Origin of the sequence: Burkholderia sp. WAC0059 (genome assembly GCF_002870125.1) — a bacterium.
GTDB lineage: Bacteria > Pseudomonadota > Gammaproteobacteria > Burkholderiales > Burkholderiaceae > Paraburkholderia.
The window spans coordinates 115,344-200,752 of sequence record NZ_PNEO01000012.1 but is presented as its reverse complement, the minus strand read 5'-3'; the positions used below and the strand labels follow the sequence as shown (position 1 = coordinate 200,752).

The window sequence follows — 85,409 nt, the reverse complement described above, 5'->3', positions numbered from 1 at the left end:
GCGCTGCGGCGCGTCTTCGTTCATCAAGACCAGATAGGGAGCGGCGAAGCTCCATTCCTCGTCCGAAACGTCCGTGGGGTATGGCTTGCGTTCTGGCATTCCGCCAGATTACCAGGTTTGAACGAAAGTGCCTAACACGCTCTAAGGTGTAGCGCAGTGGAATATGTAAATTCAGCTGCAATGGGTCAGGTTCTCGGCGATCTTCCGGCGCCTTGATTCGTTATCCTCTCAGCGACGATGTATGGAGAGGAAGGGAGGGCAGATGTGCCAGTCCGAGCATGCTCATCTTGATACCAAGAATAGCGAGGTCTTCGCCGAATCAGTCGAATACTGGCGAACACGTTTCAAGGATGCTGAAGCTACCGTATCTCGTCTTTCGATCCGCTTGCGCGGGCGTGATCAGCGAATCTTGCTACTCGAGCGTGCGCTCGCGCGTACTGTCTCGCTCCATCATGCACTCGAAGAAAGCCTTGAACAACGTCTGGAGCGGTCTACCGGACGCACCAATTGCGTTCATGAACTAGATCGGTCGGGGCAAGTAAGTCCTGGTCGGATCGGTAATGGTGTGGCGGTCCATCTTCCGCATTTGACCCGCACACTTTCTCTACTCTTTGAGGTGATGTGGGAGTATTGGGCAGAATGGGATTCGGAGCGTCCGCCGAAATCCTCGACGGTCGCGCGTGCCATTGATGCAAGAATTGGCCTCAAAGGGCAGGCCACGGGTGAAGCCTCACGCAGTGCACAGACGTTTGCCGCTGCACTGCGGCCCGACTCTGTTAACGATTTGGACGGCCGCCATCACTAGTTGTCAATTCTGACGGAATTGCCAGTCCGTTCGTCCTGTTGGTTGAATCGTACCTGTGCCAGGCAGATTCAGATACGGCTAGGAAGGCTTGGAGTCATGTCGGATCGATACGTGGCGGGCGCGATCTTGCGTCGCAAACAGGTAGAACAGGTTGTTGGTCTATCCGGCTCGACCATATCTATCAGCGCATTAAGCAGTACGTTTCCCAAGTCTGTTTCGCTGGGCGTCGTCGACGTTGGTGTGCAGGTTAGTCGCCGAAGCGTTCCTATCGAGATGAAATTTTGATATAAGGCGATGGTGCCCAAAACCGGCTGAAGCCTATCCTGCCATCCTCGTTTTTAATGTGGGTTTTAAGGCCGCCGTCTAAACGTTTTCGGCGAGGTTGGTTGGGCATTTCTGTGACATGGTCAGAAGCGTTCGCGAGATGCTCCCGATGAGTCGGTTGGTCTTCCTTTGCGTGGCTGCACACTGCACATCACGAGTTCGAGTTGTCGATGGATCGAGTCTGCATGCTGTATAGGGCAATTCCTGCGTAGCGGCCTGATTTATGGCCGGTAGGTGAATGTTGGATGTCGGCGAAGACTGCGTCTGGAGTCGGCAATCGCATGCGTTGAATCGGTGAGATCGATCCCGCTTCGGCCGGTTGGTATTTCGGAATCTGTACCGTCGTTCCCCGGGGGATGCAGGCAGAGCTATCGGGCGTTTGCAGGGGCAGGCATATGGTCTGGAGTTCGTCGTGCTGCTGTCCGCATACAGTTATATCGTGTCTATCCCGATGGGCAGAGCGATTCAGTTCATTGGTCGTGATCGTTCCGCGTCTGCACTGTCGTGATATCCGCCTGAAATCCCTTCGATACGTTTTCTGAGCATCGCTTCGGGTCTGTTGCTCGGGTTCAACGCGTCCAAAATATTTTTTCTAGTCCGACGTGATCCGGTCAAGTCCATGGAGGTCCGATAGCGAAAATTCCGACCGGAAACAGGTATTGACGGCACTTTCCTGAATGAACAAGATGGGGAAAAGAGAGCACAACGGAGCGAGCTATGCCGGTTGCGAAAAGCTACACCCGAGCGCAATGGGATGAGCTTGCCCACTCTCTGGAGTCACTGCCGGTTAAGCCGGAGGCGGAACAACGCGTCTCGATTACCGATGCAATGAAGGAGATGCGTGTGGTGATTAGCGCGGTGAGGAAAAAGGGATATACGCTGGAAGAAATTGTTGAGCATGCAAGAGAAAAGGGCGTCGATTTTAGCGTTGGCTCCGTCAAATACGCGCTATATCCGTCGAAACAGAGCAGGTCAGCTCGGCAGGCGGTAAAGGAGCCTGCGCGGGGCAATGCGGCGTCATCGCCTTCTGCGAAGAAAGGAAATAGGGGTGACGTACCGCGCGCGGAAGCTGTCGGGAAGAGCCAAAAGCAGGATGGGGGAAAAGTAGTCAACAAGCCGGGAACCATGGTGATGCGGGACGCGTACTCATTCGAGATCAGGCCCGACACCGAGAACCTTTAGAGGATTCAAATGGATACGACGATTTACCCCATCTATCTCGTTGGCGGCAGCAAGGGCGGCGTAGGCAAGAGTTTTGTTGCACTCGCGCTGGCCGATTACCTGCTGCGGCGAGATATCCACGCGGCACTGGTGGAAACCGATACCTCCAATCCGGACGTGATGAAAGCAGTTCAGGATGAGATGCATTGCATCGCATACAACCTGGACGATGCAAACGGCTGGATCGGCCTCGTCAACTACTGCGATGAACACCGGGATGCGGCAATCGTCGTCAACACGGCGGCGCGGAGCCAGACAGGTGTTGAGCAGTTCGGCGCGACGCTGGCCGGTGCGCTTGGCGAGCTTCGACGCCGGCTTGTTGTCCTGTGGGTGATTAACCGGCAACGCGACAGCCTTGAACTGCTGAGCGCCTTCAGCGCGACGTTCCCGGACGCGGTGACGAATGTCGTGCGCAACGGCTACTTCGGTTCGGCGGACAAATTCACGCTGTATCAGGGATCGCAGATTCGCCGTTCCATCGAATCGCGCGGCCATTCGTTGGACTTTCCCGATCTCGCGGATCGCGTCGCCGACGAGCTTCGTAGTCAGCGTATGTCGATCCGCAAGGCAGCGAAGACGATGCATATCGGTGAACGGGTCGAATTGTTGCGTTGGCGTTCGTTGTGCGACGCCATGTTCGTCAAGGTTGCGGCCGACGCGTAACAGACGGGCGAAGTCACCTGCGTGGCACGTTGGCGGAGGAACCCTCGACGTTTGGGCTAGGGCGACTTGATCAAGGGATCGTTGCGGGTTTGACGCTGCAAGAGCCCACCGGACGACATGGGGGCAATACCGGCGCATCTTGCGACGGTACGATCGCGTTTGCGTGTTTGACATCGAATGCTCATCGGCCGACCAACTTGTCGGCACCGTCCGAATGGGATTGAGCAATTGCTTCATTCTTTCGCCTTAATCGTCGCGCATTCGATCAAGGAGATAGCGACACACTTATTTCACGTCTGCCGATGTATCAAGCATCGTCCTTATGTCTGGCGTCATAGCGCTCCCTGAGCGGGTGAGTGATTCGCATCAATTCGGAAAAATCGTCAAATGCAACATCTCGCAGCCGCATGGAGATCTTTTCATAAGACTCAATGATAGGGTTACTCTCCTGTTTGAGATCGGAAATCCACGATATTTTTCGCGTGAGCATCTGTTCCTCAAAACCACCGTGGACGTAGCTGGAAAGGTTTTCGTAGATGTCTGCGATTTCGGGAATCTGGTCTTCCAACGATTTTACGAGAGTCATGACGTTGAACCCGTCTCCCTTGAATATGCCATTAGGAGATTTCTCGGTCGGCCGGTATTTCGCCATTAAACGTTGAACGCCCGCTCTTAGCTCGTCGAGAGTCGTCAATTTTGATTTGTATTGACGCCACAATCGCATGCCTTTGTGGAGTCTGCCCGCAACTTCAATGTAAGCCCTCACTGCGAGTGCATAAGCATATTCGTTCCTGAATTCCTTTTCGACGAATAGTGCGCTTTCTATCTGAACGATTGGTACAAGACCGGCAAAATAAGAGCTTCCAGTCAAATAGACGATGGTCTGCGAAAACACGTCGTCGACCACCATCTCGTTCGCGTAAAGCCTGACCTTGTTCAACTCATTTCCGATTTCATTTAATCGTTTATGATGATCAGAACCCCAGATTCCGTCATAGAACATTTTCGCCACATCAATTTTTGGTGTCGAGCTTGTCATGGGGCACCCCGTTGTGAACCATTGCTGGCCGAATATATCCTGTCCGCCATCGTTATGGACTCGATCGAAATTATAGGGCTCGCGGTTGGTTTGCGCGACGATCCGATTCGGATGGCATTATTAATTATGTCGGAATGCGGAGAGGTCGTGAGAGATCGAGCGGCATTAAGCAGGAAGGCCCATCGACGGACGAAGCCATAGCACACAGTATTCTAGAGATAGGGCGTTGGTGCCGTTCCAGGCGCTTCATCAGCGTCTGCAATTTGGGTGATTCGTTTCGCCGGGCAGACCTCGTTTTGGACCCGGTGCAACGCGGTGGCGGAGGCTCGTGGCTATCCGTCAATTCCAAAGCTTTTATAAGCTTCGTCGCTATAAAACGATAGCGACCCTTTGGGCATGTTGTTGTGGGAGAACTGCAAAATCGCATCGTTCAGCGCTGCTTTTTTGAATGGAATGTGTATGACTTTGGCTTTCTTCGAATCGATTCGAGTCGCGAGAGCAGCCGGCCAGCACGAGCGCAGCGCGGCAGGATTGCGGATTGGGGTCGAGTATTGGGTGTAGACGGCTATGATGGGAATTTCGTATGTATCTACAGCCGCTGAAATTTCAAAGGGAACCCAATCGTCGTCCAGAAGTGTTGTGTCCCCGATGATGGGCACCATGTTCTTTGAGTTTCTCAGGCGTTCGAGGAGCGAGGCCCGCAGGGTTGCTTCCTTGCTCGAATCGCGAGCTGCAGACGTCTTGTCATGGCTGTTGTTCATCGTGAAATGGTCGTCGTCTTTGCCGACCCACGCCTTCAACAGATTGTAGTAGTCGATGTCGGAGTTTCCGCCCGGCCGGTTCGTGCCGTTAGCATGGAAAGCCACGTAGGTCCCGTTTCTGTAAGCCATGTTATTCGCTCCAATGCGCTTTCACGTCTCGCAAATCGAGGTGGTCGAATCGGTCTCGCCCCAAGACAATTCTGATTCTTTGTGTGATCTCCCGGGTTTTCGTCTCGGTGATCGCAGATAGGATGATGAGGTTCAAAAGGTCTCTAGTCGGCAGACCGAGTCCGGACAGGCCGCTTCCGACCAAGGGGAGATTCAGGGAGTGCCCGCCAGCTTCAATGCGCGCGCGTTCCCATAAAGAGTGCAGGGCGGACCACATCATGGTCACGTCCGAGCGTGCCTTGCTCGTCGCGGGGTCCGTTTCCGCGAAAGCGAACGCGATGTATCGGTCGTGGTTGACATTGATAATTGCGGTTGAGCCAATAGGAAAGCGCTTTGTCTTCCCTTCCGGACGCTCAACGTTTTCGCTCTCGATAGCGACGAGTTGCTCATCCACTTGTTTGTCGAATGGTTCCGCGTGTCCGCCAAAACACTTTTTCAAGAAAATCCCGTGCACGCTCTTGTCGGAAACCGGTTTGCCGAGCTGGCTGTCAAAAAAATCGTTGACCGCGATGGCCCGAATGCCCTCTTGCTCGAATAAATCGCCGAAGATGACTTCGACCACGGTCGCGCAATTGGCGATCGGCAATTCGATGCGGGAGGGCTTCCAAACCTTTTTTAAGCCCCACGAGATGCTGACGATGATCACGGCGGCGAAGGCAATTGGGCCGCTGATGGAGATGCCCGGGACAAACAGGGAGACGCCCCGGACGATGGTTTGAATAATGCTGAACGCGGTGAACATGTAGGCGAGCATCTTCACCGGATGCCGCCGAACCCCGTTCCAAAGGTCTTTGATTGAATTCATTCTTTTCGCCTAGTCTTGGCGTTGGTCGTTATCGTCCGGCTTGGAAGTCATTTTAGGCTCTATTTTTCTCCCGTCGTCCTCTGCTGCCGCTGCGCCGTCATCGGGTTCTGGCTTGCAGTTTATCTAGCAAGTAGGCTGATACGCAGCCGGCAACTTCGACGGCGGCCTTCGCTTCGACCGCGCCGACATTGACCGGAGACGGGCGTCCGTGGCCGGTCCCCTCCTTGTTGCGCAATTTGTTGGCTCCGCAGGCGGCGGTGAACAGACCGCGCTCCAACTCCTTCGATGGCGGCTCACCTGGCTCCGCTGCTTGCTCGGGAACCGCGAGGCCAAGCGACGTGAATGCCATGCCGAGGAGTGCCTTGAAGTTTGCGCCGACCGGGTATTTGCCGGCTATGGTCGTGAGCACGTGCGCAGCCGTCGCCTCCATCAAGTCTTTGCCCGTCCCCATAAGCAGCGCGGCGTCTTCCGAGCCGCGTTGCGCTCGAACGGCGTAAGCATGGAGCGCGGCGGTCAGCTCTGAGCCTCTCAGGCCTTCCAGAACGTTGGCCCCGAAGGTGCCGTCGTCGGCCAGCCAGAATCCCTCGGAATTGAATGTTGCCTTGGCATTGGCGATAGCTTCGTCGCCGACATAGTTTTCTGACCCCTTGCGGAAGCCCCCGCAGGCGCGGACCTTGGAGAGAATGGCGTGAACGAGACGCGTCCCGGCTTCTTCGTCGCCAACCATCGTTTCGTGCAGGACTGCTCGAACTCGCTTGGCCTTGCCGACTTGCTGCCCCTGCTGCTTGGGATCGAGAGCGGCCAAGCCAAGCTTGTTGACCAGAAACTCAATGTCCGAATGGGTTGGCTCGCGAAAATCACCGCCAGCCCGTTTGGCTGTCGAGTCGTCAATCAGTTGGCAGACGGCCGCGACAACAGCGTCGTTCAAAGGAAGGGGCATTTTCGTTCTTTTGAGTGATTTGCTCGCCCCATTCTCGCACTAAAAAGCCATCAGTAAATCGATGTCAAAGCGGTCGAGCATCGTTTTGAGTTCCGCGACTTGGCGTGCTGATAGTTTACGAAGTGCGGCGAGCTCAAATCGACCTTGGCATGGCCGTAACAGGCGGGGCAGCTTGCGCATGAGGGCAATGGCTCGCCACGCGTATAAGATAAGAGGCCCGTGTTTCTGGAATCATGGGCCTCAGCGTTAATTTGGTGGGAATCAGGGATATATCTCCCCACAACGCTCTAAACCCTTGTTTACAAGGGGCTGGCAGTTCCGAGGGTTGGCTGGCATCACGATCAAATCGGGTTACTTAGCGCAACACGTTCGCCACTAAAATGCATCGCACATTTGCTTGTTAACCGGCTAACGACCGCCCTGAACAGGGCGGTCGCCAAGGTTTGGTTCGCCGAGGGCGCTGGGCGCAGCAGCTTCAATCCAGTTCAGATCAGCTTGCCCTGATCAGTTCCGCGATTTCCGCCGCGATTTCTTCGATGGTGTGAGTTGCAGTATTGCGAGCAAGTTTGTCTGCCAACGATGGGCTATACGAGATGACTTCTTGCTTGCTCAGTTTGTGCCAGATTGGCAGCAAAACTTGTTCGCCCGTGACGGATCGAGTCACGATGCCGTCAAGCTCATGATTTGTCCACCCCTTGTTGAGAAACGCGGGGGAGAGAACCACTAGCCCCACTCGACTGTTCGTCAGCCCTTCGTCGATTTTGCGGCGCAAGCTATCGCCAATCCTAAGCGTGAACTCGTCGTACCAAACCTTCAATCCGTGCGACTGCAATGCCTCTGCCATTGGGCGTGCGACCTCGTCTTTGTCCTCAGACGCATGTGAGATGAATACGTCGAATTGTTCGGACGATCTTTCGTAGGTGGGGGGCGATTCAGGGCGAACCAAACTTGGAATACTGGAGAGGGGAGCCTCACGAATTGCAGGTAGGGGGCTGGGCAACACTTTCATACTATGCCGTACGGACCCTCGAAGTCCCTGCATATCAATCGTGACATACCAGCGACCGCTGCTAGGTACCTGCAATCGGACAGGGGATTGTTTAGCTAGACCACCGTAATATCGATGCTGGCCACCACGCTTATAGCTGCTGAAGTTCGAGCTGTCCATGAGCCGCACGTTCGCCGCATTGCCAGACAACGTCACCTCAACGATTTGCCCCGACTGAAGGTGTCCCAAATCGTAGTAAGAAAATTTTTCCGACATCCACTTTTCCCCTCTAGCCGTGTGAGTCCCTGTCAGGCTTGTCTTCCGACACACTAAAACGTCAATAGCGGTCTGGGTTGACTCATATTGTCCCCGCTTTCTTCATAGATTGGGGTATTGTGATTGCCTTCAAGGGAGCCCAATATAATTAAATCGACCGTCTGATTCAACAGGCAGAAAATCAGTGTATAGCTAACGAGTATTCGCACTCGTCACTACTCCGGCGCTATCTAACCGTAGTTCATCAAGATAATCTGCCCAGCGTTGCATGAGCTCCCGTCGCTGAGCAAGCCATTGCGTTCGATTATAGGCACGCCCCAAAGGATCTTTTACGGTGTGAGCAAGTTGCATCTCCACGATCTCCTCGGGGAATCCGAGCTGTTCTACAGCAAGGGTACGGGCTGTTGCCCGCCAGCCATGCGGAACCGCCGTTGCTGAATCAACTCCCATTAATCGGAAGGCTGCGCTGAGCGTGCCGTCGCTCATCGGGCGAATATCGCCGCGCACACTTGGGAATACGTGTTGGCCGTGACCGGTGAGCTTGTGGAGTTCTCGAAGTGTTTCGACCGCTTGCCGCGAAAGAGGAACGATATGGGCTGGCCCATGCAGCTTGCCTACCTTCCTTCTTTTCATGCGCTCGGATGGTATTTCCCATGTAGCTTTGTCTAAGTCGAACTCTGACCATTTGCTTAGTCGCATCTCGGTGGGCCGCTGGAATAGCAGCGGTGCAAGCTTGAGTGCCGCACAGACCGTAGGCGATCCGACATAGCTATGGATCGTACGTAAGAACGCACCAAGCGGTTTCGGATCGGTAACAGCCGCGAGATGCTGAACTTGTGCTGGCGGGATAGCTCCGCGCAAATCTTGTGTTGCATCGCGTTTGGCACGACCGGTAGCGACGGCATAACGCATGACTTGGCCGACAATCGAGCGTACCCGGTGCGCTGTCTCAATGTGCCCCGTTTTTTCGATACGCTGGAGGACCGGCAGGACGTCAAGCGGTTCGATATCGCCGATCGATTGACCACCGATATGAGGAAACACATGTACTTCGAGGCGTCGTAGGTTCCGGGCTGCGTGTGACTCGGACAGGCTAGTCGAAAATTTCGTATGCCATTCGCGGGCGATCGCCTCGAAGGAGTTTTCGGTGTTCAGTTGCCGAGTGCGCTTTTCTGCTTGCTTGGCTGCGCTGGGATCAATGCCGTCCGCGATTTTTTTCTTCGCTGCCTCACGTTTCCCGCGTGCCTCTTTCAGGGTAACGGCAGGGTAGGTGCCGAGAGCAAGAAGTTTCTCCTTGCCGCCAAACCGGTACTTCAGTCGCCAATATTTCGAGCCGTTCGGCCGAATTTCGAGAAACATCCCGCCGCCATCCCTGACGCGGTAGGTCTTGTCGCGCGCTCCACTTTTCCTCACCTCGATATCGGTCAGCGGCATGGCTAGCCTCTCCCAATCTGGATTTCAGGGGAGTGGGGGTACCGCCATTTCCGATCCCCACTTGTACCCCCGGTTGTACCCCCAGGCACCACCGGAATCACACGGAAAAGTATAGACCAACACGGCCAAAGAAAAACCCGCGAAGCCTTAGCTGTCGCGGGTTTCAGGACTTCCTCGGATGTCCGCGGAAGAGGTGTTGGTGGAGCCGGCGGGAATCGAACCCGCGTCCGCAAGTAGTCCACAAGCAGTTCTACATACTTAGTCCTGTCATTTGATTTAACCGCACCGTCGCGGACGAACACGCTACGTTACGGCGAGTCACTGAATTTTCGGCCCCGGCATCGTGACACCACCGGAGATTAGCTGACGTGAATGACCTCGCTAGTCTTGCGACCCTGACCCGTCAGCGAGTCAGTGCGAGGTTGGCGGGGTTAAGCCGCCAATGCGTACGTTTCGTCGTTCGCAGTTACTTAAGTCCCATTGATTTACGAGGTGACGGGTCCTCGGTATGCCCTGAGTTGCTTCATTACCCACGTCGAAACCAGGTCGGCCCCAAGTAGAACGAGCATTATCCCATAGTTCGGGAGGCACGGCTAACCCGCCCAGGGTTAGCTCGCGACGCGGCCGGTTGTGCTCGTGCCGACTGGTTCGAGCAGCGAGCGCAGTTTCGCGGTCGATCCGGCAAGGTACTGCGCATTCCAGTTTTCCGGGGCGAGATCGCTGCCGCAATAGCCGTATGCCGCGGCAATCGTGACCATGCCGGCAGCCTGGCCGGCTTGCACGTCGCGCAGGTCGTCGCCGACGTATACGGCGCGGCGCGGATCGATGCCGATCGCTTGCGCCGCATGCAGGAGCGGTGCCGGATGCGGTTTCGAGTGCGGTGTCGTGTCGCCGCTGACCACGCATCCCGCGCGCGAATCGAGTTTCAGCAGGGCGACGAGCGGATCGGTAAACCGGGCGGCCTTGTTCGTCACGATGCCCCAACGGACGCCGCGCGCATCAAGCTCGTCGAGTAGCGCGCCGATGCCGGGAAATAGCGCGGTTTCGACGCACAAGCTGGCTTCGTAGTTGGCGAGAAACTCGTCGCGCATGGCGGCGAACGCCTCGTTGTCCGGAGCGATGCCGAATGCGCGGCCGAGCATGCCACGAGCGCCGGCCGATGCGACCGGGCGCAACTGATCGAGCGGCAGCGCCGTCAGGTTGCGGTCGCGCCGCATCCGGTTGGCCGCGGCGGCCAGGTCGGGTGCCGTATCGGCCAGCGTGCCGTCGAGGTCGAAGAGGACGGCGTCGCAGACATCCAGTGCTGCGTCGTCATCCCCTTCAAGAGAGGGGAGCGTTGTGGTTTGGGTCATGGTCCGGCGAATGCGGGGCCGTGCGCCGCTCAGGCGGCGCGCCGGCAGGCGAGGAGGTAATTGACGCTGGTGTCGTCGGACAGCGTGAAGCGTCGTCCGAGCGGGTGATACACGATGCCCTTGATGTCGACCGGGTGCAGTTCCGCCTTGCGCGCGAACGACGCCAGTTCGGCCGGGCGGATGAAGCGCGCGTAATCGTGCGTGCCTTTGGGCAGCATCCGGGCGATGTACTCCGCGCCGACCACCGCGAGCAGATACGACTTCACGTTGCGGTTGAGCGTCGAGAAAAACACCCAGCCGCCCGGCTTGACGAGCGTTGCGCAGGCAGCGACTACCTCGGCCGGCTCGGGAACGTGCTCCAGCATTTCCATGCAGGTCACGACGTCGAACGAGGCGGGTTCGCGTGCCGCGAGTGCCTCGGCCGCGATTTCCTCGTAATCGACCGTCACGCCGCTTTCGAGACTGTGCAGGTCGGCTACGCCAAGCGCTTCGCTCGACAGGTCGATGCCTTTGACGCTGGCGCCGAGGCCGGCCATCGATTCGGACAGGATGCCGCCGCCGCAGCCGATGTCGAGCACGCGCTTCGCGGCCAGATGAGCGTGGCCGTCGATCCAGCCGAGGCGGACCGGATTCAGCTCGTGCAAAGGTTTGAACTCGGCGTTCGGGTCCCACCAGCGATGCGCGAGATCGCTGAATTTCTGCAGCTCGTGGGGGTCGGCGTTCGTCATGTCGGATGGGCTATCGGGCGCGATGGCGGGGAATCGGGACAAGTTCAGAGTATATAGGCTACAGGCGCTGACGCGGGGCGGCAAAACGCTCGCCGGGCGGAGAAGGAGCCGTTCTGCCCCTGGAAAGAAAAAGCCCCGCCGGAGCGGGGCTTTGATACCGGCTGCCGAATTCGCAGCTTATTGCTTCGCGGTACCGACGACTTCGACTTCCACGCGGCGATCCGGCGCGAGGCAGGCGATGAGAGCACGGCGGTTGCGCTGGTTGCAGCCCGTCGTGACCGGATCGCTCTTGCCCTTGCCTTCCGTGTAGATACGGTTCGGATCGATGCCCTTGCTGACGAGGTACGCCTTGACGGCTTGCGCACGACGCAGCGACAGGCGGTTGTTGTAGGCGTTCGAACCGATGCGGTCCGTGTAGCCCGTCGCAACCACGACTTCAAGGTTCAGCGCTTCGATCCGCGAGGCGAGGTCGTCGAGGCGTTCGCGACCAGCCGGCTTCAGGATGGCCTTGTCGAAGTCAAACAGCGCATCGGCCTGATACGTAATCTTCTGGCTGGTGACGACCGGCGGCGGGGGAGGAGGCGTGACCGGCGGTTGCGGAGCCGTCGCGACCAGCGCGCCATCGCACTTGGCGTTGGCGGTGGCCGGCGTCCAGAACGCATTGCGCCAGCAGAGCTCGTTCGTGCCGTTCATCCACACCCATTCGCCCGTGCCATTCACCCAGTTGTCATTCACGGCTTGTCGCGATGCCGGCACCGATTGTGCCGACGCGGATGCAGCCATTACTGCGGTAGCTGCAATGAACGCGAGCTTTGAAAGTTTATTCATATTTCTCCTCTCGAAATTGAGATTACCGCAGGTTTACTGCGAGCCTGATGACGAAGACAAGTCATACATTGCTCGAAGTATAACATTGGCGCGTTGCCGGGAACGCTTTGTCTAGACTTCGGGCAGCGTCTAACTTTGTGTGTTGGCATTTTGCCATATCGTTCCCTTCCAACGATAAAAAATATCCGCCCCTCCAGGTAGGGCTTCGCGATTGTGGTGCTGCCGCAACAAAAAAAGACTGTCTACTGCCGCATGGTGCGCGGGCGCCGATTGCCCGGGGCGAACCCGTGCTCGAAAGTCGCAGAGACGGACTTTCGCATCGGCGGCTTTTTACGGTCTCTGGTGCCGCTCGTCGCGTTTCCTCTAATAGGTATACGTAGGTGGGGGAGCAGGGTGCCGCATGGTAGAATCGCATGATTGCGCCGCATCCGCGGCGTCCGTGCGACGGAAGGGTGCGAGCAAGGCGCGAGAGCTTGCCGCCCGCGTCTTTACAAGACCTCGATAATGGATCAATTCGCCAAAGAGACTCTGCCAATCTCCCTCGAAGAGGAAATGCGCCGCTCGTATCTCGATTACGCGATGAGCGTGATCGTGGGCCGGGCGCTTCCCGACGTCCGCGACGGACTCAAGCCGGTGCATCGCCGGGTGCTGTACGCGATGCACGAGCTGAACAACGACTGGAACCGGGCGTACAAGAAATCGGCGCGTATCGTCGGCGACGTCATCGGTAAGTACCATCCGCACGGCGACACCGCCGTCTACGACACCATCGTCCGGATGGCGCAGGACTTCTCGCTGCGCTACATGCTCGTCGACGGGCAGGGCAATTTCGGGTCGATCGACGGCGACAACGCGGCCGCGATGCGCTACACCGAAATCCGCATGGCGAAGATCGGTCACGAATTGCTCGCCGACATCGACAAGGAAACGGTCGATTTCGGTCCGAACTACGACGGCAGCGAAAGCGAGCCGCAGATCCTGCCGGCGCGCATTCCCAATCTGCTGATCAACGGCTCGTCCGGCATCGCGGTCGGGATGGCGACGAACATCCCGCCGCACAACCTCAACGAGGTCGTCGACGCGTGCCAGCATCTGCTGAAGAACCCCGGGGCCAGCATCGACGAGCTGATCGAGATCATCCCGGCGCCCGACTTCCCGACCGCCGGCATCATCTACGGCGTGGCCGGGGTGCGCGACGGCTATCGCACCGGGCGTGGTCGCGTCGTGATGCGGGCGCTCACTCACTTCGAGGATATCGACCGCGGCCAGCGCGTGGCGATCATCGTCGACGAGCTGCCCTATCAGGTTAACAAGCGCTCGCTGCTCGAGCGCATCGCGGAGCTCGTCAACGAGAAGAAGCTCGAGGGCATCTCCGATATTCGCGACGAATCCGACAAGAGCGGCATGCGCGTCGTGATCGAGCTCAAGCGCGGCGAAGTGCCCGAAGTCATCCTGAACAACCTCTACAAGGCGACCCAGCTTCAGGACACGTTCGGCATGAACATGGTCGCGCTCGTCGACAACCAGCCGAAGCTGCTGAACCTGAAGGAGATGCTCGAGCATTTCCTCTCGCATCGGCGCGAGGTGCTGACGCGGCGGACCGTCTACGAATTGCGCAAGGCGCGCGAACGCGGCCACGTGCTCGAAGGGCTTGCGGTGGCGCTCGCCAACATCGACGAGTTCATCGAGATCATCAAGGCGGCACCGACGCCGCCGATCGCGAAGCAGGAGTTGATGGTGCGTTCGTGGGATTCGTCCCTCGTGCGCGAGATGCTGGCCAGGGCCGAAACGGAGAACGCGGCGGCGGGCGGGCGCGGCGCCTACCGGCCCGAAGGACTGGCGCCGATCTACGGCATGCAGGGCGACGGTCTCTATCGCCTCTCCGACACGCAGGCCCAGGAAATCCTGCAGATGCGCCTGCAGCGGCTGACCGGGCTCGAGCAGGACAAGATCATCGGCGAGTATCGCGAAGTCATGGCGCAGATCGCGGACCTGCTCGACATCCTCGCGCGGCCGGAGCGGATAACGGTCATGATCTCTGATGAACTGACGGCGATCAAGACGGAATTCGGCGACGAGCGCCGCTCGAGGATCGAGCTGAACGCGACCGAGCTGAACACCGAGGATCTGATCACGCCGCAGGACATGGTCGTCACGATGTCGCATGCGGGCTACGTGAAGTCGCAGCCGTTGTCCGAATATCGCGCCCAGAAGCGCGGCGGTCGCGGCAAGCAGGCTACGTCGATGAAGGAAGACGACTGGATCGACACGCTCTTCATCGCGAACACGCACGACCACATCCTCTGCTTCTCGAACCGGGGGCGGGTCTACTGGGTGAAGGTCTACGAGGTGCCGCAGGGCTCGCGCAACTCGCGCGGCCGTCCGATCGTGAACATGTTCCCGCTGCAGGAAGGCGAGAAGATCACGGTCGTGCTGCCCGTGAAGGAATTTTCGGCCGACAAGTACGTCTTCATGGCCACGGCGCTCGGCACCGTCAAGAAGACGCCGCTGGAGGCCTTCAGCCGGCCTTTGCGCAAAGGCATCATCGCCGTCGGTCTCGACGACGGCGACTACCTGATCGGCGCGGCGATCACGGACGGCCAGCACGACGTGATGCTGTTCTCCGATTCGGGCAAGGCCGTGCGCTTCGACGAGAACGACGTGCGGCCGATGGGCCGCGAGGCACGCGGCGTGCGCGGCATGCAGCTCGACGACGGTCAGCAGGTCATCGCGCTCCTCGTGGCCGGCGACGAGGAGCAATCGGTGCTGACGGCGACGCAGAACGGCTACGGCAAGCGCACGCCGATCGCCGAGTACACGCGGCACGGGCGCGGCACGAAGGGCATGATCGCGATCCAGACCTCGGAGCGCAACGGCAAGGTGGTCGCCGCGACGCTCGTCGACCAGGAGGCGCAAATCATGCTGATCACGACCACGGGCGTGCTGATTCGCACGCGCGTTTCGGAGATACGCGAAATGGGCCGCGCGACGCAAGGTGTTACACTCATCAGCCTCGACGAGGGGACGAAACTCTCGGGTCTCCAGCAGGTCGCGGAGGCCGACGGGGAGGGCGATGCCGACGGCCCGACGGCCGAAGACGACGCGCAGGAGTGATGGTGTTGACCGGCGGTTCGCGTAACGAAGCGGCGGCCGCAGGGACGATGCCGGGCGAGAGGGGCGGCGGGCGCGTTTGGGGCGCGCCCCGCGATCCGCGCGGCAGGTGGTGAGACTAATTTCTCTAAGGGACTAATGATGCAAAAACGATTCAAGCAGGTAGTGTTGCTGGCCGCGCTCGTACCGACTTTCGCGATGGCCCAGGCGCTCCAGGATCAGGCGCCGGCAGCCGATGCGGCGCCGGCCCCGGCGCCGGCCGCTGCTCCTGCCCCGGTTCCTGTCGATCCGGCCAAGCAGGCCGCGATCAGGGATCTGCTCGAGGCCATCGACGCGCAGCGGCTCGTCGGTGCGATCGGCAGCAGCGCGCAAATGCAGGCCAAGCAACTGGTGCCGGCCATCCTGTCCGACGCGCTGACGCAAAACAAGACGCTGACCGACCAGCAGAAGCAGGCGTCGGTGCCGACGCTGCAGCAGAACGCCGTGCCGCGCCTCGTCGACTCGGCGGGCCAGGTGTTCACGACCGACGCGTTCCGCCAGGATGCGATGCAGGCCCAGTTCCAGGCCTATGCGCGGTACTACACCACGCAGGAAATCAAGGATCTGACGACGTTCTATCGCAGCCCGACCGGCCGCAAGTTCATCCAGGTTCAGGACCAGGTGGGCCGCGACGTCGTGAACGGCCTGATGCAGAAGTACATGCCGGAATCGATCCAGGCGACGCGTTCCGAGGCGGATCGCGAAGTGGCCGCGATCAAGCCGGGCAAGTAACGCCAGTAAAGGCACGCAGGCGGGCGCGCCGGCCACCTGGCCGGGCGCGCCCCGGAACCCGGGCACCGCGTTGGCGGGGGCCGGGCGACAGTGCGATAATGGCTGTTTGCGCGATATGCGCCGACAGCCATTTTCTTTTGGGCGCGGTTTTTCGGTCTTTTTTCGCCACGGTGCCTGCCTTCGGGGACTTCTTGCAATGCGTGTCTTCAATTTTTCCGCCGGACCTGCGGCATTGCCCGAGGAAGTGCTTCGCCAGGCGGCCGACGAAATGCTGGACTGGCACGGCAGCGGAATGGGCGTGATGGAAATGAGCCATCGCGGTCCCGAGTTCATGTCGATCCACGCCGAGGCGCTCGCCGATCTACGCGAACTGCTGGCCGTGCCGGAAAGCCATCGCATTCTCATGCTGCAGGGCGGCGGAATCGGCGAGAACGCGATCGTGCCGCTGAATCTGTTCGGCAGAAAGCCGCGCGCCGACTTCGTGATCACGGGGTCGTGGTCGCAGAAGTCGCAGAAGGAAGCGTTGAAGTACGGCGAGTCGCGCATCGTCGCGACGGGGCGGACCCCGGACGGCTTCACGCGCGCGCCGGCGCGAGCCGAATGGCAATTGTCCGACGATCCGGCATACGTTCATCTGTGCACGAACGAGACGATCGACGGCGTCGAGTGCTTCGACATTCCCGATCTCGGCGATATTCCGCTCGTCGCGGACGCCTCGTCGCATCTGCTGTCGCGGCCGATGGACGTCGCCAGGTACGGCGTGCTCTATGCGGGCGCGCAGAAGAATATCGGCATGGCCGGCGTGACCGTGGTGATGGTGCGCGAGGATCTGCTCGAGCAGGCCATGCCGATCTGTCCGTCGGCGTTCGAATGGAAGACGGTCGCCGAGAACAACTCCATGCTCAACACGCCGCCCACCTACGCGATCTACATCGCCGGGCTCGTGTTCAAGTGGATCAAGCGCCTGGGCGGCCTCGCCGCCATCGAGGCGCGCAACATCGAGAAGTCGAAGCTGCTCTACGACACGATCGACGCGAGCAGCTTCTACGTCAACAAGGTGGAACGCCATGCGCGTTCGCGCATGAACGTGCCGTTCTTCCTTGCCGACGAGACGCGAAACCAGGATTTTCTGGCTGGCGCGAAGGCGCGCGGGCTGGTGCAACTGAGGGGCCACAAGTCCGTCGGCGGCATGAGGGCGTCGATCTACAACGCGGTGCCGCTCGAGGCCGTCAAAGTGCTCGTCGAGTACATGAAGGAATTCGAAGCACGACACGCCTAAGCGCGCGAAGCGGGCTCTGTCCCGCGTGCATTCAATAGAGACTGCCGGTTTCACGCATGGACGACGAACTCAACTCAAAACTCAAGCCGCTGCGCGAGCGCATCGACGCGATCGACTCGCAGTTGATCGTGCTGCTGAATCAGCGCGCCGCGGTCGCGCTCGAAGTGGGCGAGGTCAAGAAGCATTACAACGCGCCCGTGTTTCGTCCCGAGCGCGAGCTGCAGGTCATCGCGCGGCTGCAGGAAGCGAGCGCCGGGCCGCTCGCGGACGAACACATCGGTGCGATCTGGCGCGAGATCATGGCCGCGAGCCGCGCGCTCGAAAAGACGCTCAAGGCCGCGTTCCTCGGCCCCGTCGGCACCTACAGCGAGCAGGCGATGCATGCGTATTTCGGCCAGTCGATCGAGGGCCTGCCGTGCCCGTCGATCGACGAGGTGTTCCGCGCGGTCGAGGCGGACGCGGCCGAATTCGGCGTCGTGCCGGTCGAGAACTCGAGCGAAGGCGCGGTCTCGCGCACGCTCGACCTGTTGCGCGAGACGCAGCTCACGATCGGTGGCGAATTGGCGCTGCCGATCCATCACAATCTGCTGACGCTCGGCGGCAGTCTCGCGGGCGTCACGCGCGTGTGCGCGCACCCCCAGGCGCTCGCCCAGTGCCAGCAATGGCTGTCGGCGAACGCGCCGCAGCTCGAGCGCCAGGCCGTGTCGAGCAACGCGGAGGCCGCTCGCCTCGCCGCCGCGGATCCGACCGTGGCCGCCATCGCGGGCGACCGCGCGGCGATCCATTACGGGCTGCAGGTCGTCCACGCGCTGATCCAGGACGATCCGCACAACCGCACGCGCTTCGCGATCGTCGGCAAGACGCCGGTCGGCGCGAGCGGGCACGACCAGACCTCGCTGATCGTCTCCGTGAAGAACGAGCCGGGCGCCATGCACCGTCTGCTGGAGCCGCTCGCGCGGCACGGCGTCTCGATGACGCGCTTCGAGTCGCGTCCGGCGCGCGTCGGCACGTGGGAGTACTACTTCTACATCGATCTCGAGGGGCATCGCGACGATGCGCCGGTCGCCGCCGCGCTCGCCGAGCTGGAGCAGATGGCCGCGTTCCTCAAGATTCTCGGTTCGTACCCGCGCGCCCGTTAGCCTGTTAGCCCGTCAGGCGGCCCAGCCCGGCCGCCGCGCATCGGCAACCTGCGCCCGATATAAATAAGTGGATTCTGTTTTCCCGGAGTTTTCATGACAACGAAGTTCGGTCCTTCCTACGTGCGCGGCATCGCGCCCTATGTCGCCGGCAAGCCGATTGCAGAGGTGGCCCGCCAGTTCGGGCTCGATGAGGCGCGCATCGTGAAGCTCGCGTCCAACGAGAACCCGCTCGGCATTCCCGAATCGGCGCAGCGCGCGATGGCGCAGGCGGCGGCCGAACTCGGGCGCTACCCGGATTCGAACGCCTTCGAGCTCAAGGCCGCGCTGTCGGCCCGCTACGACGTGTCGCCCGACTGGATCACGCTCGGCAACGGCAGCAACGACATCCTGGAGATCGCCGCCCATGCGTTCGTGGAGAAGGGCCAGTCGATCGTCTATTCGCAGTACTCGTTCGCGATCTACGCGCTCGCGACCCAGGGCGTGGGCGCCCGCGGGATCGTGACGCCGGCGAAGCAGTACGGCCACGATCTCGACGCGATGCTGGCGGCCATCGCCGACGACACGCGCCTCGTCTTCATCGCCAATCCGAACAATCCGACCGGTACGTTCGTCGACGGCGCGACGCTCGAGGCCTTCATCGCGAAAGTGCCGCGCCACGTGGCGATCGTGCTCGACGAGGCCTACACCGAGTATCTGGCCGCCGAAAAGCGCTACGACTCGATTGCCTGGGCGCGCCGCTATCCGAACCTGCTCGTGTCGCGGACGTTCTCGAAGGCCTATGGGCTCGCCGGGCTGCGCATCGGCTTCGCGATCGCGCAGCCGGAGCTGACCGATCTGCTCAACCGTCTGCGCCAGCCGTTCAACGTGAATTCGCTGGCGCAGGCGGCCGCGATCGCGGCGCTCAACGACCGCGAATTCGTCGAGAAGAGCGCCGCGCTCAATACCGAGGGTTATCGCGTCGTGACGGCGGCGCTGGCGCGGCTCGGGCTCGAATACGTGCCGTCCGACGGCAACTTCGTGCTGGTGCGCGTGGGCGACGACGATGGCTCCGGCGATCGCGTGAATCTCGAACTGCTGAAGCAGGGCGTGATCGTGCGGCCGGTCGGCGGCTACGGTCTGCCACAATGGTTGCGCGTGACGATCGGCCTGCCGCAGGAGAACGAGGCGTTTCTCGCGGCGCTCGAGCGCGCGCTTGCCGCGACCTGAGTTGTCGGCGAGGCCCCTTCTTTTTTCATGTGACGCGCGTGAGCGGCTTTTCCTTCAATAAACTGGTGATTTTCGGCGTCGGACTGATCGGCGGATCGCTCGCGCGCGCGCTGCGCGAGCGCGGCGCGCGCGGCGGCCGCGTGATCGGCGTCGGCCGGCACCCGGGGGCGGTCGCGCGCGCGCTCGAACTCGGCGTGATCGACGCGGCGGCGACGCTCGACGACGACGCGGCGCTCGACGACGCGCTCGCGGGCGCCGACGTCGTCCTGCTGGCCGCGCCGGTCGCGCAGACTCGGGCGTTGCTCGAACGCATCGGGCCGCGCCTCGGTGCCGGAACCGTCGTGACCGATGCGGGCAGTACCAAGAGCGACGTCGTCGAGGCCGCGCGCGCGGCGCTGGGCGCACGCAGCGCGCAATTCGTGCCGGGCCATCCGATCGCGGGCCGCGAATCGAGCGGCGTCGACGCAGCGCTGCCGGACCTGTACGTGGGCCGCAACGTCGTGCTGTGTCCGCTGCCCGAGAATCGGCCCGAAGCGGTGGAGCGCGTCGCCGCGATGTGGCGGGCGACGGGAGCCCTGGTCGGCCGGATGCCGGCGGAACAGCACGACCGCGTGTTCGCGGCGGTCAGTCACCTGCCGCATGTATTGTCTTTTGCGCTCGTGGAGCAGATTCTCGGCTCGCCGGACGCCGAACTGAAATTTTCGTTCGCCGCCGGCGGTTTTCGCGATTTCACGCGGATCGCCGCGTCGAGCCCCGAGATGTGGCGCGACATCTGCGTGGCGAACCGCGCGGCGCTGCTGGCGGAGCTCGACGCGTACACCGGCGTGCTCGCGCAGTTGCGCCGGGCTATCGACGAAGCGGACGGCGCCGCGCTCGAAGCGGTGTTCGCGCGCTCGCGCACGGCCCGCGCGGCATGGCGCGAACGCGGCGCGGCCGGCAAGGCGGCCGGCACCCCGGAAAAGTAGGCCATTGCCTTACCCTGCCTGATACATACGACACGACAGACCCTGGACCTCTTTTCGCCCATGGAATACCTCGATCTCGGACCGTTCTCCCGTGCCTCGGGCACGATTCGTCTGCCCGGCTCGAAAAGCATTTCGAACCGGGTGCTGCTGCTCGCCGCGCTGGCCGAAGGCGAAACCACGATCACGAACCTGCTCGACTCCGACGACACCCGGGTCATGCTCGACGCGCTGACGACGCTCGGCATCCGGCTGCGTCGGGACGGCGATACCTGTGTCGTGCCGGGCGCCCGCGGCGCGTTCACCGCGAAGCGGGCCGACCTGTTCCTCGGCAACGCCGGCACGGCGGTGCGGTCGCTCACGGCCGCGCTCGCGGCCAACGGCGGCGAGTACCGGATCCACGGCGTGCCGCGCATGCACGAGCGGCCGATCGGCGACCTCGTCGACGGCTTGCGGCAGATCGGCGCGCAGATCGACTACGAGGGGAAAGAGGGTTATCCGCCGCTGCGCATCCATGCCGCGCCGATTTCCGTCGGCGCGCCGATTCGCGTGCGTGGCGACGTGTCGAGCCAGTTCCTGACCGCGCTGCTGATGACGCTGCCGCTCGTGCGCGGGGACGGCGTGACGGTCATCGAGGTGGACGGCGAGCTGATCTCGAAGCCCTACATCGAGATCACGATCCGGCTCATGGCGCGCTTCGGCGTGACGGTCGAGCGCGAGGAATGGCGACGCTTCATGGTGCCGGCCGGCGTGCGTTACCGCTCGCCGGGCCGGATCATGGTGGAGGGCGACGCGTCCTCGGCGTCGTACTTTCTCGCGGCGGGCGTGCTCGGCGGCGGACCGCTGCGCGTCGAGGGCGTCGGGCGCGCGAGCATCCAGGGCGACGTCGGCTTTGCCGGGGCGCTCGGCCGCATGGGCGCGAACGTGACGATGGCCGACGACTGGATCGAGGTACGCGGCGTCGGCAACGACACCGGCAGGCTCGATCCCATCGACATGGACTTCAACCTGATTCCCGACGCGGCGATGACGATCGCGGTGGCGGCCCTGTTCGCGGACGGCGCGACGACGCTGCGCAACATCGGGAGTTGGCGCGTGAAGGAGACCGACCGGATCGCGGCGATGGCGACCGAGCTGCGCAAGGTCGGCGCGGGGGTGACCGAGGGCGAGGACTACCTGATCGTGAAACCGCCGGCGCGCCTGACGCCGAACGCCGTCATCGACACCTACGACGACCACCGGATGGCGATGTGCTTCTCGCTCGTCAGCCTGGGCGGCGTACCGGTGCGCATCAACGATCCGAAGTGCGTCGGCAAGACGTTCCCCGATTATTTCGAGCGTTTCCTCGAGCTCGCGCAGCCCTGAGCGGCCGGGCAACTGCTTCATCCATCATCCGTCCCATGAAATCGACCCGTCCCTTTCACCCGACTCCCGTCATCGCGATCGACGGCCCGACCGCCTCGGGCAAGGGCACCGTGGCCGCGCTCGTCGCGGCGCAGCTAGGCTTCCATTTACTCGACAGCGGCGCCCTGTACCGGCTCGCGGCGCTCGCGAGCGTGCGCTATGCGGTGTCGCCCGACGACGCCGACGCGCTGGCGAAGCTGATCGACGGCCTTCACATCACGTTCCGCGAGGGGCTGGCGCAACTCGACGGCGCCGACGTATCGGCCGAGATCCGCGCCGAGGCGATCGGCAACCGGGCCTCGGTGATCGCCGCTCACCCGGGCGTGCGCGCCGCGCTGGTGGCGCGGCAGCGTGCGTTCCGCAAGCCGCCGGGGCTCGTCGCCGACGGGCGCGACATGGGCACGGTCATCTTTCCGGACGCAGGGCTGAAGGTGTTTCTGACCGCGAGCGTCGAGGCCCGTGCGGCCCGCAGGCATAAGCAATTGATGCAAAAAGGTTTTTCTGCTAATATAGATGACTTGCTCCGGGATTTGCGCGAGCGCGACGAGCGCGATAGTCAGCGCGCGGCCGCGCCGCTCAAGCCCGCGGCGGATGCAAGGCTGCTCGATACCTCGGCGCTGTCGGCCGACCAGGCGGTCGATCAGGTGGTGCAGTGGTATCAGGCATTACCGGGGGCGGCGCGTCAGCACGACGCCGGCCACCGGCAGCAGTAACCGGCAGTACGAGTACGGCAGTAGGTGCTTCGCGCGAGCGGAGCGTGTTTAAACCCTTTAACCCCGTATGGCTTTCGCGTTCCGGCCGTGAACCCCGCGTTCCGGCATCGTCGCCGGCAAGCGAGCCGGCGAAGCCGCGGAAACCGTGCAAATCCAGATTTTTATGTCCGACCTGCAAACCTCTACCCCGAATACCGAATCTTTCGCGGCTCTGTTCGAAGAGTCGCTGACCCGCCAGGACATGCGCGCCGGCGAAGTCATCTCCGCCGAAGTCGTGCGTGTCGATCACAACTTCGTGGTCGTCAACGCTGGCCTGAAATCCGAGGCCTACATTCCCATCGAGGAATTCCTGAACGACCAGGGCGAGGTTGAGGTTCAGTCGGGCGATTTCGTTTCCGTCGCGATCGACGCGCTCGAAAACGGCTACGGCGACACGATCCTCTCGCGCGACAAGGCCAAGCGCCTCGCGTCGTGGCTGTCGCTCGAAAAGGCGCTCGACAACAATGAACTCGTGACCGGCACGATCACGGGCAAGGTCAAGGGCGGCATGACGGTGATGGTCAACGGCATCCGCGCGTTCCTGCCGGGCTCGCTCGTCGACACGCGTCCCGTCAAGGACACGACGCCGTACGAAGGCAAGACGCTCGAATTCCGCGTCATCAAGCTCGACCGCAAGCGCAACAACGTCGTGCTGTCGCGCCGCGCCGTGATCGAGGCGACCCAGGGCGAGGAGCGCGCGAAGCTGCTCGAGACGCTCAAGGAAGGCGCGATCGTCGAAGGTGTGGTCAAGAACATCACCGACTACGGCGCGTTCGTGGACCTCGGCGGCATCGACGGCCTGCTGCACATCACCGACATCGCCTGGCGCCGCGTGCGTCACCCGAGCGAAGTCCTGTCGGTCGGCCAGGAAGTCACGGCGAAGATCCTCAAGTTCGACCAGGAAAAGAACCGCGTCTCGCTCGGCATCAAGCAACTGGGCGACGATCCGTGGGAAGGCATCTCGCGCCGCTATCCGTCGGGCACGCGCCTCTTCGGCAAGGTCACGAACATTACCGACTACGGCGCGTTCGTCGAAGTCGAATCGGGCATCGAAGGTCTCGTCCACGTTTCGGAAATGGACTGGACCAACAAGAACGTCGCGCCCTCGAAGGTCGTGCAGCTTGGCGACGAAGTCGAAGTCATGGTCCTCGAGATCGACGAAGACCGCCGCCGCATCAGCCTCGGCATGAAGCAGTGCAAGGCGAACCCGTGGGACGACTTCAGCCGTAACTTCAAGAAGGGCGACAAGATCAGCGGCGCGATCAAGTCGATCACCGACTTCGGCGTGTTCATCGGCCTGCCGGGCGGCATCGACGGTCTGGTTCACCTCTCCGACCTGTCGTGGAGCGAGTCGGGCGAAGAAGCCGTGCGCAAGTACAAGAAGGGCGACGAAGTGGAAGCGGTCGTGCTCGGCATCGACGTCGAGAAGGAACGCATTTCGCTCGGCATCAAGCAGCTCGAAGGCGATCCGTTCAGCAACTTCGTGGCCGTGAACGACAAGGGTTCGATCGTCGACGGCACGGTCAAGTCGGTCGACGCCAAGGGCGCCGTGATCCAGTTGAACGCCGACGTCGAAGGCTACCTGCGCGCCTCGGAAATCGCCCAGGACCGCGTGGAAGACGCGCGCAACGTGCTGAAGGACGGTGACAAGGTCAACGCGATGATCATCAACATCGACCGCAAGTCGCGCGGCATCAACCTGTCGATCAAGGCGAAGGATTCGGCCGAGCAACAGGAAGCCATGCGCAGCATCTCCGCCGATACGACCGCGGCGGCGAGCGGCACGACCAACCTCGGCGCGCTGCTGAAGGCCAAGCTCGACGGCCAGAACCAGTAAGCCTCACGGGGGCTCGCTGAAGTATGACCAAATCTGAATTGGTCGCGCAATTGGCTACGCGATTTCCGCAACTCGTCTTGAAGGATGCGGATTTCGCGGTCAAGACGATGCTCGATGCGATGTCCGACGCGTTGGCGAAAGGGCACCGCATCGAAATTCGCGGCTTCGGCAGTTTTGGCCTGAACCGCCGGCCGTCACGGGTCGGACGCAATCCGAAGTCGGGCGAAAAAGTGCTGGTACCCGAGAAGTACGTGCCGCACTTCAAGCCCGGCAAGGAATTGCGCGAGCGCGTGGACCGGCGTTCGGGCGAGCCGCTGAAAGACGACGGACCGGACGACGATATTTAGGCGTCCGCCCGGTCGTCCGGCGGTTGCCGGCGGCCAACGCCAGACGCATGGATCCAGAAAAAGCGCCTTTGCCGGCGCTTTTTTTTCGCCCGTTTGATGACGGTGTTGCCGGCCCATGGCTGCCCGGCGGCGGAGCGTTCATTTACAATACGGGACACTTCGGCGCGGCTGCTGCTGTGGCGCAACATGCCGTCGCGTCGGCTCCGTTTCGCAACTGCCGAGAGACTCGTTCATGAGATTGATTGCCTGGGTGATCCGTGTGCTGGTGTTCGTGCTGCTGCTGGTGCTCGCACTCGCCAACACGCAAACCGCCACGCTGAATTTCCTCGCAGGGTATGCGTGGCAGGCCCCGCTGATCCTGATCGGCCTCGCGTTCTTCGTCGTCGGTCTGCTCGCCGGGCTGCTGTCCGCGTTGCCCGCGCTTTTCAGGCTGCGTCTCGAGAACGGTCGTCTGAAGCGCGATTTGCGTACCGCGCGCGAAACGCCGGCGCCGGTGGTCGAGCCGCCGCTGCCTCCGCTCATCTGACATAAGCTGTCGTTCCCCGCGCGCCGGCCGGCATGCGGGTTCCGTTTTCGCACTCACCGCCGCTCGCATGGATCTCGATTTCTGGTGGCTGCTCGTCATTCCCGTGGCGTTCGCGCTGGGCTGGATGGCGTCGCGCTACGACCTGAAGACGCTTTTGTCCGAAAGCGCCAACCTGCCGCGCTCGTATTTCCGCGGGCTCAATTTCCTGCTCAACGAGCAGCCGGACCAGGCCATCGACGCCTTCATCGAAGTGGCGAAGCTCGACCCCGAAACGGTCGAGCTGCACTTCGCGCTCGGCAATCTGTTCAGGCGGCGCGGCGAAACCGATCGCGCGATTCGCGTGCACCAGAATCTGCTGTCGCGTCCCGACCTGCCCGTGACGGAGCGCGACCATGCGCACTACGAGCTGGGCCAGGATTTCCTGAAGGCCGGCATGCTCGACCGGGCGGAGGAAACCTTCCGTCTGCTCAAGGCCGGCGACTACGCGCTCGGCGCGCAGCGCGCGCTGCTGACGATCTACGAGATCGAGAAGGACTGGAACCGTTCGATCGACACGGCGCGTCAACTGGAGACGATGGGCGCGGCATCGCTCGACCGCGAGATCGCGCAGTTCCATTGCGAACTGGCGCAGGAGGCGCTGCAGCGCAAGCAGCCCGACGAGGCGCGCCGCCAGCTCGCGCTGGCGTTGCAGGCCAATCCGCAGAACGTCAGGGCGACGATCCTCGCCGGCGACGTCGATGCCGCCGCCGGCGCGCCCGAGGCCGCGCTTGCGCAGTGGCGCCGCGTCGAGGAGCAGAACCCGGCCTACCTGCCGCTCGTCGCCGAGAAGGCGATGAAGGTGTGCGAGGCGCTGGGGCGGGCGGACGAGGGCGCCCAGTTGCTGACGTCCTGGGTCGACCGCTATCCGCTCAACGATCTGCTCGACATCGCATACAAGTACGTCGCGTCGCTGCGCGGCATGGAGGCCGCGCACGAACTCGCGCGCGCGCAGATGCAGAAGTCGCCCAACCTCGCGGGCATGTCGCGCCTGCTCGAGGCGCAGCAGGCCAGCGCGGAGGAGCCGCGCCGCGGCGAGCTGGAATTGATGCGTGCGCTTCTGCAACAGCGCACCAAGAATTTGCCACGTTATACATGCCAGAATTGCGGTTTCCGGGCACGTCTTTTCTATTGGCAGTGTCCGGGCTGCAGCGGTTGGGAAACCTATGCGCCGCGCCGCGTCGAACCGGTCCCCGCATCGGGCTGAGCGCTACAGCGGCGCATCCGGCACAGGGGCGAAATTCGTTGCCGGACGGGACTCGCATCCCGGCAAACCGCATCGCACATTATTACCGGAGCGTGTATGAAAATTACCATCGTCGGTACCGGCTATGTCGGGCTCGTGACGGGCGCGTGCCTGGCCGAGATCGGCCACGACGTTTTTTGTCTCGACGTCGATCCGCGCAAGATCGACATCCTGAACAGCGGCGGCGTGCCGATTCACGAGCCGGGCCTGCAGGAGATCATCGCGCGCAATCGCGCGGCCGGGCGCATCGTGTTCTCGACGGACGTCGAAGCGAGCGTCGAGCACGGCGAAGTGCAGTTCATCGCCGTGGGTACGCCGCCCGACGAGGACGGCTCCGCCGACCTGCAATACGTGCTCGAAGCGGCGCGCAATGTCGGCCGCTACATGAACGACTTCAAGGTGATCGTCGATAAGTCGACGGTGCCGGTCGGCACGGCGCGGCGCGTGCAGGCCGTCGTGGCCGAGGCGCTCGAGCGGCGCGGCGTGCCGCACCGCTTCTCGGTCGTGTCGAATCCCGAGTTTCTCAAGGAAGGCGCGGCGGTCGAGGACTTCATGCGCCCGGATCGCATCGTGATCGGCAGCGACGGGGACGAGAACGGGCTCGTCGCGCGCGAGAAGATGAAGCGGCTCTACGCGCCGTTCAACCGCAACCACGAGCGCACGCTCTACATGGACGTGCGCTCGGCCGAATTCACCAAGTACGCGGCGAACGCAATGCTGGCCACGCGCATCTCGTTCATGAACGAGATGGCGAACCTGGCCGAGCGCGTCGGCGCGGACATCGACGCCGTCCGGCGCGGCATCGGCTCGGACCCGCGCATTGGCTATCACTTCCTGTACGCCGGCTGCGGCTACGGCGGCTCGTGCTTTCCGAAGGACGTCCAGGCGCTGATCCGCACGGCTGCCGGAATCGGCCAGAACCTGCGCATTCTCGAAGCGGTCGAGGACGTCAACCAGGACCAGAAGCAGGTACTGGTCGGCAAGATCGTGGGCACGCTCGGCGAGGACCTGAGCGGCCGCGCGTTCGCGGTCTGGGGACTCTCGTTCAAGCCCAATACCGACGACATGCGCGAGGCGTCGAGCCGCCGCGTGATCGCGGAGCTGCTCGCGCGCGGCGCCACGGTGCGCGCCTACGACCCGGTCGCGACCGAGGAGGCGCGGCGCGTGTTCGGCCTCGATCTGGCCGGCAAGCCGGAGCATCTCGCCCGGCTGCACTTCGCCTCGACCCAGGACGAGACCCTGACCGGCGCGGATGCGCTCGTCGTCGTGACGGAATGGAAGGAGTTCAAGGCGCCGGACTTCGCCCATCTGAAGGCCGTGCTCAAGTCGCCGCGCATCTTCGACGGACGCAACCTGTACGAGCCCGAAGCGATGGCGGAGCTCGGCATTGACTATCACTCGATCGGACGGCCCCATGCCCAGTTCGCAACCCACCCGGCGCCCGCAGCCTGACGCCGCGGCGAGCGTGCCCGAAGTCGTCCAGGTGCCGCGCGCGCGGCTCGCCGGCGCACGGGTGCTGATCGTGGGCGACGTGATGCTCGACCGCTACTGGTTCGGCGACGTCAACCGCATTTCGCCCGAAGCGCCGGTGCCGGTCGTGCACGTGCAGCGCCAGGAGGATCGCCTCGGCGGCGCGGCCAACGTGGCGCGCAACGCGGTGGCGCTCGGCGCGCAGGCCGGGCTCCTGTGCGTGGTCGGACACGACGAGCCGGGCGAGCGCATCGTCGAGCTGCTCGGCGACAGCGGCGTGCAGGCGCATCTGGAGCGCGATCCCGCCTTGCCGACCACTATCAAGCTGCGCGTGCTTTCGCGCCAGCAGCAACTGCTGCGCGTCGATTTCGAGAACACGCCGGCGCACGAGGTGCTGCTCGCGGGGCTCGCGCGCTTCGACGCGCTGCTGCCCGACCACGACGTCGTGCTGATGTCCGACTACGCGAAGGGCGGCCTCACGCACGTCACGCAGATGGTCGCGAACGCGCGCGCGGCCGGCAAGGCTGTGCTCGTGGACCCGAAGGGCGACGACTGGGAGCGTTATCGCGGCGCCACGGTCATCACGCCGAATCGCGCGGAGCTGCGCGAGGTCGTCGGCACCTGGAAGTCGGACGACGACCTGCTCGCGCGCGTGACGCGTCTGCGTCGCGAGCTGGAACTGTCCGCCTTGCTGCTCACGCGCTCGGAAGAGGGCATGACGCTCTTCTCCGACGACGGGGTGCTGCACGCGCCGGCCGTCGCACGCGAAGTGTATGATGTGTCGGGCGCCGGCGACACCGTGATCGCCACGCTGGCGGTCATGCTGGGCGCGGGTCTGCCGCTTGTGCAGGCAGTCGCGCTGGCGAACCGCGCGGCCGGCATCGTGGTCGGCAAGCTCGGCACCGCCACCGTCGATTACGACGAACTCTTTCACTGACACCGGCGCCGCCCGTCATCCTCCGGCCGTGCAGACGCGCGGCGCGAGGGACGGCGCGGCGCGTTTTCCATCTATCGCAGGACGATCATGACTCTCATCGTCACCGGTGCGGCCGGCTTCATCGGCAGCAATCTCGTCAAGGCCCTCAACGAGCGCGGCGAAGACCGCATCATCGCCGTCGACAACCTGACCCGGGCGGACAAGTTCCGGAATCTCGTCGATTGCGAGATCGTCGACTATCTCGACAAGACGGAATTCGTCGAGCGTTTCGTGCGCGGCGACTTCGGCCGCGTGCGCGCGGTTTTCCACGAAGGCGCGTGCTCGGACACGATGGAAACCGACGGCCGCTACATGATGGACAACAACTTTCGTTACAGCCGGGCTGTGCTCGACGCCTGCCTCGCGCAGCGCGCGCAGTTCCTGTACGCATCGTCGGCGGCGATTTACGGCGGGTCGAGCCGTTTCGTCGAAGATCGCGAGGTAGAAGCGCCGTTGAACGTGTACGGCTATTCGAAATTCCTGTTCGACCAGGTGATCCGGCGCGTGCTGCCGGGCTCGCCGAGCCAGATCGCGGGTTTTCGCTATTTCAACGTGTACGGGCCGCGCGAAACGCACAAGGGGCGCATGGCGTCGGTCGCGTTTCACAACTTCAACCAGTTTCGCGCCGAAGGGCGCGTCAAGCTGTTCGGCGAATACAACGGCTATGCGCCGGGCGAGCAGACGCGCGATTTCGTGTCGGTCGAGGACGTCGTGAAGGTGAACCTGCATTTCTTCGAGCATCCGGAGAAGAGCGGCATCTTCAACCTCGGCAGCGGCCGCGCGCAGCCGTTCAACGACATCGCGAGCACGGTCGTCAATACGCTGCGCGTGCTCGGCGGCGAGACGCCGCTCGCGCTCGAGGAGCAGGTCCAGCGCGGGCTTATCGAATACGTGCCGTTTCCCGACGCGCTGCGCGGCAAGTACCAGTGCTTCACGCAGGCCGATCAGACGAGGCTGCGCGCGGCGGGCTACGACGCGCCGTTCCTGACGGTGCAGGAAGGCGTGGACCGTTACGTGCGCTGGCTGTCCGGCCAGGTGTGATTCGCGGGCGGTACTTTCTACACTGGGGTCTCCTGGCCGGCGGCAGTCGCCGGCCAGTTGTTCCAGGGAGATCCGCAATCATGTTCAGAAAACTGCTCGCAGCGGCCTTGTTGCTTGCCGCATTCGGCCACGCCTTCGCTGCATTGGACGTCAACACGGCCGGCGAGGATGCGCTGCTCGGCATCAAGGGCATCGGTCCCGCCCGCGCGAAGGCCATTCTCACCGAACGCGAGGCACACGGTCCGTTCAAGGACGCGGGCGACTTCGGAAAGCGGGTCAAGGGAATGGGCGGCCATACGGTCGAGCGTCTGCAGGCCGAAGGGCTGAGCTTCGGTCCGGGGGCTCCGGCCGCTTCTTCTGGCGTCAAGGCGGCGGTGGCCGGGCAGGCTCACGCGCCGTCGGTGACGGCGAAGAAGTAGCGTCCGTCTGTTACCGGGATGCGCGTAACGGCGGCGCCCGGCACGGACATTCCCCGTCGCGGGCGCATGGGTTCCCGTATGGGTTCCCGCATCGGTTTTTCCACCAGCTTTCCTTTTTGTTTCCCCGTATCGGCTCCTTCAGTCGCCGCTGAGGCGGCGCTTGCCCGCGGCCCGCGCCGCGGGTTTTTTTGCATGCGGTGCGCGACCACGGTTCCCGTTCACTATTTGCGTGGTTTGTGCCGCGCCCGCACAGCGGAAGCGGATTTGCAACGCAATACCGGCCCGGCGCGAATGCTGCGCTGCACGCGGGCTGCGCCGAGAGTGCCCGGCCCCGCCCGCGTGCCGGGTGGTTTAGAATCGGACGATCGAGAATCTGCGCGACGCATACGCGACGCGTCCCACCGTTACGACCTATGCCATACCAGACCATTGAAGACACGATCGGCAACACGCCGCTCGTGCAACTCGTCCGTCTGCCCGACGACGAAATCCGCAGCCGCAACAACATCATTCTCGGCAAGCTGGAGGGCAACAATCCCGCGGGCTCGGTGAAGGACCGTCCGGCGCTGTCGATGATCAAGAAGGCCGAGCAGCGCGGCCGCATCAAGCCCGGCGATACGCTGATCGAGGCGACGAGCGGCAATACCGGCATCGCGCTCGCGATGGCCGCCGCGCTGCGCGGCTACAAGATGGTGCTCATCCTGCCCGAGGATCTGTCGGTCGAGCGCCGCCAGAGCATGGCGGCTTACGGCGCGCAGATTCTGCTCACGCCCGTGAAGGGCGGCATGGAGTACGCGCGCGACCTCGCCGAGCAGATGCAGCGCGACGGCAAGGGCATCATCCTCGACCAGTTCGCCAATCCCGACAATCCGGTCGCGCACTACGAAGGCACCGGGCCCGAAATCTGGCGCGACACGGAAGGCCGTGTGACGCACTTCGTCTCGTCGATGGGCACGACCGGCACGATCATGGGCGTGTCGCAGTATCTGAAGGAGCAGAACGGGGCCATCGAGATCGTCGGCGCGCAACCCGAAGAGGGCTCGCGCATTCCGGGCATCCGCAAGTGGCCGGAAGCCTACCTGCCGAAGATTTTCGATCGCAGCCGCGTCGATCGCGTGGAAAACGTGAGTCAGGCCGCCGCCGAAGCGATGGCGCGCCGCCTCGCCTCGGTCGAAGGCATTTTCGCGGGCATTTCGTCGGGCGGCGCGTGCGAAGTTGCGCTGCGCATCGCGCGTCAGGTCGAGAATGCGACGATCGTGTTCATCGTCTGCGATCGCGGCGACCGATATCTCTCGACGGGCGTGTTTCCCGCCTGATTTCGCTCTCCGCTTTCGTTCTCCATACGGACGACGGGCCGCGGTAACGCGGCCCGTCGTTCTTTGCCGGTTCCGGCCGATATTCGATTAGTACGGTTGCGTGCCGGGGACGGCGGGCGCGGCCGGTGCGGCCGGCGCGAAGGCGGGGCCGGGCGGCTGGGTCGGCAGGCCCGTGGCGGGGGTGTTCATGCCGGGCATGGCGGTGGGTGCCGGAGCGGGGGGCGGCGCCGTCGGCACGCCCGGAGCGATGCCAGGGGTTCCCGCCGCTACGCCGTTGGACGATCCGACGCCCGTATCCGGTTCGGTCGCGAGCATCTGCGCCTTGATGCGCATGCCGAGCTCGTAGACGGCCATCGCATAGAAGAAGCTGCGGTTGTAGCGCGTCAGCGCGTAAAAATTCTGCAGGCCCAGCACGTACCGGGTCGGCAGGCCCGGCGTCGGCAGGTCGACGACCGTGACCGGCGTGCCGGCTTCCGCGTGAGTGTCGAGGCCCGGCTCGTTGAGCAGGAGCCCCGAACGCAGCAGTTGCTCAAGCGGCCAGTGCGGCGCCGGCTGGCCGTCGGCGGCCGCCTGGGCGATGCCCTGGCTGCCGGGATCGTCGGCGATGTGCCAGATGACGGGCCGGCCCGTTTCCCAGCCGTTCTGCTTCAGATAATTCGCCACGCTGCCGATCGCGTCGGCCGCGCTCGTGCGCAGGTCGATCTGTTTCGTGCCGTCGTAATCGACCGCGTACTGGACGATGCTGCTCGGCAGGAATTGCGGAATGCCGATCGCGCCGGTGTAGGAGCCGAACACCGTCGTCGGGTCGATCTGCGCGTCGCGCGTCCAGACGAGATAGTCCTCGAGATTCTTGCGGAACGTCGCCATCCGGTCGGCGCGATTGGGCGTGTTCGGGTAGTCGAACGAAAGCGTCGTCAGCGCGTCGATCACGCGGAAATTGCCCATGTAGCGGCCGTAGATCGTCTCGATGCCGAGAATGCCGACGATCACCTCGGGCGGCACGCCGTACTGGTCGTAGGCGCGCTGCAGGGCCGCCTGGTTCGCGCGCCAGAAGCGCACGCCCGCGTTGATGCGCACGGGGTCGAGGAAACGCGACTCGTAGGCGTACCAGTTCTTGATGTGCGGCGCCGGCGCGGGCGTGACGAACTTGACGGCCGTCGCCGAGTAGTTGACGCCCGCGAAGAGCGTGTGCAGCGCGGTCGGGTCGAAGTCGTAGCGCGCCACCATGTCGTTGATGAACGCGTCGACGTCCGGGTTGTTCGCGTAACGCTGCGGGATGATCTCTTCCTCGAACGTCTGGCCGTGCGGAACCGAGGGCTGCGGCTGGGCCTGGGCGAGGAGTTGCGGCTGGGGAACGGTCGTCTGCGCGAAAGCGCGGCCCGGCCACCCCGGCAGGGCCGCGCAAAGCGCGATGGCAAGAGTCGTGGTGCGCAGGCGGCCGGATGCTGACGGGGCGAACTTGAGCGTCATGAGATGCGGGGTGGGCTGTGCGAAGTTGGGTCCGGGCCAGTATACCCGAGCATGCCGCCGCTGCCCGCGCGGGCCCGTGCCGACCGGGCTTTCGCCGCGGGTTGGCCGGGACGCTGTGGTAACGTGGGCATTGCTCGCGTACCGGGCGACGCGCTACGGAGGACGACCTGCGGCCCACGCCCCGACGGCGGCCGGCACGCAGCATGAACGACCCATGACCACAGGCTATTTTTCCCACCCCGACTGTCTGCTGCACGAGATGGGCCCGTGGCATCCCGAGTGTCCGGCGCGCCTGCAGGCGATCGAGGACCAACTGATCGCAAGCCGCGTCGACGTGCTGATCGAGCGCGACGATGCCGCGCCGCTCGCCGGCGAGGCCGATCTGCTGCGCGTGCATACCCGGGCCCATCTCGACTTCATCCGCAACAGCGCGCCGCAGCAGGGCTACACGGCGCTCGATTCCGACACGCTGATGAATCCCCGCACGATGCAGGCCGCGTTGCGCGCGGCGGGCATCGCCTTGGCCGCCACCGACGCCGTGATCGCGGGCCGCTACGAAAACGCCTTCTGCAGCGTGCGGCCGCCGGGACATCATGCCGGGCCGGCCCAGGCCATGGGCTTCTGTTTTTTCAACAACGTCGCGGTGGCCGCGCGACACGCGCTCGACGTGCACGGTCTCGCGCGCGTGGCGATCGTCGACTTCGACGTGCATCACGGAAACGGGACCGAGGCGGTCTTTGCCGGCGATCCGCGCGTGCTGATGTGCAGCTTTTTCCAGCACCCGTTCTATCCGTTCTCGGGCGCGGACAACCCGGCGCCGAACATGGTTAACGTGCCGATGTCGGCGCGCACGAAGGGCCAGGAAGTGCGCGAGGCGGTCGAGCGGCAGTGGTTGCCGCGACTGCACGCGTTTCAGCCGGAGATGGTGTTCATCTCGGCCGGGTTCGACGCGCATCGCGAGGACGACCTTGGCAACATGGGCCTCGTCGAGGACGACTTTGCGTGGATGACCGACCAGGTGAGCGGGATCGCCGCGCGTTACGCGAAAGGGCGCATCGTGAGCTGCCTTGAAGGCGGCTACAACCTGTCGGCGCTGGGCCGCTCGGTCGTCGCCCATCTGCGCGCGCTGGCCGGCATCTGATGTTTGATACCCGATGCTTAATTTATCTGCGTTATGAAATTATCTTGATTGATTATTAAAAGGAATGAGGCGGCTCCCGTAGAATGAGCGGCCCGATATCCAGTCAAGCAACGGCGGTTGTCTGCCGGCGTTCCGGCATCCTGGCGTCCGTGCGTTACGCCGACCGGGGCGCGGTGCATCCGCCGTTTCCTTTTTCCCCATGATCGAACTCCGCAATGTGTCGCAGCGGTTCGCCAGCCCAAAAGGCTGGATCGAAGCGCTGCACGACGTCAACCTGACGATCCCGCCTGGTGAAGTGTTCGGCATCATCGGCCGCAGCGGGGCCGGCAAGAGCACGCTGGTGCGCACGATCAACCTGCTCACGCGGCCGAGCGAAGGCGACATCGTCGTGAACGGCCGCACGCTCACCTCGCTGCCGCCCGGCGCGCTGCGCGAGGCGCGGCGCGAAATCGGCATGATCTTCCAGCACTTCAACCTGCTGTCGTCGCGCACCGTGTTCGGGAATGTGGCGCTGCCGCTCGAGCTGGCCGGCATGAAGCGCGCGCAGATCGAGGCGGCGGTGTTGCCGCTGCTGGATCTCGTCGGCCTTTCGGCGCAGCGCGACCGCTATCCGGCGCAGATCAGCGGCGGCCAGAAGCAGCGCGTGGGCATCGCCCGCGCGCTCGCGAGCCGGCCGAAGGTGCTGCTCTCCGACGAGGCCACGTCCGCGCTCGATCCCGAGACGACCCGGGCCATTCTCGAACTGCTGCGGCGGATCAATCGCGAACTGGGCCTGACGGTCGTGCTCATCACGCACCAGATGGAGGTCATCAAGCAGGTCTGCGATCGCGTCGCCGTGCTCGACGCCGGCCGCGTGGTCGAGCAGGGGCCCGTCATCGACGTGTTCCTGCAACCGCGCCACGAAGTGACGCGCGCGCTGCTCGGCGACGTGATCGCGCAGGAGCTGCCGCCGGCGCTCAAGGCGCGCGTGGCGGAGAAGCTCAAGAGCGGCGGCGGCCATCTGCTGCGCCTCGCGTTCTCCGGCACGGGCGTGGACGATCCCGTGCTCTCGGAGACGATCCGGCGCTTCGAGCTCGACTTCAATATCCTGCACGGCCAGATCGACGAGATCCAGGGGCAGGCGTTCGGCTCGCTCGCGGTGCTGGCGGGCGGCGCACCGCTCAGGGTCGCCGAGGCGATGACGTGGCTGCGCGAGCGGGGCGTCGTGGTGGAGGAGCTGTCCCATGTGGAATGAAATGTTCGGGATGTTCGTGGAGTCGTTCTGGGAGACGCTCGTGATGGTCGGCATCTCCGGGCTCGCGGGCGCCTGCATCGGCCTGCCGCTCGGCGTGCTGCTCTACCTGAGCGCCCGCCAGGGCGTGCTGCAGAACCTCGCGCTGAACCGGGCGCTCGGCGTGGTCGTCAATGCGGTGCGCTCGACGCCGTTCATCATCCTGCTCGTCGCGGTGATTCCGTTCACGCGTCTCGTGGTCGGCACCTCGATCGGGACGGCCGCGGCGATCGTGCCGCTCACCATTTCGGCCGCGCCGTTCATCGCGCGGCTCGTGGAGACGGCGCTGCGCGAAGTCGATCGCGGGCTCGTCGAGGCGGCCCAGGCGATGGGCGCGAGCACGCGGCAGATCGTGTTCAAGGTGCTGCTGCCCGAGTCGCTGCCCGGCATTATTGCGGGGCTCACGATCACGTTCGTCTCGCTCGTCGGCTATTCGGCGATGGCCGGCGCGATCGGCGGCGGCGGGCTCGGCGACCTCGGCATCCGCTACGGCTATCAGCGGTTTCTGCCGCAGGTGATGCTGGCCGTCGTGCTGATCCTGATCGTGTTCGTGCAGCTCGTGCAGTCGTTCGGGGACTGGATCGTGCGGCGCCTGAGCCATCGGTAGGCCGGCGTTCGATCCGCATGATCGTTCCCCCTGTCCCGCCGGAACGACGGGACGCCGCCCGGGCTGCGGATTGCCCGACGGAGGGCGGCGCGTCCGGGGCGGTCGTTATAATGTCCGCCAGATGACGTATCCGTAACTTGGGAGTAGGTGGATGAAGATTCTTGTGCCTGTAAAGCGGGTGGTGGACTACAACGTGAAGGTGCGCGTGAAGGCGGACGGGAGCGGAGTAGACATCGCGAACGTGAAAATGTCGATGAACCCGTTCGACGAGATCGCGGTGGAAGAGGCGGTGCGGCTGAGGGAGGCGGGCGTGGCGACGGAGGTGATCGCGGTGTCGGCTGGGGTCGCGCAGGCGCAGGAGACGCTGCGCACGGCGCTGGCGATCGGCGCGGACCGCGCGATTCTGGTCGAGACGAACGAGGAGCTTCAGCCGCTGGCGGTCGCGAAGCTGCTCAGGGCGCTGGTGGAGCGCGAGCAGCCGCAACTGGTGATTCTGGGCAAACAGGCGATCGACGACGACGCGAACCAGACCGGGCAGATGCTGGCGGCGCTGGCGGAACTGCCGCAGGCGACGTTCGCCTCGAAGGTGACGGTGGCCGACGGGCGGGCGACGGTGACGCGCGAGGTGGACGGGGGTTCGGAGACGCTGTCGCTTGCGCTGCCGGCGGTGGTGACGACGGACCTGAGGCTGAACGAGCCGCGCTACGTGACGCTGCCGAACATCATGAAGGCGAAGAAGAAGCCGCTGGAGACGGTGAAGCCGGAGGACCTGGCGGTGGACGTGAAGCCGCGGCTGAAGACGCTGAAGGTATCGGAGCCGGCGCAGCGGGCCGCGGGGGTGAAGGTGGCGGATGCGAAGGCGCTGGTGGAGAAGCTGAAGACCGAAGCGAAGGTGCTGTGAGGGGAGGCGGAAAGAAATGACGATTCTGGTGATAGCGGAACACGATGGCGCGTCGGTGAAGGCGGCGACGCTGAACGCGGTGGCGGCGGCGCAGCAGATCGGCCGGGCCGGCGGCGGCGAGGTGCACGTGGTGGTGGCCGGCCATAACGCGCGGGGCGCGGCGGAGGCGGCGTCGAAGATCGCGGGCGTGGCGAAGGTGCTGCTGGCGGATGCGCCGCAACTGGAGGCGCAACTGGCGGAGGAGGTGTCGGCGACGGTGCTGGGGGTGGCGGGGGGGTACTCGCACCTTCTGGCGGCGGCGTCGGCATGGGGGAAGAACGTGACGCCGCGGGTCGCGGCGAGGCTGGACGTGGCGCAGGTGAGCGAGATCACGGCGGTGGTGGATGCCGGCACGTTCGAGCGGCCGGTGTACGCGGGCAACGCGATCGCGACGGTGCAGTCGTCGGACGCGGTGAAGGTGGTGACGGTGCGCACGACGGCGTTCGACGCGGCGGCGGCCGAAGGCGGCAGCGCGCCGATTGAAAGCATCGAGGCGGCGGCGGAGAGCGGGCTGTCGCGGTTCGTGAGCCGTGAGGTGACGAAGCTGGAGCGTCCGGAGCTGACGAGCGCGGCGATCGTGGTGTCGGGCGGTCGCGGGCTGGGCAGCGGGGAGCAGTACGTGCAGGTGCTGGAGCCGCTGGCGGACAAACTGGGCGCGGCGCTGGGGGCGTCGCGGGCGGCGGTGGACGCGGGGTACGTGCCGAACGACTACCAGGTGGGCCAGACGGGGAAGATCGTAGCGCCGCAGTTGTACATTGCGGTGGGGATTTCGGGGGCGATCCAGCATCTGGCGGGAATGAAGGACTCGAAGGTGATCGTGGCGATCAACAAGGACGCGGAGGCGCCGATCTTCGGAGTGGCGGACTACGGGATCGTGGGGGATCTGTTCACGGTCGTGCCCGAGCTCGTCGCCGCGCTCGGGTGAGGACCGACGTCGTCGGGTAGCGGATGAAAGAGGGGCGCGCAGTTCGAACTGCGTGCCTCTTTCTTTTTCGCGCCATCAAAGAAGACGGCACGCCTTGGCGTGCCGTCTTTGCATCTGGCTGCGATCCGCCGTCGCTTACTTACTACTTACGCATAGGCCGGCCGGTGCGTGCCGCCCGTTTCGCCGAGGTAGCGATGGACCGACAGGTCGTCGGCCTTGATGGCCGGTTGCTTGCCCGACATCAGGTCGGCGAGCAACTGGCCCGAGCCGCACGACATCGTCCAGCCGAGCGTGCCATGACCCGTATTCAGGAAGAGGTTCGCGAGCGGCGTGCGGCCGACGATCGGCGTGCCGTCTGGCGTCATGGGGCGCAGACCGGTCCAGAACGTAGCCTTCGACGTGTCGCCGCCGCCCGGGAACAGATCGTTCACGCACATCTCGAGCGTTTCGCGGCGCGCCGCGCGCAGCGACTTGTCGAAGCCGACGATCTCCGCCATGCCGCCCACGCGGATGCGCGAGTCGAAGCGCGTGATCGCGATCTTGTAGGTCTCGTCGAGCACGGTCGAGACCGGCGCGGCCTGAGGATCGACGATCGGCGCCGTGATCGAATAGCCCTTGAGCGGATAGACCGGAATCTTCACGATGCGCGAGAGCATCTGCGTCGAGTACGAGCCGAGCGCCACGACGAACGCGTCGGCGCGCACGAGCTCGCTGCCGCACTGCACGCCGGCGAGGCGGTCGCCCGTCACGGCGAGGCCGTCGATCGGCATGCCGTAGCGAAAACGCACGCCGAGCCCTTCGGCGAGCGCCGCGAGACGCGTCGTGAAGAGCTGGCAATCGCCCGTTTCGTCGCCGGGCAGTCGCAGCCCGCCGGTCAGCTTGTGCGAGACGGCGGCCAGCGCCGGTTCGGCGCGCGCGAGTTCGGCCGGCGCGAGCAGTTCGTAGGGGACGTTCGCGTCCTCGAGCACGGCGATGTCCTTGGCCGCGCCGTCGAGCTGCTGCTGCGTGCGGAACACCTGGAGCGTGCCGCCCGTGCGGCCTTCGTACTGGAGACCCGTCTCGGCGCGCAGCGCCTGCAGGCAATCGCGGCTGTATTCGGCGAGCCGCACCATGCGGCCCTTGTTCACCGAGTAGCGTTCGGCCGTGCAGTTCTGCAGCATCTGCCACATCCACTGTAGCTGGAACCGCGAGCCGTCGAGCCGGACGGCGAGCGGCGCGTGCTTCTGGAACATCCACTTGACGGCCTTCAGCGGCACGCCCGGCGCGGCCCAGGGGGCGGCATAGCCGGGCGAGATCTGCCCGGCGTTCGCAAAGCTGGTTTCGAGCGCGGGACCGGTCTCCCGGTCGATCACCGTCACTTCATGGCCCGCGCGCGCGAGGTACCAGGCGCTCGTCACGCCGACCACACCGCTGCCCAATATCACGATTCGCATAGTCCACTCCCCGTTGAGCGAGTCCGCCAGACCGGCTTCTGTGGCCCGGCGCCCCATGGCAACCGGGAAAACACGAAATATGCGGTGTGGCCAGTAATAAGCGCTATGCTATTGTCGGTAATCTAGGTTTTGTTATTGTATTTTTCGGAAATTCAGAAAAATTTCATGCGTACCCAGCGCCAGCCTGTCCGCACCCTCGACCGGCTCGATCACCGCATCCTCAAACTGCTCCAGCAGGACGGCCGCATGGCCATGAAGGATCTGGCCGAACAGGTCGGCCTGTCGGTCACGCCCTGCATCGAGCGGGTCAAGCGCATGGAACGCGACGGCGTCATCACCGGCTATTACGCGCGCGTGAATCCGGCGATGCTCGGCTCGGCGCTGCTGGTGTTCGTCGAGATCACGCTCGACCACAAGAGCGGCAACATGTTCGACCAGTTTCGCCGCGAGGTGCAGAAAATCCCTGAAGTGCTCGAATGTCACCTCGTGTCGGGCGACTTCGACTATCTGATCAAGGCCCGCATCCGCGAGATGGCGGACTACCGCAAGCTGCTCGGCGACATCCTGCTGCAGTTGCCGGGCGCGGTGCAGTCGAAGAGCTACGTGGTGATGGAAGAGATCAAGGAGTCGATGACGATCGCCGTTAGCGAGTAGTCGCGCCGGCCCGGCGGCCGGGGCTCGACAAAACGGCCCGATACTGTATATTTGAACAGTATCGGGCCGCCGATTTTGCCCGTCCTGTTGCGCCGCCCGCACCTTCCGCCGTGAAAGACGACTCCTCCTCCTTTTCCTCCGACGACTGGCATCCCGTCGCGCCGCCCGCGCCGCGCAAGGGTCGCGGCGCGGTCACGAACCTGCAGGGGCGCTACGAGACGGCGGAGCGCGAGGCGTTCGACGACGGCTGGATTTCGGCCGGAGGGGAAGAGGGCCTGTCGCCGGAGGCGACGGCGCTGCGCACGATGGTCTTCCGCGAGCGCGCGAGGACGATTCTCACGCGCAACCAGTCGCCGGACATCCCGTTCAACGTGTCGCTGAACCCGTACCGGGGCTGCGAGCACGGCTGCATCTACTGCTTCGCGCGCCCGACCCACAGCTATCTCGGGCTTTCGCCGGGCCTCGACTTCGAAAGCCGGATTTACGCGAAGGTCAACGCGGCCGAGCTGCTCGAGCGCGAGCTGGCGAAGCCTTCCTATGTGCCGGAACCGATCGCGCTCGGCGTGAATACGGACGCCTGGCAGCCGGCCGAGCGCGAGCTGTGCATCACGCGCCGCGTGATCGAGGTGCTGCGCGAGCACGGCCATCCGTTCGGGGCGGTGACGAAGTCGTCGCTGATCGAGCGCGATCTCGACCTGCTCGCGCCGATGGCGCAACGCGGGCAGTGCATGGCGGCCGTCACGATCACGACGCTCGACGCCGGGCTGGCCCGCACGCTGGAGCCGCGCGCGGCCACGCCGGAGCGCCGGCTGCGCACGATCCGCACGCTCAGCGAGGCGGGTGTGCCGGTGGGCGTGAGCATCGCGCCCGTCATTCCGTTCGTGACGGAGCCCGATCTGGAGCGGATTCTCGAGGCCTGCGCGCAGGCGGGTGCCGTCAGTGCGAGTTACATCGTGCTGCGACTGCCGTGGGAAGTCGCGCCGCTGTTCCGGCAATGGCTCGACGCGCATTTCCCGGATCGGGCCGCTCGCGTGATGAGCCGCATCCAGGAGATGCGGGGCGGGAAGGACTACGACTCGTCGTTCGCGCACCGGATGAAGGGCACGGGGCCGTGGGCCGACCTCGTGCGCCAGCGCTTCCACAAGGCCGTGCAGCGGCTGGGCCTGAACGGCCGGCGCGGCGGGATACTCGACATGTCGCATTTCCGCCGGCCGGGCGGAGGGGCGGGCCGGCCGGCGCCGGCGCGCGAGAACCGGCAACTGGATCTGTTCTAGCGTCGCGGCGCCGCGCGCTACGGCTTCGTCCATGTGACCCGGTAGATGGCGCCCGCGTAGTCGTCGCTGATCAGCAGCGAGCCGTCGGGCAGCGGCAGCACGTCGTCGGGGCGGCCCCACTCGGTGTCGTCGGGCATCAGCCAGCCCTGGGCGAACACGGTCTCGCGCGCGGCCGAGCCGTCGGGATTCACGCTCACGCGCACCACCCGATAGCCGACTTTTCTGCTGCGGTTCCACGAGCCGTGCTCGGCGATGAAGAGGTTGTCGCGGTAGTCGGGCGGAAACATCGAGCCCGTATAAAAGCGCATGCCGAGCGACGCGACGTGCGCGCCGAGGCCCAGCACGGGCGGGGTGAAACGGCTGCACGGGTGGCCGGCGCCGTACTGCGGGTCCGGGACGTTGCCGCCGTGGCAGTAGGGAAAGCCGAAATCGAGCCCGACGCGCGGCGCGCGGTTGAGCTTGTCGTCGGGGAGGTCGTCGCCGAGCAGGTCGCGGCCGTTGTCGGTGAACCACAGTTCGTGCGTGCGCGGATGCCAGTCGAAACCGACGGTGTTGCGCACGCCGCGCGCGATCGTCTCGTAGTGGCTGCCGTCCGGGTTCATCCGGCCGATCATCGCGTAGCGGTCGCGATCGACGAGGCAGGCGTTGCACGGCGCGCCCTGCGGCACGTAGAGCTTGCCGTCGGGGCCGAACGCGATGAATTTCCAGCCGTGCTCCGGGGAGTCGGGCAGCGCGTCGGTGACGACGACGGGTTTCGGCGGGTCCGCCAGATGTTCGTCGATGGCGTCGTAGCGCAGGATCGACGAAACCGCCGACACGTATAGCGCATCGTCGCGCCAGGCGACGCCGACCGGCATGTCGAGGCCCGAGGCGAGCACGTGGAGGCGCGCGAGCCGGCCGTTGCGCAACTCGAGCGCGTAGACGTGGCCGTCCATGCTGCCGACGTAGAGGATGCCCTTCGGCGAGAGAGTCATCTCGCGGGCGGACGGAACGTCGTCGGATAGCACCTCGATGTGAAAGCCGGGCGGTAGCTGGATACGCCCGATAGGCAGCGCCGCCGACGCGGTCGAAGTGCCCAGGGCCAGCAGGCCGGCCGCCAGCCAGCGCCAGAGGGCGCGCAGGGCGGCGCCCGGTCGGCGCGTCACCGGCCCCGCGGCCGGGGCGTTGCCGTCGGATGGGCACGGAGGACGGAGCCGGGGCCGGATCGGACGCGCGGCGCGCGATACGGGCCGTCCGGGCGCGGGTACGCGTCCGACGGGGGAGGGAACGGGCCAGGGGCGCAGGCGCATCGCCGTTATCCGGTTAAGTGTTTGTTATGGCGTTGGTTTCAGGCTATAATCGCGTGTTTCGGTGGTTCCGAACCTCTGTTTTCAAGGATTCTAGTCTATGGTCATCATCCGCTTGGCACGCGGCGGCTCGAAGAAGCGCCCGTTCTACAACATCGTTGCCACCGATTCGCGCAACCGTCGCGACGGCCGTTTCATCGAACGCGTCGGCTTCTACAACCCGGTCGCGACCAAGGGTGAAGCGCTGCGCATCGCGCAGGATCGCGTCACGTACTGGCAAGGCGTCGGCGCCCAGTTGTCGCCGGCCGTCGAGCGCCTCGTGAAGCAGGCGCAGGCCGCTCAACCGGCAGCTTGAGTCTGTCGCCCGGCCGTTTCATGACGTTCGTGGGCGCAATACGCCGTGCGGGCAGGCCGAGCGCCGGCACCGTTTGCAGGGTTGGCTGATGTCCGCGCACGACGAGAAGCCGGAGCACGACGAATCGATCGTCCGCAGCGGGCGGCGCGTGCAGCCGTCGTTCGGCGCGTTCGTGCCGAAGCCGGGCCGTAGCAGCGCGGCGCGTAGTGTGGCGGCAGATGCAGCAGAAACATCGGGCCAGGCCGAATCGGCGCAGTCGCTTCAATCGGCCCGGTGGCCGGACGATGCTATCGAAGTCGGCGCGATTGTCGATGCCTACGGCCTGAAGGGCTGGGTGAAGGTCGCGGCGCACGCCGGGATCGGGCGGGGCGGCAACGCGCTCGTCAGCGCAAAGCGCTGGTGGCTCGTCAAAGGCCGCGAGCGCAAGCCGTTTGCATGCCTTGCGGCCCGGATTCACGGCGATAGCGTCGTCGCGCAACTGGCCGGCGTGGCCGATCGCGACGCCGCGCTGCTGATGCGCGGCTATCGCGTCCACGTGGGTCGCGACGAATTTCCGGCCCTCGAGGCCGACGAGTTTTACTGGGTCGATCTGATCGGTCTCGAGGTGGTCAACGAGGCCGGCGTCGCGCTCGGCAAGGTGGCCGATCTGATCGACAACGGCGCGCATTCGGTGCTGCGCATCGACTATCCGTCCACGGACAGGGACGGCAAGCCGGCGACCGGCGAGCGGCTGATTCCGTTCGTCGGCGTATACGTGAAGACGGTGGATCAGGCGGCGAAGCGCATCGTCGTCGACTGGGAAGCCGATTACTGAACAGGGTTCGCTCAACGGAGAGGGTGATGCAGTTCGACGTCGTCACGCTCTTTCCCGAGATGTTCCGCGCGCTGACCGACTGGGGCATCACGAGCCGGGCGGCGAAGCAGCAGCGCTACGGGTTGCGCACGTGGAATCCGCGCGATTTCACGACCGACAACTACCGGACGATCGACGACCGGCCCTACGGCGGCGGCCCCGGCATGGTGATGCTGGCGAGGCCGCTCGAGGACGCGATCGACGCGGCAAAGGCGGCGCAGACGCAGCAGGGTGTCGAAGCGGCGCGGGTCGTGCTGATGTCGCCGCAGGGCGCGCCGCTCACGCACGAGCGCGTCATGCGGTTCGCCGGCGAGCCCGGTCTGATTTTGCTGTGCGGCCGTTACGAGGCGATCGACCAGCGGCTCGTCGAGCGCTGCGTGGACGAGGAAGTGAGCCTCGGCGACTTCGTGCTGTCGGGCGGCGAGTTGCCGGCGATGGCGCTGATGGACGCCGTCGTGCGCCAGTTGCCGGGCGTGCTCAACGATGCGCAGTCGGCGGTGCAGGACAGCTTCGTCGACGGTCTGCTCGACTGTCCGCATTACACGCGGCCCGAGGAATACGAGGGTATGCGCGTGCCCGACGTGCTGCTCGGCGGCCATCATGCGGAGATCGGGCAGTGGCGCCGCCGCGAGGCGCTGCGCAACACGCTGCACAAGCGGCCCGATCTGATCGAGAAGGCCAGGAAGAACCAGATGCTGAGCCGTGCCGACGAGGCATGGCTCGCGAGTCTCGCTGGCGAATCCGCCGGGGCGTAAAGCCGCGGCGGGCGTGGGCGGGGCGAAAAGGCGGCGCGAATCTCATGCGTGGGTCGCGCCAGTTGTGAACCCATCCTCTGTCGGGGCCGTGGCGTCGCGGTGGTAACGCGGCGCAGGTGCGAACGCCGGCAAGATGGCTCAAGGAGTCAGTCATGAATCTGATTGCAAAACTCGAGCAGGAAGAAATCCAGCGCGTACTGGGCGAGAAGACCATTCCGGAATTCGGTCCGGGCGATACGGTCATCGTCAACGTGAACGTCGTCGAAGGCACCCGCAAGCGCGTTCAGGCCTACGAAGGCGTCGTGATCGCGAAGCGCAACCGCGGTCTGAACTCGTCGTTCATCGTGCGCAAGATCTCGTCGGGCGAAGGCGTGGAGCGTACGTTCCAGACCTACTCGCCGCTGCTGGCCAGCATCGTCGTGAAGCGTCGCGGCGACGTGCGTCGCGCGAAGCTGTACTACCTGCGCGAGCGTTCGGGCAAGGCCGCCCGGATCAAGGAAAAGCTGGTGTCGAAAGACCGCTCGGCTCCTTCCGAGGCGTAAAAGCGGTAAGAAAAAGCACCCTCCGGGGTGCTTTTTTCTTTTTGGACTCACAATGACGGCGATGCAGGAATCCGGCGCGAGCGACGCGTCGTGAAGAGCCGGACCGGCCGGCGCAGGAAGTTCCGGGGGAGCCGTTGATCCGTCCAGTTTTCGAACCCGAAAGTCTCCCCGTCGAATCGACGGGAATCGATCTGCCGCAGGTGCCGGCGCACCGGCTCACGCCGGCCGGCCTGAGGGCGCGCTTCGCCGGGCAGCTTGTCTGGGAACCCGAGGCATACGATCCACGCGCCGAGGGAATACGCGACCCTCGCGAGGCGGCCGTGCTCGTGCCGCTCGTCGTGCGCGACACGGGCCTGACGGTACTGCTCACGCAGCGGGCCGGCAATCTCAGCAATCATGCCGGACAGATCAGCTTCCCGGGTGGCAGCCGCGACCCCGAGGACGAGAACGCCGTCGCCGTCGCCCTGCGCGAGGCGCGCGAGGAGGTGGGTCTCGACCCGGCGCGCGTCGAGGTGCTCGGCACGCTGCCCGACTACCTGACCGGCACGGGCTTTCGCGTGACGCCCGTGGTCGGCCTCGTGCACGAGCCGTTCACGCTGACGGCCGACGCGCTCGAAGTCGCCGATATTTTCGAGGTGCCGCTCGAATTCCTGATGAACCCGGCCCATCACGAAGTGCGCGTGATGGACTGGCAGGGCGGCGTGCGCCGTTTCTTCGCGATGCCGTATTCCGACACCGCCGCCTCCGGCGTCGGCGCGCGGCGTTTCATCTGGGGCGCGACGGCGGGCATGCTGCGCAACTTCTACCGCTTCCTGCTCGCGTGAGACCTGTCGCGCGCGCGACACGTCGCGCCCGGCGTTTGCGGCCCGACGGGCTCCAGGGACATCTGACCCTGTGCTATCGTTGCATAACGATTTTCAACCCCGAATAGCACGGCGCGTCGCATGACCTTCTTTTCCGTATTGCTGGCTCTCGTCATCGAACAGGTGCGCGCGCTCTCGCCGAACAACCCGGTGATGGCGCTGCTGCGCCTGCACGCGCAATCCGCGGCGCACGGTTTCGACGCCGGCAAGCAGAAGCACGGCGTGCTGGCCTGGCTCATCGTCGTGCTGCCGTGGACGCTCGCCGTGGCGCTCGTCTACTACGTACTCTATCGCATCAGTTTCGTGCTGGCGTTTTTCTGGAACGTCGTGATCGTCTACTTCACGCTCGGGTTCCGCCAGTTCAGCCATTACTTCACCGACATCCATCTCGCGCTCAACAACGACGACGTGCTGCGCGCGCGCGAAATCCTGCAGGAGTGGACCGGCATCGAGGCGGCCGACATGCCCGTGAGCGAGATCGTGCGCCATACGCTCATCCATGCGGTGATCGCCTCGCACCGGCACGTGTTCGGCGTGTTCTTCTGGTTTCTCGTGCCGATCGGTCCGGCCGGAGCCGTGCTTTATCGCATCGCCGAATATCTGGCGCGCGAATGGGCGCGCCCGGCCGACGACCGCACCGAGGCGTTCTCGGGCTTTGCGCAGCACGCGTTCTTCGTGCTCGACTGGATTCCGGCGCGGCTCACCTCGCTCGGATTCGCCATCGTCGGCAACTTCGAGGACGCAATCTATGCGTGGCGCAACCATGCGAACCAGTGGCCCGACACCAACGAGGGCGTGCTGCTCGCGGCCGGCAGCGGCGCGCTCGGCGCGCGCCTGTCCGGGCCGCTCGCCGAGCCGTCGAGCCTCGACGCGCTCACGCCCGGCGAGGGCGGACCGCTCCCGGTCGGCGACGATTGCACGCCGCGCACGCTCCAGTCGGCCGTGGGCCTCGTCTGGCGTGCGGTGATCCTCTGGATGATCCTGCTCCTGATGCTGACCATCGCGATCTGGTTCTGACGCGAAACGAAAGCCGTCTTCTTTTTTTCCGTGTTTTCCCGAGGGCGGGCCGCTTCGGCCCGCTAGTCGTCGCGCACGTCGCGCGCCGTTCCGCATTGCCAGCACACCGTGAATTGCGCTTCCAGCGTTTCGCCGCACTGACGGCAGCGCCAGGACGGCGCGCCGGCCGGCGGTCCGCTGGCGGCCGCGGCGAGCAGCCGCCGCGCGATCTTTGCGTCGCGCTCGTCGACGAGCCAGAGTTCCGGCGCACATTGTTCGGCCGGGATTTCGCCGAGCGCGCCGCTCAGATACCGGTTATGCATTTCGCACGGAATGCCGGCCGTCTGCAGGATGTTGAGCCAGTGCTGGGCGACGAGCAGGTTCGGGGCGCGCGTGAGTTTCAGCATGGCGACGGCTTCGCGGTGCGCGGCGGGATGGGCCGCGTCAGCGCACGACCTGGGTGATTTCGTGCACGAGCTGCGCGTAGAGCGCGTGGCGTTCGCGCGCGATGCGGCCGTCGTCGACCGCCTCGAGGATCGCGCAACCGGGCTCGTGCAGATGATGGCAGTTGTAGAAGCGGCAATGCGCGAGCAACGGCCGGAACTCGGGAAAGGCGCGCTCGAGCGTGCCTTCGGTCAGGTGGTAGAGGCCGAACTCCTGGAAGCCCGGCGAATCGATCAGCGCGCCGCCGCCCGGCAGCGCGTAGCGCCGCGTGAACGTGGTCGTGTGCCGGCCGCTGTTGAGCGCCGTCGAAATCTCGCGGGTCGCGGCTTCGGCGTCGGGCACGAGCAGGTTCACGAGCGTCGACTTGCCCATGCCAGACTGGCCGAGCAGCAGCGTCTCGCGGCCCCGCAACCGGTCTTCGAGCACGGCGCGCGCTGCGTCCGGCTGGGTCTTCACCGAGACCTCGACGACCGGATAGCCGAGCGCGCGATAGCCTTCGAGCCGCGCGCGCGCCGCCGGCAGCGCGGCCGCCACGTCGGTCTTGTTCAGGACGACGAGCGGCTGCAGCGCGTTCGCCCCGGCGGCGACGAGCGCGCGCCCGAGCAGATCCTCGCTGAAGTGCGGCTCGGTGGCGAGCACGATCAGCAACTGGTCGAGGTTCGCCGCGAAGAGCTTCGACTTGTACTGGTCCGAGCGATAGAGCAGGTTGCGCCGCTCGCCGATGGCGGTGATGACGCCCTGGTCGGCCGAGGTCGGTTCGTAGCTCACGCGGTCGCCGACCGCGATCTCGCTGCGCTTGCCGCGCGGAAAGCACTGGAGCGGCGCGCCGCCCGCGTCGGGTGCGACGAGGTAGTGCCGGCCGTGCGCGGCGATCACGATGCCCTGGCAGCGCGTCTTGCCCGATGCCGGCGTGTCGCTGCCGCGTCGCGAGGTCCCCGGCGCGCGCGGGCTCATGCGTGCGACAACAGTCGGTCGATGCGTTGCGAGGCGGGCGGATGCGAGTAATAGAACGCCGTGTAGAGCGGGTCGGGTGTCAGGGTCGAGGCGTTGTCCTCGTAGAGCTTGACGAGCGCGTCGACGAGATGCTGCGCGTCGGTCTGCGAAGCAGCGAACGCGTCCGCTTCGAACTCGTGTTTGCGCGAGCTCAGGCTGCCGAGCGGCGTCACGAAGAACAGGAACACGGGCACCGCGAGGAAGAACAGCACGAGCGCGAGCGCCTCGTTGCCGCCCGCGAGCGAGGGCTGCACGCCGAGCCCCGTGTAGAACCAGGCGCGCGCGGACAGCCAGCCGAGCAGCGCGAGCAACGCGAGGCTGATCGCGAACGTGACCGCCATGCGCTTGACGACGTGCCGGCGCTTGAAGTGGCCGAGCTCGTGCGCGAGGACGGCCTCGATCTCGCTGCCGGAGAGCCGCTCGAGCAGCGTGTCGAAGAAGACGATCCGCTTGCTCGCGCCGAAGCCCGTGAAGTATGCGTTGCCGTGCGCCGAGCGGCGGCTGCCGTCCATGACGAAGAGGCCTTTGGCCGCGAAGCCGCAGCGCTGCATCAGGGCCTCGATGCGCGCGCGCAGCGAGTCGTCCTTCAGCGGCTCGAACTTGTTGAAGAGCGGCGCGATGAAGGTCGGATAGAGCACCAATACGAGCATCTGGAACGCGACCCAGACGCCCCAGGTCCAGAGCCACCAGAACTCGCCCGTCCGCCGCATGAGCCAGAGCACGACGAACAGCAGCGGCAGGCCGAGCACGGCGCCGACCGCCAGGCCCTTGACGCGGTCGGCGAAAAAGATGCGCCGGCTCATGCGGTTGAAGCCGAAGCGCTCCTCGACGACGAACTGCCGGTAGTAGTCGAGCGGCAGCTCGACCAGGCCGGAGATGGCGAGGACCGCCGCGACGAGGGCGATCTGCCCGACGTAGCCGCGCCCGAGCAGGGCCGCGATGCCGCGGTCGAGCGCGCCCACGCCGCCGAGCAGCGTGAGCGCGACGAGCACGGCCGCGCCCACGAAAATTTCGAGCATGGCGAAGCGCGTGCGCGCGACCGTGTAGTCGGCGGCGCGCTGATGCGCGGCAAGCGCGATGGTGGTCGCGAACCGCGGCGGCACGGCGTTGCGGTGTGCGGCGACGAAGCGGATCTGGCGCGACGCGAGCCAGAGTTTCGTCGCGACCATGGCGAGCACCGCGAGAGCGAAGAGGGTGCTGAAGTACAGGGTAGGCATCCGGGGAATCCGTGGTATCTATGCGACAATTATATGATCTTGCCGGCCGCGCGACGCGTCGTTTGCGCGGCCTCGCGTAAGCACTGCCAGCACCGCCAGCACCCAACGGGGCCGACCCTCATGACTGACACATCCGCCAATGCCAATGTCGACGCCGCGCCGCCCGTGCGCAGCGACATGAACCTCATCTGGCTCGACATGGAGATGACAGGGCTCGAGCCCGATACGGATCGCATCATCGAGGTGGCCGTGGTCGTGACGAACTCGACGCTCGACCGCTTGGTCGAGGGGCCGGTGCTCGCGATCCACCAGAGCGACGAGACGCTCGGCAAAATGGACGAGTGGAACCGCAACACGCACGGGCGTTCGGGCCTGACCGACCGCGTGCGTGCCTCGACGGTCACGGAGGAAAGCGCCACGGAACAACTGCTGGCGTTTCTCGGCCAGTACGTGCCGCCGGGCAAGTCGCCGATGTGCGGCAACTCGATCTGCCAGGACCGCCGCTTCATGGCTCGCTGGATGCCGGAACTCGAACGCTTCTTCCATTACCGCAACCTCGACGTGAGCACGCTCAAGGAGCTGTGCCGGCGCTGGCAGCCCGCGATCTACAAGGGCTTCCAGAAACGCGCGATGCACACGGCGCTGGCCGACATCCACGAGTCGATCGACGAACTCAAGTACTACCGCGAGCACTTCCTGATTCCCGGCGCGGCCGAGGCAGGCTGAACCCGGCCGCGCCCGCGGCTGCGCCATCGCATCGGCCGGCAAGCGTCTCAGGCCGCGTCGCGCGGCGCTCGCTGCGCGCTCTTCGGCCGGAACGCGGCGACCACGGACGGATTCGTTTCGATGTACGGCCCGCCGATCAGGTCGATGCAGTAGGGCACGGCCGCGAAGATGCCCGGCACCGTCACGGCGCCCGATTCGTCGCGCAGGCCTTCGAGCGTTTCCCGGATCGATTTCGGCTGGCCCGGCAGGTTGACGATGAGCGCCGCGTGGTCGTCCGTTTCGCGGATCACCGCGACCTGGCGCGAGAGGATCGCCGTCGGCACGAAGTTGAGGCTGATCTGCCGCATCTGCTCGCCGAAGCCCGGCATGGCCTTCGTCGCCACCGCGAGCGTCGCCTCGGGCGTCACGTCGCGGCGCGCCGGCCCGGTGCCGCCCGTCGTCAGCACGAGATCGCAGCCGAGGCCGTCGACGAGCGCCGTCAGCGTCGCCGAGATGGTCGCCGCGTCGTCGTGGATGAGCCGCGTCTCGGCGCGCCACGGCGAGACGAGCGCCGTGCCGAGCCATTCCCGCAGCGACGGGATGCCCTTGTCCTCGTAGACGCCGCTCGTCGCGCGGTCGCTCACCGAGACGAGGCCGATCACGAGTTCGTCGGGGGTGCTGCGCGTCGGTTTCGTCATGACTCGTCGTCCTCGTCGTGTGCCTCGCCGGCGGGCGCGTCGGCATTCGCTCCGGCGTCTTCGTCTTCGCCGCCGCTCGCGGTCTTGATCCACTGGAACAGCTCGCGGAAATAACGCGGCGGCTTGCCCTGCTGCGCCTCGCGGCGCGCGTTGCGGATCAGCGTGCGGCCTTCCTGCGGGTCCGCGCCCGGATGTTCGCGAATGAACGTCGTGAGCGCGCCGTCGTCGGCGAGCAACTGGTCGCGCGTGCGCTCGATCCAGTGCAGTCGCGCCGTGGCGGCCCGGTTGACGCCGCGGTGCGCCTCGAGCGCCGTGCGCAGCGCGGCGGTTTCGTCGTCGTGGAGCGTGCGCATCACGCGCCCGACGTACTGGAGCTGGCGGCGCCTGCCTTCGTGATCGGTGATGCGGCGCGCCTCGTGGACCGCGTCGGCGAGGTGCGCGGGCATCGGCATGCGCTTGAGCGCGTCCTTCGGCAGCTCGACGAGCGCAACGCCCAGCTCCTGGAGCGCGTGCATCTCGCGCTTGAGCTGCGACTTGCTCGGACGATCGTAGCCGTTGCTCTCGTCGTCGGCCTCGTCGTGAATCGGTTGAATGCGAGTTTTGCGTGTCATGGAGCGTATTGTAGCGGTTGCACGCCCCCGCAAGCCGCCCGCGGCGAGGGGCGCGAGGAAGCGGGGCCGATGTGCGAAATCCGCGAAACCTGCGAAATCCGGGACGCAGCCCGGAGAACCGGTCTCGACCCGATATCGAGTGGGGCCGCTACGTCCGGACAGACCTTGCTATGATCGCGGAACACGCCCGCAAGGCGACATCGATACCGATCTCCAACCGACCCCAGCGGGCCGCATGGGCCCCGAACCGGACCGTAACGACAATGGCAGCAGACACCGAAGCCCGGCAGCGCTTTTTCCCGCACACCCAGGACGAATTGAAGGAAATCGCCTCGGACATTCTTCGTCACGCGAAGGCGCTCGGCGCGAGCGACGCGGCGACCGAGATTTCCGAGGGCGACGGCCTGTCCGTGTCCGTGCGGCGCGGCGAAGTCGAAACCATCGAGCACAACCGCGACAAGACGGTCGGCGTCACCGTCTACCTCGGCAAGAAGCGCGGCAACGCGAGCACGTCCGACTTTTCGCCGGCCGCGCTGAAGGACACGGTGGCGGCCGCCTACAACATCGCGCGCTTCACGGCCGACGACGACTGCGCGGGCCTTGCCGAGCGCGAGCTGCTCGAGACGGCGCCGCGCGACCTCGATCTCTACCACCCGTGGGCGCTCACGGCCGACGAGGCCGTCGCGATCGCGCGGCGCGCCGAGGACGCGGCGTTCGCCACCGATCCGCGCGTGACGAATTCCGAAGGCGCGAGCGTGTCGGCGCAGCACTCGCAGTTCGTGCTCGGCACCTCGCGCGGCTTCCTCGCCGGCTACCCGTTTTCGCGGCACTACATTGCCTGCGCGCCGATCGCGGGTTCCGGGCGCCAGATGCAGCGCGGCGACTGGTATACGTCGAAGCGCGTCGCCGGCGAACTGGCGGCGCCGGAGGCCGTGGGCCGTTACGCGGCCGAGCGCGCGCTCTCGCGCGTCGGCGCGCGCGGGCTCGACACGCGCAAGGTGCCGGTGCTGTTCGAGGCGCCGCTCGCGGCGGGCCTGCTCGGCTCGTTCGTGCAGGCGACGAGCGGCGGCGCGCTTTACCGCAAGACGTCGTTCCTCGTCGACAGCCTCGGCAAACCGGTCTTCGCGCCGCACGTGCAGATCGTCGAGGACCCGCACGTGCGGCGCGCGGCCGGCAGCGCGGCGTTCGACGAGGAGGGCGTGCGCACGCATCGGCGCGAGGTCGTGAAGGACGGCGTGGTGCAGGGCTATTTCCTGTCCACCTATTCGGCGCGCAAGCTCGGCATGCAGACGACGGGCAATGCCGGCGGCTCGCACAACCTCTCGTTCACGAGCTCGCTCACGCAGCCCGACGACGACTTCGAGGCGATGCTCAGGAAGCTCGGCACGGGCCTCTTGCTGACCGAACTGATGGGGCAGGGCGTCAACTACGTGACGGGCGATTACTCGCGCGGCGCGTCGGGCTTCTGGGTCGAGAACGGCAAGATCCAGCATCCGGTCGAGGAGATCACCGTGGCGAGCACGCTCCAGGAGATGTTCCGCCACATCGTCGCCGTGGGCGCCGACACGATCGTGCGCGGCACGAAGCAGACGGGCTCGATACTGATCGAGCGGATGACGGTCGCCGGGCAGTGATGCGACCGTGCCTGCGTCCGGCGCGGGCAGAAAGGAGGACACCGAAACGGCACGCCTGGCGCGTGCCGTTTTTTTATGCGCGGCGCGCGTAGGCGACGAAGGCGAAATCGAAGTCGTTGGGCGGACCCGCGTGCCGCGTCTCGCGCGAGGTTTCTCGCCAGTGCGCCGGGTCCGGCGCGGCAAAGGTGGCGTCGCCGTCGACGTCGGCCGTGATTTCCGTGACGAGCAGCCGGTTCGCCTTGCCGAGGCCCTCCGCGTAGAGCTGCGCGCCGCCGATCAGGAACGCCTCGGATGCGCCGTCGCTCGCGGCGATCGCGAGCGCGGCGTCGAGGCTTGCCGCCGTGTCGCAGCCTTCGAAACGTTTTCTGGCGTCGCGCGTGACGACGATGTTGCGCCGCCCCGGCAGCGGCCGGCCGATCGATTCGTGAGTCTTGCGGCCCATGATGACGGGCGCGCCCATCGTGGTGCGCTTGAAGAACGCGAGGTCCTCGGGCAGCCGCCAGGGAAGCTGGTTGTCGCGGCCGATCACGCCGTTGCGCGCGCGGGCGACGATCAGGGTAAGCGTCGTCATCGGGAGAGAGTCCGGGTCGTTTTGTCGGGCAGGCCGATTCTACCCGACGCCGCGCGCCCGGCCGGCCGCGCGGCAAATGACGAAACATGGGCGTCGCAGGCCGTTCATTACCGAATCGGGGCCTCCGGAATCGAGGCCGGATTAGAAAGTCCGATTCAGGCGAAAATGTTTCAGTCCTGAAACGAAAAAGCCGCGAATCAAAAAAACGGCGTCCCGACATCGAATTGCGGGGTTGCCGTGTTAATCGAATCCGTAATCATGAAACGAAACGTTTTAAATCGATTGATCATACGAAATTCGGCCGTGAAAATCCGGGAGCGCCTGTACGCGGGCTTCCGTTGATTTGATATGCATAAACCCTGTCACCGTCGCCACGTATATAGTAAGCTTGCGGAAAAGAATACATCCGACCATAAAAAGAAGCCCGGTTTTTGGGTTATATTCCGCATTCCGCATCGGGGATGAGTGCTGTCAGTCAGTATGAAATGGCATGGCCGTTCGCTGCTTTTCCGAAGCGCGCGACGGTTCTATATCGCGCGCCGGGTGTTCGGGCGCACGCAGTCATTCTCAAACAAGTGTTGGCGAGAGGATCTGAATGATGGAATCCGCAACGCGGCAACTGATTTATCTGACGCGTCGTCCCAATGCCGTGCTCCACGACCGTTTTCACGAGCGAGGGTGGCAGGTCGAGGTGGTCGACAGCGCGCGCGATGCAAAGCGCGTGCTGCGCGTGGGGCAGCCCGCAGGGGGGCTGCTCGATTTGTCGAGTCATTTCCAGCATCGCGAGGTCGGTTCGTTCGAGGCCTGCCTCGGCCTGCCCAACGTCGGCTGGGTGGCGACGACGACGACGGGGCAATTGCAGGACGCCGCGCTGCGCCGGCTCGTGCGCGACTACTGTTTCGATTACGTGACGGTGCCGTGGAGCGACGAGCGCATCATCGACTCGGTCGGTCACGCCTGGGGCATGATGGCGCTCGGCGAGCCTGCGCCGAACGACCGGCCGGGCGGCAGCGAGGGCGAGATGGTCGGCTCGTGCGACGCAATGCTCACGCTGTTCCGCTCGATCCGCAAGGTCGCGATGACCGACGCGCCTGTGTTCATCTCCGGCGAGTCGGGCACGGGCAAGGAGCTGACGGCGCTCGCGATCCACGAGCGCTCGGTGCGCCGCGACCAGTCGTTCGTGCCGATCAACTGCGGCGCGATCCCGCACCATCTTCTGCAATCCGAACTCTTCGGCTACGAGCGCGGCGCGTTCACGGGCGCGAGCCAGCGCAAGATCGGCCGCGTCGAGGCGGCCAACGGCGGCACGCTCTTTCTCGACGAGATCGGCGACCTGCCGCTCGAAAGCCAGGCGAGCCTCCTGCGCTTTCTCCAGGAGGGGCGCATCGAGCGGCTCGGCGGCCACGAGTCGATTTCCGTCGACGTGCGGATCATCTCCGCCACGCACGTCGACATGCGCGCCGCCCTGTGCGAGGGGCGCTTTCGCCAGGATCTCTATCACCGCCTCTGCGTGCTGCAGATCGACGAGCCGCCGCTGCGCGCGCGCGGCAAGGACATCGAATTGCTCGCGCGGCACATGCTCGAGCGTTTCAGGAAGGATGCGAGCCGGCGTCTGCGCGGGTTCTCGCCCGACGCGGTCGCCGCGCTGCACAACTACGGCTGGCCCGGCAACGTGCGCGAACTCATCAACCGCGTACGGCGCGCCATCGTGATGTGCGAGGGCCGCTCGATCACGGCGCGCGACCTGGAGCTGGCCGACTACGTGGACGTCGTGCCGGTCTCGCTCGCCCAGGCGCGCGAGGCGGCCGAGCGACAGGCGATCGAACTCGCGCTGTTGCGCCATCGGGGCCGGCTCGGCGACGCGGCGCAGGAGCTCGGCATTTCGCGCGTGACGCTGTACCGGCTGCTCTGCGCGCACGGCATGCGCCACATGGAAGGCGGCGAGGCGCTTGCCTCGAACGCGGCAGGGCTCGGCAGCCGCTCGATGCGCTAGGGTCGTCTGCCCGCGGGGGGGGCCATCGCGGGCCGGCGAACGGGTCTTTGCGCGGGCGGCGCAGCGCAAGGCGGGAGGGCGGCGCGCCGTCCGGTCCGGACCGGCGGCGACCGGCGCCGGCGCGACGGAGCCCCGGTCCGGCGTCCGGACTCCGGTGCCGAGCTTGCTAGAATGGGGTTTTCCGTCATCCACGATCCGCGCGCACGCGCGAGGACCGAAGGCAACCCGCATGAAACAGTATCTCGACCTGGTGCGCGCGATTCTCGACACCGGCGCGTGGCAGGAGAATCGCACCGGCATCCGCACCATCAGCATGCCCGGCGCGTCGCTGCGCTTCGATCTCCAGCAGGGTTTTCCGGCCGTCACCACGAAGCGGCTCGCCTTCAAGTCCGCCGTCGGCGAGCTGGTCGGTTTCTTGCGCGCCTCGCGCAGCGCGGCCGACTTCCGCGCGCTCGGCTGCCGGGTCTGGGACGCCAACGCGAACGAGAACGCGCAGTGGCTCGCGAACCCGTACCGCGAGGGCGCGGACGATCTCGGCTGCGTGTACGGCGTGCAGTGGCGCCGGTGGCCGGCCTACAAGGTGCTCGACGCCGCCGCGCACGCGCAGATCGCCGACGCCGAGGCGCGCGGCTATGCGCGCGTGACGGCGTTCGAGGAGGACGGCGGCCAGAAGGTGCTGCTCTACAAGGCCATCGACCAGTTGCGCCAGTGTCTCGATACGATCATGCGGAACCCGTCCGACCGGCGCATTCTCTTTCACGGCTGGAACCCGGCGGCGCTCGACGAGATCGCGCTGCCGGCTTGCCATCTGCTCTACCAGTTCCTGCCGAACGTCGCGCGCCGCGAAATTTCGCTGTGCCTCTACATCCGCAGCAACGATGTCGGCCTCGGCACGCCGTTCAACCTGGCCGAGGGCGCGGCGCTGCTGCACCTGGTCGGCCGGCTGACGGGCTACACGCCGCGCTGGTTCGCCTATTTCATTGGCGATGCGCACATCTACGAGAATCAGCTCGACATGCTGCACGAGCAGTTGCGCCGCGAGCCCTACGAGAGCCCGCGCCTCGAAATTGCGGCGCGCGTGCCCGAGTACGCGCAGACCGGCCGCTACGAGCCGGACTGGCTCGAGAAGATCGAGCCGGCCGATTTCTCGCTGGTCGGCTATCGGCACCACGAGCCGCTGACGGCGCCGATGGCCGTCTAGTTTCCGGGTGTTTTTGCTCATGCCCGCTCGCCGCGCCTGCCCGGCGCAGCGGGGCGGCCCGCAAAGCGCGAGGCTTCGCGGGCTTTTTCCTGTCTCCTGACCGTCGCATGCGCCGGCTGCGGCGAGTCCCTGCGCGCGGCAGGCCGCTGCGCTAGAATGGGCCGTTCATTTCGTCGTTGATTTCATCGCAATCAGGCAGTCATGAAACGGTTCTTTGCACTGGCGGCGGCCGTGCTGCTCTGCGCGGCCTGTGCGCAGGGCGGCGCCCCATCGTCGTCGAGCGGCGCGAGCGGCATTACGATGTACGGCACGCTCGACCAGGGCGTGGTGGTGAGCCGCTGAGCACGGCGACGCCGGCTCTCTGCTCCGGCCCGCCAGCGCGGGTCGTCATGGCCTCGTATAATCGGCTCCACCCATCTCATCCCGGTCCGCGCGAGCGGCGTAACGCATGGAGTCAGAATGAACACCCCATCCCAGCCGTTGGATCGCGCCGAAACGACCTTCCGCTTTCTGGCCGAACCGACCTCGGTCAATTTCGGCGGCAAGGTGCACGGCGGCGCACTGATGAAGTGGATCGACGAAGCGGCCTACGCATGCGCGGCCGTGTGGTCGAGCCGCTATTGCGTGACGGTGAGCGTGGGCAACATCCGCTTTCGCCGCCCGATCATGGTGGGCAACATGGTCGAGCTGCGCGCGCGCGTAGTGGCGACGGGCCGCACGAGCATGCACATCCACATCTCGGTGCACGCGGGAGACCCCAAGAGCGGCCAGCTTCGTCAGACCACCGATTGTCTCGTCGTGTTCGTCGCCGTGGACGAGAACGGCAACCCGGTGCCGGTGCCGTCGTTCGTGCCGCAGACCGACGAGGAGAAACGCCTCGCGAAATACGCAATGGACGTGAGGGAAGCGCTCGACGCGATCATCGAGCTCAAGCCGGAAGAGGTCGCGAAGGGCGCGGTCTGATCGCGCCGGCAGGGTGCGGCGGGAGGCGGCCGGTCGATTCGGCTTCTCCTCCTGCCCGGTTCCCCGCTGCCCGGCCGTCCAGGCCTTGAATCAGCCCTTCAGATTGCCCACCATGTCGGCGGGCTTCACCCATTCGTCGAACTGCGCCTCGCTCACGTAGCCGAGCGCGAGCGCCGATGCCTTCAGCGTCGTGCCTTCCTTGTGCGCCTTCTTCGCGATTTGCGCGGCCTTGTCGTAGCCGATGTGCGGATTGAGCGCCGTCACGAGCATCAGCGATTCGTTGAGCAGCGTCTCGATGCGCGCATGGTTCGGCTCGATGCCGACGGCGCAGTTGTCGTTGAAGCTCAGCGCGCCGTCGGCGAGCAGCCGGATCGACTGCAGCACGTTGTGCGCGATCATCGGCCGGAACACGTTCAGCTCGAAGTTGCCGCTCGCGCCGCCGACGTTCACCGCCACGTCGTTGCCGAACACCTGGCAGCAGAGCATCGTCACCGCTTCGGACTGCGTCGGGTTGACCTTGCCCGGCATGATCGAGCTGCCCGGCTCGTTTTCCGGGATCGACAGCTCGCCGAGCCCGCAGCGCGGGCCGCTCGCGAGCCAGCGCACGTCGTTGGCGATCTTCATCAGGCTCGCGGCGACCGTCTTCAGCGCGCCGTGCGCGAACACGAGCGCATCGGCTGCGGCCATCACCTCGAACTTGTTGGGCGCCGAGACGAACGGCAGGCCGGTGAGCCGGCCGATCGTCGCGGCCACCTGGTCCGCGAATTGCGGATGCGCGTTGAGCCCCGTGCCGACGGCCGTGCCGCCCTGGGCGAGCTGGTACAGATGCGGTAGCGCCGACTCGACGTGCGCGATGCCGTGGTCGAGCTGCGCGACGTAGCCCGAGAACTCCTGGCCGAGCGTGAGCGGCGTGGCGTCCTGCAGGTGCGTGCGGCCGATCTTGACGATGCCGGCGAACGCCTTCGCCTTGCCGTCGAGCGTCGCGCGCAGCGTCTTCAGCGCGGGCAGCAGATGCTTGACGATGCCGACGGCGGCCGCGATGTGCATCGCGGTCGGGAACACGTCGTTCGACGACTGGCCGCGGTTCACGTCGTCGTTCGGATGGATCTTGCGCGCTTCGCCGCGCTCGCCGCCGAGCAGCTCGCTCGCGCGGTTCGCGATCACCTCGTTGAGGTTCATGTTGGTCTGCGTGCCGGAGCCCGTCTGCCAGACCGCGAGCGGGAATTCGCTCGCGTGCTGGCCCGCGACGATCTCGTCGGCGGCGGCGATGATCGCCTCGGCCTTCTGCGCGTCGAGCACGCCGAGCCCGCGGTTCACCTCGGCCGCCGCGCGCTTGATGAGCGCGAGCGCGTCGACGATCTCGGGCGACTGCTTCTCGGTGGAGATGCGGAAGTTCTGCAGCGAGCGCTGGGTCTGGGCGCCCCACAGCCGCGCGGCCGGCACGGCGATTTCGCCGAACGTGTCGCGCTCCATTCTTACGTCTTCGGTCATGTCGATGCTCCGGTTGACTGCTGGGTTGCGATGGGCGCGCGGTCAGGGCGAGCGGCCGCCGCGCCGTCGCGTGGATTCGGCGGCAGCAGCAAGAATAGCCCGGTTGGCGCGTTCGCGTGAAAACCCGTGCAGCGACGTCTCGGGCCGCCCCGACGACCGGCGTTTCAGCCGCCGTGCGTCGCGTCGCCGGCGTCGGGCGTGCCGGTTCGGCCGCGTGGACCGCCTGGGCTGATCGGGCCGGCATCGTCGGCGCGAGCGGCCTGGCCCGCCGTCGTCGCCGTCGTCGTCGCGGCGGCCACGACTGCACGTGCACCGCCGCGCGCCGGGCGGCTCGCCCAGAAGCCGGCCAGCAGCGAGCCGGAGAGGTTGTGCCAGACCGAGAAGAGCGCGCCCGGCAGCGCGGCGAGCGGCGTGAAATAGAGCTTGCCGAGCGTGGCCGCGAGCCCGGAGTTCTGCATGCCGACCTCGATGGCGAGCGTACGGCACACGGATTCGTCGAAGCCGAGCAGACGTCCGCCCCAGTAGCCGCCGAGCAGGCCGAAGCCGTTGTGGAGCACGACGCCGAGCGCGACGACGGGACCCACGGTCGCGATGCTGCGGTGCGTGCCGCCCACGACGGCGGCGATGATGGCGAGGATCGACACCATCGAGACGAGCGGCAGCACGGGCTCGACGCGTCTGACGAGCGGCGCGGCCAGCCGGTTGACGACGACGCCGATCGCGACCGGCAGCCCGACGATCTCGAGGATGCTCACGAGCATGCCGCGCACGTCGACGGCGATCGAGGCGTCGACGTAAAGCCGCGTGAGCAGCGGCGTCGCGAACACGCCGACGAGCGTGGAAAGCGCGCTGATCGAGACCGACAGCGCGACGTCGCCGCGCGCGAGATAGATCATCACGTTCGAGGCGGTGCCGCTCGCGACGCTGCCCACGAGCACCATGCCGGCCGTGAGGTCGGGCGGCATGGCAAGCAGTTTCGCGATGAGCCAGGCGGCGAGCGGCATCACGAGGTAGTGCAGGAAGATGCCGGCGAGCACGGGCGCGGGCCGCGTGAACACGCGCCGGAAATCGGCGACCGAGAGCGTGACGCCCATCGCGAGCATGATGATCATGAGCAGCGCGGTGACGTGCGGTGCGATGAAGGCGACGGAGCGCGGCGCGAAGTAGGCGGCCAGCGAGACGAGAACGGCCCAGAGCGGGAACAGGCGGGTGAGCGGCGCGAACATGAAAGGCGTCGGTTGGATGAGGGCGCGTGGCGCGGGCGGAACGGGCGCGGTTCGATGCGGCGGCCGCGCGGCGCGCTATTTTGACAGCTTCTCCGTCGGGCGTCGCCGTCCGTTCGCCCGTCTTCTATCCGCGGCGTGGTGCGGATCGGGCGTGGGCGTTTTCAGCCGGCCTCGTGGACGGCGATGCGCGTGTCGCCGAACAGCACCACCTGGCCCGCGCGGATCTTGCAGGTCTTGCGTCGTTCGACGGCGCCGTCCACCTTTACGTCCCCGGCCGCGACGATCTGCTTGGCCGTGCCGCCGCTGTCCGCGAGGCCCGTGATCTTCAGCAGGTTGTGCAGCTCGACGTATTCGCCGGTCAGCGTGAAATCGAGATTGGGCATGGCGGAGGTCCCCCGGCGGAACGTGAACAGGGTTCGCATCATAAGCCAGACGCTTGCGGCCGGGGTTGTATGGATATACAGTAGGCATCGCCATTTTTCTGAGAAACGCCGGAGCGCCGTGCTTTCCGCTGTCGATTCCTCCCTTTCCGCCGGCTCCCGTGCCGATGCGGCGGCCGATCGGCCCGACCCTCCTCACGATCCCGACCATGCCGGGGTCGCGGCCGGCGTGGCCGCCTATCTCGCGACGCTCAACGATGCGCAGCGCGCCGCCGTCGAGCACGGCGACGAGGCGGGCGCGGGCGGGCTGCCGGGGCCGCTCCTCGTGATCGCGGGCGCAGGCTCCGGCAAGACCAGCACGCTCGCGCATCGCGTCGCGCATCTGGTTGCGCACGGTGCCGATCCGCACCGCATTCTGCTGCTCACGTTCTCGCGTCGCGCGGCGCAGGAGATGACGCGCCGCGTGACGCGCATCGCCGCCGGCGTGCCCGGCGCGGCCGCGGCGCTCGCGCACGGGCTCGCGTGGGCCGGCACGTTCCACGGCGTCGGCGCGCGCCTCTTGCGCGAGTACGCGCCGCAGATCGGCCTTTCGCCCGGCTTCACGATCAGCGACCGCGAGGATGCGGCCGACCTGATGAATCTCGTGCGGCACGAGCTCGGCTTCTCGGCGAAGGAGCGGCGTTTCCCGACGCGGGCGACCTGCCTCGCGATCTATTCGCGCGTCGTCAACACGGGCGCGCCGCTCGGCGAGGTGCTCGCGCAGGCGTTCGACTGGTGCGCGCAGTGGGAGAGCGAACTGCGCGCGCTCTTTCGCGGCTACGTCGAGGCCAAGCAGGCCCAGCAGGTGCTCGACTACGACGACCTGCTGCTCTACTGGGCGCAGATGGCGGCCGAGCCGGCGCTGGCTGCCGATCTGTCGGGCCGCTTCGACCACGTGCTCGTCGACGAGTACCAGGACACGAACCGCCTGCAGGCGCAGATTCTCCACGCGCTCAAGCCCGACGGCCGCGGCCTCACGGTGGTGGGCGACGACGCCCAGGCGATCTACTCGTTTCGCGGCGCGACCGTGCGCAACATCCTCGACTTTCCCGCGCAGTTCGATCCGCCCGCGCGCCGGGTCACGCTCGAGCGCAACTACCGCTCGACGCAGCCGATTCTCGCCGCCTCGAACGCGGTGATCGGGCTCGCGGCCGAGCGCTTCGCGAAGGACCTCTGGAGCGAGAAGCCGTCGGCGCAGCGGCCGTATCTCGTCACCGTGGCCGATGAGGCGCAGCAGGCGCGCTACGTGGTCGAGCGCGTGCTCGAGGCGCGCGAGGCCGGCGCGCGGCTGCGCCAGCAGGCCGTGCTGTTTCGCGCGGCGCATCACAGCGCGACGCTCGAAATCGAGCTGGCCCGCCGCAATATCCCGTTCGTCAAGTTCGGCGGCCTGCGCTTTCTCGACGCCGCGCACGTGAAGGACGTGCTGGCCGTGCTGCGCTGGGCCGAGAATCCGCTCGACCGCGTCGCGGGCTTTCGCGTCGTCCAGCTATTGCCGGGCGTCGGGCCGGCCACGGCCGCGCGGCTGCTCGACCAGGTCGCGGCCTGCACGGGCGCCTGGCGCGTCGCGCAGGCGCTCGCCGCGTTCGCTCCGCCGCCGCGCGCGGCCGGCGACTGGCCCGCGTTCGTCGAGCTGATGGAGTGCATCGGCGCGGGCGGCATGGGCGGTGCGGGTAATGCGCCCTGGCCGGCCGGATTCGAGCTGGCGCGGCGCTGGTACGAGCCGCATCTCGAACGCCAGTACGAAGACGCGGCGGTCCGTCACGCGGACCTGCTGCAGATGGAGAGCATCGCCGCCACCTACGCGTCGCGCGAGCGCTTCCTGACCGAGCTGACGCTCGACCCGCCCGACGCCACGAGCGGCGAGTCGGGCGCGCCGCTGCTCGACGAGGACTATCTGATCCTCTCGACGATCCACTCGGCCAAGGGCCAGGAGTGGCGCAACGTGTTCGTGCTCAACGGCGTGGACGGCTGCATTCCGTCCGATCTCGGCACCGGCAGCAGCGAGGAGATCGAGGAGGAGCGGCGGCTCCTCTACGTCGCGATGACGCGGGCGAAGGAAGACCTGCACGTCGTCGTGCCGCAGCGGTTTTACGTCTACAACCAGGCGGCGGCGGGCGACCGCCATGTCTGGGCTTCGCGCACGCGCTTCATTCCCGCGCCGCTCCTGCCACTCTTCGAGGCGCGCGCCTGGCCGCCCGCACCCGTCGCGGCCGCGCCGACGCCGGCGGGCCTCGCCGCGGCCGCGCAGGCGCGCATCGAAATCGGCGCGAGGCTCAGGAAGATGTGGGATTGACGCCGTCGCGTCGGCGGGAGCGGACGGGCGCGACCGGTTCGCGCGGGCGAGCCGTCAGCGCGACTGGCGCTGCTGGGGCGTATTGCTTCGGGGCGGCGAGAAAATGGCGCGCAGCCAGGCGGCGAAGCGCGAAAAGATGTCCTCGGGTTCTTCGACGAAAATCTCCGGTTTCAGGAGCCGCAGATACTCCATGATCTGCTGCGCTTCCTGCTTCTGGAACGAGCCGTGCGTGATGGCGAGCCGCAGCAGCCCGCGCAGCTCGCCGAGCTTCTCGCGCGCGGCGCTGCCCGCGCTCGTCTCGCAACCGATCTTCGCTTCGTAGATGCGCTGGCGCAGCGATTCCGACAGCCGCCAGGCGGGCGTCTGCATGGCTTCCTCGAGCGTCTGGATGTCCTGCACGGTCGCCTTGATCTGCGCGGCGAGCGGATCGACGAGCGAGGCGTCGGCCTGCGAGCCGGCGACGATCGCCTCGGCCCAGTCGCGGCACTGTTTCGTGAGTTCGTCGGGCGTCCATTCGGAGCGCGCCGCGAAGCCGAAGCCGAAGCCGGCCGCCTGCTGCATCAGCACGGCGACGACGTCGGGAAACTCCTTGTCCAGCGTGCGCTTGGCCCAGGCGTACTGACCGCCCTGCAGCATGCGCTGCACGGCGTGCTCGGTGAGCGGCACCATGTTGTCGAGCAGTTTCGCGCGCAGGAAGTCCTCGAACGACGGCGTCGCAAACTGGGGGTCGAGCTTGAGCGATACGCGCAGGAACGCATCGAAATCCCGGCGTAGCGAGACAAGCGTTTCGTCCTTGAGTGTGAGGGTGACATTCCCCATGTGGTTGCCCCGGTTGGTCGTTGCCGCACCGCGTTGCCGCGGCAGCACCGCCCCGGTGCACGTTTGCCCGCGAGGAAGCGGGAGACAGACACCAAAGCAGGCCCTGACGGGCTTAACGGCGAAACTTGCGGAAACTTGAGCGACGCCGGCGCAGGGACCGGCGCCGACGCCTGGGCCGGCGCGAGCCGGGCCGGCCTACTGGAGGGGGATGACCGTGCCGGCCGGCATCGGCACGGCGCTCACGCTGTTTTTGGCGCTGCCGGTCGCGATGCGGTCGCTGTAGGTGAGGTAGACGAGCGTGTTGCGTTTGGCGTCCACCACGCGCACGACGTGCAGCGTCTTGAAGAGGAGCGACATGTGCGCGTCGAAGACGTCCGACTGCTGCCTGAGCGGCCCCGCGAAATGGATCGGGCCGACCTGGCGGCAGGCGATCGAGGCCTCGGTCGGATCTTCGGCAAGGCCGAGCGTGCCCTTGATGCCGCCGGTGCGGGCGCGCGAGACGTAGCAGGTCACGCCGGCGACCTGCGGGTCGTCGTAGGCCTCGATCACGACGCGGTCCGAGCCTGTCAGATGGAAGTTGGTGTTGACGCTGCCGATCTGCTCGGCGCGGGCCGCGGCGAACGGGCTCATCAGCGCGGCGGCGCATGCGGCGAGGGCGAGCAGGCGGCCCGGCGCGCGGGACGGGGCGAGGGCGGTGGAGCGGGAGCGGGGCGTGGCGTTCATGCGGGGTTCCGTTGGTGAAGATGCGCCATTATCGGGGATGCCGGTTGCCGTGCCGCGAAGCCGGCCGGGTGCCGCGCGCCGCCGCCCCGACGGGCGCGGCCAGGGTATGCTGCGGCTGCGTTCGCGGCGCCTCTCCCGCGCACTCCCGATGCCGGGGCGGCTTGCGGCGAAGCGGCGGCCGGGGCAAGCCTTGCCGACGCTCCGGATTGCGTGGCGCGGTTATCTGACGGATGGGGACATGTTGCTCATGAACACGCTACCGGCTTTGTTTGCCGATCGGTTTTCTGCCGAGGGGGCCGCACGCCGGGCTCGCTGCGCCGCAGCCGGGCGCGCGCGATGAGCCGCGTCGCGTTCGACCGCGGCGAGGCGGTCATGCAGTTCGTCGCGCGGCTGACCGGCGAGCCTGGCTACGACGGCTATACGGCCATCGGACTCGAACGGGACGATCGCATCGTGGCCGGGGTCGTCTATCAGGGGCATAACGGGCCGAACGTGATGATGCATTTCGCGCTCGCCGGCTCGGGCCATCTGATGGTGCCGGCCTTCGTCGGCGCGGCGTTCGTCTATCCGTTCCAGGTGCTGGGGTGCCATCGCGTGACGGGGCTCGTGCGCGCCGACAACGAGGCCGCCCATCGGCTCATCGGGCATCTGGGCTTCGTCCGCGAAGGCGTGTTGCGGGAGGGTGCAAGCGACCGGACCGACTTCGTCGTGTACGGAATGCTCAGGGGAGAATGCCGGTTTCTGCAGGGCCGGTATCTCGCGGCGCTGCAAGGCGAGCTGGCGCGCACGGGGCAGGGGGCGCGGATCGGCGGCTGAACCTGGCTCGTGCGGCCAGGCCGGTTCCGCCGACGTCGTCAGCGCTGTCCATTCGTCCGGAACCGGCTGCCGTAATGGTCGGCGGGCAGCGTGGGCGCCTTGTCGAACAGCTTCTCGCGCAGCGTTCCCTGCGCATAGTCCGTCTTCAGCAGCTTCCGCTCCTGGAGGATCGGCACGACGAGGTCCACGAAGTCGCGGAAGCTCTCGGGCGACACGGTGCGGACGAGGTTGAACCCGTCCACGTCCGCTTCCGTCATCCAGGCCTGCAGCTCGTCCGCCACCTCGACGGCGGAGCCGACGAACGTATGAACGCGGGAGCCGAGCTTCATGGCGTCGAGCAGCTTGCGCACGGTCCAGACCTTGCCGGGGCTGCGGCGCGTGAAGGCTTCCAGCGCCGATTGTCCGGCGTCGTTGCGGACGTGCGTGATGGGTTCGTCGAGGCCCCAGCTCGAGAAGTCGATGCCGACCGTCGACGAGAAATGCGCGAGTCCGGCCTCCGGGCTGGCATAGCGGCAGTATTCGTCGAACTTCTCGCGCGCCTGCTCGCTCGTTGCGCCGGTGACGAGGTTGATGCCGGCGAGAATCCGGACCGAGCGGGGATCGCGTCCCGCCTGCGCGATGGCGTGCCGCAGGTCGCGCACGACGGCGCCGATCACGGCGCGGCTGGGGCCCATCACGAAAATGCACTCGGCGTGCCGGGCGGCGAACCGGCGGCCGCGGTCCGAGGCGCCGGCCTGATAGATGACCGGCGTGCGTTGCGGCGTCGGGGCGCACAGGTGCGGGCCGTCGATCCGGTAGTAAGGCCCGTCGTGACGGATGCGGTGCACTTTCGCCGGGTCCGTGTAGACGCGGCGCGCGCGGTCGAAGACGACGGCGTCGTCCTCCCAGCTCGCTTCCCAGAGTTTGTAGACGGCGTCCATGTAGTCGTCGGCGCGTTCGTAGCGGTCGTCGTGCCCGGGCTGGCTGTCGAGCCCCACCGCGCGCGCGGCGCTGTCGAGGTAGCCCGTCACCACGTTCCAGCCGACCCGGCCGGCCGTCAGTTGATCGAGCGTGGACATGCGCCGGGCGAACAGGTACGGCGGCTCGTAGGTGACGCTCGACGTGATGCCGAAGCCGAGGTGCCGCGTCACGCGGGCCATGCCCGGTACCACGAGCAGGGGGTCGTTTCGCGGCACCTGGATGCCTTCCCGCAGCACGGCGTCGTAGCCGCCCTGATAGACGTCGTAGATGCCGAGCCCGTCCGCGAAGAAGATCCCGTCGAACCGGCCCCGCTCCAGCGTTTGCGCGAGATCCTCCCAGTAGGCGAGGTCGCCGTAGCGATGGGTTTCGTCGCGCGGATGCGTCCACAGGCCGTGGCAGATGTGCCCCGGGCAGGTCATTTCGAACGCGTTGAGCAGCATGAATCCTGAATTCGGCATGGTCAGATGTAGCCCCGGCGGGGCGGCAGAACACCATTGAGGCAGTAGTTTCCGAGGGTCGCGAACTTCCAGCGAACGGGGTCGTGCAGCGTGTGGGTGCGGGCGTTGCGCCAGTGGCGGTCGAGGTTGTGCTTCGCGAGCGCGGCCTCGGCGCCGGTCAGTTCGAGCAGCTTGCCGCCGGCCTTGAGCGCGAGCTCGGTCGTCAGCACCTTGGCCTGCGCTACGGCGATGGACGCGCGGGCCAGCGCGTCGGGCGAAGCGGTCTCGCGGATGGCCTCGACGCTGTCGGCGGCGATCGCGAGCAACGCCTCGGCCGCGTGCAGGTCCACCTGCAGCGCGCCCGCGTCGTGGAGCAGCAGGGTCTCGTCCGCGCGCGGCGCGGTGCCGTCCGTTCCGGACGGCTGCCGTTCCCGGACGAACCGCCGAAGGTCGCGCAGCGCGGCCCGCGCGATGCCGAGCTGGATGGCGGTGTGATAGAGCTGCGAGTAGGGGCCCAGTCTTGTCGGCTGGTCGAATACGTTCTGGAACGGCAGGATGTGTCCGGGCTGCACCGGAACGGCGTCGAACACGGCCGTGCCGCTCGCCGTGGTGCGCTGTCCCATGCCCGACCAGTCGTCGCGCAACGTCAGTCCCGGCGAATCGCGCCGGACGTAGGCCATGTGCTGGCGGCCGTCGTCGTCTCTCGCGAACACCGAGATCCAGTCCGACATCAGCGCGCCGGTGCAATAGGCCTTCTCTCCGTCGAGTTGCAGCGTCTGCCCGTTGCGGCTCAGACGGGTTTTGCGGTCCGCCGCCGCCGAGGTGCGCGTGCCCCGTTCCGCGATGGCGGCGCCGAAGCGGCGGCCAGCCAGAATCTCGCCGAAGAAGAAGCTCTTTTGCGACGGCGTGCCGATGAGGCGGAACGCCTCGATCGAATAGAAGTGGTTTTGCGGGATCTGGCCGATCGACGAGTCCGCCTCGCTGAGCCGCGCCGCGACTTCCGCGAGCGTGCCGGCGCCGACGTCGGCGCCGCCGTATTCCCGCGGAATCGTGATGCCCAGCAGGCCGCTGCGGCCCAGTTCGGCCATTTCGTCGTACGGCAGCCGGCGCGCGGCATCCCGGTCCGACGCGCCGGCGGCGAGGCGGGGAACGAGTTCGGCCGCGATGGAAAGGGCTTCCGCATCGCTGCGAATGCGGTGTGCCGGAATGGCTTCCCGCTCGCGTCGCACGGTGTCGGGGCGGGTGGCGTCGAGTGGGCTCATGCGTGCGGGCTCATGCGAAGGTGCGACGAGTCGGGTTCGACGTCGTGCAGCCAGGCGCGGCCGATCAGCGCGTACTGCCGGCGGACCGGATCGCGAAGGATATGGGCTTGCGCGTTGCGCCAATGGCGGTCGAAGTCGAATGCGTCCAGCGTGGCGCCGGTGCCGGACAGCTCGAAGAGTTTCCCGGACGCGTCCAGCGCGATCTGCGCGGCGAGGACCCGGGCTTCCGCCACGGCGATGGAGAGGACTGCGGCCGATTTTTCCGCTTGCTCCGTCTTCTCCGCGACGGGCTCGCCGCCGGCCTCGTCGAGCAGGCGGGCCGCGCGCCTGAGCAGGGCATTCGCCGCGGCCGAGCGGATGGACAGGTTGCCGACTGCGGCCATCACGTAGGGGTCGTCGCCGGCCCGCTCCTTCGCGCTGTCGATCCACGGACGCGCATGCTCGTTGACGAACCGGATCGTGTCGCGCAGCGCGGCTTCGGCGATGCCCGCGTCGATGGCGGCCTGCATGAGCTGCGTGCTCGCGCGGGCGTTGGTGGATGGCGGATGCGGCGGCAGTATCTGGTCGGCGGCGACGGGCACGCGTTCGAAGGCGAGCGTTCCGCTGGCCGTCGTGCGCAGCCCCAGGCCGGCTTCGTCGTGGCGGATGGCGAGCCCGGGCGCGTCGCGCGGAACGAGAACGCGTGCGGGCGCGTCGTCGTCGCCGAGGGCCTCGACGAGGAGCCAGTCGGAGAGAAGGGCGCCCGTGCAATGGGATTGCGCGCCCCGCAGCCGCCAGCCGTCCCGTTCCCTGGACAGCGTCGCGCAGGAATCGCGCGCGGGCTGCCGCGTTTCATGCTCCGGCGTTGTCCGGGCGAAGCGCTGTCCCGCAAGCGCGCGCTCGAAGAAGACGCGTTGCTGCTCCGCCGATCCGGTCGCGCGCAGGTTGCCGATTACGTCGAAATGGGCCCGCAGAATCTCGCCGATCGAAGGGTCCGCGGCTGAAACGAGGCGCAGGACCTCGACCAGCGTGAGGAGCGAGACCTCTGCGCCTCCGTAGGCCCGGGGCACGGTGACGGCCGTGAGGCCGCGGTGCGCGCAGGCGGCCGTTTCCTCCTGCGGCAGCCGTCGCTCCCGGTCGCGGTCTGCGGCCGACTCGGCCCATGCTTCGGCGAGCGAACGGGCGACCGAAAGCGCGTCGGCATCGTCGGCGATGCGGTACGCCGGGACGTCTGGACGGGCCGGGCCGACGGGGGCGGGTCGGGACATTCGCGGGTGCTCCTTTCGAGGATGGACGAGGGGCCGTGAAGAAGGCCGGCGCGCGCGGACGTGTGCCGATTGCCTTCGACACGGGACGGGCGACGCCGGCGCGTTGCCGGGCGTCAGCGCGCCGCCGCGCGCGCGGCGCGCCTGACCGGCTCGCGCAACTGCCGCGCCGGGTGGTGATCGGGCAGCGTCGGTCCGCGTCCGTAAATCTTCTGGCGCAGGCTGCCGGGCGCATACCCGGTCTGCATCAGCCCGCGCTTCTGCAGGACGGGGACGACGTGGTCGACGAACTCCCGCCACCAGCCGAGCGTCGTCACCGGCACGACGTTGAAGCCGTCGACGCCCGCGTCCGCATAGCGCTGGACTTCGTCGGCGATCTGCTCGGGCGTGCCGGCGAAGCGCGCCGACACCGTTTCCTTCAGCAGGTCGGCGAACGTCACCGTGCGGTCCGGCGCGGCCTCGATAAAGGCCCGCACGTTGCCGCGCACGTGATTGGTCAGGAGCAGCTCGGACAGCGGCCGGGCCGGGTCGATGTCCGACAGGTCGACGCCGAGATTGCCGCTCCAGAACGCCTGCAGCGCATCGAGGCTCAGCCATTCGCGCAGTTCCCGCCGGCGCGCGTGGGCTTCCTGTTCCGTCGCGCCGATGACGGGCGCGAGCGGCACGATGATCTTCAGCTCGTCTTCGCCGCGCCCGAACCGGCGCGCCCGCTCGCGCAGATCGGCCACGTGCCGCGCCGCGCTTTCGGGCGTGCGCGCTGCGATGAACGTGGCCTCGGCATGGCGCGCGGCGAAGTCGCGGCCCGCCTCGGAACCGCCCGCCTGAAAGAGCAGCGGCGTGCGCTGCACGGACGGCTCCACGAGATGCGGGCCTTCGACCGCATAGCGCGGGCCGCGGTGCAGGATCTTGTGGACCTTCGCCGGGTCGGCGTAGGTTCCGCCGACGGGATCGGCCACGAGGGCGTCGTCTTCCCAGCTCGCTTCCCAGAGCTTGTAGGCGACCTCGACGTACTCCCCGGCCCAGCGGTAGCGCTCGTCGTGCTCCTCCAGCGCCGGCAGGCCGAAATTGCGCGCCGCGTTGTCCAGGTACGAGGTGACGATATTCCAGGCGAGCCGCCCGTCGGTCAGGTGGTCGAGCGTCGACATCCTGCGCGCGAAGTCGAACGGATGGTCCTGGATCACCGAGCTCGTCACCGCGAAGCCGACGTGTTCGGTGGCGGCCGCGAGCGCCGACACGAGGCTGACCGGGTCGAGGCTCGGGAACTGCATCGCGGTGCGGATCGCCGTGTCGCCGCCGCCGCGGAAGCGGTCGTAGACGCCGACGACGTCGGCGAGAAACACGGTGTCGAAGCATCCGCGCTCGACCGTTTGCGCCAGCTCGATCCACGGCGGCAGACGCTTGTAGTCGAGCTGGATTCGCCCGTCGGGATGGCGCCAGTAGCCGTGGCTGTGATGGTTGGGCGTCACGTGCGTGAACGCGTTGTAGATCAGACGGCGCGTCATGAGAGCCGCTCGTGGTGGGACGACGCGGACGACGCCGGAACGGGCGCGGCATGCCGGACCGGCAGCACGGCGTCGAGCAGGCGGCGCGTCGACGCGTGCGCCGCGTTGGCCTGCAGGTTCGTCGCGTCGAAGGTTTCGACGATGCGACCGTGCTCCATCACGGCAACGCGGTCGCACAGGAATTCGATGACGGGCAGGCTGTGCCCGATGAACAGATAGGTGAGGTCGAGCGTCTGGCGCAATTCGAGCAGCAGGTTCAGGATCTGCGCCTGGATCGACACGTCGAGCGCCGAGGTCGGCTCGTCCAGCACGATGAATTCGGGCTGGACGACGAGCGCGCGCGCGATGCCGAGACGCTGGCGCTGTCCCCCGGAGAACGCGTGCGGATAGCGGTTCAGATGGCCGGGCTCGAGGCCGACGCGTTCGAGCGCGTCGCGCGCCAGTTCGAGCGCCTGGGCGCGATCGCGGGCGACGCCGAGGCGCAGCGGCGGGTCGCAGAGCTGGTCGGCAATCAGGCGACGCGGATTGAGCGACGAGGTGCTGTCCTGAAAGATGAACTGGAAGCGCCGGCGGAATCGCCGCAACGCGGTCGCGTCGAATTGCGCGACGTCCTCGCCGTCGAAGCGCACGGTGCCGGCGCTCGCCGGCACGAGCTGCGCCACGACGCGCGCGAGCGTGGACTTGCCCGAACCCGACGCGCCGATCAGGCCGAAGATTTCGCCGCGCCGCACGTCGAAGTCCACCTGGCTCACCGCGTCGAACGTGCGCACGCGCGAGGCGCGCCAGGCCTTGCGCGTCACGAACGAGCGGCCGAGGCCGCGCACTTCGAGCAAGGTCACGGACCGGTCCGGCCGGCGCGGGGCCGTCGCGGCGGGGCGGGCCGGCTCGCTCCCGTTGCGGTGCGCCCGGGCGCCGAGGCGCCGGGACGGCGACGGATCGCGCGCGCGCAGTCCGATTTCGGGCACGGCCTCGATGAGGCTCGCCGTATAGGGGTGGCGGGGGGCCGCCAGCACCTGCGCCGTTTCGCCCTGCTCGACGATGCGACCGGCCTTCATGACGGCGACGCGCTGGCTCAGATGCGCCACGACGCCGAAATCGTGGGTGATGATCAGGATGGCGATGCCGTGCTCTCGGTTGAGCCGCTTCAGCAGCGCGAGGATGTCTTTCTGGAGCGCGGCGTCGAGCGCGGTCGTCGGCTCGTCGGCGATCAGCAGGCGCGGCTGGCTCATGACGGCGAGCGCGATCATCACGCGCTGGCGCATGCCGCCGCTCAGTTGGTGAGGCCACGCGCGCAGCGCGCGCTCGTGGTCCTCGATGCCCACTTCGCCGAGCGCCGCAATCGCGCGTTCGCGCGCCTCGGCGCGGTTCGCGGCGCCCCGCAGGCGGGCCGTCTCGACGAGCTGGTCGCCGATCCGGAACGACGGATCGAGCGAGCTGAGCGGATTCTGGAAGATCATCGCGATGCCGCTGCCGCGAATCCGGCGCCACGCCGCTTCGGGCAGGTCGAGCAGGGGCGCGCCGTCGAACCGGACGCTGCCGCGTATCGCCGCTTGCCCGCGCGGCAGCAGCCCCGCGACGGCCGACGCCGTCACGCTCTTGCCCGAGCCCGACTCGCCGACGAGCGCGACGATCTCGCCTTCGGCGAGCGACAGGTCGATGCCGCGCACGGCCGCCACGGTGCCGAGCGGTCCGGGAAAGTCCACTTCCAGCCTGTCGATGTCGAGCAGCGCCATGCGAGGTCTCCGTCGTTGGGGCGTCGGCCGGGTTCTAGCCGCGCGGGTCGAGCGCGTCGCGCAGGCCGTCGCCGAGCCAGTTGAAGGCGAGCGACAGCGCGACGATCGCGAGTGCGGGAATCGTGGCGACGTGCGCGCTGCCGAGCAGCATGACCTGCGCGCCCTCGCTGACCATGCGGCCCCAGTCGGGCGTCGGCGGCTGCACGCCGAGGCCCAGAAAGCTGAGTCCGGCGAGATAGACGATCATGCCGCCGCACAGCGTGGTGCCGTAGACGACGAGCGGCGTCAGCACGTTCGGCAGGATTTCGCGCAGGACGATCGCGGCCGGCGACGCGCCGAGCGCCCGCGCGGCCTCGACGTATTCCCGGTCGCGCTCGGCCCGCACGCCCGCGTAGACGACCCGCGTCAGGTAAGGCAGCGCGCTCAGCAGGACCGTCACGCCGGCCGTGAAGCGGCCGGCGCCGAAGACGGTCGCGAGATTGATGGCGAGCAGGATCATCGGGAACGCGAACAGCATGTCGACGACGCGCATGAGCACTGCGGCGGCGGGGCCTCGCGAAAAGCCGGCATACAGGCCGAGCCCGAGACTCGCGACGCAGGCGGCGAGCACCGACGAGACGACGATGGCGAGGGACGACCGGCCGCCCCAGACGATGCGGCTCAGGATGTCCCGGCCCTGGGCGTCGAGCCCCAGCCAGTGCCCGTGCGTGCCGATGCCGGCGAGGCGCAGGGCGGGGTCGGCGGCGTTGGGGTCGTAGGGCGCGAGCCAGGGCGCGGCGAGCGACATCAGCGCGGCCAGCGCGATCACGGCGGCGCCGACGATGGCGGGGCGGTTCGCGCGAAACCGCGAGAACGCCTCGCGCCCGCGTCCGTGCCGGGCTCCGGCATCGGCCGGGTTGTCGGCCCCGGCCGGGGCGCGCAGGTCGCCCGGCAGCAGTTCGCCGGGAAGATCGATTTCGGGCATGGGAGCGGGGCCTCCTTGCGCTACGGGCTCAGGTGCGCAGGCGCGGGTTGAGCAGATCGAGCGCGACGTCGGTGACGAGATTGGCGACGACGAAGCACGCGGCGACGAGCATCACGCCGGCCTGTTCGAGCGGATAGTCGCGCCCGGCCGCCGCGACGTAGAGCTGGGCGCCGAGGCCGGGCCATGCGAAGACGTTTTCCACGAGGATGACGCCGCTCAGCAGATACCCGATCTGTAGTCCGGTCATGTTGACGACGGGCGAGAGCAGGTTGCGGCCGAGGTGGCGCCACAGGATGTTCGCGCGCGGGAAACCGAGCGATTCGCAGGTGCGGACGTAGTCGGAGCGCGCGATCTCGATCACGCTTGCGCGCACGAGGCGGGCGAGGATCAGCATGGAGATCACGGCGGCCGAGAACGCGGGCAGGACCAGATGGCGCGCGAGGTCGAGCGGGCCGCCGTCGCCGCGCAGGTCGGCGATGCCGGAGGACGGCAGCCAGTGCAGTTTCAGCGAGAAGAGCCAGACCAGCGCGAGGCCGAGCCAGAAGATCGGCACGTTGTGGCCGAGCTGGATCGCGAACATCGAGAACAGGTCGACGCGCGAGCCGCGGTTGAGCCCCGCCGCCACGCCGATCGCGACGCCGAAGACCACGCAGATGACGACGGCCGCGCCCGCGAGCAGCAGCGTGTTGCGGAACGCGGGACCGAGAATGCTCGCGACCGGCACCCTGAGGACGATCGAGTCGCCCCACTGGCCGGACAGGAAGTGGCCGAGCCAGACGAAGTACTGCCCGGCGAGCGGGCGGTCCAGCCCGTAGGCGTGGCGGATGGCGTCGATCGACGCCTGTGATACCTGGCCCGTCAGCGCGTTGGAGATCGGGTCGCCCGGCGCGAGATGCGCGGACGCGAACACGAGCACGGAGATCGCGAGAAAGAGCGGGATCGCCTGCAGCAGGCGGGACGCGACGGTGCGGATCATGTCGACAGCGACACGGGAACGAGGTCGTACCAGTTCTGCGCGGGCACGTTGAAGCGGGCCACCTTGCTGCTGCTGGCGAAGTAGTGCGTGAACGAGATGAGCGGCACGGCGCCGGCCTGCTGCTGGAACAGCGCGTTGGCGGCTTTCCACGCGACGAGCGCCTTCTGCTCGTCCGGCTCGCGCGCGGCGGCTTCGATGGCCGCATGCAGCCCGGGGCCGAGCAGGTCGCCGCCGCCGCGTCCCACCACGTAGCCCTGGTAGACGATGCGCAGCCAGTACGGCGTGACGAAACCCCACTCCATGCTGGTGAGCCCGATTTGCGGCGACATGTTGGGCAGGCTCGACGTGTAGGTGAGCCATTCCTGGGACAGGATGTCGACGTGAATGCCGACCTTCGCGAGGTCGCGCTGAATCCACTCGATCGTCGGCTGGTTCGCTGCGTCCGTTGCGATCGTGAAGCGGATGTCTCCGTCCTTGAAGCCGGCCGCGGCCAGCAGGCGGCGCGACGCGTCCGGGTCGTAGCGGTAGTCGCGCTGGGCCGGGTCGAACGCGGCATTGCCGGGGTTCAGGATGTTGTAGGCCGGCGTCGCATAGCCCTTGAACTGCGTCTTCGCGAGCCCTTCGCGATCGATGGCCTGAATGATCGCCTGCCGTACCGGCAACTGCTGCACGAACCGGTTGTGGAAATTCCAGCCGAGATAGAGCAGGCTGGCGCCCGCGCTGGCCGGTATCGCGTAGCCGCTTGCCGTCAGCGGGTCGACGGCGTCGGCCGGCGTGCGCGTGAGGATGTCGATGTCGCCGGACTGCAGCGCGGCGACGCGCGTCGAGTCGTCGGCGATCGGCCGGAACACGATCCGTTCGAGCTGCGGGGCCGCGCCCCAGTAATGCGCGTTGCGCACGAGTTCGGTTTTCTCGCCGAGCACGCGGGTCACGAACCGGAACGGTCCGGTCCCCGTCGGGTGTTGCGCGAGACCGTCCTGGCCCCAGGTTTTCAGCGCGAGCGGACTGAAGATTCCCGAGACGTAATTGCCTTGCGGCAGCATCCGCAGGAAGTCGCGGAACGGATGGTCGAACGTGTAGCGCACGGTGTAGTCGTCGACGACGTCGAAGGCCTTCAGGTCGCCGTAGACCATCTTCATGAACGCATTCGCCTTCACGTCGTAGTACTCGAACGACGGATCGTGAAAGCGGCGGACGTTGAATTCGACCGCATGGGCGTCGAAATCGCTGCCATCGTGGAATTTCACGCCGCGACGCAGGTGGAACGTGAACGTGGTGGAGTCGGGACTCGCGTCCCAGCGCTCCGCCAGGGCCGGTATCAGCGGTGGCGGCCCGTCGCCGGCCGGCTTCGAGAGATCCTCGGCGACGAGCGATTCGTAGATGTGCCGGTCTACGCGATAGGTTTCCCAGGAATACTGATGATTCGGGTCGTAGACCGTCGGCTCCTGATACTGCCCGATGACGAGCGTCCTGCCGCTGTCCGCCTGCAGCGCCGCGCCGCCGGCCGGGGCGGTTTCGCCGTTTCCGTTTCCGCCGAACTCGCGCCACGCGCCGTAGGCGAGCGCGCCCGCGCCGACCAATGTGCCGCCGATCAGCAAGGCGCGGCGGCGCGGGTTGGGCGGCGTGGGCGAGGCAGGGGAGTCGGACGGTTTTCTGGACATCGAATGGACTTCCGTGATGACGGGCGGGATCGGGACCGCGAAGGCTCGGTTTGTCAGGTCACAGAGAGTAGGAGCTGTTTTGATGCGCGACAACCAACGAATCGTGAAAAACATATGAGCCGTCTGTCCGGATATCGACGGCTTGCGCGAGGTCGTTCTATCGGGAGGGGATAGGCGGCGGAGCAGAACGGATCAGGCGGGGCGATCGGGAGGGGATTGGAGCGCGGCGCGATTGGGGGCGTGCGCCGCCGATGCCTTGGCGGGCATCGGGCAGATTGAGCCGGGCGGGTGTCCTGGCGTGCGGGTTGTTCGGGCGAGCCGATTCCGGCGGCAAGAAAATGATCAGGATTCCGTTTTATTGTCGTGCGCGTTCATCCCGCGCGCTCATCCTGAAACGTCATCCCTTGAGTTGCGCCATCAGGCCCGCGATGTCGCCCATGCCCCAATGCTCCACGATCCGTCCGTCGTCGACTCTGAAGATGTCGCACGACGAGAACCGCAGATGTCTGCCGGTGGGCGCGACGCCCATGTAGGGCGCGGTATGGGTGCCTTCGTAGATGAAGCTCGCCGCGCAGCCGTCGGTCGTGACGAGCGATTTCTCTACCGTCACCGTGAGGTCCGGCATGCCCGCGAGGCGCGCGCGAAACAGGCTCACGGTGGCCGTTTTGGCCGTCATGCCGGCCGGCGGTCGGCTCGCGGCGCTGAACTGATGGTTCACGTAATCGGGCGAGAACAGGGCCGCGAACGCGTCGAGGTCGTGCGCACTGAGGGTGGCGGCGAAACGCGTCGCGACGTCGGGGCCTTCCTGCGCGAAGACGCTCGCCGCGGGCAGCGGCAGGGCAGCCGCGAGCGCCGACGCCTTCAGGCCCGTCGCGATCCAGTGCCTTCTATCCATGTGTGTTTTCCGTATCGGGTCGGCGGGAAAGCCGGCGCGTCGGGACGCGCCGGCTTTCGCGGGACCAGGGCCTGGGAACGGAAGTCAGCCGTGCAGGCGCTTCGCGACGTCCGCCACGCGCGCAGCGTAGAGCCGCACCGTTTCGAGGTCGCCTGCCGAAATTTCCTCGGTGCTGGCGTCGGCGGGCGACTGGACGAGCGCGCCGACCGAGCCGCCCAGGTTGTTGACGTCGCCGCGCGTGGCCGCCTTCGTGTTCGACGGCGCGAGGCCCAGGCTGACCCAGATGCCGCCGTGCTGCGAGGCGAGCGTCTGCAGGAAGATCAGCGTGACCTGCTTGTCGCCGTTGAAGCTCGCGCTGTTCGTGAAGCCGCCGAACACCTTGTCCTGCCATTCGCGCGTGAACCACTTCTTCGACGTCGCGTCCGCGAACTTCTTGAACTGCCACGGCACCGAGCCCATGTAGGTCGGCGCCCCGAAGATGATCGCCTGGGCGCCCGTCAGCGTGTCCCATGCCGCCTCCGGCACGTTGCCTTCGCCGTCGATCTCGACGAGTTCCGCCCCCGCGCCTTGCGCGGCCTGCTCGGCGGCCCGCTTCGTATGTCCATACCCCGAAAAATACACAACGACAGTCTTTGCCATGAAAACCTCCTGTGAGTCGATGGCGCGGATACGCGAATCGAGGATGGATAGTATATTTTCGAAACCAGCACTACAAGGAGTCACCTCGGGGTTATCTGGTTACCCGGGTGATACCGCCAAAGGAGAGAAACCGTGGATATCGCGACGCAGCCCGCCGCCGACCCGTCGGCGCAGACGGCCGACTGCTACAACGTCTACATGAAGGGCTGTCCGGCGCGGCTCGTGTTCGACCGGCTGGCCGACAAGTGGTCCCTGCTGATCGTGAAGATCCTGCGGGCGCAGCCGCGCCGTTTCAACCAGCTCCGGCGCGAGATCGAGGGCATCTCGCAAAAGGCGCTGAGCCAGACGCTCCAGAAGCTCGAGCGCGACGGCCTGGTCGACCGCCATGCCTTTCCGACCGTCCCCGTCACGGTCGAGTATTCGCTGACGGAACTTGGCCGCACGCTGGCGGAGATCATCGACCCGCTGGCGTCGTGGGCCGAAGTCCACATCGAGGACGTGCTGCGCGCGCAGTGCCGGTACGACGCGCGGCGCGTGAGTGCATGAACGCATGAGGCCGCACGGGGTGCGGGCGGCGCGTGGCCGTCAGCGTTTCTGGCGCCGCAACTGGAAGGCGTAGGTGAACCGCTCGGCCGGAAATACGCTGACCGTGGCCTCGAACATCGTGCCCGTGTCGTCGAGGTAGTGGCGCGTGATTTCGAGCGCGTGGCTTTCGGCCTGCGCGGCGAGCGGCCCGGCCAGCCTCGCCGGCACGCCGATCGCGCGAATCTCCTGGCGGACCTCCTGGGCGTGCCGGCCGAAGCGCGCCTCCACCATCTCGCAGATGAGGCCGGAGCTCTTGCGCAGTTCGCGCCGGATGCCCGCGCCGACCGTGGGGTCGAGATAGACGTCGGTCCAGCAGATCGGCGCGTCGGGCTTGGCCGGATCGACGCGCAAGAGTTCGACGCGCAGCCAGCGCGAGCCGGCCGCGACGCCGAGCTGGGCGGCTAGCGACGGGTTCGCGGCGATCTCGCTCACCGCCTGCACATGCCGCTCGGTGACGACGGCGAACTGCATCAGGTCTTCCACGTTCGACATCGACTGCTCGAACGCGACGCGCGGCTTCGCCGCCTCGACGCGGATGCCCGCGCGCTTGCGCCGCGAGATGAGCCCGAGCGCCTGGACCTTCTCGAGCGCCGAACGCACGGTCGCACGGCTCACGCCGTACTGCCCGGACAGTTCGAGTTCGCTCGGCAGCGTGCCGCCCACTTCGAACGTCCCGTCGCCGATGGCCTGTATCAACTGCTCCGCCAGTTCGGCGTATCGCGGTTTCATGTCTGCGTTTCCCCTGCCTGGTTCTTGCCGGCGCCGTGCCCCGGCGTTCCCGGAGCCGGGCGCCGCCATCCTAGCGGTTAGGCACGGCCGTTGCCAAGCCGCGTGAACCGCGTCCGTCGTCCGCCGACGGGTTAACCCGAGGTTGACGGCCCGTCACCTTGATCAATATAGTCCGTACATATTAAAAATGTACGGACATATTTGAAGCAAGGTCCGCGCGCTTTCCGGACCGTTGACCGTCACGCGAGGAGACACCGATGGCTGTTCATACCCAATCCGTCGACGAGGCGAACGCCCCGCCGCAGCCGCACGCGAGTCGGCGCCCGCCGTTCTATGCGCGGCTCGGCGTGCAGATCGTGGCCGGCATCGTGGCGGGCGTCGCGCTCGGCTTCATCGCGCCGAAGCTCGCGCTCGAGATGAAGGTGCTCGGCGACATCTTTCTGCGGCTCATCAGGATGGTCGTCGCGCCGCTGGTGTTCCTGAACGTCGTGCTCGGCATCGCGGCCGCGGGCGACCTGAAGAACGTGGGACGCATCGGCCTGCGCGCGCTGATCTATTTCGAAGTGCTCTCGACCGTCGCGCTGGCGCTGAGTCTCGTCGTCGCGAATCTCTCGGGCGTCGGCGCGGGCATGCACCTGCGCTCCGACGCGGCCGCGGCGGCCGCTGCGCACGCGCAGTACGGCAAGGTCGCGCCGATGTCGGTCGGGCATTTCCTGCTGACGCTCTTTCCCGACAACTTCGTCGGCGCGTTCGCCAACGGCTCGATGCTGCAGGTGCTCGTCATCGCGATCGGCTTCGGCGCAGCCGTGCTGATGCTCAGGGGCGAGCAGCGCGCGAGCGTCGAGCGCGCGCTCACGCGCGCCTCGGAATGCTTCTTCAAGTTCGTCGACGTGATCATGAAGTTCGCGCCGTTCGGCGCGTTCGGCTCCATCGCCTTCGCGATCGGCAGCAGCGGCATGAACGCGGTGATCTCGCTCGGCTATCTGCTCGTCGTGATGTATCTGTCGCTCGCGTTTTTCCTCGTCGTCGTGCTCGGCATCGTGCTGCGTCTGTCCGGGTTCAGCGTCTTTCGCTTTCTGCGCTATTTCCGCGACGAAATTTTCCTGCTGTTCGCCACGGCCTCCTCGGAAAGCGCGCTGCCGCGCCTGTTCGAGAAGCTGGAGCGGCTCGGCTGCTCGCGCCAGGCGACGGGCCTCGTGCTGCCGACGGGCTATGCGTTCAATCTGGACGGCACGGCCGTCTACATGTCGCTGTGCGTGATGTTCCTCGCCAACGCCTACGGCGTGCCGCTGAGCCTGCATCAGCAGCTCGGCCTGCTGGTGCTGATGCTCGTCACCTCGAAGGGGGCCGCGACCGTTTCGGGCGGCACCTTCATCGTGTTCGCGGCGACGGTGACGGCCTCCGGCATGCTGCCCGTCGAAGGCCTGCCGATCCTGTTCGGCATCAATCGCTTCACGTCGCAGGCGGTGTCGATCTGCAACTCGATCGGCAATAGCGTGGCGACGCTCGTCATCGCGAAGTCGACCGGGGAATTCAACGAAGAGGCCGCGCGCGACGAATACCGGCGCGTGTTCGGCACCGCGCCCGGCAAGGTCATCTAGCCGGCCCGGCACGGCGCGGCATCAATCAGGGAAGACACATCATGAAAATCAAGGCTGCCAGGGAAATTTCCGTTCCGCTCGAAGGCCAGATCGCGAATTCGCTCGTGAGCTTCGCCGAGCACGACGTCTCGCTCGTCGCGATCCAGACCGACGTCGTGCGCGACGGCCGGCCCGTGACGGGCTACGCGTTCGATTCGATCGGCCGGTTCGCGCAGCGCGGCATTCTCGTCGATCGCATGATTCCTCGGCTCGTCGCGGCGCCTGCCGACGCGCTGCTCGACGCGTCGGGCAAGCTGTTCGACGCGCAGAAAGTCTTGAGCGTCGTGCTGCGCAACGAGAAGCCGGGCGGTCACGGCGATCGCGCCGCCGCCGCCGGCGCGCTCGAACTCGCGATCTGGGATCTGAACGCGAAGCTGCTCGACGAGCCTGCTCACGTGACGATCGCGCGGCACTTCGGCCGGCGCGGCCGCGCCGAGGGCGTGGCCGTCTACGCGGCGGGCGGCTACTACTATCCGGAGGACAGCACGCAGCGTCTCGTCGACGAGTTCCGCGGCTATCGCGAGCTCGGCTTCGACGCGTTCAAGATGAAGATCGGCGGCGCCGCGCTCGACGCCGACCTCGCCCGCATCGAGGCCGCGCTGACGGTGGCGGGGGCGGGGCAGCGTCTCGCCGTCGACGCGAACGGCCGCTTCGATTTGCGCACCGCGCTGGCCTACGCGGAGGCGATCGAGCCGTTCGATCTGCGGTGGTACGAGGAGATCGGCGATCCGCTCGATTTCGACCTGAACCGCCAGGTGGCCGAGGCGTATCGCGGACGCATCGCGACGGGCGAGAACCTGTTCTCCGTGCAGGACGTGAAAAACCTTGCGCAGTTCGGCGGCATGCGGCCCGGTCTCGACGTCTTCCAGATGGACGCGGGCCTCGCCTACGGGCTCACCGAATACGCGCGCATGCTCGATGTGCTCGAGTCCTGCGGGTTCAGCCGGGCGCAGGCGTTTCCGCACGGCGGCCATCTGATCAACCTGCACATCGCCGTCGGGCTCGAGCTGGGCGGCTGCGAGGCCTACCCGGGCGTGTTCCAGCCGTTCGGCGGCTATCCGCCCGGTTGCGGCGTCGGCGGCGGGCTCGTACGCCCGACCGACGCGCCCGGCTTCGGGCTCGAGGAGAAAGCGGGCCTGCGCCCCTGGCTCGAGCGCATCGCCCACTGATCGAGATTGAGGATAACCATGGCTGTCACCGTTTTCGACTCGGCACTTTTTCGCGACATGTTCGGCACCGCGGAAATGCGCGAGATTTTCTCCGACAACGCGTTCATCGAGCGCTGCATCGACGCCGAAACCGCGCTGGCCCGCGCCCAGGCGAAGGCCGGGCTGATCCCGGCCGAGGCGGCGCGGGACATCACCGGGCGCGCCTCGTTCGGCGGTCTCGATCTCGAGACGCTGCGCAAGGAAACCGAGATCGTCGGCTATCCGATCCTGCCGCTCGTCAGGCAGGTCAGCGAGATGTGCGGCGACGCGGGGCGCTATCTGCACTGGGGCGCGACGACCCAGGACATCATGGATACGGCGACGATGCTGCAATGCGCGCGCGGCGTGGCCGTGATCGAGCGTCAGCTCGACGAAGTGCGCGAGACGCTGCGCGCGCTCGCCGACCGTCACGCGGACACGGTCACCGCCGGCCGCACGCATTTGCAGCATGCGCTGCCGGTCACGTTCGGCTTTCGCGCCGCCGTCTGGCTGTCGTCGCTGAACCGGCACGCCGAGCGGCTGCGGCAGGCGAAGGCGCGCGCGCTGCTTGCGCAGTTCGGCGGCGCGGCGGGCACGCTGGCCTCGCTCGGCGATCCGGCGCGCGCGCTGAAGACACGCGCGCTGTTCGCCTCGGAATTGGGCCTCGCCGATCCGGAGATCACGTGGCACGTCGCGCGCGACGGGTTGTGCGAGCTCGTCGGTTTGCTCGCGGCCATCGGCGGCTCGCTCGGCAAGATCGCGCTCGACGTGATGATGATGGCCGCGTCGGAATTCGGCGAGGTCGCCGAGCCGTTCGTGCCGGGGCGCGGCGCGAGTTCGACGATGCCGCAAAAGCGCAACCCGATCTCGAGCGAACTGATTTTCGCGGCCGCGAAGATGCTGCGCGAGCGCTCGGCCCTGATGCTCGACGGCATGATGCACGACTTCGAGCGCGCCACGGGGCCGTGGCATCTCGAATGGAGCGCCGTGCCCGAGAGCTTCCTGCTCGCGTCGAGCGCGCTGTTCCAGGCCGGCTTCATGCTGGGCGGGCTGCACGTCGACGCGGCGCGGATGCGGCGCAATCTCGACCTGACGGGCGGGCTGATCGTCGCGGAAGCGGTGATGATGGGCCTTGCGCCCGCGCTCGGGCGGCAGCATGCGCACGACGTCGTGTACGACGCGTGCCGCGTGGCGATCGAAAACGGGCAGAGCCTGTACGACGTGCTCTCGAAGAACGAGGCGATCACGCAGCGGCTCAACGACGCGCAACTGCGCTCGCTCACGGATCCGGCGAACTATCTCGGCGCGGCAGCGGTCATGGCACGGTCGGTGGCGGCGCGGGGGCGTTGAGGCGGTGCCCGGCGCGGGTTCGCCGGTCGGCGCGTGCCGGGGCGGGCGGGGCCATCGCGCCGTGAAGAATCCGGCACGGCGCTTTCCGGGTTCAGACCTGGCCGACGCCGCCGTCGTCCATCAGATCCGCGCCCGTCATGTAGGAACTCTGGTCCGACGCGAGGAAAAGCGCCGCGTTGGCAATCTCCTCGGGCCGGGCGAGTCGACCGATCGGGATCATGCTCAGGTACATGTTCACCAGCGCCTTACGCTCCTCAGGGGTCGTCACCTGGGAATCGAGAATCGGGGTGTCGGTGACGCCGGGGCTGAGCGTGTTGACGCGAATGTCGCGATCACTGAATTCCGCCGCCCAGGTGCGGGCGTAGGAGCGCAGCGCCGCCTTGGTCGCCGCGTAGGTGGTATGGCCAGGAACGCCCATGACGTGCATGGCCGACGAGACCAGCACGATCGACCCGCCCCGGGTCATCAGCGGCAGCAGCTTCTGCACCAGAAAGACGGGGCCGCGAGCGTTGAGGTTGAACGTCCTGTCGAAATGATCGGGCGTGAGGGTCTCGATCGAGGCCTGCTCCACCAGGGCCGCGTTCGACACGATGATGTCCACGCTCCCTTTTTCGTCCCTGACTGCCATGGCGATACGGTCGAGGTCGCCGAGGTCCGCGGCGTCGGCCTGGAGGGCGGTGACATTGCGTCCGATCAGTTCGACGGCTTCGTCGAGCGGTGCCTGGCGGCGGCCGAAGATGAAGACGTGGGCGCCCTCGGCGACGAAGCGCCGGGCGGTCGCGAGGCCGATGCCGGTCGTGCCGCCGCTAATGACGGCAATCTTTCCTGCGAGCGTGGACATTGAAACCTTCCGTCTGGTCGTGAATGGAAGGGAAAGGATAATTGCCGCCCCGGAAAATGATAATCGGCGTATCTTTCATAGGATTTATTCTCGTAGGGAATGGGTCGTTGACGCCATGGGGGAGTGTGATGGATCGGTTTCACGAATTGAACGCGTTCGTCGCCGTCGTCGAAGCGGGCGGTTTTTCCGCCGCGGCGCGTAGAACCGGCGATTCGCAGTCCGTCATCAGCAAGGCCGTCGGCGCGCTGGAGAGGCGCCTCGGCGTGGTGCTGTTCAACCGCAGCACGCGCAGCGTGACCCTGACCGATCAGGGCCAGCGATACTACGACCGGGTGAAGCCGCTAATCGACGAGATGGACGAAGCCGACGGCGAGCTGACCAGCAGCACGCTGAATGTCCAGGGGCTGATCAGGATCGCTGCCGCTTCGACTTTCGGCCGCCTTCACGTTCTGC

Annotated in this window: 84 protein-coding genes and 1 other RNA gene (1 of these 85 only partly in view); 47 read left to right on the top strand and 38 right to left on the bottom strand. The window is 66.4% G+C overall.

Annotation, left to right across the window (positions count from 1 at the left end; translation table 11 throughout):
* A partial coding sequence (locus CY652_RS14455; RefSeq protein WP_374703624.1) for a transposase occupies positions 1 to 99 on the bottom strand: 99 nt, incomplete at its 3' end.
* A gap of 163 nt (positions 100 to 262) precedes the next feature.
* On the opposite strand from CY652_RS14455, the gene CY652_RS14450 reads away from it, so the two are divergent.
* The 4 genes from CY652_RS14450 to CY652_RS14435 all read left to right on the top strand — a co-directional run bounded on the left by CY652_RS14450 (position 263) and on the right by CY652_RS14435 (position 3,013).
* Complete coding sequence (locus CY652_RS14450) at positions 263 to 805, top strand: hypothetical protein (protein ID WP_102131405.1); 543 nt, start codon at positions 263 to 265, stop codon at positions 803 to 805.
* 96 nt (positions 806 to 901) lie between these two features.
* On the top strand, positions 902 to 1,090 hold the full coding sequence (locus CY652_RS14445) for an AlpA family phage regulatory protein (RefSeq protein ID WP_102131376.1): 189 nt from the start codon (positions 902 to 904) through the stop codon (positions 1,088 to 1,090).
* A 756-nt stretch (positions 1,091 to 1,846) separates the two neighbouring features.
* The gene (locus CY652_RS14440) at positions 1,847 to 2,311 is read left to right on the top strand and encodes a hypothetical protein (RefSeq protein ID WP_102131375.1); all 465 of its coding nucleotides are present in this window, start codon (positions 1,847 to 1,849) and stop codon (positions 2,309 to 2,311) included.
* Positions 2,312 to 2,320: 9 nt separating this feature from the next.
* The gene (locus CY652_RS14435) at positions 2,321 to 3,013 is read left to right on the top strand and encodes a nucleotide-binding protein (RefSeq protein ID WP_102131374.1); all 693 of its coding nucleotides are present in this window, start codon (positions 2,321 to 2,323) and stop codon (positions 3,011 to 3,013) included.
* Between the two features lie 307 nt (positions 3,014 to 3,320).
* Here the strand turns inward: CY652_RS14435 and CY652_RS14430 are convergent, their stop codons facing one another.
* The 10 genes from CY652_RS14430 to ompA form a co-directional block, all read right to left on the bottom strand.
* Positions 3,321 to 4,052, bottom strand: a complete 732-nt coding sequence (locus CY652_RS14430; protein ID WP_146010110.1) for a hypothetical protein — start codon at positions 4,050 to 4,052, stop codon at positions 3,321 to 3,323.
* A 332-nt stretch (positions 4,053 to 4,384) separates the two neighbouring features.
* Positions 4,385 to 4,942 (bottom strand): TIR domain-containing protein, encoded by a 558-nt coding sequence (locus tag CY652_RS14425; RefSeq protein WP_102131372.1) that lies wholly within the window; start codon positions 4,940 to 4,942, stop codon positions 4,385 to 4,387.
* Position 4,943: 1 nt separating this feature from the next.
* Positions 4,944 to 5,741: a macro domain-containing protein gene (locus CY652_RS14420; RefSeq protein ID WP_180970606.1), complete on the bottom strand. Its 798-nt coding sequence runs from the start codon at positions 5,739 to 5,741 to the stop codon at positions 4,944 to 4,946.
* 142 nt (positions 5,742 to 5,883) lie between these two features.
* The gene (locus CY652_RS14415) at positions 5,884 to 6,726 is read right to left on the bottom strand and encodes an abortive infection family protein (RefSeq protein WP_102131370.1); all 843 of its coding nucleotides are present in this window, start codon (positions 6,724 to 6,726) and stop codon (positions 5,884 to 5,886) included.
* Positions 6,727 to 7,216: 490 nt separating this feature from the next.
* Complete coding sequence (locus CY652_RS14410) at positions 7,217 to 7,990, bottom strand: DUF1883 domain-containing protein (RefSeq protein ID WP_102131404.1); 774 nt, start codon at positions 7,988 to 7,990, stop codon at positions 7,217 to 7,219.
* A gap of 192 nt (positions 7,991 to 8,182) precedes the next feature.
* Complete coding sequence (locus CY652_RS14405) at positions 8,183 to 9,424, bottom strand: tyrosine-type recombinase/integrase (RefSeq protein ID WP_102131369.1); 1,242 nt, start codon at positions 9,422 to 9,424, stop codon at positions 8,183 to 8,185.
* 197 nt (positions 9,425 to 9,621) lie between these two features.
* Positions 9,622 to 9,978: a transfer-messenger RNA gene (gene ssrA / locus CY652_RS14400) on the bottom strand.
* Positions 9,979 to 10,032: 54 nt separating this feature from the next.
* Complete coding sequence (gene gph / locus CY652_RS14395) at positions 10,033 to 10,776, bottom strand: phosphoglycolate phosphatase (protein WP_102131368.1); 744 nt, start codon at positions 10,774 to 10,776, stop codon at positions 10,033 to 10,035.
* A gap of 29 nt (positions 10,777 to 10,805) precedes the next feature.
* A complete protein-coding gene (ubiG, locus tag CY652_RS14390) occupies positions 10,806 to 11,504 on the bottom strand; it encodes a bifunctional 2-polyprenyl-6-hydroxyphenol methylase/3-demethylubiquinol 3-O-methyltransferase UbiG (RefSeq protein ID WP_102131367.1) in 699 nt (232 codons plus the stop codon).
* Between the two features lie 177 nt (positions 11,505 to 11,681).
* A complete protein-coding gene (ompA, locus tag CY652_RS14385) occupies positions 11,682 to 12,332 on the bottom strand; it encodes an outer membrane protein OmpA (RefSeq protein WP_102131366.1) in 651 nt (216 codons plus the stop codon).
* 504 nt (positions 12,333 to 12,836) lie between these two features.
* Between ompA and gyrA the strand changes: the two genes are divergently transcribed.
* The 10 genes from gyrA (at position 12,837) to CY652_RS14340 (ending at position 25,140) form a co-directional block, all read left to right on the top strand.
* Positions 12,837 to 15,446, top strand: coding sequence for a DNA gyrase subunit A (gene gyrA / locus CY652_RS14380; RefSeq protein ID WP_102131365.1), 2,610 nt, complete (start codon positions 12,837 to 12,839; stop codon positions 15,444 to 15,446).
* Between the two features lie 138 nt (positions 15,447 to 15,584).
* Positions 15,585 to 16,214: a DUF2059 domain-containing protein gene (locus CY652_RS14375; protein ID WP_102131403.1), complete on the top strand. Its 630-nt coding sequence runs from the start codon at positions 15,585 to 15,587 to the stop codon at positions 16,212 to 16,214.
* A 196-nt stretch (positions 16,215 to 16,410) separates the two neighbouring features.
* A complete protein-coding gene (gene serC / locus CY652_RS14370) occupies positions 16,411 to 17,493 on the top strand; it encodes a 3-phosphoserine/phosphohydroxythreonine transaminase (protein ID WP_102131364.1) in 1,083 nt (360 codons plus the stop codon).
* Positions 17,494 to 17,549: 56 nt separating this feature from the next.
* Positions 17,550 to 18,632 carry a prephenate dehydratase gene (gene pheA, locus CY652_RS14365; RefSeq protein WP_102131363.1) on the top strand — a complete coding sequence of 361 codons (1,083 nt, stop codon included), beginning with the start codon at positions 17,550 to 17,552 and terminating at the stop codon, positions 18,630 to 18,632.
* 93 nt (positions 18,633 to 18,725) lie between these two features.
* The gene (hisC, locus tag CY652_RS14360) at positions 18,726 to 19,838 is read left to right on the top strand and encodes a histidinol-phosphate transaminase (protein ID WP_102131362.1); all 1,113 of its coding nucleotides are present in this window, start codon (positions 18,726 to 18,728) and stop codon (positions 19,836 to 19,838) included.
* Between the two features lie 29 nt (positions 19,839 to 19,867).
* Positions 19,868 to 20,803 carry a prephenate dehydrogenase gene (locus CY652_RS24865; RefSeq protein ID WP_258002323.1) on the top strand — a complete coding sequence of 312 codons (936 nt, stop codon included), beginning with the start codon at positions 19,868 to 19,870 and terminating at the stop codon, positions 20,801 to 20,803.
* 60 nt (positions 20,804 to 20,863) lie between these two features.
* Positions 20,864 to 22,165, top strand: coding sequence for a 3-phosphoshikimate 1-carboxyvinyltransferase (aroA, locus tag CY652_RS24860; RefSeq protein WP_258002322.1), 1,302 nt, complete (start codon positions 20,864 to 20,866; stop codon positions 22,163 to 22,165).
* A 35-nt stretch (positions 22,166 to 22,200) separates the two neighbouring features.
* On the top strand, positions 22,201 to 22,917 hold the full coding sequence (gene cmk / locus CY652_RS14350) for a (d)CMP kinase (RefSeq protein WP_102131361.1): 717 nt from the start codon (positions 22,201 to 22,203) through the stop codon (positions 22,915 to 22,917).
* A gap of 145 nt (positions 22,918 to 23,062) precedes the next feature.
* On the top strand, positions 23,063 to 24,793 hold the full coding sequence (rpsA, locus tag CY652_RS14345; RefSeq protein WP_102131360.1) for a 30S ribosomal protein S1: 1,731 nt from the start codon (positions 23,063 to 23,065) through the stop codon (positions 24,791 to 24,793).
* A gap of 23 nt (positions 24,794 to 24,816) precedes the next feature.
* Positions 24,817 to 25,140: an integration host factor subunit beta gene (locus CY652_RS14340; protein ID WP_102131359.1), complete on the top strand. Its 324-nt coding sequence runs from the start codon at positions 24,817 to 24,819 to the stop codon at positions 25,138 to 25,140.
* On the opposite strand, the gene CY652_RS24060 is transcribed toward CY652_RS14340, so the two are convergent.
* Positions 25,137 to 25,328 carry a hypothetical protein gene (locus tag CY652_RS24060; protein ID WP_146010109.1) on the bottom strand — a complete coding sequence of 64 codons (192 nt, stop codon included), beginning with the start codon at positions 25,326 to 25,328 and terminating at the stop codon, positions 25,137 to 25,139. The genes CY652_RS14340 and CY652_RS24060 overlap by 4 nt on opposite strands.
* A 44-nt stretch (positions 25,329 to 25,372) precedes the next feature.
* On the opposite strand from CY652_RS24060, the gene CY652_RS14335 reads away from it, so the two are divergent.
* The 7 genes from CY652_RS14335 (at position 25,373) to cysM (ending at position 32,170) form a co-directional block, all read left to right on the top strand.
* Positions 25,373 to 25,666 (top strand): lipopolysaccharide assembly protein LapA domain-containing protein, encoded by a 294-nt coding sequence (locus CY652_RS14335; RefSeq protein WP_102131358.1) that lies wholly within the window; start codon positions 25,373 to 25,375, stop codon positions 25,664 to 25,666.
* Positions 25,667 to 25,733: 67 nt separating this feature from the next.
* Positions 25,734 to 26,909 carry a lipopolysaccharide assembly protein LapB gene (gene lapB / locus CY652_RS14330; protein ID WP_102131357.1) on the top strand — a complete coding sequence of 392 codons (1,176 nt, stop codon included), beginning with the start codon at positions 25,734 to 25,736 and terminating at the stop codon, positions 26,907 to 26,909.
* Positions 26,910 to 27,005: 96 nt separating this feature from the next.
* A complete protein-coding gene (locus CY652_RS14325) occupies positions 27,006 to 28,400 on the top strand; it encodes a UDP-glucose dehydrogenase family protein (protein ID WP_102131356.1) in 1,395 nt (464 codons plus the stop codon).
* A complete protein-coding gene (gene rfaE1, locus CY652_RS14320; RefSeq protein ID WP_102131355.1) occupies positions 28,363 to 29,355 on the top strand; it encodes a D-glycero-beta-D-manno-heptose-7-phosphate kinase in 993 nt (330 codons plus the stop codon). The genes CY652_RS14325 and rfaE1 overlap by 38 nt, the downstream gene beginning before the upstream one ends.
* Before the next feature lie 87 nt (positions 29,356 to 29,442).
* Complete coding sequence (gene rfaD, locus CY652_RS14315; RefSeq protein ID WP_102131354.1) at positions 29,443 to 30,435, top strand: ADP-glyceromanno-heptose 6-epimerase; 993 nt, start codon at positions 29,443 to 29,445, stop codon at positions 30,433 to 30,435.
* 80 nt (positions 30,436 to 30,515) lie between these two features.
* On the top strand, positions 30,516 to 30,854 hold the full coding sequence (locus tag CY652_RS14310) for a ComEA family DNA-binding protein (RefSeq protein ID WP_102131353.1): 339 nt from the start codon (positions 30,516 to 30,518) through the stop codon (positions 30,852 to 30,854).
* 413 nt (positions 30,855 to 31,267) lie between these two features.
* Positions 31,268 to 32,170 (top strand): cysteine synthase CysM, encoded by a 903-nt coding sequence (gene cysM / locus CY652_RS14305; protein ID WP_102131352.1) that lies wholly within the window; start codon positions 31,268 to 31,270, stop codon positions 32,168 to 32,170.
* A gap of 87 nt (positions 32,171 to 32,257) precedes the next feature.
* On the opposite strand, the gene mltB is transcribed toward cysM, so the two are convergent.
* Positions 32,258 to 33,640 (bottom strand): lytic murein transglycosylase B, encoded by a 1,383-nt coding sequence (gene mltB, locus CY652_RS14300; RefSeq protein ID WP_258002321.1) that lies wholly within the window; start codon positions 33,638 to 33,640, stop codon positions 32,258 to 32,260.
* Positions 33,641 to 33,854: 214 nt separating this feature from the next.
* Between mltB and CY652_RS14295 the strand changes: the two genes are divergently transcribed.
* The 5 genes from CY652_RS14295 to CY652_RS14275 all read left to right on the top strand — a co-directional run bounded on the left by CY652_RS14295 (position 33,855) and on the right by CY652_RS14275 (position 38,523).
* A complete protein-coding gene (locus tag CY652_RS14295; RefSeq protein WP_102131351.1) occupies positions 33,855 to 34,781 on the top strand; it encodes a histone deacetylase family protein in 927 nt (308 codons plus the stop codon).
* Between the two features lie 199 nt (positions 34,782 to 34,980).
* Complete coding sequence (locus CY652_RS14290) at positions 34,981 to 36,015, top strand: methionine ABC transporter ATP-binding protein (protein WP_102131350.1); 1,035 nt, start codon at positions 34,981 to 34,983, stop codon at positions 36,013 to 36,015.
* Entirely contained in the window at positions 36,005 to 36,658 is a 654-nt protein-coding gene (locus tag CY652_RS14285) for a methionine ABC transporter permease (RefSeq protein WP_102131349.1), read from the top strand. The genes CY652_RS14290 and CY652_RS14285 overlap by 11 nt, the downstream gene beginning before the upstream one ends.
* 151 nt (positions 36,659 to 36,809) lie before the next feature.
* Positions 36,810 to 37,559, top strand: coding sequence for an electron transfer flavoprotein subunit beta/FixA family protein (locus tag CY652_RS14280; RefSeq protein ID WP_102131348.1), 750 nt, complete (start codon positions 36,810 to 36,812; stop codon positions 37,557 to 37,559).
* Positions 37,560 to 37,575: 16 nt separating this feature from the next.
* Complete coding sequence (locus CY652_RS14275) at positions 37,576 to 38,523, top strand: electron transfer flavoprotein subunit alpha/FixB family protein (protein WP_102131347.1); 948 nt, start codon at positions 37,576 to 37,578, stop codon at positions 38,521 to 38,523.
* Between the two features lie 146 nt (positions 38,524 to 38,669).
* Here the strand turns inward: CY652_RS14275 and CY652_RS14270 are convergent, their stop codons facing one another.
* A complete protein-coding gene (locus CY652_RS14270) occupies positions 38,670 to 39,956 on the bottom strand; it encodes a D-amino acid dehydrogenase (RefSeq protein ID WP_102131346.1) in 1,287 nt (428 codons plus the stop codon).
* Between the two features lie 165 nt (positions 39,957 to 40,121).
* Between CY652_RS14270 and CY652_RS14265 the strand changes: the two genes are divergently transcribed.
* Both CY652_RS14265 and CY652_RS14260 read left to right on the top strand, forming a co-directional pair.
* Entirely contained in the window at positions 40,122 to 40,610 is a 489-nt protein-coding gene (locus CY652_RS14265; RefSeq protein ID WP_102131402.1) for an Lrp/AsnC ligand binding domain-containing protein, read from the top strand.
* A 110-nt stretch (positions 40,611 to 40,720) separates the two neighbouring features.
* A complete protein-coding gene (locus CY652_RS14260) occupies positions 40,721 to 41,884 on the top strand; it encodes a PA0069 family radical SAM protein (protein ID WP_102131345.1) in 1,164 nt (387 codons plus the stop codon).
* Positions 41,885 to 41,901: 17 nt separating this feature from the next.
* Here the strand turns inward: CY652_RS14260 and CY652_RS14255 are convergent, their stop codons facing one another.
* Positions 41,902 to 43,029, bottom strand: coding sequence for a PQQ-dependent sugar dehydrogenase (locus tag CY652_RS14255; protein ID WP_374703662.1), 1,128 nt, complete (start codon positions 43,027 to 43,029; stop codon positions 41,902 to 41,904).
* Positions 43,030 to 43,270: 241 nt separating this feature from the next.
* On the opposite strand from CY652_RS14255, the gene rpsP reads away from it, so the two are divergent.
* The 6 genes from rpsP (at position 43,271) to CY652_RS14225 (ending at position 47,555) form a co-directional block, all read left to right on the top strand.
* The gene (gene rpsP / locus CY652_RS14250) at positions 43,271 to 43,525 is read left to right on the top strand and encodes a 30S ribosomal protein S16 (protein WP_102131343.1); all 255 of its coding nucleotides are present in this window, start codon (positions 43,271 to 43,273) and stop codon (positions 43,523 to 43,525) included.
* An 88-nt stretch (positions 43,526 to 43,613) separates the two neighbouring features.
* Positions 43,614 to 44,339: a ribosome maturation factor RimM gene (gene rimM / locus CY652_RS14245; protein ID WP_102131342.1), complete on the top strand. Its 726-nt coding sequence runs from the start codon at positions 43,614 to 43,616 to the stop codon at positions 44,337 to 44,339.
* Positions 44,336 to 45,133, top strand: coding sequence for a tRNA (guanosine(37)-N1)-methyltransferase TrmD (gene trmD, locus CY652_RS14240; RefSeq protein WP_180970602.1), 798 nt, complete (start codon positions 44,336 to 44,338; stop codon positions 45,131 to 45,133). The genes rimM and trmD overlap by 4 nt, the downstream gene beginning before the upstream one ends.
* 152 nt (positions 45,134 to 45,285) lie before the next feature.
* On the top strand, positions 45,286 to 45,675 hold the full coding sequence (rplS, locus tag CY652_RS14235; RefSeq protein WP_102131340.1) for a 50S ribosomal protein L19: 390 nt from the start codon (positions 45,286 to 45,288) through the stop codon (positions 45,673 to 45,675).
* A 134-nt stretch (positions 45,676 to 45,809) separates the two neighbouring features.
* Positions 45,810 to 46,499 (top strand): CoA pyrophosphatase, encoded by a 690-nt coding sequence (locus CY652_RS14230; RefSeq protein ID WP_102131339.1) that lies wholly within the window; start codon positions 45,810 to 45,812, stop codon positions 46,497 to 46,499.
* Between the two features lie 120 nt (positions 46,500 to 46,619).
* Entirely contained in the window at positions 46,620 to 47,555 is a 936-nt protein-coding gene (locus tag CY652_RS14225) for a CobD/CbiB family protein (protein WP_102131338.1), read from the top strand.
* A gap of 62 nt (positions 47,556 to 47,617) precedes the next feature.
* Here CY652_RS14225 and CY652_RS14220 read toward each other — a convergent pair whose 3' ends face one another.
* Genes CY652_RS14220 through CY652_RS14210 form a run of 3 tightly spaced genes read right to left on the bottom strand, consistent with a single transcriptional unit; the run spans position 47,618 to position 50,188 of the window.
* Positions 47,618 to 47,938, bottom strand: coding sequence for a putative signal transducing protein (locus tag CY652_RS14220; RefSeq protein ID WP_102131401.1), 321 nt, complete (start codon positions 47,936 to 47,938; stop codon positions 47,618 to 47,620).
* 40 nt (positions 47,939 to 47,978) lie between these two features.
* Positions 47,979 to 48,932 (bottom strand): ribosome small subunit-dependent GTPase A, encoded by a 954-nt coding sequence (gene rsgA / locus CY652_RS14215; RefSeq protein ID WP_102131337.1) that lies wholly within the window; start codon positions 48,930 to 48,932, stop codon positions 47,979 to 47,981.
* Positions 48,929 to 50,188, bottom strand: coding sequence for a M48 family metallopeptidase (locus CY652_RS14210; RefSeq protein ID WP_102131336.1), 1,260 nt, complete (start codon positions 50,186 to 50,188; stop codon positions 48,929 to 48,931). The genes rsgA and CY652_RS14210 overlap by 4 nt, the downstream gene beginning before the upstream one ends.
* Positions 50,189 to 50,308: 120 nt before the next feature.
* Between CY652_RS14210 and orn the strand changes: the two genes are divergently transcribed.
* A complete protein-coding gene (gene orn / locus CY652_RS14205) occupies positions 50,309 to 50,914 on the top strand; it encodes an oligoribonuclease (RefSeq protein WP_102131335.1) in 606 nt (201 codons plus the stop codon).
* Between the two features lie 47 nt (positions 50,915 to 50,961).
* On the opposite strand, the gene mog is transcribed toward orn, so the two are convergent.
* Complete coding sequence (mog, locus tag CY652_RS14200) at positions 50,962 to 51,591, bottom strand: molybdopterin adenylyltransferase (RefSeq protein ID WP_102131334.1); 630 nt, start codon at positions 51,589 to 51,591, stop codon at positions 50,962 to 50,964.
* On the bottom strand, positions 51,588 to 52,202 hold the full coding sequence (gene yjgA / locus CY652_RS14195) for a ribosome biogenesis factor YjgA (protein ID WP_102131333.1): 615 nt from the start codon (positions 52,200 to 52,202) through the stop codon (positions 51,588 to 51,590). Before yjgA ends, mog begins: the two co-directional genes overlap by 4 nt.
* A gap of 263 nt (positions 52,203 to 52,465) precedes the next feature.
* Between yjgA and pmbA the strand changes: the two genes are divergently transcribed.
* The gene (gene pmbA, locus CY652_RS14190) at positions 52,466 to 53,836 is read left to right on the top strand and encodes a metalloprotease PmbA (protein WP_102131332.1); all 1,371 of its coding nucleotides are present in this window, start codon (positions 52,466 to 52,468) and stop codon (positions 53,834 to 53,836) included.
* Positions 53,837 to 53,909: 73 nt separating this feature from the next.
* Here pmbA and CY652_RS14185 read toward each other — a convergent pair whose 3' ends face one another.
* Positions 53,910 to 54,407 (bottom strand): dihydrofolate reductase, encoded by a 498-nt coding sequence (locus CY652_RS14185; RefSeq protein WP_102131331.1) that lies wholly within the window; start codon positions 54,405 to 54,407, stop codon positions 53,910 to 53,912.
* Between the two features lie 598 nt (positions 54,408 to 55,005).
* Between CY652_RS14185 and CY652_RS14180 the strand changes: the two genes are divergently transcribed.
* From CY652_RS14180 to CY652_RS14170, 4 genes are all read left to right on the top strand, one after another.
* The gene (locus CY652_RS14180; RefSeq protein WP_102131330.1) at positions 55,006 to 56,400 is read left to right on the top strand and encodes a sigma-54 dependent transcriptional regulator; all 1,395 of its coding nucleotides are present in this window, start codon (positions 55,006 to 55,008) and stop codon (positions 56,398 to 56,400) included.
* A gap of 229 nt (positions 56,401 to 56,629) precedes the next feature.
* Positions 56,630 to 57,601: a thymidylate synthase gene (locus CY652_RS14175; protein WP_102131329.1), complete on the top strand. Its 972-nt coding sequence runs from the start codon at positions 56,630 to 56,632 to the stop codon at positions 57,599 to 57,601.
* Positions 57,602 to 57,802: 201 nt separating this feature from the next.
* Positions 57,803 to 57,943: a hypothetical protein gene (locus tag CY652_RS24495; RefSeq protein WP_180970600.1), complete on the top strand. Its 141-nt coding sequence runs from the start codon at positions 57,803 to 57,805 to the stop codon at positions 57,941 to 57,943.
* 117 nt (positions 57,944 to 58,060) lie between these two features.
* On the top strand, positions 58,061 to 58,564 hold the full coding sequence (locus CY652_RS14170) for an acyl-CoA thioesterase (protein ID WP_102131328.1): 504 nt from the start codon (positions 58,061 to 58,063) through the stop codon (positions 58,562 to 58,564).
* A gap of 90 nt (positions 58,565 to 58,654) precedes the next feature.
* Here CY652_RS14170 and fumC read toward each other — a convergent pair whose 3' ends face one another.
* The 3 genes from fumC to CY652_RS14155 form a co-directional block, all read right to left on the bottom strand.
* Entirely contained in the window at positions 58,655 to 60,055 is a 1,401-nt protein-coding gene (fumC, locus tag CY652_RS14165) for a class II fumarate hydratase (RefSeq protein ID WP_102131327.1), read from the bottom strand.
* 164 nt (positions 60,056 to 60,219) lie between these two features.
* Positions 60,220 to 61,281: a ketopantoate/pantoate/pantothenate transporter PanS gene (gene panS, locus CY652_RS14160; protein WP_102131326.1), complete on the bottom strand. Its 1,062-nt coding sequence runs from the start codon at positions 61,279 to 61,281 to the stop codon at positions 60,220 to 60,222.
* A 161-nt stretch (positions 61,282 to 61,442) separates the two neighbouring features.
* A complete protein-coding gene (locus CY652_RS14155) occupies positions 61,443 to 61,664 on the bottom strand; it encodes an RNA-binding S4 domain-containing protein (protein ID WP_102131325.1) in 222 nt (73 codons plus the stop codon).
* Positions 61,665 to 61,890: 226 nt separating this feature from the next.
* On the opposite strand from CY652_RS14155, the gene CY652_RS14150 reads away from it, so the two are divergent.
* Positions 61,891 to 63,993, top strand: coding sequence for an ATP-dependent helicase (locus tag CY652_RS14150; protein ID WP_102131324.1), 2,103 nt, complete (start codon positions 61,891 to 61,893; stop codon positions 63,991 to 63,993).
* 54 nt (positions 63,994 to 64,047) lie between these two features.
* Here the strand turns inward: CY652_RS14150 and CY652_RS14145 are convergent, their stop codons facing one another.
* The gene (locus CY652_RS14145; RefSeq protein ID WP_102131400.1) at positions 64,048 to 64,812 is read right to left on the bottom strand and encodes a DUF4088 family protein; all 765 of its coding nucleotides are present in this window, start codon (positions 64,810 to 64,812) and stop codon (positions 64,048 to 64,050) included.
* Between the two features lie 195 nt (positions 64,813 to 65,007).
* Positions 65,008 to 65,442 (bottom strand): CreA family protein, encoded by a 435-nt coding sequence (locus tag CY652_RS14140; RefSeq protein WP_258002319.1) that lies wholly within the window; start codon positions 65,440 to 65,442, stop codon positions 65,008 to 65,010.
* A 429-nt stretch (positions 65,443 to 65,871) separates the two neighbouring features.
* On the opposite strand from CY652_RS14140, the gene CY652_RS14135 reads away from it, so the two are divergent.
* A complete protein-coding gene (locus CY652_RS14135) occupies positions 65,872 to 66,351 on the top strand; it encodes a GNAT family N-acetyltransferase (RefSeq protein ID WP_102131322.1) in 480 nt (159 codons plus the stop codon).
* 38 nt (positions 66,352 to 66,389) lie between these two features.
* On the opposite strand, the gene CY652_RS14130 is transcribed toward CY652_RS14135, so the two are convergent.
* The 10 genes from CY652_RS14130 to CY652_RS14085 all read right to left on the bottom strand — a co-directional run bounded on the left by CY652_RS14130 (position 66,390) and on the right by CY652_RS14085 (position 78,624).
* Complete coding sequence (locus CY652_RS14130; RefSeq protein ID WP_102131321.1) at positions 66,390 to 67,769, bottom strand: LLM class flavin-dependent oxidoreductase; 1,380 nt, start codon at positions 67,767 to 67,769, stop codon at positions 66,390 to 66,392.
* Between the two features lie 2 nt (positions 67,770 to 67,771).
* Positions 67,772 to 69,010 (bottom strand): SfnB family sulfur acquisition oxidoreductase, encoded by a 1,239-nt coding sequence (locus CY652_RS14125; RefSeq protein WP_102131320.1) that lies wholly within the window; start codon positions 69,008 to 69,010, stop codon positions 67,772 to 67,774.
* Positions 69,007 to 70,257: an SfnB family sulfur acquisition oxidoreductase gene (locus CY652_RS14120; RefSeq protein WP_102131319.1), complete on the bottom strand. Its 1,251-nt coding sequence runs from the start codon at positions 70,255 to 70,257 to the stop codon at positions 69,007 to 69,009. Before CY652_RS14120 ends, CY652_RS14125 begins: the two co-directional genes overlap by 4 nt.
* A gap of 113 nt (positions 70,258 to 70,370) precedes the next feature.
* Positions 70,371 to 71,756, bottom strand: a complete 1,386-nt coding sequence (locus CY652_RS14115) for an LLM class flavin-dependent oxidoreductase (protein ID WP_102131318.1) — start codon at positions 71,754 to 71,756, stop codon at positions 70,371 to 70,373.
* Positions 71,753 to 73,489: a dipeptide ABC transporter ATP-binding protein gene (locus CY652_RS14110; protein WP_102131317.1), complete on the bottom strand. Its 1,737-nt coding sequence runs from the start codon at positions 73,487 to 73,489 to the stop codon at positions 71,753 to 71,755. The genes CY652_RS14115 and CY652_RS14110 overlap by 4 nt, the downstream gene beginning before the upstream one ends.
* Before the next feature lie 34 nt (positions 73,490 to 73,523).
* Positions 73,524 to 74,453, bottom strand: coding sequence for an ABC transporter permease (locus tag CY652_RS14105; protein ID WP_102131316.1), 930 nt, complete (start codon positions 74,451 to 74,453; stop codon positions 73,524 to 73,526).
* Between the two features lie 28 nt (positions 74,454 to 74,481).
* Entirely contained in the window at positions 74,482 to 75,429 is a 948-nt protein-coding gene (locus CY652_RS14100) for an ABC transporter permease (RefSeq protein ID WP_102131315.1), read from the bottom strand.
* Positions 75,426 to 77,090, bottom strand: coding sequence for an ABC transporter substrate-binding protein (locus CY652_RS14095; RefSeq protein ID WP_102131314.1), 1,665 nt, complete (start codon positions 77,088 to 77,090; stop codon positions 75,426 to 75,428). Before CY652_RS14095 ends, CY652_RS14100 begins: the two co-directional genes overlap by 4 nt.
* A 397-nt stretch (positions 77,091 to 77,487) precedes the next feature.
* The gene (locus tag CY652_RS14090) at positions 77,488 to 77,985 is read right to left on the bottom strand and encodes an ester cyclase (protein ID WP_102131313.1); all 498 of its coding nucleotides are present in this window, start codon (positions 77,983 to 77,985) and stop codon (positions 77,488 to 77,490) included.
* A gap of 84 nt (positions 77,986 to 78,069) precedes the next feature.
* Positions 78,070 to 78,624: an NAD(P)H-dependent oxidoreductase gene (locus CY652_RS14085; protein ID WP_102131312.1), complete on the bottom strand. Its 555-nt coding sequence runs from the start codon at positions 78,622 to 78,624 to the stop codon at positions 78,070 to 78,072.
* A 198-nt stretch (positions 78,625 to 78,822) separates the two neighbouring features.
* Between CY652_RS14085 and CY652_RS14080 the strand changes: the two genes are divergently transcribed.
* On the top strand, positions 78,823 to 79,170 hold the full coding sequence (locus CY652_RS14080) for a winged helix-turn-helix transcriptional regulator (protein ID WP_102131399.1): 348 nt from the start codon (positions 78,823 to 78,825) through the stop codon (positions 79,168 to 79,170).
* Positions 79,171 to 79,209: 39 nt separating this feature from the next.
* Here the strand turns inward: CY652_RS14080 and CY652_RS14075 are convergent, their stop codons facing one another.
* Entirely contained in the window at positions 79,210 to 79,938 is a 729-nt protein-coding gene (locus CY652_RS14075; RefSeq protein WP_180970598.1) for a GntR family transcriptional regulator, read from the bottom strand.
* Positions 79,939 to 80,195: 257 nt separating this feature from the next.
* On the opposite strand from CY652_RS14075, the gene CY652_RS14070 reads away from it, so the two are divergent.
* Genes CY652_RS14070 through CY652_RS14060 form a run of 3 tightly spaced genes read left to right on the top strand, consistent with a single transcriptional unit; the run spans position 80,196 to position 84,115 of the window.
* Entirely contained in the window at positions 80,196 to 81,539 is a 1,344-nt protein-coding gene (locus tag CY652_RS14070; protein WP_102131310.1) for a cation:dicarboxylate symporter family transporter, read from the top strand.
* A gap of 41 nt (positions 81,540 to 81,580) precedes the next feature.
* A complete protein-coding gene (locus tag CY652_RS14065) occupies positions 81,581 to 82,747 on the top strand; it encodes an enolase C-terminal domain-like protein (protein WP_102131309.1) in 1,167 nt (388 codons plus the stop codon).
* A gap of 18 nt (positions 82,748 to 82,765) precedes the next feature.
* Positions 82,766 to 84,115 carry a class-II fumarase/aspartase family protein gene (locus CY652_RS14060; RefSeq protein ID WP_102131308.1) on the top strand — a complete coding sequence of 450 codons (1,350 nt, stop codon included), beginning with the start codon at positions 82,766 to 82,768 and terminating at the stop codon, positions 84,113 to 84,115.
* A 91-nt stretch (positions 84,116 to 84,206) separates the two neighbouring features.
* Here the strand turns inward: CY652_RS14060 and CY652_RS14055 are convergent, their stop codons facing one another.
* On the bottom strand, positions 84,207 to 84,956 hold the full coding sequence (locus CY652_RS14055) for an SDR family NAD(P)-dependent oxidoreductase (protein ID WP_102131307.1): 750 nt from the start codon (positions 84,954 to 84,956) through the stop codon (positions 84,207 to 84,209).
* A 128-nt stretch (positions 84,957 to 85,084) separates the two neighbouring features.
* Here CY652_RS14055 and CY652_RS14050 point away from each other — a divergent pair, with 128 nt between their 5' ends.
* Positions 85,085 to 85,409, top strand: partial view of a LysR family transcriptional regulator gene (locus CY652_RS14050; protein WP_102131306.1) — the 5' end (the start) only. It continues 566 nt past the right edge of the window; the window shows 325 of its 891 coding nt (coding positions 1-325); its start codon is at positions 85,085 to 85,087; its stop codon lies off the right edge, out of view.

Bases quoted from the DNA above. Each gene is read 5' to 3' on its own strand.
- cmk (WP_102131361.1), top strand. From the start codon at position 22,201: ATGAAATCGACCCGTCCCTTTCACCCGACTCCCGTCATCGCGATCGAC.
- CY652_RS14115 (WP_102131318.1), bottom strand. From the start codon at position 71,756: ATGACGCGCCGTCTGATCTACAACGCGTTCACGCACGTGACGCCCAAC.
- CY652_RS14055 (WP_102131307.1), bottom strand. From the start codon at position 84,956: ATGTCCACGCTCGCAGGAAAGATTGCCGTCATTAGCGGCGGCACGACC.
- CY652_RS14210 (WP_102131336.1), bottom strand. From the start codon at position 50,188: ATGCCTACCCTGTACTTCAGCACCCTCTTCGCTCTCGCGGTGCTCGCC.
- CY652_RS14270 (WP_102131346.1), bottom strand. From the start codon at position 39,956: ATGCGAATCGTGATATTGGGCAGCGGTGTGGTCGGCGTGACGAGCGCC.
- CY652_RS14075 (WP_180970598.1), bottom strand. From the start codon at position 79,938: ATGAAACCGCGATACGCCGAACTGGCGGAGCAGTTGATACAGGCCATC.
- CY652_RS14450 (WP_102131405.1), top strand. From the start codon at position 263: ATGTGCCAGTCCGAGCATGCTCATCTTGATACCAAGAATAGCGAGGTC.
- CY652_RS14435 (WP_102131374.1), top strand. From the start codon at position 2,321: ATGGATACGACGATTTACCCCATCTATCTCGTTGGCGGCAGCAAGGGC.
- pheA (WP_102131363.1), top strand. From the start codon at position 17,550: ATGGACGACGAACTCAACTCAAAACTCAAGCCGCTGCGCGAGCGCATC.
- CY652_RS24060 (WP_146010109.1), bottom strand. From the start codon at position 25,328: ATGTTGCGCCACAGCAGCAGCCGCGCCGAAGTGTCCCGTATTGTAAAT.
- CY652_RS14225 (WP_102131338.1), top strand. From the start codon at position 46,620: ATGACCTTCTTTTCCGTATTGCTGGCTCTCGTCATCGAACAGGTGCGC.
- serC (WP_102131364.1), top strand. From the start codon at position 16,411: ATGCGTGTCTTCAATTTTTCCGCCGGACCTGCGGCATTGCCCGAGGAA.
- aroA (WP_258002322.1), top strand. From the start codon at position 20,864: ATGGAATACCTCGATCTCGGACCGTTCTCCCGTGCCTCGGGCACGATT.
- CY652_RS14120 (WP_102131319.1), bottom strand. From the start codon at position 70,257: ATGTCCCGACCCGCCCCCGTCGGCCCGGCCCGTCCAGACGTCCCGGCG.
- hisC (WP_102131362.1), top strand. From the start codon at position 18,726: ATGACAACGAAGTTCGGTCCTTCCTACGTGCGCGGCATCGCGCCCTAT.
- CY652_RS14135 (WP_102131322.1), top strand. From the start codon at position 65,872: ATGAGCCGCGTCGCGTTCGACCGCGGCGAGGCGGTCATGCAGTTCGTC.
- CY652_RS14100 (WP_102131315.1), bottom strand. From the start codon at position 75,429: ATGATCCGCACCGTCGCGTCCCGCCTGCTGCAGGCGATCCCGCTCTTT.
- CY652_RS14375 (WP_102131403.1), top strand. From the start codon at position 15,585: ATGCAAAAACGATTCAAGCAGGTAGTGTTGCTGGCCGCGCTCGTACCG.
- CY652_RS14130 (WP_102131321.1), bottom strand. From the start codon at position 67,769: ATGCCGAATTCAGGATTCATGCTGCTCAACGCGTTCGAAATGACCTGC.
- rimM (WP_102131342.1), top strand. From the start codon at position 43,614: ATGTCCGCGCACGACGAGAAGCCGGAGCACGACGAATCGATCGTCCGC.
- lapB (WP_102131357.1), top strand. From the start codon at position 25,734: ATGGATCTCGATTTCTGGTGGCTGCTCGTCATTCCCGTGGCGTTCGCG.
- gyrA (WP_102131365.1), top strand. From the start codon at position 12,837: ATGGATCAATTCGCCAAAGAGACTCTGCCAATCTCCCTCGAAGAGGAA.
- CY652_RS14335 (WP_102131358.1), top strand. From the start codon at position 25,373: ATGAGATTGATTGCCTGGGTGATCCGTGTGCTGGTGTTCGTGCTGCTG.
- CY652_RS14440 (WP_102131375.1), top strand. From the start codon at position 1,847: ATGCCGGTTGCGAAAAGCTACACCCGAGCGCAATGGGATGAGCTTGCC.
- CY652_RS14060 (WP_102131308.1), top strand. From the start codon at position 82,766: ATGGCTGTCACCGTTTTCGACTCGGCACTTTTTCGCGACATGTTCGGC.
- CY652_RS14275 (WP_102131347.1), top strand. From the start codon at position 37,576: ATGACGATTCTGGTGATAGCGGAACACGATGGCGCGTCGGTGAAGGCG.
- CY652_RS14085 (WP_102131312.1), bottom strand. From the start codon at position 78,624: ATGGCAAAGACTGTCGTTGTGTATTTTTCGGGGTATGGACATACGAAG.
- CY652_RS14265 (WP_102131402.1), top strand. From the start codon at position 40,122: ATGCGTACCCAGCGCCAGCCTGTCCGCACCCTCGACCGGCTCGATCAC.
- gph (WP_102131368.1), bottom strand. From the start codon at position 10,776: ATGACCCAAACCACAACGCTCCCCTCTCTTGAAGGGGATGACGACGCA.
- orn (WP_102131335.1), top strand. From the start codon at position 50,309: ATGACTGACACATCCGCCAATGCCAATGTCGACGCCGCGCCGCCCGTG.
- cysM (WP_102131352.1), top strand. From the start codon at position 31,268: ATGCCATACCAGACCATTGAAGACACGATCGGCAACACGCCGCTCGTG.
- CY652_RS14070 (WP_102131310.1), top strand. From the start codon at position 80,196: ATGGCTGTTCATACCCAATCCGTCGACGAGGCGAACGCCCCGCCGCAG.
- CY652_RS14445 (WP_102131376.1), top strand. From the start codon at position 902: ATGTCGGATCGATACGTGGCGGGCGCGATCTTGCGTCGCAAACAGGTA.
- CY652_RS14080 (WP_102131399.1), top strand. From the start codon at position 78,823: ATGAAGGGCTGTCCGGCGCGGCTCGTGTTCGACCGGCTGGCCGACAAG.
- CY652_RS14415 (WP_102131370.1), bottom strand. From the start codon at position 6,726: ATGCCCCTTCCTTTGAACGACGCTGTTGTCGCGGCCGTCTGCCAACTG.
- CY652_RS14340 (WP_102131359.1), top strand. From the start codon at position 24,817: ATGACCAAATCTGAATTGGTCGCGCAATTGGCTACGCGATTTCCGCAA.
- pmbA (WP_102131332.1), top strand. From the start codon at position 52,466: ATGGCAGCAGACACCGAAGCCCGGCAGCGCTTTTTCCCGCACACCCAG.
- CY652_RS14155 (WP_102131325.1), bottom strand. From the start codon at position 61,664: ATGCCCAATCTCGATTTCACGCTGACCGGCGAATACGTCGAGCTGCAC.
- fumC (WP_102131327.1), bottom strand. From the start codon at position 60,055: ATGACCGAAGACGTAAGAATGGAGCGCGACACGTTCGGCGAAATCGCC.
- ompA (WP_102131366.1), bottom strand. From the start codon at position 12,332: ATGAATAAACTTTCAAAGCTCGCGTTCATTGCAGCTACCGCAGTAATG.
- CY652_RS14425 (WP_102131372.1), bottom strand. From the start codon at position 4,942: ATGGCTTACAGAAACGGGACCTACGTGGCTTTCCATGCTAACGGCACG.
- CY652_RS14105 (WP_102131316.1), bottom strand. From the start codon at position 74,453: ATGCCCGAAATCGATCTTCCCGGCGAACTGCTGCCGGGCGACCTGCGC.
- panS (WP_102131326.1), bottom strand. From the start codon at position 61,281: ATGTTCGCGCCGCTCACCCGCCTGTTCCCGCTCTGGGCCGTTCTCGTC.
- CY652_RS14185 (WP_102131331.1), bottom strand. From the start codon at position 54,407: ATGACGACGCTTACCCTGATCGTCGCCCGCGCGCGCAACGGCGTGATC.
- CY652_RS14065 (WP_102131309.1), top strand. From the start codon at position 81,581: ATGAAAATCAAGGCTGCCAGGGAAATTTCCGTTCCGCTCGAAGGCCAG.
- CY652_RS14410 (WP_102131404.1), bottom strand. From the start codon at position 7,990: ATGTCGGAAAAATTTTCTTACTACGATTTGGGACACCTTCAGTCGGGG.
- rsgA (WP_102131337.1), bottom strand. From the start codon at position 48,932: ATGAGCCCGCGCGCGCCGGGGACCTCGCGACGCGGCAGCGACACGCCG.
- rplS (WP_102131340.1), top strand. From the start codon at position 45,286: ATGAATCTGATTGCAAAACTCGAGCAGGAAGAAATCCAGCGCGTACTG.
- CY652_RS14095 (WP_102131314.1), bottom strand. From the start codon at position 77,090: ATGTCCAGAAAACCGTCCGACTCCCCTGCCTCGCCCACGCCGCCCAAC.
- CY652_RS14175 (WP_102131329.1), top strand. From the start codon at position 56,630: ATGAAACAGTATCTCGACCTGGTGCGCGCGATTCTCGACACCGGCGCG.
- CY652_RS14285 (WP_102131349.1), top strand. From the start codon at position 36,005: ATGTGGAATGAAATGTTCGGGATGTTCGTGGAGTCGTTCTGGGAGACG.
- CY652_RS14180 (WP_102131330.1), top strand. From the start codon at position 55,006: ATGGAATCCGCAACGCGGCAACTGATTTATCTGACGCGTCGTCCCAAT.
- CY652_RS14430 (WP_146010110.1), bottom strand. From the start codon at position 4,052: ATGACAAGCTCGACACCAAAAATTGATGTGGCGAAAATGTTCTATGAC.
- mog (WP_102131334.1), bottom strand. From the start codon at position 51,591: ATGACGAAACCGACGCGCAGCACCCCCGACGAACTCGTGATCGGCCTC.
- CY652_RS24495 (WP_180970600.1), top strand. From the start codon at position 57,803: ATGAAACGGTTCTTTGCACTGGCGGCGGCCGTGCTGCTCTGCGCGGCC.
- rfaD (WP_102131354.1), top strand. From the start codon at position 29,443: ATGACTCTCATCGTCACCGGTGCGGCCGGCTTCATCGGCAGCAATCTC.
- CY652_RS14295 (WP_102131351.1), top strand. From the start codon at position 33,855: ATGACCACAGGCTATTTTTCCCACCCCGACTGTCTGCTGCACGAGATG.
- CY652_RS14325 (WP_102131356.1), top strand. From the start codon at position 27,006: ATGAAAATTACCATCGTCGGTACCGGCTATGTCGGGCTCGTGACGGGC.
- mltB (WP_258002321.1), bottom strand. From the start codon at position 33,640: ATGACGCTCAAGTTCGCCCCGTCAGCATCCGGCCGCCTGCGCACCACG.
- rpsP (WP_102131343.1), top strand. From the start codon at position 43,271: ATGGTCATCATCCGCTTGGCACGCGGCGGCTCGAAGAAGCGCCCGTTC.
- CY652_RS14280 (WP_102131348.1), top strand. From the start codon at position 36,810: ATGAAGATTCTTGTGCCTGTAAAGCGGGTGGTGGACTACAACGTGAAG.
- yjgA (WP_102131333.1), bottom strand. From the start codon at position 52,202: ATGACACGCAAAACTCGCATTCAACCGATTCACGACGAGGCCGACGAC.
- rfaE1 (WP_102131355.1), top strand. From the start codon at position 28,363: ATGCCCAGTTCGCAACCCACCCGGCGCCCGCAGCCTGACGCCGCGGCG.
- CY652_RS14110 (WP_102131317.1), bottom strand. From the start codon at position 73,489: ATGGCGCTGCTCGACATCGACAGGCTGGAAGTGGACTTTCCCGGACCG.
- ubiG (WP_102131367.1), bottom strand. From the start codon at position 11,504: ATGACGAACGCCGACCCCCACGAGCTGCAGAAATTCAGCGATCTCGCG.
- CY652_RS14170 (WP_102131328.1), top strand. From the start codon at position 58,061: ATGAACACCCCATCCCAGCCGTTGGATCGCGCCGAAACGACCTTCCGC.
- CY652_RS14140 (WP_258002319.1), bottom strand. From the start codon at position 65,442: ATGAGCCCGTTCGCCGCGGCCCGCGCCGAGCAGATCGGCAGCGTCAAC.
- CY652_RS14405 (WP_102131369.1), bottom strand. From the start codon at position 9,424: ATGCCGCTGACCGATATCGAGGTGAGGAAAAGTGGAGCGCGCGACAAG.
- CY652_RS14090 (WP_102131313.1), bottom strand. From the start codon at position 77,985: ATGGATAGAAGGCACTGGATCGCGACGGGCCTGAAGGCGTCGGCGCTC.
- CY652_RS14125 (WP_102131320.1), bottom strand. From the start codon at position 69,010: ATGAGCCCACTCGACGCCACCCGCCCCGACACCGTGCGACGCGAGCGG.
- CY652_RS14290 (WP_102131350.1), top strand. From the start codon at position 34,981: ATGATCGAACTCCGCAATGTGTCGCAGCGGTTCGCCAGCCCAAAAGGC.
- CY652_RS14310 (WP_102131353.1), top strand. From the start codon at position 30,516: ATGTTCAGAAAACTGCTCGCAGCGGCCTTGTTGCTTGCCGCATTCGGC.
- CY652_RS14145 (WP_102131400.1), bottom strand. From the start codon at position 64,812: ATGGGGAATGTCACCCTCACACTCAAGGACGAAACGCTTGTCTCGCTA.